The following is a 115343-nucleotide window of genomic DNA, read 5'->3' as shown; positions in this document are numbered from 1 at the left end:
AAATTAAAGTCATATGTGGAATAAAAATTTTAGGCTATGGTTTATATAGAAATATAATTAAATGAACAATAATTTACTAAGACTAAGTAAAGAAATAGGTGATTAACATAGAAATATTATTTATTATAATATGGATGACGTGTATAAACGTTGTTTTCTGGATAATTTTAAATTTTGGAATAGCTTTTCTTATGCGACTTTTTCCTAGAAGTTGGTTTAATGCTGAATTAGATCTTTACAAAGAACACTATTTTGAAAAAAAATTATATAAAAAATTAAATGTTTCTAAGTGGAAAGACAAACTTCCTGAAGCAGGGGGGATTGTAGGTTTTTCTAAAAAGTCTCTGTCTAAAAGACTTGATATATCATATGTAGATAGATTTATAGACGAAAGTTGCATTGCTGAGGTTGGGCATATATTAATTGGAATAGTTGGCTATACTTCATTATTATTCACGTTTTTATTGCCAAATTCAATGAATTATATTTATATTTTTATTATTTTTGCAACAATAGATTTCATCATACAAATGATGTTTGTTGTTATACAAAGATACAATCGTCCACGGTTAATAAATTTAAGAAAGAGTTTAACACGAAAAAAAGCTTATAAGTACTACCATTGATATACTATATTAAAACATAACCAAATTTAAAAACAACCTAAAACTTATTACATAAGTTTTAGGTTGTTTTTTAATTTGCAGATTTATATGTCAAAAACATTTTCAAATTTTGATTTAGATCATATTTTTATAAATCAAAGTTAAGTAGAATTAAGACATAGAAACGTGGATTTAAAAATCAAATTCATACAGGAGGAATTAAAAATGGATAATAAAAAAATACAAAAATTAACTGAAGTTTTACAAAGATTAAATAAAGAGGGTGTAACAGAAGCTTTAAGGGAAGAGGCTTTAGATATAGTTTCAAAAATAAGTCCTATTGAGCTATCAATTGCAGAACAAGGGTTAATAGAGAAAGGAATGGATCCTAAAGAATTAAGACATCTTTGTGATATCCACATGGAAGTACTAAAAGGTGAACTTGATAAAATTAAAACGAAAATTGAACCAGGTCATGTTGTTTTTACCTTTATTGCTGAGCATGATAAAATTCTTGAGTTTCTGACAGAACTTGAAGAAATAAATTTTAAAATTCAAAAACTAGAAAGCTATGATAGTAGCTTAGAAGAGTTTGAGGCTTTGAAGGTTGTTGTAGATAATATATTAGATGCAGAAAATCACCACCAAAGAGAAGAAAAAGTATTGTTTATTGAGCTAGAAGATAGAGAAATAACTGGTCCAACTCGAATTATGAGAATGGAGCATGAGGATTTAAGAGCCAAGAAAAAGTTTTTGAAACAGGAAGCAGAGGAAGTATCAGAATTAAACTTCAGTGAGGTTAAAGAGAAAGTGGATGAAACATCAAAATATATTATATTCAACTTAAGGGACCATATATTTAAAGAAAATTATATTTTATACCCTACAGCAATAGAAGCTATAACAGAAAAGGCAATCTGGCAGGATATGAAAAGAAGATGTGATGAAATAGGGTATTGTGGATTTACACCTAAAGCATAATTTAGTTAGAAGCGGTAACACATGTTACCGCATAATATAGTGGAAATAGTTACCATGTAAGTAGAGATAAATTTTATGTATATAAATATTGAAGTGATATATTTAAATATAATATTTAAATAAGGAGGATTTTGTTATGAAGGGTTTTGTAGATAAGGATACTTGTATAGGATGTGGATTGTGCGCTGGAGTGTGTCCTGATATATTTGAAATGGATGATAATGGAAAGGCAGTAGGCTCAGAAAGTGAAATCGAAGAAAAACTAATGGATGATGCAAAAGAAGCGGAAGCAGGATGTCCAGTGAGTGCTATAACTTTAGAGTAAGAAAATATATGAGCTTATAAAAATAGGAACATTTGAAAAATTGTTTTTGTTTTTTTATCTATATATATTCAGAATAATTCTGATGGATAGGGAGAAATTAAGGGGAGAACAAATGAATTTATTTAGGAATAGAAAATCCAAAGGTTTAGAAAGTAAGCAGGTTCAATGTGATGGTGAAATATTGCAAAAGAATATTCAATTTCATAACGAGACTAATGGCTTCATTAAGGATATGAGCAATCTAGTTGCTAAGACTGTAAAACAACATCATATCGTAGATAGTGAACATGATGTTTTAGGGCAACTAACCGATAAGGTAAAGATACATATGATTGAGATTTCTCAGTTAACAAAAAATACTAATAGATTAACAGATGATTTATGTCTAGAGGGTAATAAGCTTATAGATATTACAGAAGATACAGTTAAGAAATCTCATGCAGGAAAAGATGCCATTGAAGAAATGGTTCAAATAATAAAATCTTTAGAAGATGAAAACAGAGTTAATACTGAAGGTATAAATGAATTGGCAAGAAAATTTAGCCAGGTCAATGAAGTTGTTCAGTTGATAACTAACATAGCAAGCCAAACAAATTTATTGGCTTTAAATGCAGCTATTGAAGCAGCTAGAGCAGGAGACCAGGGGAAAGGATTTTCAGTAGTAGCAGGGGAGATAAAGAAATTAGCTGAAATGACTAAACAAAGCACTAAGGATATTTCAAATTTGATAGGGAACATAGAAGATGAAACAAAGATAGTTCTAAGTAATTCAGGTAAATCTAATGAGGTTATTGCTAGAGGTGTCAAGGCTTCTGGAAATGCTGTAGAAAAAATAGAGGAGAGTTTATTTTCTGTATCAAAGGTGGAACAGGAAGTAAAAGGAGTAATAAATATTTTAACTGACCAAAAGTCTCAAATTGAGAAAATGAGTAAAGAAATAGGCGGTGTTGATGAAATATTAAAAATTACATCTGAGTCAATAATAAAACATATAGAAAAAGCAAGTGTTGTGGACAGACAATTGGAAGATACAAGAATTCAGCTAGCATCTTATAGTAAAAAACTTACATAACGTACATTGATGAGAATTCCATGCATTTGTTAGAATCAGTGGTACCTAGGATATAATTTTTAAAATTAAAGGTATAGTAATTATAGAGAATAAAGTACTAATAAAAACTAAAAATGCAGTAAAGTCTTTATTTTTATCATAAAGTCCTGCAAAAATTGGTGCAACAGCTGCCACCGGCATAGCATGACAAACTATTACTACATCAAGTGGAAGAGAGTTAATGTGAAGAATAACGGATATTAAATATAATACTACTGGTACTAGAATTAATTTTGAAAATACCCCGTAATATAACTTAATGTTAGTCATTTCTTTTGTTATAGAGACTTGAGCCATGATGCTACCAGTTATTATCATTGAAATTGGAGTGGTCATTCCTCCCACCATTTGTATTGCAGATTGAATAACTACTGGAAGTTGTATTGAGAAAGTCATGAAAACTAATCCGATGAGTACAGCAATTATCCCGGGATTAATCAAAGCTTTTGTCCAGCTTTTAATTTTCTTTTCCCCGCTAAATAACATAATTCCATAACTCCAAATTAATGTAGTAAAAACTATTAAAAAAATAGAAGCATAAGCTAACCCTTCTTTTTCATATAAAGTTTGAATTATAGCAAATCCCATAAAACCACAGTTTGAAAATATTGTTGCAAATTTTAAAATCTGCTTATTATTATCCTTAACCTTAAAATATAATAAATGAGAAATTAAAATTACTATTATAAAAGAAGCTACACTATATAAAAATGTATTTAATATGTTAGTGAACATTTCACTGTTGTACTCTAAATTAAAAGAATTAACTATAAGTAGTGGTAAGGTTATATTCAAAAGGATTGATGATAATCCGTTGTTAATTTCGTCATTTAAAAATTTTCTCTTACTAGCATAAAAGCCTATTAATATTACTAGAAAAAGTTGTCCTACCTGTGCATATATATTCATTTTGAATCTCCTAATTTTATTTAGTTTTATATATAATATACTTAGAGTCTAAAGAGGTGTGGTTATGTTTACATTACTAAAGAAAATAGGATAGAATATAGCTATAAAGCGATAGCATAACAATAAAATAAATGGAGGGTTAAATTATGTATAAACTTATAGCTATAGACATGGATGGAACTCTTTTAAGAGATGATAAAACTATTTCAACTTTAAATAAAATAACTTTAAGAAGAGCAATAGACCTAGGGGTAAAGGTAGTTTTAACATCTGGAAGACCAATCCAAGGGTTGAAAAAATATTTAGATGAATTGGGACTTGTAGGTGAAGATGAGTATGTAATTGGAGTTAATGGAGCTGTGATATGTAAAACTGATGATTATGAAATTATAAATAGTGATGGTACATTAACAGGAAAAGATGTGAAATATATTTATAATAAAGTAAAAGATTTAGGAACATATGTACATGCCTTTACAAGTAAAGAGGATTTAGTAAATATGGAAAGTAGATTTTCTGAGGAGGAAGAAAAAAGAATAGACTTAAAAGTAAGAGTAGTGGATTTCCCCAATGAAGTACAGGACGATGATGAAATACTTAAGGTGGTTTTAGAGGAAGAAAAATTGGTGTTAGATAAAATAACGCCACAAATTCCTAAAGACTTATTTGAGAAATATACTGTAATTAGAAGTCTTGATTTTATGATGGAATTTATGAATAAGGATTGTAATAAAGCTACTGGCTTAGAAAAGCTAGCACAATATTTAAAAATAGATAAGAGTGAAATAATAGCTATTGGAGATGCTGACAATGATATAGAAATGTTAGAATATGCTGGTCTTGCCGTAGCTATGGGAAATGCAAAGGATGAAATTAAACAGTTAGCTGATTATGTGACAAAAAGTAATGAGGAAGATGGAGTAGCATATGCAATTGATAAATTTATACTTACACAGCAGTAGAGAGAAAAATGATATAAAAAGAACTTCAATCTTACATAGATTGAAGTTCTTTTTATTATTATATAATTCAAATTATAAATATATTAACTATTTAAATATAGAAATTAACTTAAAGTTAATAGTATATAACATCGAAGTAATTGATATTTAAAGTTAAAAAGGTACAGTAAAGATAGAGATAAGGAGGGGATTATTTATGAGAATAGTCATATTAGGAGATTTTCATTATTCAGATCTAAGTGAAAAAAATAAAATTAAAGATAAGGAAATATTTGAGACTAGGGATAAATATTATGAAGAAATTATTTCAAGTTTTCTAAATACAAACGGAGATTATCACATAGCCTTAGGAGATTTAACTGATTTTGGTAATAAAGAAGAGTTAAAGTATGTATGTGGTGCAATGAAAAATAATGGGGTTAATTTTATTCATGTAATAGGAAATCATGATAGTTATAATTCGTCAAAGAGAGACATTCTAAATGAAACAAAGCAAGAAAGATATTTTTCAATAGATAAAGATGACAAAAAATTAATATTTATAGATTCAACCTTAGAAACAAATCGTGAGTGTTGTGGTGGATCAATAGACGAAGAACAACTTACTTGGCTGGAGAATGAAATTATAGTTTCGGAAGGAAAAACAGTTCTTATATTTTCTCATCATCCAGTATATGATACAACTGCTTTATCAAAGGAAAAGAACTTATATATCCGAGAAATAGAAGAGTTAGATAGAATTCTTTCTTTACACAAAGGAAGAGGAATTTTTTTCAACGGGCATAATCATGTTAATTCAATATTTAAGAGAGAAAATTGGCATTTTGTACAAACTGGAGCTATATTAGATATCAATGCTTTTAGAGTTGTTGATATTAAAGAAGATAAAATAAATTTCAATTATAAAAGAGTTCATGAGGTAAGTGCTTTTTCTAAGTTTATAGGAACTAATATGAAACATTTTTATATTAAAGATGGGGCAAAAGGAAATGAAGAGGATAGGGTATTGTGTATTTGCAATTAGAATATTATGAGCGAAGATAGAGTTCATATTAAAAAAACTCCTTGGTGTAATAATTGATTAGATCAATCATTACTAAAAAGGAGCTTTTTTTATTTCTTATAATAGTTAAAGTACTTCACCATTAGATTTAATTACTTTCTTAAACCAAGCGAAACTTTTCTTTTTATATCTTTTTAAATCTTTTATATCAGCATCAGTACGATTTACAAATACAAAACCATAACGCTTGCTCATTTGCCCACCTGAACTTAGTATATCAGTAGATCCCCACATAAGGTAACCTTCTACCTCTACACCTTCACTAATAGCTAACTTCATTTCTTCAATATGTCTTTTTAAATAATCTATACGATAATCATCATTTACTGTATTATTTTCATTTAATTCTTCATTTGCACCTATACCATTTTCAACGATAAAGATTGGTAGACCATATCTAGAATATATATCTTTTAATATAATTCTTAAGCCTATAGGGTCTATAGCCCATCCCCATTCACTAGATTTTAGGTAAGGATTAGCAGATACTAATGCATACATATTAGTTGGATCATTAGATTCTCCAAATAAGATAGAATCTGAATTTTTAGTTGTATCTGCAATAAAAGTAAAGTAATAACTTATACTTAAAGCGTCTACAGTATTTTCCTTTATAAGCTCTAGATCGCCAGCTTCATATTTTGGCATCATATTATTATTTTCTAAAGGAGCTGTATAGTATGTTGGATATTCTCCCTTTGAAAATACATGTAGAAATACTAGATTAAATTCCTTAAGTTTTTCTGCATATAATACATCTTCTGGTTTGCAAGTAGCAGGATAAATCCCTATGAAATTTATCATTCCATACATTTTTGCATCAGGAATAATATCATGTAATGCCTTTGTAGCTTTTGCATGAGCAACAAATAAATTATGGCATATTTGATGAGTAAAGGCGATTTTATCCATGCCTTCTAAAGGAGCAGTACCATAGTGATTAAGTCCACCAAAAACAGAATTTTGTTCATTAAATGTGATCCAATGTTTTACCTTATCTTTATATCTATTAAATACAACTTTAGAATACTTTTCAAATAAATCTATTACTTTTCTCGAGTAAAACCCATTGTATTTTTTGGCTAAGGCTAAAGGAATATCAAAATGATAAAGAGTTATAATAGGTTTAATACCCTTTGCGAGTAATTCATCAAAAAGGTCATCATAGAATTGTAGACCTTCTTCATTAACTTCTCCTTCTCCATCAGGGAAAATTCTTGCCCAGGAAATACTTGTTCTATAACTATTAAAGCCAAGCTCCTCAAATAAAGCGATATCTTCTTTATAATTATGATAGAAATCTACAGCTGTATTATAATTAGAATGACCTTCTTGTACAGGTCTAGTATCTACTATAGATAAGCCTTTACCTCCTTCATTATAAGCTCCTTCACTTTGGAAAGAAGTTACTGCACCGCCCCACATAAAATCTTTAGGTAATTTATTTGTGTTTTTCATTGTATTGCTCCTTTCAAAATAGTATAAATTAAGTATAGCTTTTAATAGAGTACATGATTTTTTAAAATAAAAAATGGACAAATTATATGTAAGTATTATTTTTTTGAAGAAAGGAAATGCATAATGAAATCTGTTCTATATTCATTATGCAGGGTGATAAGCATGGACGATATAATATATAGATTATTATTGTTGTTAAATAACAGTAGAGAAAAAAATATTTATCATACAATTGCAAGGACTATAATAGAAGATATTAAAAATATTCCAACAATGAATATTAATAAATTAGCGCAAGACTGTTACACTACCCCTTCTTCAGTCACAAACTTTTGTAAGAAACTTGGTTATTGTGGATTCGTAGAATTTAAGGAATATACAGAAAATATTCTTAAGAGTTATGGCATTAAAAATAGTGATAAAATCAATCAGATTTCTCATGAGAATTTAGCAAAACCTAATACAGATAATCTTTTAGATAAAGTTATTAAGGATATTTCATTAGCTAATGAAACTATTGATTATAGAATGGTAGATAAGCTTGTGGATTTAATATATACTCATAAAAACATAGCTATGTTTGGGACACATATGTCATTGGCCCTAACTAATGGAATTCAAACAGACTTCTTTTTCCTTGGGAAATATATAAATGTTTGGTCAGATGTTAAAGAACAATATATTAATGCTGGAGAACTAGATAGTAGTTATTTAGCAATAATATTAAGTCCTTCTGGAAGATTTTTAACTAGGTCTGCAGATATTATGAATAGACTTAGAGAAAATAAGGTGAAGATGGCATTCATAACTGGACAACATGAAAATGTTGATATTCATAAAGATGATATGACTATTTTTATGAGCAAAGATAAGGATACAGATAAATATTACATGACAGATAGGTATGCATTACTTTATACTTTAGATTATATATTGCTTAAGTATAGTGAAAAATATGGGAATTAAGATGGAGGAGACAAAATGGGAAAAAAGATTATATTTTTTGATATTGATGGGACACTAGTAGTATGTGAAGGTAAAGAATATGTGCCAGATTCAGCTATTGAAGCCATTAAGGCAGCAAGAAGAAATGGACATCTTGTTTATTTATGCACAGGAAGATCAAAAGCAGAAATTTACCCGCATATTTTAGATATAGGTATTGATGGCGTTATCGGTGCAGGTGGAGGTTATGTAGAAATTGAGGATGAAATTTTGTATCATAAGACAGTTAGTGATGATTCTCTTAAACATTTAATAAATTATTTTGAGGAGAATAGCTATGATTATTATCTTGAATCCAATAAGGGTTTAATTGCAAGTAAGAATATGATTTCACGGGTGGAATTTATTATATATGGTGATTATATAAATGATCCAGAAGCTAAAAAAAGATGGGACAAGCAGGATAGTCATTTTATTAACGCATTACACAAATCCAATAATATGTATCTTGATGATGTTAATAAAGTATGCTTCTTGGAAAATAAAAATATTCCCTTTGAAAACTTAAAAAAAGAGTTCGAAAATGAATTTTCTATAATTAAATGTACAGTTCAAGCCTTTGGAGATGAGAGTGGTGAATTAACAGTACCTGGTATTCACAAGGCAACTGCTATTGAAGTATTAATCGAACATTTAGGAATAGAGCAAAAAGATACATATGCCTTTGGTGATGGTATGAATGATGCTGAAATGTTGGAATACGTTAAAGTTGGTATTGCAATGGGGAATGCAAAAGATGGACTAAAGGTTATTGCAGATGAGGTTTGTGAATCACAAATAGATGATGGTATATATAAAGCTATGAAAAGACATGGACTTATATAAAATATAAGTGGAAAACTTAGATGAATTTCAAGACCTAATAATTTTATTTATTAGGTCTTATTCTTTTCCTTCAATATGTTCATTGATGCTTCAAGACTTTTATCATAATTGCTTGTTAGCATTAAACTAAATAAAATGTCAAAGGCAAAATGTGCTGAAATTATGGAACTGTAAGATTCTAGATTCAGATAGGAAATTCCTGAATCTATACAGATGATTTCATCACAATAAGCTTTTAAAATTTCCGAATTATCCTCACATATAATAACGGTATAAACGTTCCTCTTTTTTAACTTTTTGCAAATATCAAGAACAGTAGCATTTTCGCCTGTGAAGGTCATAAATAAAGCGACTCTTTTATGATTGCTTGCAGCAAGAATGTAATGGGTATTAATCCCATCATGAACTGTGCAGTTAAAACCAATGGACATAAATTTAAAAGCAGCTTGTCTTGCAATAATATTACTAAGACCAAGACCATAAAGGTCAATATAATCAGCTTTTGCTAAATAGTTGGCAATACGAATCATTGTATTTTGATTTAAGGTTGATTGAAGTTTAGCCACTGTATCCATATGGATTTTAGGAAGGAGATGAATAATTTCTTCATATCTTGTTTTCATGTTGATTGGTGTTTCATTGCTAATTTTATAATGCAAAAGTGAACTCTTATAAGCTAGATTATATTCAATCTGAAATTCTCTATATGAATCAAATCCCAATTTTCTGCATAAACGAATCACTGTGGATTGTGAAGTATAAGCGAGTTTTGCAAGCTTACGACTGGAAATAGACTTTACATTATCAGGATTTTCTAAAATATAAGAAGCAATGAGTTTCTCTTGATTTGTTAAATTAGTTGTATTTTTAAGTTCTTCTATAATCATATTATCACCAAGCTTATTATATCATTAATGATTCAATGATTCAAAAAAATAGCTGTTGAATCATAATTAATGAATCGTTCACCCTATTGAATGTAAACTGTATTACCTTTTGTTTAATTTCATAATATAATGAAGAAAGAATAGGAGGTTATTATGAATAATAGTGATTTAAAGTATAAAAATTATGTGCAGATTTTAAAAGAAGAGCTGCAACCTGCAATGGGATGTACTGAACCAATTGCAATTGCATATGCAGCAGCAAAGGCTAGAGAAATATTAGGTTATACTCCTGAAAAAGTCATTGTAGAAGTAAGCTTGAATATTGTTAAAAATGTTAAAAGTGTTATAGTTCCTAATACAAATCGTTTGAAAGGAATAGGAGCTGCAACTGCTGCTGGTATTATAGCAGGTAAATCTGAAAAGAGACTAGAAGTTATTTCCCAGGTGACTGAAGAAGAGAAACAAAAGATTAAAGAATATTTATTAACTATTCCTATAGAAGTTAAACTGGCAGAGACTCCATTTATATTTGATATACAGATGAGTGTAGTTTATAAAGATTCCTATGTAAAAGTAAGAATTGTAAACTATCATACAAATATAGTTTTGATAGAAAAAGATGGCGAAATACTTTACCAAAAAGAAGCAACTGTATCAATAGAAGATGGTCTTAGTGATAAGAAATTATTAAATGTAAAAGATATTATTGATTTTGCTAATTCTGTGGATATAAAAGATATAGAAGGTATTATTGGTGAGCAGATTGAATGTAATTCAAGAATTGCAGAAGAAGGATTAAAAAATAGTCATGGTGCCAATATAGGAAGTGTTATACTTTCAACATATGGTTCTGATGTAAAAATAAGAGCAAAGGCGAAAGCAGCTGCAGGGTCAGATGCTAGAATGGATGGATGTGAGTTGCCTGTTATTATCATTTCAGGCAGTGGTAATCAGGGCATGACAGCTTCCATTCCTGTTATTGAGTATGCTAAGGAATTAAAAGTTTCAAAAGAAAAGCTTTATAGAGCTTTGGTTATTTCAGATTTAGTTACAATACATCAAAAAACTGGCATAGGAAGACTTTCAGCATATTGCGGTGTTATTTGTGCAGGAGCTGGAAGTGGAGCTGGTATCGCTTATCTATATGGAGGTAGTTATAAAGAGATTGCTCATACAATTGTTAATGCATTAGCTATAGTTTCTGGAATAGTTTGCGATGGTGCTAAAGCATCATGTGCAGCTAAAATTGCAACAGCTGTAGATGCTGGAATTCTAGGATATAATATGTATAAAGAAGGACAGCAATTTAAAGCTGGGGATGGTATTGTAACAAAAGGTGTTGAAGCTACTATATCAAATGTAGGCAAACTTGCAAAAGAAGGAATGAAAGAAACTGAGAAAGAGATTGTTAGAATTATGATTGGGAATTAAAATATCTTATAGGAAGTGAGAAAATGAAAAAGGCTAAATTTGTAATAGCACCAGATTCATTTAAAGAAAGCTTAAATGCTTTTGAAGCAGCCAAAGCAATGAAAGAGGGAATACAGAAGGTATTTAAAGATTCTAAATTTGAGCTTATACCAATGGCAGATGGAGGAGAAGGAACTTCAGAGGTTATAATATATGCACAAAAGGGTGAATTTAAAAATATTAGAGTAACAGGACCATTAGGCGAAAAAATAGAAGCTAAATATGGATATATAGAAAGAGATAAAAAAGCAGTTATAGAAATAGCGGTGGCATGTGGGCTGGACTTAGTAAAGACAGAACTTAGGAACCCTTTATATACAACAACTTATGGGGTAGGGGAAATAATTTTAGATGCTTTAGATAAAGGTGCAAAGAAATTTATAATAGGCCTTGGAGGATCAGCTACCAATGACGGTGGTTTTGGTATGTTGAAGGCTTTGGGTGCTAGAGCTTATGACATAGATGGAAAAGACATAGGGTTAGGTGGCAGGGAATTAGCTAAAATTCACAGTATAGATCTATCTAATTTGGATAGTAGGATTAAAGACACTATTATAGAAGTTGCCTGTGATGTAGAAAACCCATTAATAGGAAGTACTGGAGCTACATATATTTTTGGTCCTCAAAAAGGTGCTGATAGTGAAATTTTAGAAGAATTAGAGCAGGGAATGGTTAACTATGCAGAAGTTGTTAAAAGAACCTGTAATATAGATATTGCTAAAATGCCTAAGGCAGGGGCTGCTGGAGGCTTGGGAGGAGCATTCTTGTTGTTAGGTTGTAATCTTATTAAAGGAATAGATATGGTTTTAAAGCATACAGATTTTGAAGAAAAGATTAAAGATGCAGATTATATTTTCACTGGTGAAGGAAGTATTGATGTACAAACCAAATATGGAAAAACAATTTCAGGTATAGCAAAAGTAGCGAGTAAATATAATATACCTATAATTGTACTTGCAGGGAGAGTTAGTGACGATATAGATGAACTTTATCCTATTGGAGTTACAGCAGTATTTGGAATTACAGATAGACCTAAAGGTTTAGATGAGGCACTTAAGGACGGATATAATAGTATAAGAAAAACTTCGGAAAATATAGCTAGATTACTAGGATCATTGTAGTAATAGGAGAGTGTATTTAACTACCAGTGCCTGATCTCAATAAATAAAACCCTGGACGATACTTTAAGTAAGTGTTGCCCAGGGATTTTTTTACTTACAAGGTTTTAGAATGCTAAAAAAAATGTTGAAGAATATTGAATAAAATCGTAAAATATAAATACTATGATAAAGTCATAATGTTGAAAGGGTGCTATAGATGAAGTTCTTCAAAAAATTAAAACTTATGAGCAAATTTTTTCTTGGGTTTGGAATTGTTTTTATTATTTTTATGGGAGTAGTATTTTTTAGTTATAATGGGTTAAGTAAAATGGGTAAAGATTTTTCAAGCTACAATGAAATTGCTAATGAGCAAGAATTAGCAGCAAAAATAGAATCAAACTTGCTATACTGTCGTATTGCTTTTAAAGCCTATGTGGATACTGGTGATTCTCTACAGGAAAACGAGTTTAAGGATAGATATCAAACAATGGAACAATTAATTATTGAATATAAAGAAACAGTAGCAGATGAGGATAGAACTAAGGGAATAGACTATATTGCAGAACAAGCAAAGCAATATAATATTGAATTTGATAATGTAGTTGAATTACGTAGCAAAAAGGATGAAATATATAATGATATATTAATTACTAAGGGCGATGAACTGATAAATAAGTTAACCCTAATTATGAACGCAGGCTTTAATAGTAAAAATGAAGTTGTTGCACAGGGATCAGCAGAAGCTGTAACTAATTTTGCTATGGCAAGGGTCTATGCTGTAAAGTATCTTGAAACTCATGATAAAACTATGATTGAAAAGGTAAATACAAGTTTTACTGAAATGGATACGGCCATTAAAAAAATTGAAGAACCGGTAAGGACTTTAAATGAGAGTTCTATTTATGATTTAGTAGTAGTTGATAAAGACGCTTATATAGCTAAATTTGGAGAAATTATAACTATAGACGAGAGCCTTGATACTTCAGTAAAAAAGTGGAATGATATTGGACCTGAAATATCTAAGATCATTGAAGATATTAAGCAATCAATAATAGATGAAAGAGAGAGTTATGGACCTAAAGTAAATGAAAATATTCAAAGTTCTATATTTACAATGTTATTATTAACATTTATTGGAGTAGTATTTTCCTGTTTTGTAGCAGTATTTTTAGTGAGATTAATACTTCTTCCAGTGAAAACTATAACTAATACTTTTAAAGGCATTGCTGAAGGCGATGCAGATTTATATGTAAGAATAGAATCAAATATACAGGATGAAATAGGAGAAATGTCCAATTCTTTTGATAAATTTATGGATAAGCTACAGGTAATATTCTCTGATATTAAGAAACAAAACCTAATTAAAACGGGTCAATCAGATCTTAATGAAAGGCTTAGAGGAGAACAAGATACAATAAGCTTAGGTAATAATATAATTGGATATATAGCTCATTATTTAAACTGCCAAATTGGTCTGATATATATAAAAGACGATGAGAATTGTTACAATGTCATGTCTAGTTATGCATTTGATTGCGAAGAAAATATTTCAAATGAAATAAATTTAGGGGAAGGCTTAATAAGCCAATGTGCCCTAGAGAAAAGATCTATACTTATTACTGATGTTCCTAAGGATTATATTAAGATTAGTTCAGGTATAGGAGAAGCAGTACCGCGTAATATACTCGTTGTACCATGCTTATTTGATGAAGAGGTCAAAGGTATAATTGAATTAGGTTCCTTCCAAGAGTTTTCGAAAGATCAAATAGAGTTTATTGAGTTGGTTTCAGAAAGTATTGCAATAAGTATTAACTCAGCAGATTCTAGGTACAAGTTGAAGGAACTCTTACATAAGACATTAGAGCAATCAGAGGAATTGCAAATGCAACAGGAGGAATTAAGACAGACTAATGAGGAACTTGAAGAACAGACTAATGCACTAAAGGAATCAGAAATGATCCTTCAGATGCAACAGGAGGAATTAAGAGTTACAAATGAAGAACTAGAAGAAAGATCAAAGCTTCTTGAGGCTCAAAAATCAGATATATATAACAAAAATAAAAATTTACAACAGGCTAAAGTTGATATTGAGAAAAAGGCAGAGGCCCTTGAACTTGCAAGCAAATATAAGTCAGAGTTCCTAGCAAATATGTCCCATGAACTTAGAACGCCTTTAAATAGCATACTTGTACTTTCACAACTTCTTTCAAATAAAGATAGTAATATACCCTTTACAGAAAAGGAAATGGAGTTTGCAAAGGTAATACACTCTTCTGGATCAGATCTGCTAGAATTAATAAATGATATATTAGATCTTTCTAAGGTTGAATCAGGAAAGATGGAGATTGTTTTAGAAAATATGAATGTAAGGGATATTGCTGAATATGTAAAGAACTCTTTTGAGCAAATAGCAGCGGATAAAAAAATTCGTTTTATCACAGAAATTGAGGAGGATGTACCTGAAATTATCCGTAGTGATTCAAGGAGAGTGCAACAAATAATCAAGAATTTACTATCAAATGCTTTTAAGTTCACAAGCAAGGGAAGCGTGATTATTAAAATAAAACCTGCGAAAGAAGAGGAAGTTGCTAGCTTAGATATTAATGGAAATAGAGCAATAACAATATCAGTAACAGATACAGGTATTGGAATACCTGAGGATAAAAAACAAACTATTTTTGAAGCCTTCAAACAGTCTGATGGGACTATCAGTAGAAAATATGGTGGTACAGGCCTTGGGCTATCAATTTCAAAAGAATTATCAAGAGTACTTGGAGGAAGAATATATTTAGAAAGTAAAGAAGGTATTGGGAGTACTTTTTATATTACAATTCCTGATCAAGCCCTTGTTGAAAGCAAAGTTGTATCTAAAATAGAAAATGAAAAAATAGCTGAAAAAACACAAAGTATAGAAACTAGTATTAAGCATAAATCAATTAAAAAAATTATTAATGATGACAGGGACAATATAAAAAGCGAGGATAAATGCTTATTAATAATTGACGATGACACAAATTTTTCATATATTTTAGGAACTATGGCAAAGCAAAAAGGATTCAAATATATCATTGCAAGTGATGGTAATTCTGGTATTCAATTAGCCCAAAAATTTAAACCTAATGCTATAGTTTTAGATATAGGATTACCTGACATTGATGGATGGGAAGTCTCAAGTATATTGAGAAATAATATACAAACTAAAAATATTCCAGTTCATATTATTTCAGCTAATGAAAATGAAACTGGAAACACAATGAAAAATGATATCATAGGTTACTTGACAAAACCTGTAAATTTACAACAATTAGACACACTGTTTGGAACAATATCTGAAACGATAAAGGATCAGTTTAAAAAATTGCTTATTGTTTTTAAAGAATTAGAACAAGGTAAGAATATAATGAAAGTCTTTGAAAATAAGCAAATTAGCACTACTTTAGTGCAAAATGGGGAAGAGGCTTATAGGCTGCTCACAAGTGAAGACTACGATTGTATAGTACTTGATATAGAACTATTAGATATGTCTAGTTATGACTTTCTAGATAAGTTTAAGAAGAAAAATATTAATAAAATACCTATAATTATATATACAGAAAAAGAAATATCTGAAAATGAAGAGATGGAGCTTAATAAATATGCTAAGAGTATTATAATTGATGGACCAAGATCTACTGAAAGACTAGTGGAGGAGGCTAAACTTTTCTTATATGGTGTTAATAAAAGTTTAGAAACTGGCAAAAAGAAGAACTGGAATATAGATGAAAAAGAGATGCTTTTAGAGAATAAAACAGTATTGCTTGTGGATGATGATATGAGAAATGTTTTTGCTGTGTCTAGCATACTAGAGAATCAAGGAATAAAGGTTATAGTGGGTAGAAATGGAATAGAAGCTTTAGAAAAGATAAGCAAAAACCCGCAGATTGATTTAATTCTTATGGATATTATGATGCCTGAAATGGATGGATATACTGCAATGAGAGAAATAAGAAAAATGAAATTAGGGAAAGATATACCTATAATTGCACTAACAGCAAAGGCTATGAAGCAAGATAGAAACAAATGCATTGAATCAGGGGCTAATGATTATATGGTAAAACCAGTAGAGGTAGAAAAGTTGCTATCACTTATAAGGGTGTGGATGCAAAAATGAGATCGGAAAATTTAAAAAACATGAATACTGAAGATATTGAAGTAGCTTTATTGCTTGAGGCAATATATATGAATTATGGATATGACTTTAGATCTTATTCAAGAGCGCATATAAAAAGGAGAGTTAAAAACAGGCTAGTAATTTCAGGATTAAAGAATATATCAGAAATTCAGCATATGATTTTAACAGATAGAACATTTTTTCAACTGATGCTTCCAGACTTCTCAATAAATGTAACAGAAATGTTTAGAGATCCTTCTTTCTTTCTTTCTATAAGAAAAGAAGTTATTCCTGTATTAAAAACATATCCTCATGTGAAAATATGGCATGCAGGATGCTCAACTGGAGAAGAGGTTTATTCAATGGCAATTTTATTAAAAGAAGAGGGTAGTTATAGTAAAACACAAATCTATGCCACTGATTTTAATGAAAGTGTTCTCAGCAAAGGGAAGGAAGGTATTTATCCTATAGATAGAATAAAGGAATATACCATTAATTATCAAAAGGCTGGCGGTAAGGAATCTTTTTCAGATTATTATATAGCTAATTATGATTTTGCACTTTTAGATAAAGCACTGAAGGAAAGGATTATTTTTGCAGAGCATAATCTGGTTAATGACAATGTATTTGGAGAAATGCAAATGATCGTTTGTAGGAATGTTCTAATATATTTTAATAAAGAACTTCAAAATCATGTTATAAAACTTTTTTATGATAGCTTGTGCAATGGAGGGTTCTTATGCCTTGGGCCAAAAGAAAGCTTGAAATTCACTGAGTTTGAGAGCTACTTTGAACCTATAGTTGAGTCAGACAGGATATTTAGGAAAAAGTTCAAATGATACGGGGAGGAATCACCATGAAATATAAGGCTATAGTGATTGGTACATCAACTGGGGGTATGGAGGCATTAAGGAGCATTCTTTCAACACTTCAGGGAGACTTTTCAATTCCCGTAATTATTGTACAACATTTAAATATACATTCTGAAAGTTACCTTATAGAATATCTTAGAAGATTTTGTAAACTTAGAATAAAGGAAGTTGAAGATAAGGAAGTGGCAGTTTCAGGATATGTATATTTTGCACCACCTAATTACCATATTTTGATTGAGAAGGATGGAAGTTTTACCCTTAGTGTAGAAGAGAGAGTTTGTTATGCTCGCCCTTCAATTGATGTATTGTTTGAAACTGCTGCAGATACCTTCGAAGAAAATTTAATAGGAGTTATTCTTACAGGAGCTAATAAAGATGGAAGTTATGGATTAAGCAAAGTAAAGGAACAAGGTGGTATTGCAATTGTTCAAGAACCTGAAACATCGGAGGCTGATAGGATGCCAAAGTCTGCTATAGAATCAACAAATGTGGATTATATACTTAAGCTTGAGGAAATAGGGGAATTATTAATTAGATTGCAATGTGATTAAAGAGGGAGATATGAATAGTATGAAAAATATAAATATTCTAATAGTTGATGATAGAAAAGAAAACTTACTTGTGCTTGAGAGTATACTCGAGCCACTTTCTGTAAATATAGTAAAAGCATCTTCTGGTAATGAAGCTCTTGGATTGTTATTTGATTATGATTTCGCAGTTGCTTTGCTTGATGTTCAGATGCCCGACATGGATGGATTTGAAGTTGCTGAAATTATGAGAAGTAGCGAAAGAACTTGCCATATACCAATAATATTTGTTACAGCTATAAGTGTAGAAGAAGAACATATTTTTAAGGGTTATGACTCAGGGGCAGTAGATTATCTTCTTAAACCATTAAAAGATACAAAGATAATATTGAGTAAAATAAAAATATTTATTGAACTTTATAACCAAAAGCAGAAAATCATTGAACAATCATTAATATTAGAGAAAAAGGTTCAGGAGTTAGAAATAACAAAACAAGAATTAGAAAAGGTGAATTTAATTTTAGAACAAACTTCATATTTTGATAATCTTACGGGAATTGCTAATAGACATAGTTTAGAGGCTTACTTTAATACTGCTTTAAAGAACTCTAAAAGAGAGCGGACTAATTTATCCGTAATGATGATAGATATAGATCGTTTTAAAGATTTTAATGATAATTATGGCCATGTTCAAGGGGATATATGCCTAGTAAAGATTGCTAAAACAATTAAAGAATCATTAAAAAGACCTTTAGATTTTGTTGGAAGATATGGAGGAGAGGAATTTATTGTACTTTTACAAGAAACGAATATAGAATGTGCATTAAAAGTAGCAGAGGAGATTAAAGGAAATATAGAATCCCTTCAGATTAAGCATAGATTTTCAAATGTGAAAAATTATGTAACTGCAAGCATTGGTGTTGTATCTCTTATTCCAGGAAAGACAGACTCTATAAATGACATAGTAATTAAAGCTGATAAGGCCCTTTATGAGGCAAAACATAAAGGTCGAAATAGAGTTGTAGAATATGAGGAAGATTAGCTCTCTGTATACAATGATATAGTCATAAGAAATCAGATAAAAGCTGTTCAAAAGGAATTCTTAAATCCCTTTTGAATAGCTTTTTATATTATGTAATTTATTAGAATGGAATTTTATAATTCAATACAAAATAACAGAAAAAAATGAAATGCTATTCTAATATACGTGTAAACTATTTCAATATAAGTATCCTTCCTATAAGATTAGATTATGGAAAAGGGTTTAATTTGTAAAAGTAATAAAATATTATTACTTTATGGCAATAGACTTGTAAAAAAATAGGAGGCTAAAATGAATAAAGTTATAGGCAAATGCATTATTGCAGCACTTAGTGTAATTATTGTTGGCATTGGAGCAAGCTTATCACTAAAAGCAGCTGTTGGAGTAAGTGCATGGTCTGCATTGAGTCAAAGTATAGCGACTGGAATCAATATAAAGGTAGGAACAATTTCTATGTTGCAAAATATTAGTTGTGTTTTAATTCAACTGATTCTTTTGAAAAAGGAATTTAAGGTAGTTCATTCTCTTCAGGTATTAGTATCTGTATTATTGGGGCTTATTGTTAATTTTATGTTATATGATGTTCTTTCTAGTGTTATTATTAATAATTATTTTATTAATGTATTATTGATACTTCTAGGAACTTTACTATGTGTTGTAGGTGTTTCGGTACTTATGGTAATTGATTTTATTAGTTTTCCTTTAGAGGCATGCTGTATGGTTATATCTAAAAAAATTAATATAAAATTCGGTATAATCAGACAATTTGTGGATATACTATCTATTGTATTTGCCTTAGGTATTGCATTTATATTTAAGGAAAGTATAACTGTGAGAGAAGGAACTATAATTGCAATGATTATTTTCGGTCCTATGGTAGATTTGTTTATGAAGATTATAATGCCAAGATTAAAGAAGTTAGAGTTAGCTTATTAGATTTCCAGAATTATATCTATAAATACAAATAAAATATTTTAGAATGAAATTTTATAATTTTATGCAAAAAAATAGAAAAAAATGAAATGTCATTCTAACATAAGTGTAAACAGTTTCAATTTAGTTGTTATTCATGTATGCTTATATCATATCAAATATAGGTAAATTTTTTACAACCTACCTATATAAAAGTTATCTAGGAGGGGAAATAATGAAAAAGAAAGCAATAAAAATAGTTACAATTGGTGGAGGAAGTAGTTATACTCCAGAATTAATGGAAGGATTCATTAAAAGATATGAGGAACTTCCAATTCAAGAAATTTGGTTAGTAGATATAGAAGAGGGAAGAGAAAAATTAGAAATCGTTGGTGCAATGGCACAACGTATGTGGGATGCATCTCCTTATGATGTAAAAGTACATTTAACATTAGATCGTAGAGAGGCATTACCAGGAGCTGATTTTGTTACAACACAATTCAGAGTTGGTTTATTAGATGCTCGTATTAAAGATGAAAGAATTCCTTTTTCACATGGAATGCTCGGACAAGAAACAAATGGTGCAGGTGGTATGTTTAAAGCATTACGTACAATACCTGTTATCTTAAATATAGTAGAAGATATGAAAGAATTATGTCCTAATGCATGGTTAATTAACTTTACAAATCCATCTGGAATGGTTACACAAGCAGTAATTAAATATGGTAAATGGAAAAAGTGTATAGGATTATGTAATGTACCAGTTGGGGCATTAATTAAAGAACCAGAAATGTTTGGTGTAACTGAGAGAGATTTAGTTCATCAGTTCGCTGGATTAAACCATTTTCATTGGCATAAAGTTACAGATGCACAAGGCAATGACTTAACTGATCAAATTATTGATAAGATGTATGTTGAAGACTCAGGAACTCCAGCTAATATTCATGATGTTAAATTCTTAAAAGAACAAGTTAAAGAAATGCAATTAATTCCTTGCGGATACCATAGATATTACTATATGCAAGATGAGATGTTGACACATGGATTAGAAGAATTTAATGGTATTGGAACTCGTGGAGAGCAGGTTAAAGTAACGGAAGCCGAATTACTTGAATTATACAAGGATCCAAACTTAAACTACAAACCAGAACAATTAACAAAAAGAGGTGGAACACATTATAGTGATGCTGCATGTGAATGTATAAATTCAATCTATAATGATAAAAGAACTCATATGGTAGTTAGTACTGAAAATAATGGTGCAATTACTGAACTTCCATATGATTCTATAGTAGAAATATCTTGTATAATTACTGGCAAGGGTGCTATGCCACTTACTTGGGGTAAATTTAAATCAGCTGAAAGAGGCTGGGTACAATCAATGAAAGCTATGGAAGAATGTGTTATAGAATCAGCTGTAACTGGTAACTATGGATTAATTCTACAGGCGTTCCTATTAAATCTACAAGTAAAGAGTGGAGCTTGTGCTCAAGAATTATTAGATGAGTTATTAGTAGCACATAAAAAATACTTACCACAATTTGCTAAAAAGATTGAAGAATTAGAGGCTACAGGGGTAGCATCTAAAGATGCTGTTGTTATGGATTTAATGGTTAATGGACACTAAATTATAAATAACTATAAAAAGGAAGACAAAATGTCTTCCTTTTTTTATTGTATATTATATCTTTATAAAATTTTCAAGTAGAATAATTGAAAATAAAAATAATAAAAAATTGATAACTATTTTTCTTGCAATAAATTACTAGTTGAAGATCTTGTATCAATAATTTTAGAAATCTTAGTTTTGTATTCTAAATTATGATCATAGTTCATTTTAAATAAACAAGAATATAAAATATCTAAAATAAGATGGATAGAATTATTAGTGGAGTATGTTGCGATTTTAGAATAAAGTTTTTCTCTAGATGTTATGGAAAAAGTACAATCTGAAAAATCTTTCAAAGTATTTTCACCAATGCTTGTTAACGAAATTATTGGTGTTTTATTTTTTCTTAATATTTTCGCAATCTGTAAAGTTTCGTGTACTTCTCCAGAGTATGAAATTAATATAGCACAATCATTAGGAGAAGAATTTGCAGCTACATAGGCCTGCTCACCAGGTAAACTCAAAATGTCGACATGACGATTAATACGCATCATCTTGTGTTTAAAATCAAAAGCCATAAGTAAGGAATTACTAATTCCAAATACATTAATTATTTGTGCTTTATCTAATAAAGTAACAGCTTTATTTAGATCCTCATTTTTTAAAAGTGATAAAGTATCTTCAATACTTTCAGAAGCAAGATTCCCGATTTTTGAAGCAACATTCATTAAAGTATCACTAGATTGAAAGGGAAAATTAGAATCAATATTAGAAAAATGTTGATTTAAATAATTAAGCTCTTCAAGATATTTTTCTTTTAATTCATTCCATCCACTAAAACCTAATTTTTGAGATAGACGGATTGCCGTTGATGGTGAGGTATAGGTAGCATTTGCTAAATCTTTAGTAGATAGTTTTTCAATATTTTCCTTTTGATCAAGAATATATTTAGCTAGAACTTCTTCAGATTTAGATAAAGAATCCATAGACTCAAGTTTGTTAGAAATTATCATAAATTAGAGCACTCCTTTCTAGAGTATAAATCAAACGTTTTTAGAATGGCATTTTATAATTTTATACAAAACAATAAAAAGAATTGAAATGCCATTCTAACATATCTGTAAACTGTTTCAATGTAAGTATTCTTTCTATATAATTATATTATATCAAAAGGTATGTTTTGTAAAAGCAATATAATGTTATCGGTTTATGGTAGTAGGAGTATTGAGACATAGGAGGCGGAAATGAATAAGGTTATAAGTAAATGTATTATTTCAACACTTTGTGTAATTATTGTTGGTATTGGAGCAAGTTTAGCATTAAAGGCAGCTGTTGGAGTAGGTGCATGGGATGCACTTAGTCAAAGCATATCAAGTGGAGTATTTATAAAAGTAGGAACGATTTCTATGTTTCTAAATGTTAGTTGTGTTTTAATTCAATTGGTGCTTTTGAAAAAGGAATTTAAGGTACTACACGCTGCTCAAATATTAGTGGCAATATTATTAGGAATGGTGGTTAATTTTATGTTATATGATGTTTTTTCTAATTTTATTATTAGCAATTATTTTATAAATATAGGATTATTATTATTAGGACTTGTACTTTGTGCTATAGGTGTTTCAGTAATTATGGCACTTGATTTTATTAGCTTTCCGCTAGAGGGAGCTTGTATGGTTATATCTAAAAAACTTAATAAAAAATTTGGTATGATACGACAACTCGTGGACATACTATCAATTATATTTGCCTTAGCATTTGCATTCATATTTAACCAAAGTATAACTGTTAGAGAAGGAACTGTAATTGGAATGCTTATTTATGGTCCTATGTTAGATTTATTTATGAAGATTATAATACCAAGATTAGAACAGTTAAATTTAGTTTATCAAAAAATTTCAGAATAAAAATTTATACTAAAGAATAGGAGGAATTATTATGGCTTTTAGCAAGGATTTTTTATGGGGTGGAGCAGTTGCGGCTCATCAATTAGAAGGCGGATGGAATAAAGGTGGAAAAGGTCCTAGCGTGGCAGATGTTATGACTGCTGGTGCACATGGTGTACCAAGAGTTATTACTGATGGGGTTATTCCAGGGAATAACTATCCAAACCATGAAGCTATTGATTTTTATGGACATTATAAAGAAGATATTGCTTTATTTGCAGAAATGGGCTTTAAATGTTTTAGAACAAGTATCGCATGGTCACGTATTTTTCCTAAGGGTGACGAATTAGAACCTAATGAAGAAGGGTTACAATTCTATGATGATATGTTTGATGAAATGTTAAAGCATGGTATTGAACCTGTTATTACATTAAGTCATTTTGAAATGCCTTATCATTTAGCTAAAGAATATGGTGGATTCCGTAGTCGTGAAGTTATTGATTTCTTTGTACGTTATTCAACTACAGTAATGGAACGTTATAAAAATAAAGTTAAGTATTGGATGACATTTAATGAGATAAATAATCAAAAGAACTTTAGTGGACCATTATTTGGATGGACATGTTCAGGAGTTTTATATGAAGAAGGAGAAAATAAAGAAGAAACAATGTATCAAGTAGTTCATCATGAACTTGTTGCAAGTGCATTGGTTATTAAGAAAGGCCATGAAATTAATCCTGACTTTAAGATTGGATGTATGTGTTCTTTTGTTCCTATGTATCCATACTCTTGTAATCCTGAGGACATGATGTTATCTGTAGAAGCTATGCATGATAGATACTTATTTGCAGATGTACATGCACGAGGACATTATCCTACATATGCCTTAAAGGAATGGGCTAGAAAAGGATATAACATCAAGATGGAAGAAGCAGATACTAAGATATTGCAAGAAGGAATAGTTGATTATATTGGATTTAGTTATTATATGTCCACAGCAGTAAAAAGTGGCGCAGAGGAAGCAGATGACGGATATGGTGGAAAAACAAGTGAAGTTGTTAATCCTCATGTAAAAGCAAGTGATTGGGGATGGCAGATTGATCCAGTTGGACTTAGATATTCTTTAAATCTTTTATATGAAAGATATGAGTTACCTTTGTTTATTGTAGAAAATGGATTTGGTGCTATTGATGTTAAGGAAAAAGATGGCTCATGTGATGACCAATATAGAATTGATTATTTAGGAGCACACATTAAAGAAATGGAAAAAGCTATTGAATTAGATGGTGTTGATCTAATGGGTTATACTCCTTGGGGATGTATTGATTTAGTATCATTTACTACAGGAGAACTTAAAAAACGTTATGGATTTATCTATGTAGATAAAGATAATGAGGGAAATGGGACATTAGAAAGATCAAAGAAGAAATCCTTTGATTGGTATAAGAAAGTTATTGCATCTAATGGAGAAGAGATATAGAAGTTAAATAAATCAGTTATTAAGATTAAAAGGATCATTTTGCATTTTTAGAATGCGAAATGATCCTTTTTTATCTAATTATTTAGATTATTCAATTAGTGATAAACTTCTTATTATATTTTTTTAAATCATTTAATCCTTGGTAAATTTCTTCTCTTGAAAAATTATTATTATTTAAGTCTAGATCACTTTTTTGAAGTAAGGAATTGTAAAACTCAAGTGATATATCATATATTTCTTGAGAATTATTTTCTTCTAATTCTTTAAAAATAAGATCTTCAGCTTTATTGTAATCGCTTGAATGAAATAGTTTGTTAAAAAATATTTTAAATAAATCAGTAGATGTCATTTGTTCAATATTAAATTTTTCACTAGACTTTTCTTGCTTATTAAAAATGAGTTTACCAAGAGCTTTTCCTAATGATTCAATAAGTTTTTCTATATTCATAACATAGCACCTCAATTAATACATATTTTAGTTTTTACTATATGGAAATTATATCACTAATTATATTTTTAAAAGATATTATTCTAAACAATTTATTTTGATTACAAGACAGATATAGTTTGAATAGTAGTTCATGTTTTGGGTGGGACGATACCTAAAATAGAACGAAACATGGGAAATAGAACCATTTAATGGTATGATAAGGTGAAATAGATTTGGCCAGATTGTAATATTATGAAATTTAAATTTTTTTATTTGAAACAAATAAAATATTATCAATGATTACAACTACGGTATACGAGGAGGTATTAATGTAATGAGAATAAGCGATGTTAACATACAAATATCAAATAATATTTTAAGAGATGAAAAATGTACTAAAACCAAAGCTAATGATTTGGGAAGCATAAATTTATCGTATAAAAAGAAAGAAACGAGTTATATTTCATCTTTGATTAATCAAAAACAAGAAATGCAAAAAACATTAAAAGAACTGGAGGTAAAGAGAAAAGAACATATAGCAGAGTTAGAAAGTAACCTTTCAGATGTATTAAGTGAAATTCATGGTGTAGTAGATAAACTTTCAAATTCAAATAATGAAAGTGATAAGGCTTCTGAGCTCAAGGGTGGAGAAGCTGAAATTGATAAGGCTTCTGAGCTCAAGGATGAAGAAGACAAAATTGATAATGTTTCTGTACTTAAGGATGAAAAAGCTGAAATCGTTAAGGCTTCTGACATTAAGGCGGAAGAACAATTATCTGGAAAAGTAACTGTATCAGATAATCTTATAGCAGATAATACTGAATATATTGAACTATGTAATCTAGCTGATAAATATAAATCAGAACTTGAGATATATAAAGAAACAAGCAAAAAAGAAATTGAAAATTTAAAAGATAAGATTAAAGATATAGATAAAAAAATTGCAGAAGCAAGAGGTAATGTTTCTAACATTATAAATGAATATGCTTAGTAAATTTATGAGTAATTCTAAAAATAAGAAATTAGGAATGAAAGATTTTTTAGCATATATTGGAGTAGTTGTTTTATCTCAGTTAGCTCCGCAAATAGAAACTTATTTTTCTGTTCCTAATTTAAGTGATATTATATGTTCTTTATTGATATTAGCAGCATTTTTGAAAATCAATAGAGATTTAATAATATTAGAAGTCTCTAGAAAAGCACAAATTTTCCTAGGAATAATAATTCCTATCTTTATCGTGATAAGTATATTTATTGTGGATTATAACTAGCGAGCTAAAATGCTTAATAAGCAAGAAAAATTTAATCTATGGAACAATTAAATAATCTATTTTTTTATTTTTCTTATTTCTTCTAAAGGCTCCATTATTATTCTCCTTTCAAAATATCTATTTTATAAATTTTACTAAAAATCCAAGTGTTTTAATCACGGCCCTTATAATTAACGTTTTCTTTAATATTCAGAGCTAGCTATGCTCTTTTTATAAACTCTATTCAAAGCAAAATATATTACAATGGGAAAAATAACCATAAGGAATATTATTATAAGGTGAATATTAGACTTTTGATAATTCTGTAAATTAGAAAATATCCCTTCTAAAAGAATAGAAGAAAGTATATTGCCAGAGTATATTGGGAATGAAATTCCGAATATTAGAGTGCCTAAAGATGAGATAGTTCCTATAGCACCTTTTTTACAAAGTATATAACATCCAACAAGACTTATTAAACTAATATAAAAAAATATTTCTTGTGTACTATTGAATGGGTAAATATCACCAAGGTGGATTTCGATAGTTTCTCTTATAATAGAGGATATTACAAGTAATGTAACTAAAAGAGATAAGCAAATAGTTGAAATTTTATAACTTTCTAATTGTTCTCTTTCATCTTCGCACTTACTAGAATTGGTAATACTATGCATCACTTTTTTTATAAGATTAGAATCATTCATTTTTATTCCTCCTCAAAAATATCATTTAGAGTTTTACCTAATGCCCTACAAATAGCAAGGCACAATTTTATAGTAGGATTATAATTACCAGATTCAATCATGCCTACAGTTTGTCTTGATGCACCAATGATTTCAGCTAGCTTTTCTTGTGATAGGTCTTTTTCAACTCGAGCAATTTTCATTTTAATATTTTTCAACCACATCACCTCTTATAATTAAAATTGTAATATATAACACTTAAAATCTCAATTATATGTTGCATAAAGGCATATATAATTGATATTATTAATTTTTTTACTATGAAATAAAGTAAATATGCTTTTTAATGTATAATTAAATAGGTGATGAGTAACATCAATTATTAATTGATGTTACTCAATTGTTAAGCGAAGTAAGAAATCAATGGGATTTGTATATCCTTTTGAGTAAAATAATAATAAATGGATAGGAGAATGTATATAATGTATAAATGTTGTATTTTTGATTTAGATGGTACTTTAGTAAATTCTATTAAGGCCATTTCCTATACTACTAATTTAACTTTAAAAAAGTATGGATTAGGTTCTATAGATGAAGATCAGTATAAAATTTTTGTTGGTGATGGATATAAAAAGTTAGTTGAAAGGGCTTTAATTTATTGTGGAGATAAGACCTTAATACACTATGAGGATGCACTTGTTACTTATATGGAATATTTTAAGGTTCATTATATGTATGAAGTGAAAGCCTACGATGGAATTAAGGACATGCTACATTATTTGAAAAAGAATAACATCAAAATTGCTGTTTTATCTAATAAGCCTCATGAAAGAACTATTGATAATGTGAGAGGAATATTTGGAATTGAATATTTTGATAAGATATATGGTGAAAAGGATGATGTTAAGAGAAAACCAGATCCAGAAGGTGCAATTATTACTGCTAAGGAACTTGGAATTTTAACAGAACACTGTTTATATATAGGAGACACTGATACTGATATGAAAACTGGAATTGGAGCTGGAATGGATACTATTGGTGTTACTTGGGGATTTAGAAATCGTGAAGAATTAGAGAGCTATAATCCCAAGTATGTGATTGATAATCCAAATGAAATTATAGATATAATAAATGATCATAGGTCAAAAATTGATAACTCTATATGCATTTAAATCGATCATTTAGTAAGCTTATAAAGTAATTAAAAAGGATCATTTCGCATGGTTAGAATGCGAAATGATCCTTTTTTAGTTCTTTTCTTTGATTTATATTCTCCATAATATCAAGGTTTTTATTATTTATTTTTAATTGCGTTAACAATTAGGAATGTACAAAGAACTGTAATGACACAGAGTGTATAAATGAAGGCTTGACCTATATTTTTTATTAAGGTTTTTTCTGTATTTTTCATTTAAGCATCTCCTTTAAAAATATTTATATTATAAATTATACCAAAAAACTAAGTGCTTTTATACTGAAGGTTAATAGAGATTTAATAATATTAGAAGTATAATTTATAATAGTGTAAAGAAAAAATATATAAAAATTTTCAAATTACATTGAACTTTTTTCAAACTTCCACGTTTAATAAATGAAAATAGAAAGTAGCAAACAGTAATAAAGGGGCAAAATCTATGAATATAGAAAATCAAAATGAAGAAAATTTAATATCAAGATCTAAGGATGGGGATAGATATGCCTTTGAGATATTGATTAATAATAACTTTTCAATTTTAAAGGGTTATGTATTAAAACTCACCTGCAATAAAGAGTTAACTGAAGATATTGTTCAAGATACCCTTCTTGCAGCTGTCATTCATATAGATTCATTTACTCCTAATGCTAAATTTTCAACCTGGTTAATAAAAATTGCAACAAACAAATATATGGATCACTTAAGAAAGGTTAAAGAAACAGACATACTATTAGATGTGATTCCATCCTCTTATTCTTTGGAGGATGAAGTGATTAAAAAAGAAGAATTACATGATGTTTTAGAAATATTAAAAGAGATGCCTAATGATAAAAGAACTGTTTTTATATTAAAACATTATTATGGATACAGCTATGAAGAAATTAGTGCAATAGTAAATTGTCCCATTGGTACTGTACGTTCAAGGTTACATTATGGAATAAAAGAAATTCTATCAAAATTTAAGGGAGGCAGATAACATGAAATCTTTTGATGATTTAGATAAAAATATTGATAAGTACTATGAAAGGTCACTAGATGGTGCTACCTCTGATAGATTAGAATTAAAAGCTATTTTGGATAAGATGTCTCTTGCAAATCATATAGAGGACAATATATCAGTGCCTATTGATATAAGTTCTATTGTAGAGAAGGGACAGCAAATACGTCTAAGCACTAAGCTGCGAAAGGCTACATTTAAGTTCTTATTAGTGGCTATATTATTTGCTACTGTAATTGGAGTTATGTCTATAAAGCTTTCAATATCAGTAATAATGGTATCCCAATTTGGAATGTTAATAGTATTACTAATAGTAAATTCAATTCTTTTAAAGCAAAAAGCAAGGAGGGAGGTTCAGTGACATCAATTGAAATAATCACTTTAATCGGCGCCCTCATACTTGTTACTATTCAAGGAACTATTATTTTTAGGGATGCCATAAAAAATAATATTCCAAATCCTTGGATTTGGGGGGGTATTGGACTAATGAATATTCCATCCTCAGCTATAATCTATCTAATATATAGAAAGTTATATTTTAAGAAGAAAAATAAGAAATAGAGGAGATTTATATTATGGATATAGATTTTACACTTTTAATACCAATATTAGTCCTACAAGTTATTTTTTCAATTTACTGTTTTATGATAATAGCAAAAAATCCAGTGAAATTCATACCAAAATGGGCTTGGATAATATTATGCCTTAATTCAGTTGGATGTATTGCCTTTTTGATATTAGGAAGGGAACAAGAGTAATGAATATGAGAGAAGAGACTAATGAATATACTTTAAAGCTTGAAGGCGTAAATAAAAACTACACTAATGCTCAAGTCCTTAAAAATATAAATTTAAAGATTCCCCAGGGAATTATTTACGGATTTATTGGCGAAAATGGAGCTGGTAAATCCACTACTATGGATATAATCTGTGGATTAAAAAAGCCTTCTTCAGGAAAGGTTATCTTTTGTGGAAAGGAGCTTAATTATGATGATGAGAGAGAATCCATAGGATGTCTTCCTCAGCAACCTAAATTTTATTCTTATATGAAGGTCAGGGAATATTTAGATTTTATACTTTCCCTTTCTCCTTCAAAGGAAACAAGCTTCTCTAGAGATGAATTGCTTTCAATCGTTGGGCTAAAGGATGCCTCAAATAAAACTGTGAAAACTCTTTCAGGAGGTATGCTTCAAAGGCTTGGGATAGCTGTTGCTATATGTAATAACCCTAAGCTTGTTATATTAGATGAACCTACTTCGGCATTAGATCCTGAAGGAAGACGAGAGGTTATGAATATAATTAAAGGCTTAAAGGAAAGGGATATGACGGTATTTTTTTCAACACATCTCTTAAAGGATGCAGAAAATATATGTGATTATATAACCATAATTCATAAGGGGGAGATTCTTACTTCAACTACCCTTTCTTCTCTTAAAGAAGAATATTCATCCTGCTATTATGAGGTTGTTTTTGATGGTGATAGAGAAAAGAAAAACTATCCACAATTTATAAAAAGTATTGAACAAAATGAGGAGAAAACTTTAATTTTTGTGGATAACTCTTTAAAAGATGAAAGGGAGTTATTTAGATATTTATTATCCTTAAATACTCCTATCAAATCCTTTGTGAAAAAAGAGGTATCCTTAGAAGATATTTTCTTTACTCTTATTAAAGGAGGTCCTTTGAAATGACATTTAAAGCATATATAAAAAAAGAATTTATAGAGGCTAAAAGAGAGAATAAACTAATGATACTATTTATGGGCTTCTTTTTCTTCGCATTGTCAACGCCTCCAATGCTAAAGCTCACACCAAAACTTTTGGAAAAGCAGTATGGAACTGAAATGTCTAGTCTTTTTAAAACCTCAGCACTTGACTCAGTGGCAAATTATTTAATTAGCACTTTGCCTCAACTTTGTATATTGGTTTTATGTCTTACACTAGGTGGAATTTTATGCAATGAAATCTCTAAGGGAAGTATCATATTACCTATTACAAAGGGAGCAAATAAATCTTCTATAGTAATAGCAAAATTCAGTTTTTATGGAGTCGTTATATTTATAATAAGTACTATATCTGTAATTACAAATATATATTATTCCTTTATTGTTTTTCAAGAAGATTTACCTTCTATAAAAGCAATACTAATATGTTCTACTAATGTTTATATTTATCTGCTATTTATTCTTTCATTAATATTTTTATTTAGTAGTTTATTTAAGAAATCCATGGGGGCTGCATTATTATCAATGGGTATAAATATAGGGTTAGTACTTTTAAACACATTTAATTACTCTTTTAATCCTTTTAAACTTATATCAGAAGGGGGAAAGCTCTCCTCTCAGTTCGCTATTGAACCACTTATAATAACTAGCATATTAACTATTTTAGCTATTTTAGCTTCTATATATATTTTTATAAAAAAGGAAATGGAAGCTTAAAATTAAAGGGAATATTTTATAAATAATAATGAAGGAGAACCTCCAGTTGATGGAGGTTCTCCCTATTTTTATATTTTTCTATATCGTTTTAGTCCCAAGATATTTAAAATAGAAAACACTATAGCAAATAAAAGTAAAATAATCAGATCAAATTGTATATCACTAAAAGTATGTCCCTTAACTATTATTCCTTGCAAGGATTGTGCTCCGTAGTATAAAGGCATGACGTGTGCTATATTTTGAAGCCAGGTTGCCATATTTTCTACAGGTATTAGGCCAGTAAAAAATATTTGAGGAACGACTACAAGAGGGATAAATTGCATCATCTGAAATTCTGAATTAGCGAAGGTAGATAATAATATCCCAAAGGATAGAGCTACGAAGGCTATCAAAATATTGGTTAGTAATACTAATAAAATATTTCCTTCCATTCTTATGTTTAATACATAAACAGAAAAGAGAACCACTATTATAGTTTGTATAATGGCGAATAATCCATAGCCTAATAAATAACCAAATACTATTTCACTTCTTTTAATTGGGGTTGATAATAACTTTTCTAGGGTCTTTGAAGTACGTTCTTTTAATAAAGATATTCCAGATATTAAAAATACAAAAAAGAATACAAAGAAACCTATTAAGATAGGACTCAGGGTATCAAAGTAAGATAAATCCTCATCTGCATAAATATAATTGCTTTCTATGGATATAGTACCCTGACTTTTAGAAAAATCATTGTTTATTTGTGATAACTTATCAGTTAAGCTATTCATTTGTTCTTTTGCTAAAGATCCTTGAACCTTTGCTTTTATTTGTGCACTGTCAGAGGGTGAGCTATTTTCATAAGTTATAGATAATTTATCATTATCTTTATTTATAAAAGCTTTTAAATTGTCATCTTTTATCTTAGACTCTATGTTTTCAATGGTATCGTATTTTACAATTTCAATATCATTTGTTTCAAGTTCCTCATTAAAACTTGCGCTTGTATTGTATACTCCAACCTTTAATTTAGAGGTATTATCTGAATTGAATAAAAAATTAACCAAGGATAAAAGTATTAATGGAGCAATCATCATAAGGGCTAAAGTTCTTTTATCTCTTATAGTTTGAAGTATTATTCTTTTTATTAATGCCATTATTATCATCTTAATTACCTCCTATAAAAATATTTCTTCTACTGTATTTACATTAAATTGTTTCTTTAATTCATCTACACTTCCAGAGGCTATAATTATTCCTTCACGAATTAAAACTAATTTATCACATTTCTCAGCCTCGTCCATAACATGAGTTGTTATTATAATAGTTTTACCTTGAGCTTTTAAAGCCTTTAATTCATTCCAAATAGTAAATCTTAGCTTTGGATCAATGCCAACAGTAGGTTCATCTAATATAAGAAGTTTAGGATCTTGTATTAAGGAAATTGCTAGGGATAATCTTCTTTTCATACCTCCTGAATAATTACTTACCTTTTTTGATAATTCATTTTCAAGATTAACAAGTTTTGTTGTGTATTCTATTCTCTCTTTAGTTTCATTTTTAGATAATTTGAATAATTTAGAGAAGAAATCTAAGTTTTCTTCTCCCGTTAGTTCTTCATATAAAGCATCGGATTGTGCCATATATCCGATATCATTTAGTACTTGAAGATTTGGAACCTTTTCGCCTAATAATTCAATATATCCGCCATCTACTTTCTCCATACCAATTATTGATTTTACAAGGGTGGTTTTTCCACAACCTGAGGGACCAATAAGACCTAGAATTTCACCTTCCTTAACTGTTAAGCTTATATTATTTAAAATAATGTTCTTAGAAAATTTCTTTACTATATTTGAAACATTTACTATATCCATTTTTATCTCCTTTTAATTAACATTGTGTTGATTAACTGCTACTATTACCATTATAATAAAATTGAAATATATAACAATAAGCAGTATAAGTTGATTTGTTGATTAATATACAGATAAGAAGAATGTGTCGAGTATTTATGTTCTTGGGGGAGATTTTATGGATAGAAGAAGTGCTAAAACTGAAAAATTGCTGAAAAATGCTTTGATAAAGTTAATGATTGAAAAAGGATTTCATAAGATAAGCATAAAAGATTTAACAGAAGAAGCGGATATTAATAGAGCTACTTTTTATCTTCATTATAAAGATAAGTATGATATGTTAGAACAATGCGAAAATAAGATTCTAACAGAAATTAATGAAGTTATAGATAATATAGCTAAAAAAAATCCTAACAATTTTATACTACCTTCTGATAAAGAAAAGTTATTACCAGTTTTTACTTTTGTATATAGTTATATAAAAGAAAATGCTGATTTTATAAAAGTTATATTAGGACCAAATGGTGATTTGAGTTTTCAAATGAAGCTTAAAAATTTTATAGAAGGCTGGTTATTTAAAAATATATCTATTAATCATGAAATTGATAAAATACCTATAAAATATATTTTCACTTTCGCCTCCTCTGCCCAATTAGGTATTATTCAAAAATGGCTTAAAAGTGGTATGGAAGAAACGCCACAGGAGTTAGCATCTATTGTGAGTGATGTGATAGGTTCTGTATATAATGGGGTAGTTGCAGATATTTCGATTTTAGAATAAAGATTTTCTAGTGTTGTTATTAAAAGAGTATAGAGCTTAATCTTTGAGAAAAGCAGATAATAACGCTAAATAATACAACTCATAGGATAGTATAATGATATATATATAATAGAGAAGATATTTTTATCTAGTTAATAAATAATTAACGTAAAAAGGGCCAATAATTTTTATTGGCTCTTTTAATATTAACCTATGAAATTAGTAATCGTAGTGGGGTTGTTTTATATTAGAAAAAGCAATAGAATTAACTATAATATTATGATGAAGAATCAGAAGACAAACTTAATAAATATCATAGGAAGAGTAGGCGAAGATTGTGAAAGATATTACGTATAAATACATAAATTATAAAGATGAAAAGTTTAAGCAAGTAATGTATCTAAGATACTATATACTTTTTGAGCCATACAATAAGATTGAGAAATACAAATATGATGATTTAGATAGTATAAGTATACACTTGGTAGCATTAGATAAAGACAAGGTTATAGGATATTCGAGAATGACTAATACAAATGGTAAAGGAAAGATTACTAATGTACTTGTTAGTATAGAGTATGTAAACAGAGGGATTGGATTTGAAATGATGAAAAAACATATTATTAAGGCTAAAGAAGATAATATGAGTTACATATACTTAAGTGCTAGGTTAGATACTGTTAATTTCTATAAAAAAGTAGGATTTCAATGTGAGGATAAAGTTAGGATATCTGAGAGAAGTGGATTACCATTACAAAAGATGTATATAAGTTATTTATAGGTTTCCTTTAAAATAATATCCCAATTTTCAATAGTACATTGTGCAAGTATTGGATCATACATAATACCTATATTCTTTTTAATTTCTTCTTTGCAAGTATCATTATCTAGAGCTTTTCTATAAGGTCTATCAGTTTTCATTGCATCGATGGAGTCGCATATAGCTATAATTCTTGAACCATATGGGATATCTTCATCCTTTAACATATTAGGGTATCCTTTTCCATCCCAACGTTCATGGTGACAAAGAACTATTTGAGCAACGTCCTTTAAAAGTTTTGATTTTATTAATATATTATATCCTATCTCACTATGTTTCTCTAAAATGGCCCACTCTGTATCAGTCAGCTTTTCTTTTTTATTTAAAATAGCATCTTGTATTCCGATTTTTCCAATATCATGTAAGTGAGCTGCTATATGTATGATTTCCTTAGTGTTCTCATCTAAGCCTAATAATTCACATACCTTATAAGCCATATTACTGACTCTTTCTGAATGTCCAGATGTATATAAATCCCGTGATTCTAATGCTGTAATCATACTATCAATTATGTCATGATAAAATTCCTTTTCAGTATATTGCAATTTAGTTCATCTCCCTTTGCAATGATGTTAATATTGATTATCAATTGCTATAATTTATTATAATGCAATCTAGAAAATTTTACTAGTAAATTAATTAAGGAGATTTTAAAAATGCAATATAATTCTAGATGACGTAGAGATAAAGAGTAAAAATCAAGCTGTATGTAAATGAAACAGGTATTGAAAAGTCCTCAGGGTATTTAATTAAATTTACGTTATATAATGTTTTAGGGCTTATTATATTTGTAGTAATAAATTTTTTGCTGCTGAGATTTAACCTAATATAGAATAAAGGAATATTACTGACCTAATATTCCGTGAAATAATAGTTTCTGAATATCTTCAATATAACCATCAGGTACAATCGAATAATCAGTATTACTTTCAGCTATTGAAATGGCTTCAATAAATTTGAGGATTGTTTCAGTAGCTATTGTTTTATCTATTGCACCATCTTTTTTTCCAACTTCAATATACTCTCTAAAAAGTTCAAACTTTTCTTTGTTTATAAATTCATTTATAAGTTTCATTAAGGCTTTATCATTTAGAGCTTCATTAGTAAAATACTCACTTAGGGATTTATTTATGTGATCAGAGCATAAAGATAGAGCTTTTGCTACTTTTTCTTTAAAATCCATTTTCGATAGAAGTATCGCTCTCGCTGATGCGATAATTTCAATCATTAGGAAGTTAACACATTCACCAACTAAGGCATCTTTATTACCAAAATAATTATATATTGAAACTTGTGATACATTAGCCTTTGAAGCAATTTCTTTAATACTTACATTTAAAAATCCCTTCTCTTTGAATAATTCTTGGGCAACACTGATTATGGTTGCTTTTTTTTTGTTTGTTCTTATTTCATAATTATTCATTTTGTCCTCCCACTGTTAAATTCTTCTCCAATTATAACATAATAGTTTTGAAATATAAAAAATGAAGTTCAAAACTATTGAACTGGAAATGATTGTGTAATATAATAGTTTTGAAATATAAAAAATATATTTCAAAACTTTAGGGGGTTGGTAAATTGAAAAATATAATATTCTATTTTAGTGGAACTGGAAATAATTTAGCTGTAGCAAGGCATATAGCAAAAGAATTAAAGGATACTGAAGTGATTCATGTTTCAAATTTGGAAAAGACTATAACAAGTGAATCAAATTATGAAAGAATAGGTTTTGTATTTCCTGTTTATTATTCGCATATGCCTAGAGCCATGAAGGAAATTATAAGTAAGGTTGAGTTTGGATCTACTAAATATATTTTCGCAGTAATTGCTCATGCGGGCTCTAGAGGGATGGCAATGGGGGACCTCAGAGAGGAAATAAATAAACAACGCGGAAAGTTAAGTGCTGAATTCAGGGTAAGGATGCCTGGAAATTATATTGCAGAATACGAAGCATTCCCTAAATTTGTGTGCAACTTTTTATATAAAATGGAACAAAGTAAGATATTAAAAATTAGTTTAAAGATAAAAAGAAAAGATACTACAGATATTATAAAACCTGGTATAGTGGCTAAATTATTTGAGAAGAGTTCAATAAAGGAAATAAACAATTTTAAAAAGAAAGATGAAGAATTTAAGGTTAATAATAAGTGCATGCATTGTGAAGTCTGTAAAAATGTTTGTCCTGTAAATAATATTGAAATGGCAGATGGTAAACCTAAATGGAATAACAACTGTCAACAATGTATGGCATGTATTCAATGGTGCCCAGCTCAGGCTATTGAATATTCTAATAAAACTCAAAATAGAAAGAGGTATTCTCATCCGGAAATTAAAGTTGGGGATATTATTCAAGATTTAAGGAAAAAGATAGAGGTTAAAGGTTATGAATAAAAAAAACAAAAAGAATATTAGAAATAAAATTTTAATTGTAATCTTATCAGTTATCGTAGGAGGTACTATGTTGTTTTATAAACCTATAGAAAGTTATCTTATTGATCAAAGCAAAAACCCATCTGGATTTGTAGGTGCAGTGATGACGAAAATATGGAATCTAACATTTGAAAGAATGACAAATTGGGCAATAGGTAAAGTGAATATAGAAGAAGATGATTATATTTTAGATGTAGGTTGTGGAGGTGGTAAAACAATAGATAATGTGGCCTCTAAAATTAATAATGGAAAGGTTTATGGAATTGATATTTCATCAGAATCAGTAAGTGCTTCAATTAAGGAAAATAAAAAGAATATTGAAACTGGGAAAGTTGAAATTTTAGAAGCGGATGTAGCAACATTACCTTTTAATGATAATTATTTCAATAAGATAACAGCAATTCAAACTCATATATATTGGGGTCAATTAGAAAAAGGATTTGAAGAAATATATAGAACATTAAAAAGGGATGGAGAATTTCTCCTTGTATGCGAAAAAGATAAAATTGAATACCATATGACTGCTTATAAAGAAAATGATGAAATGGAAGCACTATTATATAGGACAGGATTTAGTGATATAAAAATATATGAGAAGGATAACTGGATAGCTTTTATTTGTGAAAAGGCTTAATGTAAGTGCTGCCTAGTTTTTTGTGAACTTAAGCATTAGGAATATATCTAAAGAAATCGGTATTAGTTCAGAATTGATGTTTTATTATTTTGAAAGTAAAGAAAAGTTATATATGCCCCTTTTGAAAGAAGCTTTAAAGGGTATTGGAATAATAGAAAAAATACCTGAAAGTCTATCACACATACAAATATTTGATGGGATTACGAAGACAATATTAGATATTTTCTCGAGAGCATCTGCAACAATAATAATGACTTTTGTATCACCAGAAATTTTTGAGATGATGAAATTAGCAATTAGTTAGCATAATAAAACTACTCTTGCTTTGATTAAAATATAATCTTCCATCGGATTATAGAGCTTAAAAAGATTGAAATGAATCACTAAAATATAGATTATATTTTAGTGATTTAAAATAAAAAAGCTATTGACAATCAAAATAAAACAAGCTATTATAAAGATAGAAAGTTAAACGCTTACAAATAAATATTGTGATTGTTACTGATTAGATCAGGCGAAACCTTAAATAATGAGAAGAGATATTATTTGTCTCTTTTGATTAGTTAGGGTTTTTATATTCTAAATTAGTATAATAGGATAGAGGGGTGATGGGATAGGGATGATAATAAAAAAAATATTTAATAATAATGCCATATTAGCTAAAGAGTCAGGTAAACATGAATTTGTTGTTATGGGATGTGGAATTGCATTTAAAAAGAATATAGGGGATGAGGTAGAAGAAACTTTAATAGAGAAAACCTTTATTCTTAAACAAAAAGATGCTTCAGAAAAATTCAAATTATTATTAGAAGATATTCCTACAGAACACGTTTCGCTATGCTACGATATTATTGAATATGCAAAAAATATATTAGGCGTTGAATTAAATGACTATATATATGTTACCCTTACAGATCATATTAGCTATGCAATAAAGATATTTGATGAAAAGCTTAATCGTCCAAATGGATTGATTTGGGAAATTAAAAAGTTCTATCCTAGAGAATTTCAAATTGGATTAAAATCACTAGAGCTTATTGAAAGTGAAACTGGTAAAAAATTACCAGAAGATGAGGCAGGTAATATAGCTCTTCATTTAATAAATGCACAAGTTAATGATTCAGGTAATAAAATGCAAGATATTACTAACCAAACAAAAATGATTAAAGATATATTAAATATTGTTACTTACACCTATAATGTTATACTTGATGAAAAATCCCTTAACTATGAAAGGTTTGTTACACATTTAAGATTTTTTTTCCAACGATTAAATAAAGAGGAAAAAATAGAAATAGAAGATGATTTTTTGCTAAATCAAGTTAAAGTAAAGTATAAAAATGCTTATGAGTGTATGCTGAAAATAGAAACATATTTAGAGAAAGAATTATCAGAGGAAGAGCAATTATATTTAACCATTCATATTCAGCGTGTGACTCAAAGATAAATTAAATAAATTTTAGGATTGTTACTGGTAAAGCAGGCGAGACCGAGGTAGATAGAGTATTAATATATACTATCTACGAGGTCTCGCTTTTTTTTAATATAAAAACAGATAAAAGAGGAGAGATATATTATGAAATATGAAAAATTGGCAAAAGACATTATAAAAAATATTGGCGGTAAAGAAAATGTTAATAGTTTAACGCATTGTATTACCCGTTTGCGTTTTAAATTAAAGGATGAAAGTAAAGCAAATACAGAAATTTTAAAAGATATGGATGGCATTGTAACCGTTGTGAAGAGTGGTGGACAATATCAAGTGGTTATTGGCAATCATGTGCCTGATGTTTATGATGAGGTTGCAGCTATTGGTGGATTTTCAGAATCTTCTTCAGAATCATCAGAGGAAAAAGTAAATCCATTTAATAAATTTATCGATATTATTTCAGGTGTATTTACTCCAACATTAGGTGTGTTAGCTGCAACAGGTATGATTAAAGGATTTAATGCATTATTTATTGCTGTGGGATTGTTTGGTAAAGAATCAGGGACTTATCAAATCTTAAATATCATAGGCGATTGCTTATTTTATTTCTTCCCTATTTTCCTTGGATATACTGCAGCTAAGAAGTTTAAATTAAATGAATTTATTGGTATGGCAATAGGTGCATCACTAGTTTATCCTACATTAGCAGGATTAACAGCACTTCCAGCTGAGCCATTATATACATTGTTTGCAGGTACAATAATTGAATCACCTGTATATATAACTTTCTTAGGGATTCCAGTTATATTAATGAGTTATGCTTCAAGTGTTATTCCGATAATTCTAGCTACGTTTATAGGTGCTAAAATAGAAAAAGGATTTAAGAAAATCATACCAGATGTGGTAAAAATATTTATAGTTCCATTTTGTACATTACTAGTAACTATTCCTTTAACATTCATAGTTATAGGGCCTATTGCAACTTGGGCAGGTAAATTACTTGGAGCAGGAACAATTTCAATATTTAGTTTAAGCCCAATTCTTGCAGGGGTGTTCTTAGGTGGATTTTGGCAAGTATTTGTAATTTTTGGATTACATTGGGGACTAGTTCCTGTGGCTATGAACAATTTTGCTGTATTTGGAAGTGATCCAATTTTAGCTTCTGCTCTTGGAGCTTCTTTCGCACAAACAGGTGTAGTATTAGCTATATTAATTAAAACAAAAAATAAAAAGTTAAAATCATTAGCAGTACCAGCAGTTATTTCAGGAATTTTTGGTGTAACAGAGCCAGCTATTTATGGTATTACATTACCTCGTAAAAAACCATTTATCTTAAGTTGTGTTGCAGGTGCAGTAGGTGGTGGTATTACAGCAATATTTGGTACTAAAACACTTATGATGGGTGGACTTGGAATATTTGCAATCCCAAGTTATATTGGATCTGCAGGATTCGATACAGCATTCTATGGTGCAATTATTGCTATTGTAGTAAGTTTTGTATTAGGTTTCTTATTAATGTTTTTTGGTGGATTTAAGGATGAAGAAACTAAAGAAGAAAATAAACAAAATGTATTAGTTAAGCAAGAAACAATAATTAGTCCATTAAAAGGTGAAGTTAAATCTTTATCTGAAGTAAATGATGAAGCTTTTTCAAAAGGCGCATTAGGTAAAGGAATTGCAATTGAACCAACAGAAGGTAAGATAATTGCTCCAGTAGATGGAGTCTTAACAACATTATTTCCAACAGGACATGCTTTAGGAATTACAAGCGAAAATGGAGTTGAGATATTAATTCATATAGGTATGGATACAGTTAAATTAGAAGGTAAATATTTTACTCCTAAAGCTACACAAGGAGATAGAATAAAAGCTGGTCAGGTACTATTAGAATTTGATATTAAATCTATACAAGCAGAAGGATATTCTTTAACAACACCAGTAGTAATTACTAATTCCGGTAATTACCTAGATATTATTGAGACAGATAAAAAGACTATTGATTTTAAGGAAGATTTATTAACAGTAATGATTTAGTGAAAATATAAAGGTGAATATTCAAAGTAAAATCCATAGGGTTTCTTTATTGAATATCCTATGGATTAAAAAAATATTAAATTTTGGAGGAAAGAAATGAAAAATAATATTAATAAATTACCAGAAGGATTTTTATGGGGAGGAGCTACTGCTGCTAACCAATGTGAAGGTGGATATTTAGAAGGAAATAAAGGATTATCTACAGTTGATGTAATTCCTATAGGAAAAGATCGTTTTCCTGTAGGGGTAGGTAAATTAAAAATGATAGAATGTGATGAAAATCATTATTATCCAAGTCATGAAGCTATTGATTTTTATCATCATTACAAAGAAGATATAGCATTATTTGCAGAAATGGGATTTAAATGTTTTAGATTATCTCTTTCATGGGCTCGTATATTCCCTAATGGAGATGATGCTCAGCCAAATGAAGAAGGTTTAAAATTTTATGATGATGTGTTTGATGAATGTTTGAAACATGGAATTGAACCATTAGTAACTATAACTCATTTTGATGTTCCGATGAACTTAGTAAAGACAATTGGTTCATGGAGAAGCCGTAAGATGGTAGGTCATTATGAAAGATTATGTGAAGTAATATTTAATAGATATAAAAATAAAGTAAAGTATTGGCTTACATTTAATGAAATAAATATGTTGCTCCATTTACCATTCATTGGTGCAGGTTTAATTTTTGAAGAAGGCGAAAATGAAGAAGCTATAAAGTATCAAGCAGCGCATAATCAATTAATTGCAAGTGCAAAAGCAACTAAAATAGCTCATGCAATAAATCCAGAATTTAAAATAGGATGTATGTTAGCAGCTGGAAATACATATGCAAATACATCTGCTCCAGAAGATGTATGGAAGTCTATGGAGAAAGATAGAGAAAACTACTTCTTTATAGATGTACAATCTCGTGGAGAGTATCCATGTTATGCAAAGAAAATGTTAGAGAGAATGGACATTAATTTAGAAATGGAAGAAGAAGACGAAAAGTTATTGAAAGAAAATACAGTTGACTTTATTTCCTTTAGTTATTATGCTTCTCGTTTAACTAGTGCAGACCCAAAAGTAAATGCAGGGACAGAAGGCAATGTATTTGCAACATTAAGAAATCCATACTTAAAAGCAAGTGAATGGGGATGGCAAATTGATCCACTAGGACTTAGAATTACCATGAATGCCATGTATGATCGTTATCAAAAACCATTATTTATTGTAGAAAATGGCCTGGGTGCTGTAGATATCCAAGATGACAATGGTTATGTAGAAGATGATTATCGTATTGAATATTTAAGAGAACATATTAAGGCAATGAAGGATGCAGTTAATGAGGATGGTATAGAACTTATGGGATATACTCCTTGGGGTTGTATAGATTTAGTAAGTGCATCTACAGGAGAGATGAAGAAAAGGTACGGCTTTATATATGTAGATAAAGATAATGAAGGAAATGGTACTTTAAAAAGAACTAAGAAGAAGAGTTTTGATTGGTATAAAAAAGTTATAGCTTCAAATGGAGAAAGTCTAGAATAATTTAAGTAAAAATAAAGAATTAGAATTTTATGAAGGGATTAATCTTCATAAAAATTCTAATTTTTTTTTTATTAAGGACTATTCTATTTATTTAAATATAGTCTATTTAAATACCTTAACACGAGCTTCAAGTGGTTGAAATTCTTTTTCACCTGGTTCTGCTGTTGGTTTTCCAAAAGGCATTTGTGCAATGAGTTTCCAATTGTTTGGAATAGCCCATTCTGTCTTTACATCAGCTTCAATTAGCTCATTATAATGTTGTAATGATACTCCAAAGCCTTCAAGTTCTAATGAAGTCCAAATTACATATTGATGCATTCCACTTGATTGTTGAGACCAAACTGGGAAATTATCTTTATAAAGAGCAAATTGTTCCTGAAGTGATTCAATTACACTGTTATCTTCGAAGAATAAAGCTGTACCATATCCACTTTGGAATGAATTTATCTTTTCTTCAGTAGCGCTAAATTGATCAGCAGGGACTATTTTCCTTAAAGATTCTTTTGTAATATCCCATAATTTATCGTGGTGTTTTCCCAGTAATAAAACTACTCTTGCGCTTTGAGCATTAAATGATGATGGGGTATGCTTTACAGCATGTTCAATAACTTCTTTAATCTTCTCATCAGAAATTACCCCTTCCTTACTAATTCCGTAAAATGATCGTCTGTCTGCTACAGCAGTATAAAAATCCTTTTTCATATTATTTTCCTCCAATTTTATTTTTAATATTTTTTTGTTATCTATAAATAAAAGTTAATGTATTACAATTTAAAAATCTTAATCTTGCTTATTCATTTCTATAATTAAAATATGAGAAATTACTCTTGCTTTAATTATAATATCCTCTTAAATAATTTCCATTCCATCTCTATCAGCTAATTCAATATTATTTATTGTAGAGGTTCCTTCTATATTTCTTAACATTTTACATATCTCCTTTCAAACTTTATCCACACATTTAACTGCTATGAAAGTAAAGTTCTGCTATATATATTATTATTGTATGAGCTTTAAAAAAATTATTAACATTATTTATTATAGTAAGTTATATTTAGTAACTAACTATAAATTTATTATCACATATACATTTTCATTAGTCAATAGATAAATAAAATATATATAATAATCTAAAAGGATTATACTTTTACATAAAAAAATAAAGAATCTCCTAATTTTAATAGGAAATTCTTTATTGAATCCTTACAAGCATTTTCATTAGCTCCATTTTTCTGCCCACTGTTGAATTTCATCCATAGCAGCCTGAAGTTCAGTTCCTTTTTTTGTGAGTTCATATTCTATACGGACAGGAGTTTCTGGATAAACAGTCCTAATAATAATTTTTTCCTTCTCAAGCTCCTTAAATCTTTCAGTAAGCATACGAGCACTCATATTAGGAATTATTTCTGATATCTCAGAAAATCTTTTCTTTCCACTTAATAATGTTCTTATAATTAATCCAGTCCATCTTTTTCCCAATAATTCAAAAGCAGATTCAAACTTTGGGCACATGTGATATTTATCCATGTCAAATCACCACCTGGTACTATTTTATCACATATAGTTAATAAAAGTAAGTGGCTTATTTTAGTATACCAACTTTAAAGATAGCAGTATTAATAAAAAAAGATGTTGCAATATATATATATATATGTTATTATGAATAAGTAGCAGAAATGTTACGAAATAAAAGAAGTTTCATTTGGATAATTAGTTTCTCTTAATTCAGGGATTATTATCAATTTAGAATCTTTAAATTTAGGAGGAATAATTATGACAGATAAGACTATAATATGTAAAGATTGTGGTGCTGAATTCATATTCTCAGTAGGAGAACAAGAATTTTACAAAGAAAAGGGATTCGAGAACGAACCAACAAGATGTATTTCTTGTAGAAGAGCTAAGAAAGAACAAAATAGAAGATAATTTTAGATTGTTACAAAGCTGTAGTTTATACTGCAGCTTTTTTTTGCGTGGAATTTTAATAAATTGGGAATAAATAAATAATTTGCAATAGCTATATAAGCTTTATTTTAATATAAGAGCATGTTAAAATAAAGCTTATAAAGCCAGTAGTAGTTGAGTTCATTTGTTGGGACAAGCTTATAATCTTTGCTTAATTTCAAATGATATATTAATGTAAAAATCATAGTAAAAGTTTAAGTTTCTAAATAAACAAAAAAATATGGTGGGTGTAAAAAACATGAAAAATATTAAAAAGATAGGTGCTTTATTTTTAGGTTTGTATTATATATTAAGTTTAAATATTAATTTAGCTAATGCGAAAGAGATAGATGTAAATAACATTAGCAATAATGAATCTAATAAAATTATTATTAAATATAAAGAGCCTCAGGAAGAGTTAAAGGTTAATACTGATTCATCAAATAGTATCAAATCCATAGAAAAAATAAATGAAAAAGTAGATATAATAGATACCAATAGTTCTGAAGATAAGAAAAAAGTATATGATGACTTAAAATCAAATCCTAATATTGAAAAAGTAGAAGAGGATAAATTATTAAAAATTGAGGCAGTGCCAAATGATCCGAAGTATACAAGTCAATGGTACATACCTAATATTAACTTTCCAAAGTTGTGGGATTATAATATTATTTCTAAGAAAAATGTAACAATAGCAGTGATAGATTCAGGTATAAATTATAATCATGAAGATCTTAAAGGGATGATTTTAGATGGAGGATATAATTTTTACAATAATAGTACAGATGTTTATGATGATAATGGTCATGGAACAGGGGTAGCTGGAATAATAAATGCTAATTCTAATAATTCAAAGGGAATAGTAGGACTTCAGTCTAATATGCCTATAAAAATTTTACCTTTGAAAACTTCGGATAGTAATGGATGGAGTTATCTTTCAGATATGTTAAGGGCTGTAGAGTACGCTATAGAAAAAGATGTAGACGTTATTAATTTGAGTATGGGTAGTAGTTACTACTCTGAGATTGAGAATGAAGAAATTCAAAAAGCTATTAATAATGGGATAGTAGTTGTAGCATCTGCAGGAAATGATGGAGATTCTTCCTATGAGTATCCTGCATCCTACGATAATGTTATCGCTGTAGGAGCAACTGATCAAAATAATAATAAGGCTGGATTTTCGAATTATAATAATAAAGTATCATTAAGTGCACCGGGGCAAAATATATTAACTACTAACCTTTCAGGAGGCTATAGTTATTACAGTGGAACATCATTTTCTACACCTATTGTATCTGCAATGGTAGCTATTATAAAAAGTGTAAGGCCAGATTTAAGTCCACAGGAAATAAAGAGTATTTTACAAAATAATTCATTAGATTTAGGTACTGTTGGACGAGATAATTATTTCGGTTATGGAAAAGTTGATGCTTATAAGAGTATAAGTAATGTGCTTGCACCACAATCAATTAAAATACAGCAAGACAATGTAAATATAAATATAAATGAGACAAGCTTATTGACTGCAATTATAACTCCTGATGATGTTATTGATAAAAATATTATATGGAGCAGTAGTAATGCTGGTATAGCTATGGTGGATCAAACTGGAATTGTAAAAGGAATTTCAATGGGAGATGCTACGATTACTGCAAAAACAAAATTAGGGAATTTAATTTCAATAGCTTCTGTACATATAATAAATTCAAATGTGTTAAGTGTAAAATATCAAAGCCATGTTGAAAAGATAGGTTGGCAGAATTATGTGAATGATGGAAAGTTAGCTGGAACAGAAGGACAAGAACTTAGAATGGAGGCATTAAAAATAAATTTAGAAAATGCACCAGCTGGAGCAAAGATAAAATATCAAGTCCATGTAAAAAACATAGGATGGCAAGATTGGGTATATGATGGGAAATTAGCTGGAACAGAAGGGAAAGCTCTTAGAGTAGAGGGGATAAGAATAGTTCTTGAAAATGCTCCAGGATATAGTATAGCTTATGAAGCACATGTACAAAATATAGGATGGCAAGCTTGGGTATACAATGGAGAGTTATCAGGAACTACGGGAAAAGGTCTTAGAATAGAGGCACTTAAAATTAAGGTGGTCAAATCTAGTGATGTTCCTATGGGAGTTTCATACTCATCCCATGTTCAAAACATAGGATGGAATCAAACTGTTATAGATAATGAATTATCAGGGACACAAGGGCAAGGATTTAGAATGGAAGCATTGAAAATAAATTTAAGAAATGCACCAGAGGGAGCAAAGATAAAATATCAAGCACATGTCCAAAATATAGGTTGGCAAGATTGGGTATATGATGGAACTTTAATTGGAACACAAGGCAGATTTCTTAGGGTCGAGGGAATAAAAATGGTGCTTGAGAATGCGCCGGGATATAAAATAGTCTATCAAGTACATGTCCAAAATATAGGTTGGCAGAATTGGGTATATGATGGAGAATTAGCTGGAACTACAGCAAAAAGTTTAAGGCTAGAAGCTATTAGGATAAAAATTGTAAAGAATAGTTAAGGTATTTAGAGATAATTACTATAAGAAAGAGCCTGATAATTCAGTAATGAATTTTTATCAAGTACATAAATTAAGCCCTCCAAAGATATGGAGGGCTTTTTTAAATTAGTTCAATATTGAATTCTTCAAGAACAACCCTAATTTCTTCCCCGGGCATCTCATCTGTTATTATATAATCTATATCATCTAAAGTTGCAAATTTATAATTACCATCGAAATGAAACTTTCTATTCTCCATAATTATATAGTTCTTTTTTCCAGAATCAAGAACTGCTTTTTTTGTAATTCCATCTTCAATTTCAAAGTTAGTTAAACTTCGGTCAAAAACATCAACACCACGGAGGCCTATAAAAGTTCTATCAAATTTATAGTTTGATATAAATTCTATTGCTGATATTCCAGTAAAACCACCAAGATACTTATTTACAACTCCCCCAGATGAGATTACTGTTATATTATTTTCTTTAGAAAGTACATTAAGAATTTCTAACATATTGGTTACTACAGTTAGTCTTTTTTTACTTTTGGCAAGAAGCTTTGAAAGTAATAGGTTAGTAGTAGACATATCCAGAAAAATAGTTTCCCGTTCTTGTATAATATTGAATGCTTTCATAGCGATGATATTTTTCTTTAAAATATCAATATCCTTTCTAAGAGTAAAATCATAGTTATGAGAGGATTCTCTTAACTGAACAGCACCATCAGAGGTTCTTTTTAAATGTCCTTGGGTCTCAAGTACATTTAAATCTTTTCTTATGCAATCTTCTGTAACATTAAATTTTGAACTGAGATCTTTAACCTTTAAGTTCCCTTGAATTTTAAGTATTTTTAAAAGCTCTTCTAGTCTTTCTTCATCAAACATATCAGAACCAACTCCTTCTCTTTTTGAAATTTTCATAAATACACCTCAAGAATCCTAGTGATTCTTATTGAAAGGTCGTTAATTATATTATATAATAATCTCAAATAATAGACAATAAGAAAAATATATACAAAACAGTTTAAAAAACACCATATTATTATGATAGTTAGGGGAAGAATACAGAGATGATGAAATATTTACAATCAACAACAGTTAAGATAGCAATATCAGCTACAATAGCTATTCTTATATCAAATTATATGGGATTAGAATTTGGAGTAACTTCAGGCATAATCGCAATATTAAGTATTCAGGATACAAAGAAAGAAGCTTTATTAGTTGGAGGTAGAAGAATAATATCCTCCACTTTAGCTATACTTTTATCCTTCACTTTATATATAGTCTTTGGAAATAACCCCATAGTATTTGGAGTATTTTTGCTTATATTTATACCGATAACTAAGATTTTAAAAATAGAAGAAGGAATGGTTATTGGGGCAGTATTATCAACCCATCTTTTAATAAGTTTAAATATTGATTTTTCTTGGATTATAAATGAAGGTAAGTTAACAATAATAGGAATTGGAGTTGCAATGCTGTTTAATTTATATACAGCATCACTAGAGAAAGATTTTGAAAAGAATAAAGTGAAAATAGAAGAACAATATAGATTAATATTATCAGATATGGCAGTAAGTTTGGTTACCCAAGCTGTACCGATTCATGAACAAGAAGTATTCTTCAAGGTTGAAGAACTAATTAAAGATACTAAATTTATGACACAAAGAATAAATAACAATCATTTATTTAAAGATGATAATTATTATATAAGTTATATTGATATGAGAACAACACAGTTAGATGCTATAAAAAGAATGAAAAGACATTTTTCAAGGTTTTATATGACCTATGAACAAACCAGAATATTATCAGAATTCACAAGTAATGTTGCAATGAATATTCATGAAGATAATGATTGTATTCAGCTGATTAATGAGATGTCTTTCCTTAGGAAGGATTATGAAATGATGGAACTACCACAGAGTAGGAAAGAATTTGAAAATAGGGCTTTGTTATTTCAATTTTTAAATGATTTAGAGGATTTTTTGATTATTAAGAAGGAATTTAAAGAAGTTTTTGCTAATGAGGTCGGGGTGAGATATCATGTTAAGAAAAATTAAATATCCTATATTGTTTCAAGGAGATCTTAAGAAAAAACATTATTTTGAAGGATGGTACTATAAACAAATTTCACAGGATGAGAGAAGAGTTATAAGTTTTATACCTGGAATTAGTTTATTTGATAATGATGAGCATAGCTTTGTTCAATACATATTTGTCCGTATGGATGAAAACAACAATAGAATAACAAAAACAGGATATTTAAGATATCCACTGGAAGCTTTTAAATTCAAGGATAGTCCTTTCAGTGTACAGGTAGGAGAGAATATTTTTTCGGAATCTATGGTTTCAGTAAAACTATTAGATGATGAAATAAATATAGAAGGAACTCTAGAATTAGGAGACTTTACTCCTATTGAGAAGTCTATTTTAATGCCAAATATAATGGGATTTTTCGCGTACATTCCTAAAATGGAATGTTATCATGGAGTTATTAGCATGAATCACAGCCTTGGTGGGATATTAAAAATTAATAATGAAGATGTAGATTTTACTAAAGGAAATGGCTATATCGAGAAGGATTGGGGGACCTCTTTCCCTAAAGAATATATGTGGATACAATGCAATAATTTTAAGAATAAAACTGCTAGTATTTTTGCGTCTATTGCAGATATACCCTTTATGAAGAAAGCTTTTAGAGGATTTATATGTAACTTATCCCTAGATGGAAAAGAATATAGATTTGCAACTTATAATAATAGCAAGCTGAAAATTGATAAAATAACTGATAAGAATGTAATGTTATCATTAGAAAATAGTGAAGCGATATTAAAGGTAGAAGCAATTTTAAAGGAGGCGGGAGAATTAATAGCCCCACAAAAAGGTAAAATGCAAAAAGTAATTAAAGAGGAATTATGGGGAGAAGTGAAAATCCATTTATATAATAAACAAGATTATAGTATTTATGAAGACGTTGGGTCTATGGCTGGGATTGAAATTGTAGGATTTTAACTGTCAGAGTATTTTATATAAAGGGACCATCTCAAAATTGAGATGGTCTTTTTAAAAGAGGGAGTTAATAAGGTTTATTTGCCACCGGCCATATTATAAAGCATACGTTCTCGTAAAATTGATGTGTCTTTTCCTAAAATTTCAGCGATTTTATATGCAAATGGATAAGGTGTTGCCGGTCCTTGACTTGTAATTATATTTTTATCAGCGACAACTACATCTTGTTGGAATATACCACCGATTAGTTTATCTGCATATCCTTTGTATCCAGTAACTTGCTTACCTTCTATTACTTTAGCATCAGATAATACAATTGTACCTGAACACATTGCTGCGATATATTTATTATTTTCATTAAAATATTGAACCATTTCAATTACAGCAGGATTTTCTTTTAAGTTTTGTCCGCCTGGACGACCACCGGGCAAAACAATCATATCATAATCTTTTATTTTATCACTAAAAGCCTTATCAGCTTGAATAGACATATTATGCATTCCTTTTACAAGGTTTTCACCAAAATAGAAAGTATGGCAAGTGATATCGGATCTTCTTAAGATATCAACAATAGTCATAGTTTCGCCTTCTTCAAAACCTTCAGCCATTAATACTGCTACTTTACTCATTCTTAAATCCTCCTTCTATTCTGCGTCAAATGCATTACGATAAACCATACGTTGTTTAACATCTTCACTATCAAAACCTAAAACATCAACTAATTTATATGCAAAAGCATATGTAGTTGCTGGACCTCTGCTAGTAATAATATTATCGTCTACAACAACATTATCTTCTTTGAAGTTACAAGCACCTACCTTTTGATCATATCCTGGATATGCAGTAATAGTTCTTTCTTTAATAATATCAGCTGCTGCTAAAACGAGAGGACCTGCACAGATTGCTGCAATTAATTTGTGTTCTTGATTAAAATATTTAACTAGGTCTAGTACCCTTTCATCTGATGCTAAATTTGTAGCTCCGGGTAATCCACCTGGGAAAACGATCATATCATAATGCTGAATTTCATCATTTATTAATTTATCTGCCAAAACAGTAATATTATGAGAACCTGTAATCATTAAATCACCAGTACTAAACATATCACAAATTATTTCAGCACGGCGAAGGATATCTACAATTGTTAATGTTTCACTTTCTTCATAACCATTAGCTAATAAAATTGCGACTTTCTTCATTTTGTCCTCCTTGTATTTTGTATTAATTACTTTAGTGTTATATTATAATAATTAATAAAGTAAAACAAGAACGCACTTGTAAGAAAGATACTAACTTGGAGGTAAGTATATATGGAAAAAAATAAATGTATAGAAAATCCATCATTTGAATATACATTAAATATTTTTGTGGGCAAATGGAAGATTAGGATAGTTTATTGGCTTGGAAAAAAAGAAGTATTACGTTATGGTGAATTAAAACAATTATTACCTAATATTACACATAAAGTACTGAGTCATCAACTTAAGGAACTAGAGGCAGATAAAATTATAAACAGAAAGGAATATCCACAAGTTCCTCCGAAAGTTGAATATACTTTAACAGAAAAAGGAATAGATTTTATTCCTGTTATTAAGGATTTATGTACTTGGGCAAAGAAAAATAGAGATGATATATAAAGGTAATCTATATAGAGGATAAGTGCTCAGTTACGTAGCCTCTATTTTTGCTCCTATAACTTAAGTGAAATATGTTAAGAAAGTTTGCTTTTATTTTTAAAGGCGGGTGAACTTTTTAAGTCTACTTGTAAATAAAAGTTACATAAATGTAAATAAAATGTGCTTAGAAATTGCAAACTACTCTGTTATGATATCTGTAATCAATACTTTCTATTATTTTATGAACACAACCTGTTTGGGTGAAATTTTATAGAGAAAGTAATGTGTATTAAAGAATAATGTGATGAAAAGGATAAAAGATTATGGATTATTTAATTTATGGATTAGCAGATTATGTAGCAAATCTTAGGTATGAAGATTTATCAGAGAGAGCAATTGAGGTAGGAAAACAGGCAATATTGGATTCGTATGGGAATATGGTCTTTGGCCGCTACTGTAGTGAAAAATGAAGATTTAGTACCTTTAATAGGAGAGAAAGAAGTCTTAACTGGTTCTGATACTGCTGTTTTTGTACATACAATGATGGCGCGGTGTGCAGATTTAGATGATGGTTACAGTCATGCGATGGGGCATCCTGGTTCAGGATTGGTACCATTGCTGCTTACTATGGCTCAGTTATACAAGAAAAATGGAAAAGAGATGATCACAGCTATTGTAGCAGCTTATGATGTATATGCTCGTTTGGGCGAGGCAATTAACCCTTTTATGTATCGTGAAAAAGGGTTTGATGCTACTGGTGTTTGTGGTGCTGTTGCAGCTGCAGCGTTAGTATCTAATATTATTGGTGCTGATGCTGAAAAAACAAAGGATGCTATGGGAATTGCATCCCTGTTTACGGGAGGATTAATTGAATATCAAAATGACGGAACCTCTGGAAAGATTATGTGCAGCGGTTGGGCAGCATTGAATGGTATAAGGTCAGTAAGACTTGCTTCCTGTGGATTTACAGGGCCTGATGCAGCACTTGAAGGAAAAAATGGATTTTTTCAAGCTTTTAAAGGTACAAGTGGTCGTTGCGATATGAGTAAGGTGCTTAACAATCTTGGCAAAGATTTTAAGGTTACTAAAATATATTTTAAACGTCATGCTTGTCAAAGAGGGCTACATGCAGTGCTCGATGCCATACTTGATTTAAGAGAAAGGTATTCTTTAATACCAGCTGTAATTAAATCAATAGATGTTAGAACATCTTCCTTTGTTCACCGTCTGTCAAATCCTAATCCTAAGACCTCAGTTGGAGCTCAGGCAAGCACTCAATTTACTTCGGCAGTAGCATTAAAATATGGTCGTATGGATTCAGAAGAATTGGTGTTTAAGAGTTTTAGTGATGTTGAAATTCAAGAATTGGTTCAAAAAATTACAGTTACTAAAGATGAAAATGTTGAAGAATACCTAGAAAATAATCCTACACATTTTTGTGCAGCTAAAGTCATCTTGGAGACTTATGATGGACATGTTTATAAAATATGGGCTCCAGTTCCTTTGGGAGATGCGGAAACACCATTTGGATGGGATATGCTGAAATTAAAATTCGATAATTTAGTTGCAGGAACTCCTTGTGAAAAAACAAAGGATGAAAGATTTGATCTTCTGAAGAATCTTGAGAAAACTAATGATATTAATATGTTATTCCGATTATAAAAAGCATTGGAGCGAATGATTTATTCGCTCCGATGCTTTTTTATTTAGTTGTGGGAGAATATGGATTGCAATGTTTTTTGATTATCTTTTTCAAATCATGAGTGTAAGAAGGGAATTTTTTGTTTTTATTATAAATAAGAGCAAGTGGATTTTCTGCTGTAAAGTTTGTAATTGGGAACACATTAAGATGAGAATTAGTATTATTAAACTGATTCAATTTATTGATTCCTGACAGATACATTGTAAAGCAAAAACTTGCAGCATAATCCTCGGCACATAAGAGGTAATGTATATCAGGTTGAGTAAATTCGTTAATGCAATTTAAAGAAATACCTAGTTCGGATAAATGTCTATCCAAGAGAATGCGCGAATTGAAGTTTTTCTTATTAAGAACGAAGGGTACTTCTTGAAATAAACGCAAGTCTACACCTTTTGCAAAAGTTTCTTTACATTCTGGGTAGTTATGTGGAAAATATTGCTTTAATAGATTGTCAGAGATTACAACATACATTTGCTCATTGATGACTATCTCATATTTTAAATTATGTGCAATGATATTACTTGTGCCAGACAAGAATAAATCAAGGGAATTATCTAGAACCATTTCCTGCATCTTTAGTGAGGTTGCACATTGAATATTTAATTTAACCTTTGGATAAAGATCCTGAAATTCTTTTAATAGCTTAGGAACTAACATTGAATAACGACCTTCTGTAATACCAAAATTTATGGTACCTGATTTTGATTCTTTTATATCTGTAAGCTGATTTTCTAAATTTTGTTCCGCAAGCTCTATTTGACGTAGAGTCTCTAACATGATTTTGCCAGCCGGAGTCAATGAAAATTTTGGTTTCCTTTCAAAAAAAGAAACACCATATTTTTCTTCTAAGACTTTAATATATTTACTCAAGCATTGATGAGAAATGAAGAGACGTTTCGCTGCATTAGATATATTCAATTCCTCTGATAGAACTAGAAAATACATATAATTATTTAACATAAATCCCCCCTAATATAATGATGATGTCAGTTTAGCATAGGAAATATATTGTGTAAAGGAAGAGTTATGCAAAAAAAAGACTTATGTAGACAGTAAATTTTACTAGTTAAACTGCAATTAAGTCTTACATACATGAATTTTTTATGTGCTTTTAGGTTGCAAATAATCATGCTAGACTATTATCATACTAAAGGAAAAACAGTTAACAAAGATTAAAATAAGTAGGAGGAGAGTAAAAATGAGTAGAGTTGCAGTTATGTTAGCAGAAGGATTTGAAGAGGGTGAGGCATTAACTATTGTTGATATTATAAGAAGAGCAAATATTGAGTGTCATACTATTAGTACAGCAGGAGAGAAAGTTATTGGTTGCCATGATATCGTTGTCAAAGCAGATGCAATCATTAGTGATGATGTAAAAGAATACGATATGATTGTACTTCCGGGTGGATTGCCAGGAGCTACAAATTTAAGAGATGATGATAGAGTAATTAAGATTTTGAAGCAAATGAATCAGGCTGGCAAGTTTGTATGTGCAATGTGCGCTGCACCAATTGTTTTAGAAAAAGCTGGCGTATTAGAAGGCAAAAATTTCACTGCATATGTAGGCTATGATAAAAAGATAGAAACAACAGGGACATTTAAAGAGGACAGCGTTGTGGTAGATGGTAATTTAGTTACTAGTCGTGGACCAGCAACTGCTTACGCTTTTGCCTATAAATTGGTAGACGTACTTGGGGAAGATAGCTTAGAAGTTAAAAATCGTATGGTTTATTTTAACGCATTTAATGCAGAATAGGAGGAAAATCATGAGTAAAATAGCAGTATTAATGGCAGAAGGTTTTGAAGAAGGTGAAACATTAACTATAGTAGATATTTTAAGAAGAGCAGGACTTACTTGCGACACATTCTACTTTGGAGATAAGTTGGTAAAAGGAATGCATGACATGTATGTTGAAGGTGATAAAGCCTTTGGTGAAGAAGTAAAAGAATATGACATGGTTGTTTTGCCAGGAGGACGTCCAGGAGGACAGAACTTAAAAGAAAATCCAGAAGTTATAAAAATAGTACAATATTTTAATGATAATAATAAATATATAGGTGCTATGTGCTCTGGTACTGTAGTATTATCCGATGCAAAGGTAATTGACGGTAAAAGGGTAACAGGATACAAAGGATATGCAGAAAAACTTATTGGGGGAATCTTTATAGATGAAGTTGTTGTAACAGATCAGAATATAGTTACAAGTCAAGGCCCTGCTACACCATATCCATTTGCATATAAGATTGCTGAAGTTTTTGGTAAAGATACATCAACTTTACGTGAGAAAATGTTATACAATTTTGCTGGTGGAAAATAATTAAATTGAATAAGTAGAAGGGGGAAAGATTATGAAAAATAAAGATTTGGCAAAACAAATATTAGAGATAATCGGAAAAAGCAACATAACATATTTAACCCATTGTGCTACAAGATTGAGGTTTAATGTTAAGGATGAAGAGTCTGTTAACTTGAAAACACTTGATCGACTAGAAGGAGTTTTAAAAGCACAGTTTAAAAGTGGTCAGTTGCAAATTATTATAGGTGCAAAAGTAAAAGGAGTATTTGATGCTGTTAGTGAAATGGTTGATTTAGATCAGGGTGATATAGAAGTTAAAGGTGTAAAAACTAAGAAAAATCCTTTGTCAAGAATAGTAGAAACCATTTCGGGTATATTTGGACCAGTTATTCCTGTATTAATAGGCTGTGGTATGATGAAATCGCTATTGGCAATTTTGACAACTACGAAACTTATTGCCACAACTAGTGGTACTTACCAGATATTTAATTTAATTAGTAGTTTAATATTTTATTTCTTTCCTTTCTTCCTTGCAGTGAGTGCAGCAAAGAAATTCAAAACAAATGAATTTATGGCTATTGCCTTAGCAGGGGCATATATGTATCCTACAATTATGGAGGGAGCGGCTAATGTAGCAAAAACAGGGATTACAAGCTTAAGCTTTTTTGGACTGCCTGCTCTCCTTGTAAATTATAAAAGCACAATAATTCCAATTATCATATCAGTTTGGATCATGAGCTATGTTTATCGATATATTGATAAATTGATTCCAGATATGTTTAAGATATTGTTTGTACCTATGCTTGTGTTATTTATTATGGTTCCACTTGAATTAATTGTTATTGGACCTTTTGGAACATATATTGGTACTACTATAGCAAAATTTGTAAGCTATCTATATACTACCAATGGTGTAATCGGTTCATTTTTATTTGGAACATTTAGACCAGTATTAATTATCTTTGGTATGCATTATTCAATTACGCCAATCAACAGTCAGCTCATTGCGGAGTATGGTTATTCTGTAATATCGCCAGCAAATTTAACTGGAAATCTAGCTCAAGCAGGAGCATGTATTGCAGTATTATTCTTGTTGAAAAATAAAGCTAACAAGTCTGCTGCATTAACTAGTGGAGTGACAGCATTATTTGGAATCACAGAACCGGCTATATTCGGATTTAACTTGAAGTATAAAAGACCATTTATCTGTGCTATGATTGCAGGCGGTATTGGAGCTGCTTACATAAACTTCTGGGGCGGCGGAGGAACTGCTTTGATTTTACCGGGATTATTAGCACTTCCAACATACATTGCTAGCAGTTATATTCATATTATAATTGGTGTTGCTATCAGTATAACGTTATCATTTATAGGTGTATTAATCTTTGGTATAGGTGAAGAAGATATACCGGAAAATCTATTGAAAAACAACAGTACGGAAGCTGAAGAAAAAAAAGGTGAAACTAACAAAGTTAACGATTTTCCTAAAATGATTACTATTAATTCACCTATGAATGGAATTGTAAAGGATTTATCTGAAGTAGATGATCCTATGTTTTCAGAAAAAGTGTTAGGTAACGGTGCAGCAATTGAATCGAAAGATGGAAAAGTTTATGCTCCTTTTGATGGAATTGTAATGTCATTATTTCCAACCCGTCATGCTATAGGTTTAATATCAACTGATGGAGTTGAAATGTTAATTCATATTGGACTAGATACGGTGAAACTAGATGGTAAATATTTTACTGCACATGTAAAACAGGATCAGAGAATAAAACAGGGAGATCTGCTTATTGAGTTTGATCAAGAAGAAATTAAAGCAGCTGGATATGATGTAATAGTGCCAGTTATTATTTCTAATACAGCTGAATTCAAGAGTGTAGAGCCACTAGAAATTAAGACAGTAACAAATAAACAGGCATTAATAACTATTGAAGCCTAGAAGGAGGGACTCATGAATAAGTTACCAGATGATTTTTTATGGGGAGGAGCAGTAGCTGCAAATCAATTTGAAGGTGGATGGAATAAAGGTGGAAAAGGAATAAGTGTTAGTGATGTTATGACTGCAGGTACTCATGGAGTAGAAAGGGTTATAACTGATGGGATAATAGAAGGAATGAATTATCCAAATCACAAAGCAATAGATTTTTATTCAAGATATAAGAAAGATATAGCATTGTTTCATGAGATGGGATTTAAATGCTTTAGAACTAGCATTGCATGGACAAGAATTTTTCCGAATGGAGATGAAAGTGAACCAAATGAAGAAGGCTTATTATTTTATGATTCAGTATTTGATGAATGCTTGGAATATGGAATAGAACCTGTTGTAACAATTTCACATTTTGAAATGCCCTATAATTTAGTTGTAAAGTATGGTGGTTGGAGAAACCCTATGTTAATTGATTTTTTCTTGAATTTCTGTGAGGTTGTATATAAAAGATACAAGAACAAAATTAAATATTGGATGCCTTTCAATGAAATTAATATGATTATTCGTAAACCTTGGAAACCTGGAGGAATTAAATTTTCAGAAGGTGAAAATGAATTATTAACTAAGTATCAAGCAGCTCACTATATGCTTGTTGCATGTGCAAAGGCAGTAATATTAGGGAAATCAATAAATCCTGACTTTATAATAGGAACGATGCTATTGCATACTACGACCTATGCTGCAACCTGTAATCCAGATGATGTAATGGCACATATTAAAAAATTACATGAAGCATATTTCTTTACAGATGTTCAAGTGAGAGGAGAATATCCGAGTTTTCAATTGAAATTCATGGAGAAGAATAATTTAGATATTAAAATAAGTGAAGAAGATAAAAAAATATTAAGAGAAGGAACTGTTGATTTTATAGGCTTTAGCTATTATTCTAGTTCTATAGAAATTGCAAATCCAACAACTGAAGATGCGAGTGAAGGTAACGAAATTAAAGGATATAAAAATCCTCTACTTCCAGCTAGTGAGTGGGGATGGCAGATTGATCCTGTAGGGTTACGTATTACTTTGAATTGGTTATATGATAGATATAATATACCTTTATTCATTGTTGAAAATGGGTTTGGAGCTGTTGATAAATTTGAAGAAGACGGGTCAATAAATGATGAATATAGAATTGATTACTTTAAAAAACATGTCGAGCAAATGAAGAAAGCAGTTCTAGAAGATGGAGTTGAGTTACTTGGATATACAACTTGGGGATGCATCGATTTAGTAAGTGCTGGAACTGGAGAAATGAAGAAACGATATGGGTTTATTCATGTTGATAAAGATAACGATGGAAAAGGAACATTAAATAGAACAAGAAAAAATTCGTTTTATTGGTATAAAAAATGTATAGAATCTAATGGGGAAGAGTTATAAAAAAGGTATTTCCAAGAGTATATTCTCTTGGAAATCTTTTTTTATGTAGTTTATGATCTCTTCATATATAAATAAAATGTGCTAAATGTTAAATTTGTATTGGTACAGATTATAAATTTATCTATTTATATATAGATTGCATTATGATAGGATAACCGTAGAATGAGTAAGTTTCTGATATTTGTGGTTCAACTATAATTTTAGAAAAATTACGGATAATCAAAGGAGATACTATAAAATGAAAAAAATAAATAATTATTTAAAATCAAATCAACAATATATTTATAGAAGTTTAATGTTGATTTTAGGAATAGTAATTTCAGCATTTGGGATGACGTTACTTATAAAATCAGATTTAGGGCAAAGCACGATATCTGGAATTAGTAATAATATTGGGATTATTGCTAATATGAAAACTGGTACTATTTTAGCAGTTATTAATTATATCTGTTTTATTGGGCAAATTATTATATTAAAACATGATTTTAAACCTATCCAAATATTGCAATTGATAGTGACAACTTTATTCGCTTACATTGTGAATTTATTTTTATATGAGACATTGTTTATATCTAATTTAGAATTAAATAATTATGGACTAAAATTCCTTGTTTTAGTTATTGGTATCGTCCTTATGGCTTATGGTGTAAGTTTAATGATGGTAGCAAATTTGATTTTCATGCCATTTGAAGGATTTTGCAATGTGATTGCATTGAAATTACATAGACAATTTGGGACTATAAGACGATATGTTGATATATGCTTTTTGATTATTTCTTTTTCTATCATAATTATTTTTAAAATACCAAATACAACTGTTCGTGAGGGAACCGTTATTTATACTTTAGTATTTGGACCACTTACAAATATTTTCATGAAATCAATTAATGGATTAAAATTAAAAATAGATAAGGATTTTATTAATTAATATTAGAACTCACATTTTGTGGGTTTTTATAAAGAGAAATTGATGGATACATATATGGTAAGATCAAAGATTCCAGGTGGATGTGTAACATTGGAACAATTGAAAGCTATAAGTGAGATAGCTACCACTTGAAATATTGAAAAGAACTTTGCACCTAAGGATCGAATTCAACTTTAAGAATTAATAATACACTTAGTGTAAGATAATATTAATAAATAAAAGCTATGAAATTAGGATGTTAAACCTACATTTCATAGCTTTTTTTAAGTTTAAATTAATTTCATCCACGAAATTTATGTTATGATATAGTATATAATCAAACTGTAATTTAGTAGAAAGTTTTAGAATATTATGAAGTTGTAGAGTTTAATGGGAGGAACGTCAATTATGAAATTAGGAAAGGCAATTATGAAATTAAAAACATGGGTATTATATTTAATAGCAGCAGCTGGTTACTTATTTTTAGGTATAATGAATTTAACTGATAAAAAATATTTTCCAGGAGCAACAATTACATTTATAGGAGGAGTCTTTATTGTCGTGAGCATAATTCATTATAAGAAGGATAAAAAATCTAATCAAATTGAAGTACCTGATACAGTCTTAAAAAATATGGATATTGAATTAAGAGATCTAATTGCAGAAGGCAAAAAAAAGGAAGCAATTTATCAATATAGAATTGTCACTGGGCTTAGTATAAAAGAAGCCGAAGAATATGTTGATTTAATCATTGAAGAAAATTCAAATAAGTAAAAACATGGAGCTTTGGTAATAAAATTTGCCAAAGCTCCTTTAACATTGGTAAACATTTATAAGATTGGAATAAGGAAATCAAAATATCGAGCAATATATAGAAAACTTTATAGTTAAAAGAACTTGTTAATATATTGATAATAACAATGATTTGGAATACTATTGGACAGAATAAGTATAAATTGATTTGTTATTGGAGGGTTACACTGTGAATAAAGTATATTTTAAGGCTATTGATTCATATTCAAAAACAGAGGAGATAAGTAATGCGGCCAGGGAGCTTTTAGAGAAGCTTGTGAAAGAGGAAAATGTAATCCTTGAAAATGTTATACCTCTTAAAGTTCATTTTGGAGAAAAGGGAAATAAGACTTTTATAAAATCAAATAATTTTGTTGGAATAATAAAATACTTGAAAGAAAAAAACATAGAAAGTGCATTTATAGAGACAAATGTTCTATATAGAGGAGAAAGAACTACTAAAGAAAAACATGTAAAGCTTGCTAAGGAACATGGTTTTACAGAGCTTCCTATAATAATTGCTGATGGAGAACCTGGTGAAGATTATGAAGAGGTTGAGATCGATAAAAAGAATTTTAATAAGTGTAAAATAGGAAAAGAAATTGCTAATAAAAAACAGCTTATTATTATAAGTCATTTTAAAGGACATGCTCTTGCTGGCTTTGGTGGAGCTATAAAACAACTTGGAATGGGCTGCGCATCTAGAGGGGGAAAGCTTGCACAACATGCAAATTCTATTCCGAAAATTAGCTCTTTTAAATGTAAAGGCTGCTATGCATGTGCAAAAAAATGTCCAGTAAATGCTATAACTGTGGATAGAATAGCGAAAATTGATAAAGACAAATGTATTGGATGTGCCTCATGTATGGCAATATGTCCAAATAAGGCTATCTCTAATAGTTGGATTGCATCACTTTCGAAATCTTTTAACGAAAGATTTACAGAATATGCTTATGCAGCGGCAAAGGATAAAAGTAATATTTATATAACTTTTGCTTTTAATATAACTAAAAACTGCGATTGTGAGGGTCATAGCATGAAACCAATAGTAGATGATATTGGAGTTTTCGCTTCAACTGACCCTGTGGCAATTGATATGGCTTGTCTTGATATGGTGGATAAAAATAATAATAAAACTGTATTTAAAAGAGGAAGATATACCCTTGATTATGCAGAAAAGATAGGCTTGGGTAGTAAGAAATATAAACTAGTTGAAATTAAATAGAGAAGTTTTTTAAATTTAGACTTTAATTTAAAACCGTATTGGAGAAATCCAATACGGTTTTGTTAGTGCACCTAGTATGGACGTGCACTAATCGGTGAAAGTCAGTAATGGAGTTAATGGAATAATAATTGAAAAGTGTATTTATATGCAAATGAATTTCGTCTAATAACTTCGACGCTCCTATCAATATTCAAATACAATAAATATCTTGTCATAAAATTGAATTTGGTGTAATATTAATAACATAATTTAGCAAAATATGAAATAAAAATTTTTTTTAAGAGTGAAGAATAATGAAATGGTTTAATAATTTAAAAATGATCCAAAAATTAATATCAGCATTTGTATTAGTTACACTATTTATAGGGATTGTTGGATTTATCGGGATGTATAACATGAAAAATATGGATAAGAATCTTGATAGTATGTATAATGTCGATTTGGTATCTGTAAATTCTATTAATAATATTAAAGCTAATTTATTAGGTGTTGCAAATGATACACTGTTAATTCTTAATCCGGAAAATAAAATTGATTTACAAAAAAATAAAGATGACATTTCAAGTTTGACAACTAAGAATGATTCAGAGATTGTAGTATACAAGAAAACTATAACTACTGAGGCAGATGAGAAGCTATTCACACAAGTTGAAAAAGCACTTGCGGATTATCGAATAACCAGAGAAGCCTTAATTAAACAAGTTGATGAAGGTAACTATGCTAAAGCAAATGAACTTGCTCCTAGTGTTGCAAAGAGTAGAATTGATATGTTTACGATTTTAGACAATGATATAAAATTAAATATGGAAATTGCAAAAAATAACTATGATAGTAGTGAATCATTATATAATACAGCAGATGTGCAAATTAAAATAATTAGTGTGCTAGGATTAGTTGTTGCTATTGCATTAGGTTTAGTAATTTCTATTACAATGTCAAAACAGATAAAGAAGGTTCTAATCGTTGCTGAAGCCCTTGGAGAAAATGATTTATCAAAAACTGTTGATATTGATACTAAAGATGAGATTGGAAGTTTAGCTAAAGCTTTAAATAAAGCTACAACGAGCTTGAAAACCTTAATTGGAGAAATATCAGAAAGCGCAAGTAATATTAGTGCTACCAGTGAAGAATTATCTTCTACAACAGAAGAAATATCGGCAATGATGGAGAGCGTCAATGAATCAGTAAGACAAGTATCTGAAGGCGCAGAACAGTTAAGTGCAACAACCGAAGAAGTAAATGCAACCACAGAAAGTATTGCAGAAAATGTTGCTGAAGTTACAGGACGTGCAAATAAAGGGAATAAAAGTGCAATGGATATAGAAGTAAAAGCAAAACAAGTTAAAGAAAGTGCTGACAATAGCTTTATTACAGCAAATAAATTGTATTTGGAGAAGCAGGAAAGTATATTAAAAGCAATTGCAGAAGGTGAGGTTGTTAGTGAAGTTAAGATAATGGCAGATGAAATAGGAAATATAGCAAGTCAGACAAATCTTCTTGCACTTAATGCAGCTATTGAAGCGGCAAGGGCAGGAGAACAAGGTAAGGGCTTTGCTGTAGTTGCTGATGAAGTTAGAAAATTGGCTGAAGAGTCAGAAATTGCAGTTCAAAGGATTCAAGAGGTAACTGAGAAAGTTGAACAAGCATTTCAAAATATTTCTATCAATGCCAAGGAGGTGTTAAACTTTATTGATAATAAAGTTACCCCTGATTATGAATGGTTTGTAGACATAGGCAAGCAATATGGTGAAGATGCTGTACTATTTAATAATCTATCATCAGATATCGGGTCTTCAATGAATATAGTAAATGGAACTGTATCAGAAATTAAAAAAACAATTGAAAATGTATCTGCTACAGCTGAGGAATCAGTTGCCAGCTCAGAGGAGATATTAGCAAGTGTTAATGAATCTGTTATGGCAATCCAAGAAATTACAAAAGCTTCTCAAAATCAAGCCATATTAGCAGAAAAACTAAATGGTATGGTTCAAAAATTTAAGATGTAAGATAGATATGCTAGGCATTAAGCCTAGCTTTTTTTAGTGCGCCTAGTATGGGCGTGCACTAATCGATGAAAGTCCGTAATGGAGGCTGATAGTGCCAACTTTATTCGGTTATATTGTGAATTTATTTTTATATGATACATGGTTTATATCTAATTTAGAATTAAATAATTATGTACTAAAAAACATGTAGCAAAATTTTCAATATTGTTCGTAATAATATATATATTTGCAGCTCTTATACTAACTTCATTTGTTCCATATTTAACAGGTATTGGATATAATGCCTTAGAACGCGGAATATTATTATCCACATATGCAGTTGTAGGTATTTTTTTACAAATAATATTTGGATTTTTATCAGACAAGTATCATACTATTAAAAGATTTACTATTATTGCACTTATTATGCTTTCAGTCTCTGGTTTTCTAATGTTTATCTTTGGGACAAAATTATTTATTTATCATCTTATAACTGTTGCTATTGCAGTAGTTACATTAACAGTACAGTTTTTTCTCTTTGCCATTGCAACTACACCTATGCAGATAGTATTTATAAGTGGTCTTCAATTTATCCATGGACCATTTATTAATATGGCTGCAAAAGGATTGATTTATAAGTATTCAGATGATAAGTTGAAATCTACTGGACAACTTGTTGCTGTAAGTATTTATGCAGGAGTAGCTGGCCTTATGGTTCCAGTAATTGCAGGAGCTGTTACAGAGAGCTTTAATGTAAATACAACTCTTTATGGAATTACATTTATAGGTATAATAGGGGTTGTCCTTTCATGTGGCCTATCTAAGAAAGGAAATACTGTGAATAGTACGAAATTATCATATATAAAGAGAAATAAAGAGGAAGATATACCATTGATTATGTAGAAAAGATAGGATTGGGTAGTAAGAAATATAAACTGGTTGAAATTAAATAGAGAAGTTTTCTAAATTTAGACTTTAATTAAAACCGTATTGGAGAAATCCAATACGATTTTTTTATGCATATATTTACTAAAGGTCATAAATTTAGTATACTTAAATTGAAATGACGTTATATATAATATAAATGCAACGTAATATTTATTAGTATTATAACGTAATATTTAATAAATTAAACAAATATATTTTGGAGGTATCTCTTTTGAAAATAGATAAAGTTAAAATCTCAGATATAGCTAAAGCTCTTGAAATATCTACAATTTCTGTAAGTCGTGCATTATCAGGTCAGACTGGAGTGGGAAATGAACTGAAAAGTAAAATATTAATTAAGGCAAAAGAAATGGGATATTTTAAAGCTAAGAATAATGATGATATTAGAATTTTAGTTCTGCATCAAAAACCGTTTGTGCAGAATACTAGTAATTATAGTCATATGGTTCAGGGTATTGAAAAAGCAATTCAAAAAATAGGATGCCAATATGATTTAGAGTTTCTAGATAAAGACCGTCAGGATGAACTTTATTTACCTTGTAAGATTCAAAAGGGTATTAATTTTGATGGGATAATATTTATAGGAAGATTCAATAATGAATATGTAGACTTTATTTCTAGTAAAATTAAAAATCAAGTTTTCTATACAGGTTATTCACCTTCTTTTGATTGTGATAGTGTTTGGTATAACTTCAATAACGGTGGTTATAAACAATGTGAATGTTTAATAAAAAAGGGCCATACAGAAATCGGATTTTTGGGAGATAGTAGTGTTTATAAAAACAAGGAAAAAGTCCTTGGTATTACTTCGGCTTTAGAGGATTATAAGTTGCAAGCACGCAAGGAGCTTTTTATATATGAAGAAAAATTTGAAGACAAGATAAGTAGAATAATGAAGGGTAAGAATGTTCCAACAGCAATAATATGCCAGTGGGATTATACGGCAATAAAGCTTATAAAATGCTTGTATGAAAAGGGCATTAAAGTGCCAGAGGATATATCGGTTATTGGAAGTGGAAATACAGAAATGTCCTCACTATTCATGCCAGCTTTAACAACTTTAGAATTAAATATTGATTATTCATGTGAAGTAGCAGTAGCACTTCTTTTAAAAAGAATCAATAAGCCAGATAAGCCATATGAGAATATCGCAATAAACAGTATTCTTGTTGAAAGAGATTCAGTAGAATCATATAAGTAAGCCTGAAATTAATGGTGGGAGGTCTATATGGGGAAAAATATATTAATTAATTTTTTTAAGGAGCATAAAATTTCCTACGTTATAGGGGTAATATTTATGCTATTAGCTTCTTTCATTCAAACCCTTTTCCCTAAGGTCCTTGGAGATACAATTGATATTTTGAGGGTAAATAATTTTAATCCTAAAGATGTTTATATAAATATGGGTTATATAATAATTATTGCAGTTGGAACATTTATAAGCACTTATGGATGGAGGATCCTGATAATTGGAAATGCACGAAGTTTGGAATGTGACCTTAGAGGAAAACTCTTTGATCATTTTGAAAAACTATCACCACAATTTTATAATAAAAGAAAAACAGGAGACTTAATTGCTTATGCTATAAATGATATAAATGCTGTTAGGATGGCCTTTGGTCCTTCAATAGCAATGTCGGTTAATGGAATAGTAGTATGTGTTATAGCAATATATTCAATGGCAAAAGCTATAAATTGGAGTATAACCATTCTAGCATTAATGCCTCTGCCGTTTGCTATATTTATAATGTTTAAGATTGGGAAGAGTGTACGCAAAAGATTTAAAAAGGTTCAAGAAAACTTTTCTGCAATTTCAGATAGAGTACAGGAAAACATAAATGGAATAAGAGTTATAAAGGCCTATGTACAGGAAGATGAAGAAGTAAGAAAATTTGAAGAACTAAATGATAAAATGGCAAAATCTAATTTAGATATGGTACGAGTATCCTCATATCTATCTCCCTTAATTGAAATATGTTTCAGTATTAGTTTTGTCTTGAACCTTATCATTGGAGGGAATATGGTTTTAGATGGCAGGATTTCATTAGGGGACTTTATCGCTTTTAATGGATATTTAACCATGATAATGATCCCTATAGTTTCAATAGGGCGTATTATTACAAGATTCCAAAGAGGTATGGCTTCATTAAATAGATTAAATGAAATATTTAATGCTAATGTTGATATAAAAGAAGTTGAGAATTCTATAAAAACCTCTGCTAAGGGCAGTGTAGACATAAAAAATCTTTATTTTTCATATCCAGGTTCAGAAGAAAAAGTCCTTAAGGATATAAATTTAAGTATTCCAGAAGGACATACTTTAGGTATCATAGGAAAGAGTGGTTCAGGTAAAAGTACTTTGGTTAATTTATTATTGAAAATGTATAATACTGAGTCTGATAGAATATTTTTTGGTGGAATCGATATAAATGATTATCAGCTGAAGGCTCTTCGAGATAGCTTTGGCTTTGTTCCTCAGGATAATTTTGTATTTAATGCTTCAATAGCAGATAACATAAAGTTTTTCAAAGAAATATATCTAGATGAAGAAGTTATAGCTGCGGCTAAGAATAGCTGTATATTTGAAAGCGTTATGGCTTTTTCAGAGGGATTTAATACAATCCTTGGTGAGAGAGGAGTTAATATCTCAGGTGGACAAAAGCAGAGAATTTCAATAGCAAGGGCACTAATTAGGAATCCGGAAATACTTATATTGGATGATGCTCTGTCAGCCGTAGATACTATTACTGAAAGGCAAATTCTTAAAAACATCCAGATTGTAAGAAAAGGTAAAACTTCAATAATAATAGCCCATAGAATATCTGCAGTTATAGATGCTGATGAGATTATTGTTCTTGATGGTGGCAAAATTCTTGAGAGAGGTACACATTTAGAATTAGTTGAGAAAGGGGGGCTATATTATGACATCTACACATCTCAATTCCATGAAGAAGACAATGAATTCACAGACTAAGCCTCCTAAAATCAAGACTTTACGAAGGTTACTAAAATTAATGTTACCTTATAAGAAAAGAGTTATTCTTGCTTCTATATGTGTACTTTTAGTAATTGGAGCTCAACTTATAAAACCATATATTTTAAAATTAGTAATTGATGATTTTTTAACAAAAGAAGTTACCCAAAGAGGTTTATATTCTATAACAACCATGGGGGCTTTATATTTTATAGTAGTAGCTCTTAGTGGTATTTTCTCAATTATCCAGGTGAATCTGATAAACAAAGTTGGACAAGAAATAATGCGAACCTTGCGACGGAAAGTATTTAAAACTATTCAATTATTGCCACTTTGGTATTTAGATAAAACCTCATCAGGAAGGTTAATAACTAGAGCAACTAATGATGTAGAAGCTTTAAGTGAAATGTATACAGATGTTTTAATTAAGCTTTTTAAAGATGTATTCTTGATAATTGGAATAATTTACACCATGATAATAATTAATCTTCAATTGGCTTTAATTTCTTTTACAGTAGTCCCTTTAATCTTTGGGATAGTATTTGTCCTAAAAACAAAAATAAAAAGAAACTTTACTAAAATGAAGAGTTTGATAGGAAAAATAAATGGTTTCATGGCTGAAAGTATATCAGGAATGAAGATAATACAAGTATTTCATGGAGAAAAAGAAAAAAAAGAACAGTTTTTAGAATTGAATAATGAATATTATAAGGCCACATTATTTCAAGTATGGATGAACAGCTTTTTAAGACCTGCTGTAGATGTTCTTCAGAGTTTTGCTGTAGCTATTTTAATATGGTATGGTATAGACAAAATTGCAAGCGATACTATAAGTATAGGTGTGCTATATGCCTTTACAACCTATATAAAGCAGTTTTTTAATCCTATATCTGAGATGGCAGATAATTATACAACTATTCAATCCGCTCTAGTTTCTGCTGATAGGATATTTGAATTATTGGATGAAAAAGAGAACTTAGAAGACTTAGATTTAGGAATTGGAATGGATAATTTCCAAGGAAATGTAGAGTTTAAGAATGTATGGTTTTCTTATAATGATAAGGATTGGATTTTAAAGGGTGTAAGTTTCACTATAAACCAAGGTCAAAGAGCTGCTTTTGTTGGAGAAACAGGTGCAGGAAAGACAACTATAATTAGTCTTGTTAGTGGGTTTTATAAAGTACAAAAGGGCGAAATTTTAATTGATGGGATAAATATTAATGACATAAAGAAAAGGGATTTAAGAAAGAATATATCAGTAGTACTTCAAGATGTATTTCTGTTTTCAGGAACCATTAAGACAAATATTACATTAAATGACAATATTGAAGAGGCTCAGCTAGAAAAAGCTTTAGAAATATCCCATGCAAAAAAAATAATTCAGGGCTTTTCAAAAGGCATTAATGAACCGGTTATGGAAAGAGGAAGTACATTTTCAGCAGGGGAGAGACAATTACTTTCCTTTGCCAGAGCAATTGCTCATAATCCTTCAATATTAGTGCTTGATGAAGCTACCTCAAATATTGATACTGAAACTGAAATATTAATCCAAAATGCTATAGATAACATTGCAAAAGAAAGAACTACACTTATAATTGCCCATAGACTTTCAACTATTAGAAATGCGGATGTCATTATAGTGCTTAAAAATGGTGAAATTGTAGAGATGGGTAATCATGAGAAACTTATGGATAGCGGTGGATATTATAGAGACTTGATAGTTAAAAAATAAAAGCAAAAATATTGATACTATAAAATTTCTAGAGATAAATATTACAAATAATGTTAAAGATAAATTTAATAATCCTTTTACTTCTCTGAAACATAAAAATTTCAGATATTATTGGATAGGTATGTGGGTCTCTTTGATAGGTACCTGGATGCAGAATATAGCACAACCATGGCTTGCATATACCTTGACTGATTCACCATTTTTATTAAGTTTAATTGGAATACTTCAGTTTACACCCCTGTTAATATTCTCTTTATTTGCAGGAGTTATTTTAGATAAATTCTCGAAAAGAAAAATCTTATTAGTAACTCAGTCAGCTTCTCTGATAATTACTCTTATGCTTGCAATATTAGTCTGGCAAGGAACTATACAGTATTGGCATATTTTGATAATGTCACTAATGCTTGGAATAGTTAATTCAATTGATATGCCAACACGTCAGGCAATGGTAATAGAGCTTGTAGGTAAGGAAGATTTAATGAATGCAATTGCATTGAATTCTATGGTTTTTAATATAGCTAGAATTATAGGGCCTGCCCTTGCTGGAATAGTAATGGGCTATGCGGGTATGGCAATTTGCTTTTTTGCAAATTCAATCAGCTTTGGGGCTGTTGTAATAAGTTTATTTTTCATTAAGCTTAAGCCAGTAGAAAGAAAACCTAAAAATGACACTAATATAATAGAAGAGATTAAGGATGGACTTAAATATATCTATCATAAGGATATTCTTTTATACACTATATTAGTTATGGCTATAGTTGGCACATTTGCCCCTAATTTCAATGTACTTGTTCCTGTCTTTGCAGAGCAAATATTGAATCAAAATGAAGCAGGATTTGGTATTCTAATGTCTTTTATGGGGATTGGAGCCTTTCTTGGGTCTATGTTTATAGCTACATCAAGCAAGAGTGGACCAAAAAAGTTTATTATTTTTATTGTACCTTTAATTGTAGGATTTTTCTTAATTATTATTGGGTTTACTAATATTTTCTTGGTAACCGGGATATTTCTTGCAATTACTGGATTCTTTTTTATCGCATTTAGTTCAAGTGCAAATTCAACTCTGCAACTTAATTCAAGTAATGAATACCGTGGTAGAGTTATGAGCGTATATACTTTGGTTTTCGCTGGTTCTACACCCTTTGGAAATCTTTATGCTGGATTAATCACAGAAGGATTTGATGCAAGAATTGGCTTTGCAGCTTGTGGTGCTATAATAATTTTTCTCATGATTCCTTTATTTATATATAAGAAGAGAAGAGATATACTATAAAGATAATATGGAATAAGGGTTATTAATTTAGAAGCTGTAAAAAGGTAACTCTAGATAAATAGAAATTAACAGCTAATAAAAAGAATATAAGAGGGGAAAATAGTTATGTACGATTATCCATTATACAGACCACCTAGTGAAAGCAATAGTATTATAATACAAGCAACTATAGGATGCTCTCACAATAAATGTAGTTTTTGTAATATGTATAAATCTAAGAAGTTTACAATAAGGTCCGTGAAAGATATCAAAAACGATATGAATTATTTTAGAAAAACATATGAATCAGTAGAAAAAATATTTTTAGCAGATGGGGATGCTCTGATTATTCAAGTAGAAGAATTAAAGGAAATATTAACATATATAAAAAATTTGTTTCCAGAATGTAGCAGGGTTACTCTCTATGGTTCACCAAAATCTATACTACTTAAAACTCCACAGGAATTAAGTGATCTTAAAGCTTTAGGCTTATCCATGATATATATGGGAGTTGAAAGTGGAGATGATGAAGTTTTAAATGAGATAAATAAAGGAGCAAATAGTAAGGAGTTAATTAAGGCAGCAAAGAAGGTTAAGGATTCTAATATATTATTATCAGTAACTATAATAGCTGGAATTGGTGGAAAAGAGAATAGCAAAAGTCATGCAATTAGAACTGGTGAAATAATAAATAGTATGTCTCCCGACTATTTAGGTGTATTGACTCTTATGGTGGAGGAGGGAACTATCTTATATAATAAAATTTTAAATAAAGAATTTGAACTTTTAAATGACAAAGAGATTTTAAATGAAATTAAGCTTTTAATTGAGCATATTCATGTAAATGAGCCAGTAATATTTAGATGTAATCATGCATCAAATTATATTTCATTAAGAGGAAGTTTGCCTATAGATAAAGAAAAACTCTTAAAGCAAATTAATTATTATCAATATACAAATAAATTTAAAAAAGAAGAGGAAAGAAGATTATAAGTATATAAAAAAACAACCAATAAGGAGGTCAATATAATGAAAGATTTCGCATTTATATCCGATTTTGATGGAACACTTACTGAAAAAGATTTTTATAAAATATTGTCTGAGGCATATTTAAAAGAAGAGTTTTTGCCTCTATTTAAAGATTGGAAAAGTGGAAAAATGAAAGATCGCGAGTATTTAAGTTATGTTTTTAATAATGTGAAAAGAAGTGAAGCTGAAATAGAAGAGGATATTTTAAATATTCCCTTTGATCCTTTCGCTAAAGAGTTTATAAAGAAAGTAAAAGATGCTGGTGGAGATTTTATTGTAATTAGTGCTGGAACAAGTTATTACATAGATAAGATATTTGAGAAGCATAATATAGAAGGGGTAGATGTTTACTCCAATAAGGGGATTTTTAAAGATAATGGAATTTACTTTGATTTAGATGAAAATAGTGAGTTTTATTCAGATCGTTATGGTATCAATAAATTAAGTGTAGTAGAAAAGATAAAAGGTAATTATAAAAAAATCTTTTATGCGGGTGATAGTAGCCCAGATCTTGAGCCTGCATTAGCATGTGACATGGTTTTCGCTAAGGGGTCATTAGTAGAGCTTTTGAAAAAAGAAAAAAAAGAATTTATAGAATTCCAAAACTTTTCAGAAGTTTGGGATAAGTTAAAAAAATATTTATAAGGGGTGAAAAATATGAAAATATCAACTCATAGAATAGCTATTCCTTCAATTCTAGAAGTAGGAAAAGGGAATATTAATAACATAGGAAATTTAATTAAAAAGTCCAAGTTTCAAAAGGTTTCAATATGTTATGGGGAGGGGATAGAGGATTTGTTTGGAGAATCTATACGCAACTCCTTGGAAGAAGCTAATATTGAGATCGCAAACATAGAAACTATCACAGATATAAATTTTGAAAAAATTAGCATAGAGGCCGTTAAAATACCAAATGATGTAGAGCTTTTAATTGGAGTTGGTGGTGGAAAAGCCATAGATGCTGGGAAATATATGAGCTTTATAAAAAAACTACCATTCATAAGCATACCAACTTCAACCTCTAATGATGGATTTTCAAGTCCAGGTGCATCACTTTTAGTAGGTGGAAAACGAATGTCTCTTTCTGCAAAAACACCTTACGGCATAATTGTAGATATTGATGTAATTAAAGGAGCACCTGAGAAATTTATATTCTCAGGAATTGGAGATTTAGTATCAAATATTACAGCTCTTTATGATTGGAAATTCGAAGAGGAAAACGGAAGGGTAATTGTCGATGACTTTGCCACTATGATTTCTAAAAAAGCAGTAAATAGTTTTGTAAGAACTGAATTTAAAACTATTAAGGATGATTTGTTTTTAAAAGAGCTAGTGGATTCACTAACACTAAATGGTATCTCAATGGAAATAGCAGGGGATAGTTCACCAGCTTCAGGAGCTGAACATTTAATTTCTCATGCCTTAGATAAATTTCTTGAGACTCCACAGCTCCATGGAATACAAGTTGGAATGGCAACCTATATTATGTCCAAAGTTCAAGACCATAGATTTAAAAGAATCTCAAAGATATTAACAGAAACAGGTTTTTTTAATTATGTTAAAACTTTAAAAATGAGCAAAGAAGATTTTAAGAAGGCTATAGATATTGCGCCTTCAATAAAACCAAACAGATATACTTATATTCATGTTGAAGAAAATAGAATCATTGCTAAAAGATTTATTGATGAGGATGAAACTTTAAATTCTATATTAATATAGGGATTCTGTAGAGTAAATGATCTGAAGATAATACCATATCATAAGGTAATATATGTTATAATATTACATATAAATACAAATAATTGATTTGATTTTGAGATAAATTGATCATTTGTGTTGTGTTTAAGAAGTAGCAAATATTAATTAAAGTGATGAGGTAAAGATAAATGAAGTATAAGATAGCAATAATTGATGATAATCCGGAAGAAATAGTTAGAATAAGGAAAATGTTGATAAAAGCAAATAGTAAGCATGAATATTTAATTTTTGAGTTTACTAATCCTGGAGAAGCTTTAAAAGAACTAGCAAAAAATATTATGGATTGCATATTTTTAGATTATAATTGTCCAGAAATAAAGGGGCTAGAATTCATACAAAAATTTATAAATGTAAAAAATATTGATACCCCAATAATTTTATTGATTGGACACGGGAATGAAAAAATTGCAGTTAAATCTTTTGAAAATGAGGCATTTGATTATATTATAAAGAGTGAAATTTCAGGAGAACTACTAGAAAAAACCATAATAAGAGGAATTGAAAAAAGAGATTTTGAGAGAAAAGAAAAAACATATAATGAATTTATTAAAACAATAATAGATTTAATGCCTGTTCCTTTATTTTATAAAGATAAGAAAAGGATATTCCTTGGATGTAATAGGGCTTTTGAAGATATTGTAGGTAAAAGTAAAGAAGAAATAATTGGAAAAACAACAAAGGACATCTTTGAAAAAGAAAAGAATAAAAAATTTACATATATGGACAAGCAGTTATTTGATAATCCGGGAACTCAGATGTATGAGTATGAATATGAAGGCAGTAATGATGAAAAGAAATATGTTATTTTAAATAAAACAACATATAAAAATTCTTTGGGCGAAGTAGACGGTATAATCGGAATTATCAGTGATATAACAGATGTCAAGAAAAGAGAGCTGGAATTAGCGGGAAAAACATTTTTAGATTCTTTGACAGGGATACTAAATAGAAGATATTTTGATGAAAATGTCGAAAATGAATGGAAAAAATGTGTAAGAGAACAAAAGTCTATAACTTTTATTATGATAGATATTGATTTATTTAAAAGCTACAATGATTATTATGGACATCCAGAGGGGGATAATTGCCTTAAAAAAATTGCCCAGGAGATAAAAGTTTCATTACTTCGTCCTTCAGATATAGTAATAAGGTATGGCGGAGAGGAGTTTGTTGCAATTCTACCAGATACAAACATAGAAGGTGCATTGAGTGTTGCACAAAGAATTAAAGAAAACATTTTAAGGCTTGCTATAAAAAACGAGGCTTCAACTATTAATGACTTTGTCACTGTTAGTCAAGGAATTGCTGAAATAAATAATAAAAACAACTCAGTTCATAAGTGTCTTATAAATGCGGATAAAGCATTATATATGGCTAAGGAAAATGGTAGAAATGAAATAAAAATCTGCGATTAAGTTTCTATTTCACATGTCTTATTATTATTCAAGCCGTGGCAATTAAATTTTGCCACGGCTTGTTGCTTGTTGGGACTTAATGGTACAAATTATAGATTTTAGTTATGTTACTAATTCAAGAAGTTCATCTAACATCCCTTTAGTAAAGCTACCCTTATTTATAACTAGTAATTTACTTATTGGAATGTTTTTTAAATATCCTATAATTTGTTTTTGAGCTTTTTCATCAGTTGTTATAGATTGTGCTGCATCTTTAAGTAAAGATTCTACAAATGTTTTAGCATTAGGGTGTAGAAGGAAATCGCCTATGAATGTATCTCTAGTATATTTGATTTTAGGTATATATGGAGACTGAACAGATATATTTTCCATTAAACAAATATCTCTAGAAGATTTACCAACTAAGATTTGAAAAGTACCACTTTTGACTACCCAATCTTTTATCATCACATCATAGTAAGAAAAATCTCTTTTATGAAGCCGAAAACGTACTTTTTTTTCTTCACCAGGATGAAGGGATACTTTTGTAAAAGTTTTTAATTCCTTTATAGGTCTTGGAACATTACCTAAGGAATTTCCTACATAAAGTTGTACAACTTCCTTACCAAAATATACCCCTGTATTTTTTATTTTAAGATTTACCTCTAGGGTGTAATTGTCTTTTAATACATCTTTACTTAAGGTTAAGTCGCTGTAACAAAAGGTCGTGTAGGATAATCCAAATCCAAAAGGAAATTCAACCTCCATATTTTTCTTGTCATAATACCTATAACCTACAAAAATCCCTTCCTTATATTCTAAATTGTTCTCTGAGTCCACGTAATCTAAGTAAGTGGGATTATCAGATAGTTGTATTGGAAAGGTCGATGGTAGTTTTCCAGATGGATTTACTATGCCAAATAAAACATCTGCAATAGCGCCGCCACTTCCTTGGCCTGTGAGCCAGGCTTCTAAAATAGAAGTTGCATATTTATACCAAGGTGAAATAGTAACTGGTGAACCATTGCTAAGAATTACTATTATATTTTTTTGAACTTTGGCAATCTCTTTAAGTAATTCTACTTGATTTGCTGGTAAATCAATATTTTCTCTATCATGATCCTCTTCATCATAAGATTCTGGAGTACCTAAAAAGAGTATTACTAGATCTGATATTTTTGCGACTCGTGTAGCTTCCTTAATAAGATAAGTATCATTTTTTATAATTTCTTCAGTAATATTGTATCCCTTTGAATAATATATTTTAGTTGAATTTCCAGTTAGTTTAACAATCTCATCATAGCCATTTTCAATCATTGTAGGAGTAACATGAGCACTGCCCTCTCCTTGATATCTTGGCTTTTTTGAATACTCTCCAATGATAGCTATCTTTTTCTTCTTCAGCTTTTCTTTTTTTAGAGGTAAAAGATTGTTTTCGTTTTTAAGAAGAACAATACAATTCCTCGCAGCTTTTCTAGCTAAGTAGTTATGTTTATATTTACTATAAGTAGCATTATCTTTTTGATTCTCAGCAATTTTAAATACTATATTTTAAATATTTTCTACTGCATTATCAAGAATTGATTCATCTAAAGTATCATTTAGTACAGCTTCAACAATCTTTTTACTGTTGATACCATAGGAAGAAGGCATTTCTAGATCAAGGCCTGCTTTTAATGAATTTACTATTGAATCTACTGCATACCAATCTGATACAACAAATCCATGAAAGTTCCATTCATTTCTTAAAACATCTGTTAATAAATATTTATTTTCTGTACAATGTATCCCATTTAGCTTATTATAGGCAGCCATGGTAACCCAAGGATTGGATTTTTTAATCGCTCTTTCAAAGTTAGTGAAATAGATTTCATTCAAGGCTTGTTGGTCAATGATGTTATTAACAACCTGTCTACGATATTCTTGATTATTTGCAGCATAATGTTTTACACAGGCCCCAACACCTTGGCTTTGAACTCCCTCTATAAAAGCTGCAGCAATTTCTCCACTTAAGATGGGATCTTCTGAAAAATATTCAAAGTTTCTTCCACCTAGTGGGGATCGTTGAATATTCATAGCAGGTGCCAAAATTATACCAACATTCTCTGCTTGACATTCTTCACCAATAGCTTTCCCTATATCATAAAGAAGATCTACATCCCAAGAGGATGACATAGCAGAAGAGGTTGGAAAACATGTAGATGGGACAATATCACTAAAACCGGATAATCGTTTTACAACCCCATAAGGGCCATCCGTTAGAGTTATTGAAGGTATACAAAGTCTTTCTATATCTTGGGTTTCCCATATGTTTTTTCCAGAGCAAATAGATGCTTTTTCTTCTAGTGTCATTTGATTAATCATATTTTTAATATCCACTGCAAGACCACCCTATAGTTCTTATCATTATATTCTATGAAAGAGAACCTAAAAAACATGTAAAAATATTAGCTAAAGAGAAATATAGTGATTTTACTAATAAAAGAACGATTTCGTGTAGAGAAACACGAAATCATCCTTTTTTAATCTTAAATATGGTATGATTTACATATAGAAATAAGAAAAATTTGAGACGAGAAAAGGCTCACATTTAGAATTAGAGCTCATGATAAGAAAGGGAGATGAGTATGTCAATTAGATTGGAAGGACTATATTATAATTATGAAAAGAAATTTGAAATAAGCCTTATTGCAGGACAGGAAGGGATGGGGAAACTTGTTCAATGGGTACATATAGTAGAAAATGAAAACGTAGATGGATATATTAGTGGTGGTGAACTTGTAATAACCACAGGAGTGCCATATAAAGAAAAGTCATGGTTGCTTAACCTTGTGAAAAGTTTACACGCAAATAATGCTTGCGGAATAATAGTAAATATTGGACCTAATATAGAATGTATACCTATAGAAATTATTGATTTTTGTAATAAGAATAAATTTCCGTTATTAACTATACCATGGCATGTACACCTAGTGAATTTAACTAGAGAATTTGCCAATAAAATTGTAGGCAGTGAACAAAATGAACTGAGTATTTCTGAGGCTTTTAAAAATGCTATTTATTCTTCAGAAGATATTGAACTATATAGGTCACAACTTGAGAGATATGGTTTTGAAGTTGATAGTGATTATTGTGTTATTACTATTAAAATTGAAGACTATGATAAAGAAAATAACGATTTTAACATTAATCTTGCTAGATATAAGATAAAAGCAATTATTAATCAAGTTAGTGAAAAATTCAGTATCATCAATGATAATAATTTTTTAGTTCTAATTTTAATTGATATGGAATATGACGAAATTATGTCTTGTATAGAAGTTATAGAACAAGAGTTATTAATGAAAAAAGCTGATTTTACATTTCATATGGGAATAGGAAATATTTTAAGTGGTATTACATATTTGGGCACAAGTTATAAACAAGCAATTTCATCTTATAAAATGGCGATTAAAAATGAATCATATCATATGTGCTATAAAGATATGGGAGTTTATAAATTATTGATATCTATGGAAAATAATGAAATACTACAAGAATTATATTATGAAATTTTCCAAAAGCTATTAGAATTTGATGAGATTAATGGCACTGAGTATATCAATTTTTTAAGGGAATATATTAATCATAATGCTAGCGTACAAGAAATGGCAGATTATATGTTTGTACATAGGAATACTATAAACTATAAAATTGAAAAAATTAAAGAAATTACAGAGTATGATATGAGAAATGAAGAAGATAAATTTAAAATTATGTTGGCATTAAAAATACAAGATATTCTTTAGGATAACTAATAGTCAAAAAAATTTAAATATAAGTTTTATAGTATGTATTAAGCATATGCACAAATAAGTTTGGAAGTATGCTTATTGTATCAAAGAATAGCAACTGGTATAATTAAGAAAACAAGACAACTTAAAATAAAGAAACAAATTAAAAGACGAAGAGGTCATTTAAGATAACATAGTTGCTGTCTTAAATGACTTATTTTTTTTAGAGGAGGCAGTTATTATGAAGAAAAAATTTTTAGCAGTAGTTATGGCAGTAGGATTAAGCATGTCATTGATAGCATGTGGAGGACAATCAGATCAATCAACATTAGAAAAAATTAAGGAGGAAGGGAAATTCACATATGCATTATCAGGTGCTTATCCACCATTCAATTCCATTGATGATAGCGGTGACGTAGTCGGCTTTGATGTGGATATTGCAAATGCACTTGCTAGTGAGATGGGAGTTGAGGCTGAACCAATTACAACTCAATGGGATGGTATTGTTGGAGGATTAAAAAGTGATAGATTTGACACAGTTATTGGTGGTTTGGCTATTACAGAGGACAGATTAAAGGAAGTAAGTTTTACTGAACCATATTATTATGATGGTGCACAATTTTTTGCAAAGAAAGATTTAAATTTAAACTCAATTGAAGATTTAACAGATGGTAAAGTAGGAGTTGTTACTGGTACAACTTTTCAAAAAGAACTAGAGACTATGGATAATATTAAAGAAGCAGTTCAATTTGAAAGTGATATTGAGAACTTTATGGCAGCTTCAGACGGACGTTCAGATGGAATTGTAACTAGTAGATTTGTAGGGATACAAGCACCAGCTGAATATAACTTAGTAGCTGTTGGACCTTTGCTTTATACAGAGGATATTGGAATTGCTGTACGTCAAGAAGATGAAGATCTATTGAAAGAATTAAATAGAGCATTAAAAGTAATAACTGAAAATGGAACTTACGAAGAAATAAGTCAACGTTGGTTTGGTACTAATATATTAGAAAAGTAATCTTGAGTAGATATGTGGTTAGATAACTACATATCTACTTATATTTTAATAATAAGGAGAGAATTTATGGAAATAGTAGAGTTTTTATTAGGAATTAAGGATGGGGTAGTTGAGTTCTTTTCTACAGCAATTGAATATTTACCTAACTTTTTACCGGGTGTATTGATTACTTTAGAACTATCAATTTTATCAATACTTTTAGGTACAGTTTTTGGTCTTTTTGCAAATATATTAAAAATGACAAAAATAAAGCCATTATGCATAATAACTGATATTTATGTAGCACTTGTTCGTGGAACACCGCTATTGTTACAGTTATTTTTTATATTTTATGCTTTACCGCAGATGGGGATTAAATTAGATCGATTTGTTACAGCTGTTGTGGGGCTAGCTTTCCATAATGGTGCATATATTAGTGAAATTTTCCGTGGTGCAATTAGATCAGTTGATTATGGACAAGACGAGGCAGCATGTGCTATTGGAATGAGTAAATTCCAAGCATTTAGACATGTTATCTTTCCTCAAGCATTTAAAAGCGGAGTTCCAGCATTAGGAAATCAATTCCTTTTGGCAATCAAAGATTCATCTCTTGCAAGTGTAATAACTATTTCAGAGACAATGATGATTGCAAGACAGACTGCAGCGGCAACATACTCTATTTTCCCAATTTATTTTGATGCTGCTTGTTTCTATATGGTTCTTACATATGGAATGAGTAAGATACTAAAGATGATTGAGAACAGATTAAAACGTAATGAGAGGCGAGCATAAATGATTGAAATAAAAAATTTACATAAAAGTTTCGGAAAGTTAAAAGTAATTAAAGGCGTAGATTTTAAAATAGAGCGTGGAGAAGTAGTAAGCATAATTGGATCAAGTGGATCAGGTAAAAGTACATTTCTTAGATGTATAAACTTTCTTGATAAAAAAGATAAAGGGAAAATTTTATTTAATGGAAAAGTTGTTGGAAAAACTCCTTTTGAAATTAATAAATTCAGAGCAAAAGTAGGAATGGTATTTCAAAATTTCAACCTATTCTCTAATATGACTATATTAGAAAATGTGATGAGTGGACCAAGAATTGTGCAAAAAAAGACAGCTGAAGAAGCAGAAAAGATTGCTAGACTTTATTTAACTAAAGTTGGATTAGAAGATAAAGTAGATACATATCCAGATATGCTATCAGGAGGGCAAAAACAAAGAACTGCAATTGCTAGAACATTAGCAATGAATCCAGATGTTATACTTTTTGATGAGCCAACTTCAGCTCTTGACCCAGAACTTGTAGGGGAAGTTCTTGTGACTATAAAAGAACTTGCAGAACTTGGGATGACAATGATTATAGTCACTCATGAGATGGCCTTTGCAAAAGAAGTTTCAGATAGAGTAGTATTTTTTAATGAAGGAAAAATTGCTGAAATTGGAACTCCTGATGAAATATTTAATCATCCAAAGCATGAAAGACTACAGAGCTTTTTAGATAGCGTAAATTTATTTTAGGCACATAAAAGATAATAACAAACCAGTATGCAAAATACACAAGCATACTGGTTTGTTATTTTTTTTGATTGCATCTTAAATGGCATAAATCTTCTTTAGATTATTATACTTCTATAGAAGAGGGTGTAAATATGAATAAAGAATCTTGTGTACTAAATCCATTTTTTAAAAAGAAATATCCGGTAATAACTCATGGAAAAGGTATATATTTATATGACTCAGATGAAAATGAATATATTGATGGTACAAGTGGAGCCGTACTTGTAAGCCTTGGGCATGGTATGAAGGAAATGGGAGATGCATTAAAAGAGCAATCTGATAAGATATCATTTGTTTATCGTTGGGATTGCGTGACAGATGTATTAGAGACCGCATGTCAAAAAATTTGTGAAGCATCTGACTATGATTTCACTAAAGTATTTAGTGTTAGTGGAGGATCAGAAGCCGTTGAAATTACAATGAAATTAGCAAGAAGGTATTTTATAAATATTGGATTAGATAATAAATATAAAATTATTTCTAGGTGGCAAAGTTATCATGGGAGTACTATGGGGGCATTATCTATAACTGGTTTTACAGGAAGGCGAAAAGGATATGATCAATACCTTACTGATTTTGGTCATATTCCCCCAGCTTACTGCTATCGCTGTTGGTATAACAAAGAACGTGGAAAATGTAATTTTGAATGTGCACAAGCTTTAGAGAATGAGATATTATGTCAAGGTGATGATACTGTAGCCGCGTTTATAATGGAACCGGTTTCGGGAATGTCTATATGTGGTAATTATCCTGAAGAGGGTTATTACACACGAATTAGAGAAATATGTGATAAATATAATGTACTGTTAATCGATGATGAAGTCATGGCTGGAATAGGGAGAACAGGAAAATATTTTTCCTATAAACATTTTAGAATTATACCTGATATTATTGCTTTAGGAAAAGCTCTTTCAGGTGGTTATTTCCCAATTGGAGCAGTTGCATGTAGTGAGAAAGTATATCAAGGTTTGAATGCAAATTCTGGTGAATTTTTAGCAGGATATTCTTGGGCAGGTAATCCTCTTGGGGCTGCAGTTGTTGTAAAGACATTTGAAATATTAAAAAAGAATCAGTTAGTTGAAAAAGTTGCCAAAAAAGGTGAGTATCTTTTAAAAGGTTTAATCCAGATGGCAAAGAAACATCCAAGCGTAGGTGAAGTACGTGGCTTAGGGTTAATGATTGGTATAGAGTTTGTTCAGGATAAAAAAACTAAGGAACCATTTGACGCAAAAGTGAAATATTCAAGTCTGATTAGTAAAGCAGCACTTGAGCAAAAAATGTTTTTAGAAACAAGTACAGGGTGTGACAAAGGAGTTAGAGGTGATATGGCCATGGTAGCGCCTGCTTTTATTGTAGAATATACTGAACTTGATGAAATTATAAGACGAATTGATTGTGTGATTAGTTCTGTTGAAGAAGGATTGAAAATTTATTAGAGATATGAAAAGGAGTAAATATCTTGATTGAAAATCAATATAATAAAATTAAGACATTAGAATATGCAATGGAGTATATTAAAAACGGAACTACTTTAATGTGTGGTGGATTTGGTGGGGTTGGAACTTCGCCATTAATTACAAAGGCCATTTTTGAAAAGAATGTACGAAATTTAATACTAATCAGTAATGATGCAGCATTCCCGGAAGTAGGAATAGGGCCAGTAGTATGTAATGGACAGGTTAAAAAAATGATTACTACACATATTGGATCAAATCCTATAGCAGGTAGATTAATGACAGAAAAGAAAATGGAGGTTGAATTTATACCACAGGGTACTTTCGTAGAATGTATCAGAGCAGGTGGTGTAGGTTTAGGTGGAGTTTTGGTTGATAGTGGAATAGATACAATGATAAGAAAAAACTATCAAATAATAGATGTGAATAATAGGGCTTATATGGTAGTACCTGCAATAAGAGCTGAAGTAGGAGTTATTTATGCTAAGAAAGCGGATCCATATGGCAATTTAATATATGATAAAACAGCAAGAAACACTAATCCTTTAATGGCTATGGCATGTGACTTAACAATTGTTCATGCGCAAGAGATTGTCTCAATTGGTGAACTAGATCCAGAGGAAATTATTACTCCAGGTATATTTGTAGATATAATTGTCACTGGTGAAGGGGGAAGATGGACATGGCCATGGCAAAAAGAGAATTAATGGCAAAACGTGCAGCTCAAGAAATTGAAGATAATTCTGTAGTAAACCTAGGAATTGGAATTCCTACCTTGGTTGCAAATTATGTTGGGGAGAAAAAGAATGTATGGTTTCATGGAGAAAATGGGCTGTTAGGTATAGGAACTTCACCTAATAAAGGCAATGAAAATGAAAATAATACTAATGCAGGAGGATTTCCATGTACAAATGTCCAGGGATCCTCTTATTTTGATAGCTGTACATCCTTTGCGATTATTCGTGCTGGCTTAATTGATTTAACTATTTTAGGTGCATTAGAAGTATCTGAAAAAGGAGATCTTGCAAATTGGATTATCCCAGGAAAGTTAACACCTGGAATTGGTGGCGGCATGGAATTAGCCCAAAAGGCAAAAAAGGTTATAGTGTTGACTACTCATGTAAATAAGAATGGTGTGTCTAAAATAAAGAAATTATGTACTCTGCCAATCACGGCTTTAAAGTGCGTAGATTTAATAATTACAGATCTTGCAGTAATGAAGGTGAGAAATAATAGACTAGAGCTTGTAGAAATATTTTCACACACAACAATAGAAGAAGTTTTGAGAAAAACAGAAGCAGAATTATTTATTCCAGAGAATGTAGGAGTTATTAATTATGCAAGGGAGTGAAAATAATAATGAAAAGAGATGCTGTAATTATTTCGGCTGTAAGAACTGCAGTTGGAAAATATGGTGGAAGTTTAGCATCAATAAAGGATTATGAATTAGGAAGTATTGTTATTAAAGAAGCGGTAAAACGAAGTAACATTGATCAAAATGAGATTGATGATGTTTATTTTGGGAATATATTAGGATTACCAGGAAATGTTGCTAAGGTTTGTGCAATTGGAGAAGGTCTTCCAGATCATATACCGGCGACAACTATAGACAGGCAATGTGCATCAAGTCTAGAAACAGTTGGAATTGCTACAGCTATGATAAAAAGTTGTATGGGAGATATATACGTAGTTGGCGGATGCGAAAGTATGACAAATAAACCTTATTATTTAGAACGAGGAAAAAAACCATATCAAATGGCAGCACCAAAATTTTTAGAATCCATGTTTGTACCACCAGAGTTTGAGCAAATTTCTATGGGAGAAACAGCTGAAAATATTTTAGATATTTATCCGTTTAGCAGAATGGAATTAGATGAATTCTCTTTTAAGAGTCATTTACGTGCTTTAAAAGCAATTAAAGATAATAAATTTAAGGATGAAATTATTCCTGTAAAAGTTAGGCTTGGTAAAAAGGAATTTATATTTGATATAGATGAATCTCCAAGAAAAGAAATAAATATGGAAGCATTATCAAAACTTTCTTCTATTTTCAGAGTAGGAGGCGAGGTAACGGCAGGAAATAGTATTGGTGATAAAGCAATGCAAAAAGCAGCAGAAATTATGTCTGCATCTGCAATAGATATTTTATTAGATCCAATCATTATAAAAGAAGCAAAACAAGAGTTTAATGATAGATTAGGGACACGAATATATAAAACACTACTACCAATAGATATAGAGCCACCGCTAAAAATCAACCTAAAATAAGATTAGAATCATCTTTTCAAATGCTTTTAATTCATTATAGTGAATGAAGAACGAAGTACAAGCATATATAAGATATATATATAAAATTTAGGAGGATATTATGAGTTACACAACTGAAAGACAACCAGAAGGGATAGCAAAAAGTGTAGATGGATTTCTAAGGGAAGGTCTTATAGCAGAATTGCTGGCAATTAACGATTATAGGTACTTTATAGCATCAACAGATAATAAGGAATTAAAAGAAATATTTTATGAAATTATGGATGATGAGAAGAGCCATTACGCAATGTTTTTAGAAGCTTTAAGATCAATAGATGAGGAATTAAAGGGATTAAAGGAAGGCGCAGAAAAAAATATAAAAATATCAGATAAGGGAAAATATAGTGATTACAATAATAAAAGTAATAAGAATACTAATCTTCTTGTAAATATTAGAGATGCAATAAAAGGAGAGCTAGAAGCTATATTACTTTATGAACATTTTATACTTAATTTAAGTGATAATACTATAAGAAGAATTATTAAAGAAATAATCACAGATGAGAAAGAGCATGTTGAAGAATTGACAAGAGTCTTAATTATTTTAGATAAGGATAAGTATGGAAATCTTAAGTGCTAAAAAGAAGAGGATGATTTCGTGTAGAAAAGCACGAAATCATCTTTTTTTTATTTTACTTATATGTATACATATATTATACTTAAAGTAGTAAAAAAATTACTAAATGTTAATATACTTCTGCGCCTTGGGTGCAACGAAAGGAATGTAGTTAAAATGGATAATTTAAAATCAATTCTATTAGGAGAAATACCTGAGTTTAGAGAATTAGGACATAAATTTATAAAAAAAGAAGTAACTTCAATGGACTTTAAAAAGGTTTCTGGAGGTATGGGAGTATACGCTCATCGTGGTGGAGCAGAATTTATGGTAAGGTTAAGGATTCCATCAGGAATTATAACTAAAGAAGATTTAAAAACCGTATATAATTTTGCCTTTAAATATAATTTGAATAGCGTACATTTAACTACTCGCCAATCTATACAAATACATAGTTTATCAATAGATCAGATTTGTGACATAATTGAAGAGGGTTTAAAAAAGGATATTTATACAAGGGGAGCTGGTGGAAACTTTCCAAGAAATGTTGCTATGTCACCACTAGCAGGAGTAGATCCTGAAGAGGAATTTGATGTTAGCCCATATGCAAATGAAGTAGGCAAACATATTTTAAAGAAAATACATCTGTATAAGCTACCAAGAAAAATGAAAATAGGATTTTCTAATAGCGAAGAGGATGAGGCACATTGTACAGCTACAGACCTTGGATTTTTAGCGGTTAAGAAAGATGGTAAAGAGTATTTCAGATTATTTTTAGGTGGTGGTATTGGACGTAATCCAGCATTGTCAGTAGATTATGATGAATTGGTTGAACCTAAAGATGTACTATATCATGTAGAGGCAATAACAAATCTCTTTATAAATGAAGGCGATTATGAAAATAAAGCAAAAGCTAGAATAAGATTTATAGTTCAGAGAATGGGTAAGGATGAGTTCATAAAATGCTATAAGAAATATTTACAGGAAGCCAAGGATAATAATAATTTAGATGTTAATCCTGTAACTAGATATGATCGTAAGCCTGGAATTAAAACAATTGTTAAAAATCCTAGATTATTTAGCCAAAAGCAGAAAGGCTTATATAGTGTTTATTTCCATCCCATTGGTGGAAATTTAAAACTAGATACTATGAAGCGTATTTTAGATAAATTAGATAAGATTAATGGCAGCGAAATAAGGCTTACAATGACAGAAGGATTATATATAAGGAATCTAGATGGCAGAGAAGCTAAAGATTTGATTAAACTTACAAAAAATCTAGGCGGCGATACAAAATTAGAGCAATCAGTATGCTGTATAGGAGTTCCAACTTGCCAGATAGGAGTACTTAATAGTCAAAGTACCTTAGAGGATACTATAAAATTATTTAGAGATAATAACTTTACAAAGGATATTCTTCCTAGAGTCCGCATTTCAGGATGCCCTAATTCTTGTAGTGTACATGAAATAGGTGAGATAGGACTAACTGGGAAAATGAAAAAAGTAGAGGGACAATCTAGAAATGTATTTGAGTTACATATGGATGGTAGTCATGAGATAGATAAAGCTCGTCTTGGTATTAATTATGGAGATTTGCCACAGGAGAAAGTCCCAGAATTTTTATATGAATTAGCACAATTAGTTGATATTTCTGATGAAACTTTTTATAAATGGATTGAAACATCTCAAGAGAAGTTTAAGGAATTAGTAGAGAAATATATAGTTTAAGTAAATCGAAAATCAAAGAAATAGCACAGTTGTATACTACGGCTGTGCTATTTTGAATATAATAATGAGAGTAAATCATTTTTTTTAAGGAGGATTTATTAAATGAAAATTGGAATTATAGGACTAGGAGATATAGCACAAAAGGGATATTTACCAGTACTTACTGAAAAAGAAGATGTAGAGGTTATACTCTGTACTAGAAATATTGACACTTTAAATAAATTATCAGAAAAATATAGAATTACTCAATCAGTTCAAACGGTAGATGAATTAATAAAAAAAGGTATAGATGCAGCTTTTGTAAGTACTGCCACAGTGGCTCATTTTAAAATAGCAGAAAAGCTTCTTCAAAATGGTATTAATGTATACATAGATAAACCAATATCATTAAACTTTGAAGAGACTAAAAAGCTAGTAAAACTAGCAAAGGAAAAAGGTCTAGTTGCTATGGTTGGGTTTAACAGAAGATTTGCTCCTATGATAAATAAACTAAAAGAGCATGGAAAAGCAGATATCATTATTATACAGAAAAATAGATTTAAATTTCCAGATGAAACAAGACGTGCTATTGTTGAAGACTTTGTACATGTTGTTGATACTCTTCGTTTCTTAATGGGTACTGAGGTAAAAGATCTTCATGTTCGCTACTTAGAGAAAGATAATTTACTTCATAATGTAATTATTGAATTAATTGGAGATGAATGTACTGCTATTGGAATTATGAATAGAAATAATGGCGTTACTGAAGAAATAATAGAATATATGACTGCTGAAAATAAATTCGTAGTAGATAATTTTGTGGAAACAACTCAGTTTCATGATAAAGATATGAATATATCCAAATTTGGTGACTGGCAACCGACATTATATAAACGTGGATTCTATCAAATAGTAGATCATTTTATTAGTTGTGTTGAAAATCATGAAACACCAGAACCATCTATTGCAGATTCTTTGATCACTCATGAAATCTGTGAAAAAATTGTAATGATGATAACAAAATAGACTAGAAGGATATTAAACAGTTGTATATAAAGAGTAGAATAGTGTAGAAATAGGTTTAAATTAGATAAAAGAGCATTACCATCCAAATAGTTGGAGGGTAATGCTCTTTTTGATTTCTTAATAAATTCGAAAGAATTATCCCAAGTATTTTGTAAAAACTACCTTGTATAATTAGTTGTATTAGGGGGATGACATATGAAAAAATTGAGGAATTTTTTAATATTATTTGTGATAATAGTTATAGCAATAAATATTTATCAATCTATACAAAAAAAAGATGTAGATGGAGAAACTTTATATTCTAATGCAGATGTATATAATTTTCTAGATGACAAATGGAATAGAACGAATGTAAATGCTACAGCAACAAAATTAAATAATGGTAGTTCAGCTAATACCTGTGTTTATTTTATAGCTGAAGTATTAAGGAAAAACAATTTTAATGTTCCTAATGAAACAAATAACATATCCCAAATTTTAACTTTTTTAAAGGCAAAGGGTTGGGAAAAACAAAGCAATTATGAGGAACTAAAACTCGGAGATATATGTTTCACAACAGATGGGGATGGCGATAAAAATGGAGTTCCAACCCATACCTATATTTTTATGAAATGGGTAGAGGAAGGTAACTATGATTATGCATATATATGTGACAATCAAGCAAAGGATTATAAGGGCAAGGTCTACCATATTAGAAATATAAAGGTTGTAGATAAAGCAAATGGTTATAGTAAGGATGCCTTTGCATTTTATATGAAGAAGATCTAATTGTGGGAGAGACTTATAAACATGTATAATGTAAAAAAGGGGTGAATATTGTGGCCAAATATAATGTTTTAGTTGTAGATGATGATTATGAAATAAGGGAAGCTATTGAAATATATTTGAAAAATGAGGGGATAAAAGTATTTCATGCAGTAGATGGGATAGAAGCCTTAGAGGTTCTAGAAAGAGAAGAAATTCACCTTATATTAATGGATATAATGATGCCTAGAATGGATGGAATTAAAGCTACATTTAAAATTAGAGAAAGTAAAAACATTCCCATAGTAATGTTATCAGCTAAATCAGAGGATACTGATAAAATATTAGGACTTAATATAGGAGCAGATGATTATATTACAAAACCTTTTAATCCAATGGAATTAGTAGCTAGAGTTAAATCTCAGCTGAGAAGATATACAGACTTTGGAAATTATAAAGAGAGTGAAGATGAGATAAATGTTAGAGGACTTATATTAAATAAAAATTCAAAGATGGTGACAGTGGATGAAAAAGAGAGGAATCTTACCTCTACAGAATATAAGATTCTTGAACTTTTAATGAGGAATAAGGGAAGGGTATTTTCAATTGAGGAAATATATGAAAGAGTTTGGGGAGAACCATTTTATAATGGAGAAAATACTGTGTCAGTTCATATAAGAAGAATAAGAGAGAAGATAGAGATTAATCCAAAGGAACCAAAATATCTGAAGGTGGTGTGGGGTATTGGTTATAAAATTGAAAAGTAAATATAGATTTTTTATAGTTTTTATTATATCTGTTTATATGCTTGGACTAACAACCCTGGCAGTAAGTGATTTAATAAAAAATAGAAGTTATTTAAAGACAGATACTTACTTTACTAGCTCAGAATTCAAATCTGAATTCAAATCTGAATTAAGGGGTTATGCTTATAATATACGAGCACTTAATGGTATATACAAAGATTATTCCCTAAAATCAGATGATTATAAGGTTACAGAATATGAGGTAACCTCATCTAAAACAGTATATGATTCTAATTTGCAAGATAGGGAATATGAAATATACAACAAATATCAATATAGTATAGATGAGGCAAAGAATCTAAATAATATACCTGAGGTTAATAGGTTAATTGAGGCAAAAAATAAAGAACTTGAAGAGATGAAAATAAAAAACACTAAAACTTTAGAAGACTTAAAAAAGGAAATAGTTGCATATAAAAATGAAGACTATGAAAATATTAAAAGTGCTATAAGTGAAACAGCTATGATAAAATACTATATTACAAATGCGAAAAACACTGTTATAAATACAAATATAGAAGATATTTCAGATATAGATAAGTATGTGAAAGATAACGCCTTATACAGTATAAAATTTTCTGAAGAATCTTTAGATAAGAATACTGATGAAATGTTCCCTATAGATCAGTTAGTTAGTGAAACTAGCGGAGAATTATATTTTATTGTTCCGAAGGATATAGATAAAAATAGTTCTATATATGAGAATTACAATTACTATAATTCTGTAAAAGAAAGACTTATTAAAGAAATGGTAATTGCCATTGTCTCATTAGTAATAGGACTTCCTATTCTAATATATTTATTGAAGAAAAAGAAGGACGAGATAACCATTCTTCAAAAGGGAATAAAGTGGTACAAAAAAGTACCCTTAGATTTAAAAATATTTATATTTTTAATATATCTCTTTATAATGAAGATATATCTTAATAATTTGATGTTTTTTTATAAGCCCTATGAATTCACACAAATTTATAGCATTACGATTGTAGCCGTTTATATATTCTATCTTATTAAGAATGTGCAGCTGGCAATTGATTTAAAAAGAAATAAAGAAGGATTTAGAGAAGTGATAAAAAAATCTCTATTGAACAGATTATTACGTAGCCATGTAATTCAAAGTGATAAGTTTAAAATTCTACTTACTTTATTACTTGGAGTATCTACAATGGGAATAGTTATTTGGATACTTTTAAGGTCAAGTTTCACAGGAATGATAGCAATAGCATCAATGGCATATATACTGTGTTACATGATTTTTATGTTGTTCTACATTTCTAAGATAGGTAGATTTTTCAGTAGACTTACAAAAGGAACAGAAGAAATAGTTTCAGGAAATCTTAATTATACTATAGAAGAAAAGGGGAGCGGAGATCTTTTGAAAATAGCCCATAACATAAACAATATGAAGGCTGGATTTAAAAAATCTCTTGAAAATGAGATAAAAAGCGAAAGGCTTAAGTCTGAGCTTATAACTAATGTGTCCCACGATTTAAAAACGCCACTTACGTCTATTATAAATTATGTGGATTTACTAAAAAAAGAAGATATAACTAAGGAAGAAACACAGAGTTATATAGAAGTATTAGAAAGAAAATCCCAGAGACTTAAGACTCTTATTGATGATTTGTTTGAAGCCTCTAAAATGGCCAGTGGTGCAGTAGAATTTAATATGGAAAAGGTAGATGTAACTGCGCTTTTAAAACAAACATTAGCAGAGCTTGATGGAAAAATTAACGAGTCATCTTTAATATTTAGACTAAAGATGCCTGAGGAAAAGGTTTATGCAAATTTAGATGGGAAAAGGACTTGGAGGGTATTTGAGAATCTAATAAACAATGCATTGAAATATTCTCAACCAAATTCTAGAGTATATATTGATTTAATAGAGGAGAATAAAAAAATAATTATCATAATAAAAAATATGGCTTCATATGAAATGGATTTTGATAATGAAGAAATATTCGAAAGATTTAAAAGGGGAGATAAGTCAAGAAACACTGAAGGTTCAGGGCTCGGTCTATCAATTGCTAAGAGTATACTTGAACTTCAAGGAGGAAGTCTTTCAATTGAAATAGATGGAGACCTCTTTAAAGCCAAGGTTATTATACCCTCGATAGACTTACCAATAGAGAAGACCTATTATGAAAATAACCCTAAATAAAAATTTGAAATCATAATTTGCAAGATAATTAAGATATATAAAAAGTCTCAGCTTTAAAATATAAAGCTGAGACTTTCTTTACCATAAATTACACAGGATAAAATATCGTATTAGCAAAAAAATCGATATCTTATTGTATAAAATCATAGTATTATTATATTATATTGTATAAATAAGTGCCAGAGTACTAAATTATACAGAAGTATATACATAAAATGAATATATCCTAATATTGAAAAGAGTTAATTTAAAACGAAAGGATGGATTAAAATGTTTAGCAAATTTAAGAGTATTCGAACACAACTTTTAGCAATTTCCATAACTGTAATATTAATAGCATTAGGGGCAGTCGGTATTATAATTAATTACAGGGTATCTTCCCAAGCTTCAGATGATTATTTGAAGAATTCTAATGAACAAATGAAAATTGTATCTAAGGCTATAAATATATTTTATGAAGGGGTAGATAAAAACATAAATATGATGGCCACAAATCCACTAGTAATGAAGGCTGACACAAGTATTACTTCATATGCTAACAGCACGGATAAAGTTAATATGACACCATCAAAGAATGGTGGATTAGAACAAGAGATTTATTCAGTATTTAATCAATATGCAGAGTCTCATCCTGGCACAATGTATGTTTATATTGGAACTGAAACAGGCTCATATCTACAATGGCCTGAATCAGAGATACCAGCAAATTATATTCCAAGTGAAATAGATTGGTATAAGACAGGCTTAACCCCAAATGGAGAGATAGTAAGAACAGCTCCTTATTTAGATCCTATTAAAAATGTTTTAATAACAAGTAACGTTAGATCTCTTAAGGATTCTAATGGAAATATTATTGGTACAGTAGGAATTGATGTGGAGCAATCTGTTATTAGTGATATGTTGAAGGAAATGAAATCTGGAAGAACAGGATTTTCTATGATAGTACATAATACAGGAGTTATTATGGCAGATGGAAATAATCAGGATAATAATTTCAAACAATTAGAAGAAACCAAGATAGCAGGCCTTGATAAATTATTGGCAACAGACTTGAAATCTTTCAATGTAGAAATTGATGGAGTATCTTACATGGTTAATCCATATAAAGTTGAGGGTACAGATTGGGTTTTAGCATCATTTTTATCCTTAGATGAAATGAAAGAAGGGGCCAAGAGTCTATCATATATAGTTCTAGTTGTTTCTTTGATTATAATTATTATAACAATAGGGCTAATGACTATTGCTACCAGGAGTATTACTACACCTATAATAAAATCTTCTGAGTATTTAAAAACCATTGCAATGGGAGACTTCTCCCAAGATATTGATCCTAAGTTTTTGGCTAGACATGATGAGGTAGGTTCAATCACAAATGGAATAAATGATATGAAAATTTCATTAAAGCAGTTGGTTAATAGCATTAAAAAAGAATCATCAGCTATAGAAGATGAAGTAACTGATGTTGTGAACAATGTTATTATATTAAATTCCAGCCTTGAGGAGATATCTGCAACAACAGAAGAGTTAGCTGCAGGAATGGAAGAAACAGCAGCATCTTCACAGGAGATGTCAGCAACTTCTCAAGAAATAGAAAAAGCAGTACATTTCATAGCTTCAAAATCCAAAGAAGGTGCAAAAGCTGCTGGAATAATCACAAATAGAGCCAATGATACTAAGAAAAATGTTGATGCTTCTCAAAAGAAAGCACAAGAAATATTTACTAATACAAAAGAAAAATTGGAACAGGCAATAGAAGAGTCAAAGGTTGTAAAACAAATTAATATGTTGAGTGATTCCATTATGCAAATAACTGAACAAACTAACCTTCTAGCATTAAATGCTGCTATTGAAGCTGCAAGAGCGGGAGAAGCAGGACGAGGATTTTCAGTAGTTTCAGAAGAAATACGAAAGCTTGCTGAACAATCAAAAAATACTGTTATTCAAATACAGGATGTTACAGCAAAAGTAACCGGATCAGTAGATAACTTATCAAGCAGCTCAAATGATCTATTAACTTTTGTATCTAAAGATGTACATAATGACTATCAGGTTATGCTAGATGTCGCAGACAAATACAGTGAAGATGCAAAGTACATTGATGATCTTGTAACAGAATTTAGTAATACATCTGAAGAACTTTTAACTTCAATACAAGACATCTTGTCAGCTATAGATGAAGTAGCCCACGCATCTAATGAAGGCGCAACTGGAACAACAGGTATAGCAGATAGAGCAATAGATGCAAATAATAAATCAAATGATGTTAAGGAACAGGTCTTGAGAACTAAAGAAAGTGCAAATAGATTAAAGAAAGAGATAGCAAGATTTAAAATATAATGTTTAATCCCTAGGTGAATTTGTCTACTTTTTAAGGATTCTGTACTTCCATGTTATACTATAAATAAGGCACAGAATTAGTGTCAGGAAAAACAATCATACTGAAGAGGAAAAAAGGGTGAAGTAAAGAGTGATAATTATAATATGCAGTACCCTAATAAGGAGGAAAATAAATGGAAGAAATAAATAATATAATAAACGAAGGACAAATACATTTAACAACAAACACTATAATATTAATAGTAGCGGCTATTATTGCTTTTTTTATTTTAATAAAAGCAGCAAGCGGTATAATAAAAATAGTTGCGATAGTAGGAATTTGTTGGTTTGTATTAATGTCACTTCAAAGTACAAATATTGTTAACATACCTATAATAAAAGAAACTTATGCAGCAATAGCTGAAATAATTCCTGCACAGGAATTGTGGACAAAAGCTGTAGAAGGTGTTGATAAAATAAATAACGCTGTTAGTAACTTAAAATAATATATGTTTTTCATTATGAAGAAAATTATGGCTGTACCAATTTTGGTACAGCTATTTTTGTTGCTTCTTATAATAATACCTAATGTATTTATAAATTAATTTTGAATTATTCTTTGAGCATAGGCTTCAAGTCTAGGTATAATACAATGCATAATAGTCATAACAATTTTGAGATTCTGAGAAAAATCTGTGAAATACAATCCTTAAGTTTAAATAGGGGAATAAACAATAAATTAATTATATATTATATAGTTAATGTAAGAAAAACTAACTATATAATATCACTACAAAAATATTATCATAATATAATTATAAATCAGCTATATATTTGTCATGATATTGTCATAGAAATTTCAAGTAATTTAAGTAATATAATTTAATCAAATAAGTGAGGGGGGCAATTACAATGTTTTATAAAATGAAACAGTTTATTGCTAAATTTATTTTTATAGTTATGATTCTGGGTGTAGTCTCTTTAATGATATATGGGATTTTTTTTAGTGAAAAAGACAATAATTATAGTTTTGATCACTTACATTATGATGTGCAAATGCTTTCAGATGGTGATTCAATTGTATCAGAGGAAAGGACCTATACCTATAAAGAAGGCAATTTTACAAGGGGATATTTTGAGATTGATGGGGAAGTAGAGGATATTGCTGTATTTGAAAACGGTATCCAATACAAGCAGATTCCTAATTTCGATGAGAATCGTCCGGAAGGCTCTTATGCATTTAAAAAACAAGGAGATATTACTAATTTAGAATGGTATATGAAGGCTTCAGCAGGAGAAGAACGTACTTTTATTATAGGTTATAAGATGAAAAATACAACCACTTTATATAATGACTGTGCTATATATTTTCAAAAATTTTTAAGTCAAAAAAATACTGTTGATATTGATAAACTTACTGTGTCAGTTCAATTAGCACCTGGTGCAAATAAAGATAATACATTAATTTGGGGGCATGGGCCTTCAGATGGGAACTTAGAGTTTGATAAAGAAAATAACGGCAAAGTTACTTTTCAGTTGAATAATGTACCTGTAAAAAACTATGTGGAGGCAAGATTTGTTTTAGATAGGAATCTTATGGCTAGTAGTAAGTATATTCATAATGAGGACATGCGGGATTTGGTAATAGTTGAGGAAACAGCAGCTGCTAAAGAAGCAGATAGAAATCGTAGGATAGCTGGATTTTCTTCCCTTACTGCTTATTTGCTTGCAGCAACTCTAGTTATTTTACCAATTGTATTACGTATTAAAAAACGTGAACATTTTACAAGGTTTATTCCAGAAATGACTCCTACTTATTATAGGGATATCCCTGAAAATATACCTCCAGCTGTTCTGGATAAGTTATATTGCTACTATGATAAAGGTGGAAAAATTTCGAATCAAGTATCAGGAACTTTTATAGATATGATTTATAGAAAAATTATCATTGTGTCATATAGACAAAAAGGTAGAAAAACAGAAACCTATATAAGCCTTGCAAAAAAGGAGTATAAAGCTAATGAGATTACAGAGTTTGAAAAATCCCTTATAAGGTTATTTTTTACTGATATAGCTCAGGGAAGAGAAGCTGTCTCTATGAATGAGATAAAAAAATTCTGTAAGCAGAAAAAAAATGTAGATGCTACTTCTAAAATGATAGATACTTTTAGTAAAAAAGTAGATGCAATGTGGAATAGATATAAGTATGTTGAGAATAAAAAGAACATTGTACCAAAGGTTTTTACTCTACTTATTATAATTTCTTTAGTAATAGCAGTAGGGGCTTTTTCTCTATTCTCTGCTAAGGTTATGCCTTTGTTTTCTGGTGCATATTTAATTTTGATTGTAGGAGCTTCTTTATGTTTTATAATTACGTTAATAGTTTCTAGGAGTAAAAAAATGTTAAATCAAAAAGGGGAAAACTTTCTTGCACTATGGAAGGGCTTTTACAAATTTTTAAATGATCTTACATTACTTGATGAAAAAGAACTTCCAGAACTTTTTATGTGGGAAAGATATTTGGTTTATGCCACAGTCTTAGGTGTAGCAGAAAAAGTATTAAAGGTACTGAAATTACGTTATCCACAATTAAATGATGAAGAATTTGTAAAAAATAATATGATATTTTTCGCATCAATAAGTTCAACAAATATGAATTCTATAGGTGGGTTAAATGATATGACCTCTTCAATAAAAGCTGCTGTAAGAGATGCACAAAATGTGATTTCAAATATAGCATCATCATCTTCTTCAGGAAATGGAGGTGGATTCTCCTCAGGTGGAAGTTCAGGTGGAAGTGGTTCAGGTGGATCTACAGGAGGTGGAATGGATTAAATTATGGATAATAAAGATTCAAAGCAATTAATTAATTGGGAAATAGAAATTGGTATGATTACTAATATAGGAGTCATTAGGGAAGTCTTCAAAGTATTTGCAATAGCTTCAGCTATTCCAGCAGTGTTTGTTTTTATTTTATGGGCATTGGATGGATTTCCTGAAATTATAGATTTAAAAGACTCAAAAAATTTCATATTATTAATCTTCATTACTATTATTGGAACAGTATTACTAATTTTGCTCACAGGAAATAAATATCCCATAAGATATGAGATTACCCCACAAGGTGTAACCTTTATTACATTAGATAAGAGAAAAAAGAAAAATAAAATTATAGCATTACTTCTTATTTTATTAGGTGCTGCAAAAAACAACCCCACAGCTGTGGGTACTGGGCTTTTGGCATCTAGCCGTCAGAATATGTACACTAATTGGAAGAAGGTTAAGAAAGTAATATATCATAAAAAAAGAAGGTCCATTTCTTTAGTAGCCTCAGATATGACTAAAAATATATTGTTTTGCAATGAAGAAAATGTAAAGGAAGTATTTAATGCGGTAAGACTATATTGTCCTAAGGCTAGATTAATAGAAAAATAATAGAATAATGCCTGTAGCTTAGGCTACAGGAAATATTAAAGGAGAGATGAAAATGTATGGAATAATAGGAGTTTCAATAATAGTAATAATAGTTTTAATATTGGCAATAGCAACTTATAATGCTCTGGTAAATGGAAGACAGAAGGTGGAAAATAGTTGGGGGCAAATTAATGTTCAGTTAAAGATGCGTGCAGATTTAGTTCCTAATTTAGTACAAACAGTAAGTGGATATGCAAAACATGAAAAGGAGACACTTACTGCAGTAATGGAAGCTAGAAATAGATTTATGAAATCAGGAACACCAGAGGCAGCTATGAGTTCTTCCGGTGAAATATCTAGTTTGATGGGAAGACTTTTTGCAGTTTCAGAGCAGTATCCAGAATTAAAGGCAGATCAAAATTTTTTAAGCTTACAAAATCAGCTTAGTGAGATAGAAACGAAAATAACCATGTATAGACAATTTTATAATGACACAGTTATGATGTATAACCGACTTGTAATAACTTTTCCTAAAAGTATTTTTGCAGGTATTTTTGGATTTCATGAGATTCCATATTTTCAAGTTGACCAAAGTGAACGTAAAGCACCTAAAGTGGAATTTTAATTTTGAAGGGAGAGAATATTATGAAAAGTAATTTTTGTAGTGAGTGTGGTGCTCAATTAAAGGAAGAAGATAGATTTTGCCCGGAGTGTGGATATAACATATCAGAAGAATATAATTCAGTTCCAGAGACACCAAAACCAGTAGAATCTCAGGGTTACTACAACCCACCTATGGAAGAATATAACGAGGATAGATCCACACCAGAGGAGTCACTATATGAACCGGATGTGTCATTAGATGAACAAGAAGAGAGTGAATTTGATCCATTTAAGCAAAATGCCGATGCAAAAACAACAATTTATGGTCAACATTCAAGGCAATCACGAAATATGTTCTTGCTAGGTTTAGTAGTGATATTGGTACTTTCAGGTATAATTTTTCTAGTAATTTTATTTATTAAATAATTTTTAGGGAGAGTATGGATATGGAAAATAATATAAATATGCCTTTTTACAAATTACTCCTTAAAGGAATATTGAATCCAGCAACAGTTATGGAGAAATATAGTGAAAAGAAATCTTCTTATTTGCTTTTGATGGTTTCTTCTATTGCCTATCTACTTTTTTTCCTTCAGGTAGGAATAGATAAGTTGAGAGTAGGAACAGTTGAGGTTGGGTATGTAATAAAAATAGCTTTAATTGGGTTTGTGGTTGGATATTTAGGGGTGCTATTAGTATCTATATTAATATGGATGATGACAAAGTTATTTAAAGGAGATTGGTCCTTGAATAAAGTTACTGGATGTATTGCTATTTCATACTCCTCAACTTTAGTGTATATGGTATGTGGAATATTAGCCCAACTTATTCTAGGATGGAACACTGCCATTACCTTTGGTATAACAGGATTGTTGTGGTCTTTGTTTCCAGTAGCTAATAGTATCAAAAAAATCACTAAAAACAATATAAGTGCAACAGTGATAATTACAACTATTTCAGGTATTTTGTTCATGTTTATATGGAGTTTGATTCTTATAATAGGGTAGAAGGAGGTCAATATGAAAAAGAATTTATTAATACCTTGCAATATATTAAAAAGCTTAATATCAAAATATAAAAGTGGTTTGAATCAATTAGGGGAAATATTTATAGATGAGATAGATGAGAAGGCTAGTGGAAATTTAGAAGAATGGATTAATTCACTTAACCTTGATGAAAAAGAAAGTCTTCCTAAGGTATTAAAGCTTATAGGAACTCCAAATCTTCTTATGAATGTGGGTATTGTGATAGAAGGAGATTCTCTTATTAGAAGCTGGGCAATTTCAAATGATGCATACCAAGGATTTATTGGTATAAATGAAAATAAAATGTTAGAAATAAATATGATAGAAAATATGACTAAATTAATTAACTCAATTATGATTTATTTAGATATGGCAGTACCTTCAGCTGAAAGCAATTTAGCCTTTAAGGTGGGTATTGATGATATGCCAACATTATTTTCTCTAATAGATCTTCATCAAAGAAAAAAATATTCTGGAATGTTAGATCATACTTGGTTAGGGGAGGAACTGTTTTTAGAGGACATAGAATATTTCTTTAAAGAGTCAGTTTTAAATCCTGATGAGAGATGGCTACTTCCTTTTTCCTTAGATCTATTTGAGGTAGAAGAAAAATCTTCAGAATTAGAAAATTCTCTTCAAAGGCTTCAAACCCTTAAGCTTTTAGAAAGAAAAAAAGAAGCATGGTATTTTACTCCACAAGGACGAACTTTTGCAGATTCCTGCATTAATAGAATAAGCCAAATGTCATTATCTGTTATAGATGCTGACGTAGAAGGTAAACTACAAAAAACAGAATGTATTTTAATTCGTTCTAATCGTACTTTATGGCTATTCTTAAAGGAACTAGGTGACAATACAATGTTAATAACAACATTATCTGGTGAAAAGTCTGGGGAATTTTTCAATGGTTTATTTTCAGCAGAAGGGATTCCAAGGGAAGTAGGAATATCTCAAGAACCAGAAATATCTAAAACAGTAAATAAAAATAAAGTAGGTAAAGCTCCTGCGTTCTGTTCAAATTGTGGTAGTATTCTTAATCCAAATAAAAAATTCTGTAACATATGCGGGAAAAAAATAATAAATAATTAGTCGTATATTTTAGTCTTTAGGAAAGGAGGATTTTTAATGAAACTTAGAAACCTTTTCAAAATATTGATCTTTACTATTATGTTTTCTTCCATGTTATCTATTAATATTATGGCAACTGAAAAACCTATTGATTACTCTGTTGCTTTAGATAGAGTAGTAGAAAAAGTAAATGATAATACCTTTATTCAGCCCATTAAAGTCAATAAGGATGGTAGTAAAACAGAGAGCGATATAACCATTAATATTCAAAATGCTGGGCTTGAAAATGTATTTGCAAATCCTGAAATAATAGCAAATAAGAGGATATCTTATGGATACAATAAAGAATCAGGTGACACAAATAGTGACAATGGTGGAATTAAGGCTAGTGGGTGGGTAGTAGTAGAAGTTTTATCTTATGATAAGGGTGATTGGAATGCATTAATAAAGGAATATTCAGAAGTATATGAAAGTCAGCTTGAAAATGTTTTAGTAGGGAACAGAAAAGCTAGATATTTTAAAAATTCTACTTATGAAGATGAATATAATGGTGTTATAGAGGGTAGTAACATACCTGAGTATTCAAAAAAATCCGGGTATGAAGAAACATGGCTTATTTATTTACCAGAGTTTGAGAATAGCAAAAAGCTCATTTTTGTTCTTGTTCATAAATATTACACTTCAAGTAGTTTAGCAGAAGGAAATAGTATAGATGTATATCGAAATTTACATGAAAGTTATAGGAATGAATATGAGCAAGCCTCAAAATCAATTGTTGATAGCATTAAAATTCAGATTGATCTACCTGGATTTGGTAATTCACAAAGAGAGGATTTAACTGAAGATGATGAATACAGTGAAAATGAGTTAGAGTTAGTAATATTAAATATTCCTGGACCGGATAATACAATTCAAACTGTAGTTGGTACAGTAGTTCCTGGAGTAGGAATTATAATAATTGCAATTTTGGGTATTAGTACACCACCACCACCTAAACCTAGTAAAGGCCCTACAGGAATAAGGGATGGAATGGAGCGCACACTTAAAGGTAAAACAGACGGTAGAGAGTACAATATAAAATATAATGCTGAAAAGGATGAGTGGACTAATACAGAGACTGATAATCCTTTTTATCCTGAAAAGTTTGAAGGTTGGCAAAATGATTTAGCAAAGGACTTGGAAGATAGTAGCAAAACATGTGAAAAAATGAGCAATAGAGATACGGAATTTGATAGAGAGGTTAAAGAAAGTGTTGAGAAGGATAAAGAAAATGCAGAACTATTAAAGAAATTACATCATTTAAGAAGAAATTTAAATCTTCATAGAACAGAGGCAGGACGTATAAATAGACCTTCTGGAGAACCAGGAAGTATGACAGACAAAATAAATGATCTTGAAAAGCAGCTTATAAATGGGGAAGCTGTAGATAAAGAACTGTTAAGGAAAGTAAGAAGAGTTTATACTAAAGCATCTAGTGGTGATATTTCTGGATATAATGATTTGCCTAACAACAGTATAGGAAAAGAGATTGGTGAGACTATATTGCTAACAGAGAAAGAAATTCTTTCTGGTTCCTCTAAAAAAGCACTAGTTTTAAGAGGTCTCTTAGCATTAGCATCTGGAGGAGCCACAGAAATGGGTATGGAAATAGCCTCAGCAGGTTTTGTTATAAAAGATTATGTAGACAAAGGTGGAGATTCTGTAGTTGAAGGTATGATTTTAGGGATGGGGAATGCAGTTATTAGCGAAGGTGCAGGAAGAATAACTGGAGGTTATGCAAAAGTTATATCAAAAAATGTCTCAAAGGCATTTCACAGACTTGGAGGAACTAGTAAAGAAGGATATAAGATTTTTAAAGGGATAAATAACGCAAAAAATGCTAAGATAAAAATTAATGGTAAGGATACTACTATAGGTCTTAAGGATAAGATGATAGATGACATAGTAGAAAATACTGCAGAAACAGTTAAGAATATATATGTTGCACCACCATTTCAGGATATATATAAAAGTTATTTTATTTAAGCTATAACTTCAGATTTATTTTTATTTGTAAAAACTAGTTTAGATTCATCTCCACTGGTTCTTCCCATAATATTGTCATAATTTTCTAGAGGAAAAACATTGGTTATGTCGAATTATTTATATTATTAGCATAATTTATAATTAGAAATTTGGACATCTCAAGATCGCAAATGTTTTATTCCAAAGACTATTTTATATGCAATTAGATAAACGGGATTAAGCTGTGGAGGGATAATGGAATGTTTACAAAATTACGAGGAAAAATTAAATCAGTAATTAATAATTTAATAGATGGAAGTAATTCAGGTAATAAACTTCTTGAACTAAGCGAAGAAAGATATAAAACCCTCATTGATAATTCCAAGGATATAATTTATAGTTGTGATAAAAACGGTTTATTTACCGCTGTAAATAAACAATTTCTATATTTAATTAAAATTCATTATTATGATATCATAGGAAAGAAGTTGAGTAATCTTATTTGCAAAAAAGATTACTATATTAAATGGGAAGAGGCTATACAAAAAGTAATAAAAACTGAACAAATGATAGATATGGAATTTAAAGTTGATGAGAATGCCATTTATAATGTTACTATTTCACCAGTTTTTGATAATAAGAATAATGTTGTTGGAATAACAGGTACAAATTATGATATTACTGAAATTAGAAAAAGTGAAAGTATTATTAAGCATATGGCTTATTATGATAATTTGACGGGGCTACATAATAGGGCCTATTTTTTCGATAGATTAAATAAGCATATCCAAATTAGCAAAGAAAAATCTAAAAAATTAGTTGTTATTTTTATTGATATAGATGATTTTAAAAGAATAAATGATTCACTTGGGCATACTGTTGGTGATGAATTATTAAAGTTGGTTGCTAAACGGTTACAACTTAGTATAAGAAAAGGTGACACAATAGCAAGAATTAGTGGAGATGAGTTTTCAATTGTTATAAATAAAATAAAAAATGTTAATGAAAGTATTCATATTATTGAGGATATATTAAAAGTCTTTGAGGTCCCTTTTAATGTACAAAATAGCTTAATTAATATAACTATAAGTATTGGAGCTTCAGTTTTTCCCGATGATGGAAAATCAGCAGAAGAACTTTTAAGAAATTCAGATATTGCAATGTATAAGGTTAAAGAAAGTGGAAAAAATTTCTATAGATATTTTGATATAAATATGAAAAATGAATTATTGAGAAAAATGAAAATAGAAACAATGCTGGTAAATGCAGTCGAAAATGAAGAATTCATTTTACATTATCAGCCCCAGTATGACGTAAGAAGCAAAAAAATATGTGGACTTGAAGCATTAATAAGATGGAATAGTTCAGAATTAGGTTTTTTAAATCCTATGGAGTTTATTGCTATATCAGAAGAGATAGGCATTATTTCGAAAATTGGTGAATGGGTTCTAAATAGAGCTTGTAATTTTGCAAAAAAAATTAACAATGAGTTTGGAACAAATATTGTTATAGCAGTTAACATTTCACCTATCCAGCTAAGGCAAGGTGATTTTTATAATATTGTTACAAAGATAATAGACAAAATAGGTATTAGCCCCTGCAATGTAGAGCTTGAAATAACCGAAAATATTTGTATAGATGATTTTGACTATGCAATAAATATATTAAAATCCTTAAAAAAATATGGAGTGAGAATTGCTTTAGATGACTTTGGGACAGGCTATTCCTCTTTAAGTTATTTAAAAAAACTTCCTATTGATATGCTGAAAATAGATAAATCATTTGTTGATGAAATTAGTATAGATGGATCTCAAAATGATTTAACTGAAACAATAATATCTTTGGCACATAAACTAGGAATGAAAGCACTTGCAGAAGGGGTTGAGGATCAGTTCCAATATGATTATTTAGAAAAATCAGGCATTGATATTATACAAGGATATTTATTGGGAAAACCTATGACTGAGAGTGCAATAGAAAAAGAACTTAGCTTATAAAAATAGCTGTACCGATTTTGGTACAGCTATTTTTTTGTTTTGTGCAATAGGTATAAGAGAATAAGAAGTAGTGATGTTTTATAGATAAATGATGGTTAAGGGTAAAGTGTAGACTTTAAATGAGTTTTATTGTAAAATAAAAAGTAAATAAATAATGTATATTGTAGAAAAAAACGTAATTATAGGATATAAGTTGTTTATATACATAATATTTAGAAGTAAGAGATTCTTTTATTAAAGAGAGGGGCCATTTAAAGTGAAATTCAATCATTTAAATATAAGTACAACTAAGCTTTATAGAATAATAAGCTTAGTTGTTTTTAATATTTTAGAAGTAGTAAATAGTTTTTTTTATAAAATACTATTTGAAGATGAAAATAGCATATCCAATAAGGATACACTGAAATATTGGAAAGATAGGATCTTTTATATTGTATCTGTAGCTGTGATTACTTGTGGGGGAGCAATAATGTTTTGTGTGTCTTATAAGGTTTATAGTAGAGGAGATACTGTACACGCAATAGTTGAAGTGTTGATTTATATTATAATAACAATAGTCATTACTCGAAAACATTTAAGTGTAAGGGTTAGAAAAATTTTCCTTACTCAAGTTTTATACTTTAGGAGTATACTATTTCTTATTACTACAGGCTTAATAGGTAGTGGTATAATCTGTGTTCTTTTTTCCTTGATTCTTACGATATGTTTATTAGAGAAAAAGCTGGCTTTGCGAGTTATAATCGTTAATATAATTATATTAATAATTTTAACAATATTATTAATATATGGGTATTTGGATGGAATATATATGGGGAAATATAAAATTGAATGGTTTATGAATGTAATGCACAATCAGGCATGCACAATTATATTGATTTTTCTAATGAATACATTATACAAGGGTTTGGAGAATCAAGCTCAAGTTATTAAAAGATCTAAGGAACTACTTAAAGAAAGTGAAATTAAATACAAGGCGATAATAGAGAATATATCTGATATTGTACTAATTGTTAATGCAGATGGAAAGCTTAAATATAACAGCATTAATTTGCAGGAAAGGTTGAGCTGGGTTTCACCGGATATTTGTAATATACCTTTATGGGAGAATCTTTATTCCGAAGATCAGAATAATGTTAAAGAAGAATTTCAGGCTCTAATTGAAGTGGATGGATTGAAAAAAACAATGGAGACTAGATACTTAGACAAAGCTGGTATGGTTTGTTATATGGAGATTACTGCAGTTAATTTAATAAAAGATCCCAATATAAACGGGATATTGTTAAACTATCATGATACTACTCAACGGAAAATGCGAGAGGCTAAGATTATTCATCTAAGCTATCATGATAGTTTGACAGGATTATATAATCACAGCTTCTTTGAGACTGCAAAAAAGAAACTTGATACAGAAAGTCAACTGCCACTTTCTGTTATTACTGGAGACATCAACGGATTAAAAATAATAAATGACTCTCTAGGAAATGTGGAGGGAGATAAACTTCTTGTAACTATAGCAAAAATATTAGATGGTAGTTGCAGTAAGGAAGATATTGTAGCAAGGATTGCTGGAGGTAGATTCAACATATTGCTGCCAAAAACAAGTAGAGAAGTTGCAGATGAAATTCTTAGAAAAATAATGGTAGCTTGCGAAGCATATAATAAGAAAACCCTTTGTGACTTATATAACATAAGTATTTCCTTGGGCAATGCAACGAAAACAAGTACAAATGAATTTCTTGATAGTATATTAAAGAATGCTGAAGATTATATGTATAACCGGAAGCTTTTAGAAGATAAAAGTTTTCATAGCTCAATAATTTCGTCAATGAGAAGTGCTTTGTTTGAAAAAAGCCAAGAAACAGAAGAACATGCCCAAAGGCTGGTAAAATTAACAAGGTCAGTGGGACAAGCTATTGCACTAACAAATCAACAATTTGATGAGCTAGAGTTATTCTCGACACTACATGATATTGGGAAAATTGGTACTGACAATCAGATTCTAAATAAGCCTAGTAAATTAACTAATACAGAATGGGTTGAAATGAAAAAACATTCTGAGGTTGGATATAGGATTGCCATGTCGTCTTCTGAGCTTATGCCAATTGCAGAGTACATTCTTGCACATCATGAACGATTTGACGGAAAGGGTTATCCACAAGGACTAGCTGGTGAAGATATCCCCTTACTTTCACGTATTCTAGGAGTAGCTGACTCATATGATGCAATGACAGAGGATAGAGTCTATAGGAAAGGGATGCCAAAGGAAGATGCTATTAATGAAATAATTAAAAATTCTGGTACCCAGTTTGACCCAAGGATAGCAAAAATATTTATTAAGATTTTAACAAACAAAGAGTCCGGTTATAATGTATAAACCTGACTCTTATCAATTTTGAGAAATAAATTATTTATTTCTTAGCTCTGCTTTCATAATCCTCTTTTTTTCATACATTCTATTATCAGCTAATTTTAAAAGCTCACCAATATCTTCTGAATCAACATATAACTCAGCAAGTCCATATGCAAAACTAATTTCTATAGGTTGTCCATTAAAATCTATGGGATTAGTTTTACATAAATCATAAATATGGTCTATTAAAGCTATAACTTCAGACTTGTTTTTATTTGTAAAAACCAGCTCAAATTCGTCTCCACCGGTTCTTCCCATAATGTTATTAGCACCAATTCTAGTTCTAAAAATATCAGTAAGATATTTAATTGATTCATCACCTGCTTCATGTCCAAAAGTATCATTAGTAACTTTCAAATTATTTAAATCTAATTCGCAAATTATAATATTCTTATGCAAAACTTTAGCCTTATTTATAACGTGAGCTAGTTTTAGTCTGAAATAATGTCTATTAAGTACTTTTGTTAATCCATCATATCTGGACATGTATATAGTATCTTCTAATAACTTAGAATATTTATATGCTATAGAAATATCATTAGCTAGATGCTTAATCAAAGCTTTATCATAGTCATTAAACTTATCCTGTTTTGTTGTACTAAATATATTGATTAGTCCCATAATCTCACCATCATTACCTATGACACATGATAAAATTTCACTTGGTTCCTCAGTAGCTATAGTTAACCAGTCCTTATGACTTTCTTCTGAACCTAATGGATAGTGTTCTATGTCAGTTATTATAATTGGTTCAAATAAACCATACTTACCACAGAGTCTGTATTGATGTGTATCTTCTAACTTATAAGTTGCTTTTTCTAAATTATCTAATACATACCCTTTTGTAGCTTTGTAATGCAACTCGTTATTTTCCATTATCAAGATACTGCCCATATTTGCACCTGAAATTATTTCCAAAGCCTTATCAAGTATCATTTGAAGCAAACTACCAAATTCTCCTGATGATAAAAGCTGCATATTTATATCCATAATTGAATTTGTTATATCTTTAATTTTTTCAATTTTACTTTTCTGTTCTTCTAAAATTTCATTAGCTTCTTTCAATTCTTTTGTAACTTCATTAACAAGATTAATAAACATTTTTTTTGAAACCAATTCTTTATGTTCAAAAAAGTGTTTATTTAAATTCTCATTATTATCTAATTCAACAATGCTTTTTTTGCAAGTATCTCCACATTCAGAGAGTCCTAGTATGGTCATTGTTAAATTCAATAATTCATTTGAACAATTAGTTGAAAAAAATTCTCCATAGGTGAAAAATCCAAAGGTTGGAGCTATTTTTACCAAAGGAGATATCTCAAGTTCAACACCTTTTTGAAGTAAAGCTCTTCTAACTGAACATGAATAAACAAAAATCGCTTCTAGTGATTTATCTTTCAAATAATTAAATATTTCTAAGGGCTTCACTGTTAAACTACCTATATCAACATATCCAAATTGAACTTTATCTCCTATTTCAACATTTCCAAAAAAACTTATTGACCCATCATCAGAACAATGAGAAACTACCCTTGCTATTTCCATATCATGTTTTTTTATTATTAATGGTATTTCAGTAGAATACATGAGTAAATTTTTAACTACATCCTCACCAAGATATTTTTTAAAAATATCAACAGCCGTAACATTATCTATAGTGAAAACTGTATTGTTATGGGCTTTCGTTATAGTCATTTCTTTACCAATGGAGGACCAACAAAAACTTGATTCTGTTGTTATACTTAATTGGTCTCCAGAAATAAATGCAACAGCAATTCCTTTATTAGTAATACCTTCTTTTGTAAACACGAAAGTCTCTTTAAAGGAATCATTATCACCAGCTTTACCACCACAAACAATTACATCATTATTTACACTATTTATTCCCTTAAGAATATCATCACCAGAGATAAGTAATCCATTTGCAAACATAATCATAAGTTTTGTATCTTCTTCAACAGATTTATTGCCAATATATAGTCCCAACTCATATTCGGTGGTTTTATTATTTATAAGGGCTGTTTTAACCTTAGATTGTTCAAATATAGTAAATGATAGAGTTGTTGAATTTGTATAGATATTTCCTTCATAAATTTCTCCAGATGTAGTAGTCCCTATAATTTCTGAATTTGGTAATAAGACTATAAGTTCATCTATTAACTTTTTTATGAATTCAACTTCAATTATTCCAGTCATTATTTGAAGAAGGATAGTATCTGATTTGGAAATATCCATAGTATTAACAAAGGCTTTCATTTTATTAAAATTATTATATATATATCCATATTGTTTCATGATACAATCCCCCTCGAAAATTAGCATATATTAATATTTATAATCGAATTATACCATATTTTTTGAAAATTCTGAATATATTTTCTCCAATTAATGGATTAAATTTAATATTTATAACACCTATAAAATGTATGGGTTATAGCTTTTTCATTAGCCTCTTTTTTTCATACATTCTATTATCCGCTAATTTTAAAAGCTCACCAATATCTTCTGAATCAACATATAACTCAGCAAGTCCATATGCAAAACTAATTTCTATAGGTTGTCCATTAAAATATATAGGATTATTTTTACATATATCATAAATATGGTCTATTAAAGCTATAACTTGAGATTTGGTTTTATTTGTAAAAATAAGCTCGAATTCATCTCCGCCAGTTCTTCCCATAATATTATTAGTCTCAATTCTAGTTTTAAAAACATCGGTAAGATATTTAATTGATTCATCACCCGATTCATGTCCAAAAGTATCATTAGTGACTTTCAAATTATTTAAATCTAATTCACAGATTATAATATTTTCATGTAAGGCTTTAGCTTTATGTATAACTTGGTCTAATTTTATTCTAAAATAATGTCTATTAAGTACTTGTGTTAATCCATCGTATCTTGACATGTATAGAGTATCCTCGAGTAACTTAGAATATTTATATGCTATAGAAATATCATTAGCTAGATGTCTAATCATAGCTTTATCATCTTCATTAAACTTAGCATGATCTGATGTACTAAATATATTGAGTATACCCATAATCTTGCCATCATTTTCTATGACACACGATAAAATCTCACTTGGCTCTTCAGAAATTATATTTCTCCATTTCCTATGACTTTCTTTTGAACCTAATGGGTAATTTTCTATATCAGTTATTATAATTGGATTATATAAGCCATACTTACCAGATGGGGTATATTGAGCCATATTTTCTATTTTATAAGTTGCTTTTTCTATTTTATCTAATAAATATCCTTTTGTAGCTTTGTAATGCAACATATCATTTTCCATCAATAGAATACTGCCCATATTTGCAACTGAAATTATTTCCAAAGCCTTATCAAGTATCATTTGAAGTAAGCTATCAAATTCTCCTGATGATAAAAGCTGCATATTTATATCCATAATTGAATTTGTTATATTTTTAATTTCTTCAATTTTATTTTTTTGTTCTTCTAAGATTTCATTAGCTTCTTTCAACTCTTTTGTAACTTCATCTACAAGATGAATAAACATCTTTTTTGAAACTAATTCTTTGTGTTCAAAAAAGTGTTTATTTAAATTTTCATTATTATCTAATTCAACAGTACTTGTTTTGCAAAATTCTCCACATTCAGAAAGTCCTAGTATGGTCATTGTTAAATTCAGTAACTCATTTGAACAATTAGTTGAAAAAAATTCTCCATAGGTAAAAAATCCAAAGGTTGGAGCTATTTTTGCTAAGGGAGCTATTTCAAGTGCAGCACCTTCCTTAAGTAAAGCTCTTCTGACTGAGCATGAATAAACAAAAATTGCTTCTAGTGATTTTTGTTTTAAATTATTAAATATTTCTAATGGCTTAACTGTTAAACTAGTAATATCAACATATCCAAATTGAACTTTATCCCCTATTTCAACATTTCCAAAAAAGCTTATTGACCCATCATAATTACACTGATAAACTATCCTTGCTATTTCCATATCATGTTTTTTTATTATTAATGGAATTCCAGTAGCATACATGAGTAAATTTTTGACTGCATCCTCACCAAGATATTTCTTAAAAATATCAATAGCTTTAATATTATCTATTGTAAAAATTGTATTGTTATATGCTTTCGTTATAGTCATTTCTTTACCAATGGAGGACCAACAAAAACTTGAGTCCGTAGTTACATTTAACTGGTCTCCTGAAATGAATGCAACAACAACTCCTTTGTTAGTAATACCTTCTTTTGTAAAAACGAAAGTCTCTTTAAAAGAATCATTATCACCAGCTTTACCACCACAAATAATTACATTACTATTTATACTGTGTATACCCTTAAGAATATTATCACCAGATGTCAATAATCCATCAGAAAACATAATCATAAGTTTTGTATCTTCTTCAACAAATTCTCTGGCAATATACAGCCCCAATTCATATTCCGTGGTTTCATTATTTATAAGAGCCGTTTTAACCTTAGATTTTTCAAAAATAGTAAATGATAGTATAGCTGAATCTGTATAAACATTTCCTTCATAGATTTCTCCAGAAGAGGTAGTCCCTATAATTTCTGCCTTTGGTAATAAGATTATAAGTTCATCTATTAATTTTATCGCAAATTCAACTTCAATTATTCCAGTCATTATTTGAATAAGGATACTATCAGTTTTAGAAATAACCATAGTATTAATGAAAGCTTTCATTTCATCAAAATCATTATATACATGTCCATACTGTTTCATGATAACAAATCCTTTCAATTTTTAGCGTATGCTAATATTTATACTCGAATTATATCACATTTTATGGAAAATATGATATATGTTTTCTCTAATTTAGAGCGGATAGAGTAATTAATTGTAGAAAAATAGTGGATCAAGTGATAAAATATAAAGTAAAAATACTGAATTTTCAACAAAAATATAATTTAAATGTTATGTAATTATTATTGTAGGAATTTAGAAATAGGGAGTGGTATTTTGAGCCTAAAACGAAGATATGAATTTTCATGGGATCTTATAGGTGATATAGAAGATGGAAGACCTAATTTAGGAAATACAACTAGGGTAGAAATATATAGATTAATGCAGTTTACTTTTAGGGATGTTATAGAACAAAGTTTAGGTTCTGATAAAACAGATAAAATATTTTTTGATGCAGGCAAGCTAGCAGGTAAAGAGTTTTATAAACATATGATTAAACCCACTCAGGACCTTAATGATTTTATAAAACAGCTTCAATTTGTATTGAAAGATTTAGGAATAGGTATATTGAGAATAGAGCAGGCAGATATGGATAAAGGAGAACTCGTACTTACAGTTTCTGAGGATCTTGATTGCTCAGGATTACCTGAACTAGAGTATGAGATATGCACCTATGATGAAGGATTTATCTCTGCTATTTTGGAAAGCTTTAGTGGAATGAAATTTCATGTTAAAGAAGTTGATTGCTGGTGTACTGGAGATAGAACATGCAGGTTTAATGCAAAAGCAATACAATTTATGAACAAAGAGGAACTTTAATGGGAAATAAAGATGTGAATAATCTTATAAAATATATCAAGGCTATTATCTTTGATGTGAGAATTAAAGAAGATATTCCGGAAGAATTTGCAGAGGATAATGATTTTTTAGAAATAGATCAAACAATCAAAACTCTTAGAGAATCTGTTAGAGCTATAGGAATAGGCGATCTTTTATATAACATAAAAGGAAAGGGTTATATTGTAGGAACTCTTAAAAATTTGCAAGCATCCCTAAAAACTCTTAAATGGCAGACAAAAGCCGTTGCTTCTGGAGATTTTTCGCAAAGCGTAGACTTTCTTGGAGAGTTTTCTGATGCATTTAATAGTATGACTAGAAAACTTGAGGCTTCAATTGAAGAAGTTAAAGACTCAAAAGAATATTTTGAAATGCTATTTCAAGCTATTCCGGATCCTACAATTATAACAAGCATTGATAACGGGGATATATTTGAATACAATGAAGCTTTTGTAGATATAACTGGATATACTAAAGAGGAGATAGAAAGTAAAAATACCGATGAGCTAAACTTTTATATTAGTCAAGGACAAAGAGAATATTTGATTCTAGAACTAAGAAAAAATGGATTTTTTAAAAATATGGAGGCCGTTTTTCAAAATAAAAATAAAGAACAGATTAATGCTATTGTTTCTTCAAAATTTATAAATATAAAGGGAACTACTTATATTTTAAGTGTGATAAGAGACATAACACACTTAAAAGAAATTGAAAAAAGACTTAGAGAAAGTGAAGAAAGACATAGACTTCTTGCAGATAATGCATCAGATGTAATTTGGACTATGGATTTAGAAGGGAAGTTTACTTATATTAGCCCATCTGTTGAAAAACTAAGAGGGTATTCTGTAGAAGAAGTTCTAAAACAATCCCAAGAAGAAGTGCTGTGTCCAAGTTCTTTGATCCATATGAAACAGGGGTTAGAGAATGCTATTAAAAGTGTACAAAATAATCAACCATTTAAAGATTTTAGAGGAGAATTAGAACAACCCTGTAAGGATGGAAGTACTGTATGGACAGAGGTTACAGTATCAGGAATGTACAATGAAGAAGGCGGATTTATAGGTATGCTTGGAGTTACTCGTAATATTACCAAGAGAAAGAAGATGGAGAAAGAAATTATAAAACTTTCTATTACAGATAAATTAACTCAGCTTTATAACAGACTTAAGTTAGATGAAACATTTGAAAATGAATTAGCCAGGTCAAGGATAAGTAAAAAAACTTTTTCTATAATACTACTGGACATCGACCATTTTAAATTGGTTAATGACACTTTTGGTCATCAAGTGGGGGATACTGTTCTTGTTGAGATTGCTAATATTCTAAAAAACAATGTGGGATCTACTGATGTAATAGGAAGATGGGGTGGAGAAGAATTTCTTATCATTCTTCCAGAAGTAGAGGGAAAAGGTGGAAAACTATTGGCTGAAAAGCTAAGAGCAAAAATCGACCATAATAACTTTATGATTGCAGGACATCTTACTTCTAGCTTTGGAGTAGCTGTGTACAAGGATGATATTTCTCCAGCAAGCATGGTTTCAAGAGCGGATGAAGCTCTTTATAAAGCAAAAGAAAATGGTAGAAATAGAGTTGAATTTTTATGACATATAAAAAGAGTTAGGTTTTATAATAAAAAACCTAACTCTTATTTTTAGTGCGCCCAGCATGGGCGTGCACTAATCGGTGAAAGTCCGTAATGGAGGCTGATAGTGCCAACCATTTAGCTTAAGACAAGGGTGTCCATTGTGAGGTGGAATCTGAAGGAAGTCGGCGGCAAACCTTTGGTC

At 29.8% G+C, this 115343-nt stretch carries 110 protein-coding genes (1 of these 110 running past the window's edge); 89 read left to right on the top strand and 21 right to left on the bottom strand.

The features are described from left to right. The 5 genes from CLVI_RS03700 to CLVI_RS03680 form a co-directional block, all read left to right on the top strand. Positions 1–24, top strand: the end of a protein-coding gene (locus tag CLVI_RS03700) for a Crp/Fnr family transcriptional regulator (RefSeq protein WP_106058771.1). 687 nt of this gene lie to the left of the window's left edge; the window shows 24 of its 711 coding nt (coding positions 688–711); its start codon lies beyond the left edge, outside the window; its stop codon occupies positions 22–24. Between the two features lie 110 nt (positions 25–134). After that, positions 135–626, top strand: a complete 492-nt coding sequence (locus CLVI_RS03695; protein ID WP_106058770.1) for a glycosyl-4,4'-diaponeurosporenoate acyltransferase CrtO family protein — start codon at positions 135–137, stop codon at positions 624–626. Between the two features lie 204 nt (positions 627–830). After that, on the top strand, positions 831–1586 hold the full coding sequence (locus CLVI_RS03690; RefSeq protein WP_106058769.1) for a DUF438 domain-containing protein: 756 nt from the start codon (positions 831–833) through the stop codon (positions 1584–1586). A gap of 136 nt (positions 1587–1722) precedes the next feature. Next, a complete protein-coding gene (locus tag CLVI_RS03685) occupies positions 1723–1911 on the top strand; it encodes a ferredoxin (protein WP_106058768.1) in 189 nt (62 codons plus the stop codon). A 112-nt stretch (positions 1912–2023) separates the two neighbouring features. Continuing rightward, complete coding sequence (locus CLVI_RS03680) at positions 2024–2983, top strand: methyl-accepting chemotaxis protein (protein ID WP_106058767.1); 960 nt, start codon at positions 2024–2026, stop codon at positions 2981–2983. A gap of 45 nt (positions 2984–3028) precedes the next feature. Here CLVI_RS03680 and CLVI_RS03675 read toward each other — a convergent pair whose 3' ends face one another. Further along, the gene (locus CLVI_RS03675; RefSeq protein ID WP_106058766.1) at positions 3029–3931 is read right to left on the bottom strand and encodes an AEC family transporter; all 903 of its coding nucleotides are present in this window, start codon (positions 3929–3931) and stop codon (positions 3029–3031) included. A gap of 146 nt (positions 3932–4077) precedes the next feature. Here CLVI_RS03675 and CLVI_RS03670 point away from each other — a divergent pair, with 146 nt between their 5' ends. Both CLVI_RS03670 and CLVI_RS03665 read left to right on the top strand, forming a co-directional pair. Then, positions 4078–4893 (top strand): Cof-type HAD-IIB family hydrolase, encoded by an 816-nt coding sequence (locus tag CLVI_RS03670; RefSeq protein ID WP_106058765.1) that lies wholly within the window; start codon positions 4078–4080, stop codon positions 4891–4893. Positions 4894–5089: 196 nt separating this feature from the next. Next, positions 5090–5917 (top strand): metallophosphoesterase family protein, encoded by an 828-nt coding sequence (locus CLVI_RS03665; RefSeq protein ID WP_106058764.1) that lies wholly within the window; start codon positions 5090–5092, stop codon positions 5915–5917. A gap of 105 nt (positions 5918–6022) precedes the next feature. Here CLVI_RS03665 and CLVI_RS03660 read toward each other — a convergent pair whose 3' ends face one another. Further along, on the bottom strand, positions 6023–7414 hold the full coding sequence (locus tag CLVI_RS03660) for a glycoside hydrolase family 1 protein (protein ID WP_106058763.1): 1392 nt from the start codon (positions 7412–7414) through the stop codon (positions 6023–6025). Positions 7415–7576: 162 nt separating this feature from the next. Here CLVI_RS03660 and CLVI_RS03655 point away from each other — a divergent pair, with 162 nt between their 5' ends. Continuing rightward, a complete protein-coding gene (locus CLVI_RS03655) occupies positions 7577–8380 on the top strand; it encodes a MurR/RpiR family transcriptional regulator (RefSeq protein WP_170065580.1) in 804 nt (267 codons plus the stop codon). A 15-nt stretch (positions 8381–8395) separates the two neighbouring features. Further along, positions 8396–9244: a Cof-type HAD-IIB family hydrolase gene (locus CLVI_RS03650; protein WP_106058761.1), complete on the top strand. Its 849-nt coding sequence runs from the start codon at positions 8396–8398 to the stop codon at positions 9242–9244. A gap of 50 nt (positions 9245–9294) precedes the next feature. On the opposite strand, the gene CLVI_RS03645 is transcribed toward CLVI_RS03650, so the two are convergent. Then, complete coding sequence (locus CLVI_RS03645; RefSeq protein WP_106058760.1) at positions 9295–10131, bottom strand: MurR/RpiR family transcriptional regulator; 837 nt, start codon at positions 10129–10131, stop codon at positions 9295–9297. A 153-nt stretch (positions 10132–10284) separates the two neighbouring features. Between CLVI_RS03645 and CLVI_RS03640 the strand changes: the two genes are divergently transcribed. The 8 genes from CLVI_RS03640 (at position 10285) to CLVI_RS03605 (ending at position 21831) form a co-directional block, all read left to right on the top strand. Continuing rightward, positions 10285–11562: an L-cysteine desulfidase family protein gene (locus CLVI_RS03640; RefSeq protein ID WP_106058759.1), complete on the top strand. Its 1278-nt coding sequence runs from the start codon at positions 10285–10287 to the stop codon at positions 11560–11562. A 23-nt stretch (positions 11563–11585) separates the two neighbouring features. After that, the gene (locus CLVI_RS03635; RefSeq protein WP_106058758.1) at positions 11586–12722 is read left to right on the top strand and encodes a glycerate kinase; all 1137 of its coding nucleotides are present in this window, start codon (positions 11586–11588) and stop codon (positions 12720–12722) included. A gap of 223 nt (positions 12723–12945) precedes the next feature. Then, on the top strand, positions 12946–16851 hold the full coding sequence (locus CLVI_RS03630; protein ID WP_207655321.1) for a response regulator: 3906 nt from the start codon (positions 12946–12948) through the stop codon (positions 16849–16851). A gap of 20 nt (positions 16852–16871) precedes the next feature. Further along, positions 16872–17690: a CheR family methyltransferase gene (locus tag CLVI_RS03625; protein ID WP_106058798.1), complete on the top strand. Its 819-nt coding sequence runs from the start codon at positions 16872–16874 to the stop codon at positions 17688–17690. A 17-nt stretch (positions 17691–17707) separates the two neighbouring features. Next, positions 17708–18274, top strand: a complete 567-nt coding sequence (locus tag CLVI_RS03620) for a chemotaxis protein CheB (protein WP_106058756.1) — start codon at positions 17708–17710, stop codon at positions 18272–18274. 19 nt (positions 18275–18293) lie between these two features. After that, positions 18294–19292 (top strand): GGDEF domain-containing response regulator, encoded by a 999-nt coding sequence (locus tag CLVI_RS03615; protein WP_170065579.1) that lies wholly within the window; start codon positions 18294–18296, stop codon positions 19290–19292. A 291-nt stretch (positions 19293–19583) separates the two neighbouring features. Next, positions 19584–20228, top strand: coding sequence for a YczE/YyaS/YitT family protein (locus tag CLVI_RS03610; RefSeq protein WP_106058754.1), 645 nt, complete (start codon positions 19584–19586; stop codon positions 20226–20228). Positions 20229–20439: 211 nt separating this feature from the next. Next, complete coding sequence (locus CLVI_RS03605) at positions 20440–21831, top strand: 6-phospho-beta-glucosidase (RefSeq protein ID WP_106058753.1); 1392 nt, start codon at positions 20440–20442, stop codon at positions 21829–21831. Between the two features lie 116 nt (positions 21832–21947). Here CLVI_RS03605 and CLVI_RS03600 read toward each other — a convergent pair whose 3' ends face one another. Next, a complete protein-coding gene (locus tag CLVI_RS03600; RefSeq protein WP_106058752.1) occupies positions 21948–22826 on the bottom strand; it encodes a MurR/RpiR family transcriptional regulator in 879 nt (292 codons plus the stop codon). A 231-nt stretch (positions 22827–23057) separates the two neighbouring features. On the opposite strand from CLVI_RS03600, the gene CLVI_RS03595 reads away from it, so the two are divergent. Beyond that, the gene (locus CLVI_RS03595; protein WP_106058751.1) at positions 23058–23717 is read left to right on the top strand and encodes a YczE/YyaS/YitT family protein; all 660 of its coding nucleotides are present in this window, start codon (positions 23058–23060) and stop codon (positions 23715–23717) included. A gap of 31 nt (positions 23718–23748) precedes the next feature. Continuing rightward, complete coding sequence (locus CLVI_RS03590; protein WP_106058750.1) at positions 23749–25176, top strand: 6-phospho-beta-glucosidase; 1428 nt, start codon at positions 23749–23751, stop codon at positions 25174–25176. A 91-nt stretch (positions 25177–25267) separates the two neighbouring features. Here CLVI_RS03590 and CLVI_RS03585 read toward each other — a convergent pair whose 3' ends face one another. Then, positions 25268–25624, bottom strand: coding sequence for a DUF6483 family protein (locus CLVI_RS03585; RefSeq protein ID WP_106058749.1), 357 nt, complete (start codon positions 25622–25624; stop codon positions 25268–25270). 316 nt (positions 25625–25940) lie between these two features. On the opposite strand from CLVI_RS03585, the gene CLVI_RS03580 reads away from it, so the two are divergent. Beyond that, the gene (locus CLVI_RS03580) at positions 25941–26597 is read left to right on the top strand and encodes a hypothetical protein (protein WP_106058748.1); all 657 of its coding nucleotides are present in this window, start codon (positions 25941–25943) and stop codon (positions 26595–26597) included. Further along, positions 26590–26877: a hypothetical protein gene (locus CLVI_RS03575; RefSeq protein ID WP_146127301.1), complete on the top strand. Its 288-nt coding sequence runs from the start codon at positions 26590–26592 to the stop codon at positions 26875–26877. Before CLVI_RS03580 ends, CLVI_RS03575 begins: the two co-directional genes overlap by 8 nt. Positions 26878–27059: 182 nt before the next feature. Here CLVI_RS03575 and CLVI_RS03570 read toward each other — a convergent pair whose 3' ends face one another. Together CLVI_RS03570 and CLVI_RS03565 are read right to left on the bottom strand one after the other, a co-directional pair. Beyond that, positions 27060–27560, bottom strand: a complete 501-nt coding sequence (locus tag CLVI_RS03570) for a hypothetical protein (protein ID WP_106058746.1) — start codon at positions 27558–27560, stop codon at positions 27060–27062. A gap of 2 nt (positions 27561–27562) precedes the next feature. After that, entirely contained in the window at positions 27563–27757 is a 195-nt protein-coding gene (locus CLVI_RS03565; RefSeq protein WP_106058745.1) for a helix-turn-helix transcriptional regulator, read from the bottom strand. A gap of 264 nt (positions 27758–28021) precedes the next feature. On the opposite strand from CLVI_RS03565, the gene CLVI_RS03560 reads away from it, so the two are divergent. From CLVI_RS03560 to CLVI_RS03530, 7 genes are all read left to right on the top strand, one after another. Then, positions 28022–28711, top strand: a complete 690-nt coding sequence (locus CLVI_RS03560; RefSeq protein WP_106058744.1) for an HAD family hydrolase — start codon at positions 28022–28024, stop codon at positions 28709–28711. A 462-nt stretch (positions 28712–29173) separates the two neighbouring features. Then, positions 29174–29710 carry an RNA polymerase sigma factor SigY gene (gene sigY, locus CLVI_RS03555; RefSeq protein ID WP_106058743.1) on the top strand — a complete coding sequence of 179 codons (537 nt, stop codon included), beginning with the start codon at positions 29174–29176 and terminating at the stop codon, positions 29708–29710. Position 29711: 1 nt separating this feature from the next. Continuing rightward, a complete protein-coding gene (locus CLVI_RS03550; protein ID WP_106058742.1) occupies positions 29712–30092 on the top strand; it encodes a hypothetical protein in 381 nt (126 codons plus the stop codon). Then, positions 30089–30292 (top strand): hypothetical protein, encoded by a 204-nt coding sequence (locus CLVI_RS03545; RefSeq protein ID WP_207655317.1) that lies wholly within the window; start codon positions 30089–30091, stop codon positions 30290–30292. The genes CLVI_RS03550 and CLVI_RS03545 overlap by 4 nt, the downstream gene beginning before the upstream one ends. Before the next feature lie 14 nt (positions 30293–30306). Next, positions 30307–30489 (top strand): PLDc N-terminal domain-containing protein, encoded by a 183-nt coding sequence (locus CLVI_RS03540; RefSeq protein WP_106058740.1) that lies wholly within the window; start codon positions 30307–30309, stop codon positions 30487–30489. Further along, complete coding sequence (locus CLVI_RS03535) at positions 30489–31421, top strand: ABC transporter ATP-binding protein (RefSeq protein WP_170065577.1); 933 nt, start codon at positions 30489–30491, stop codon at positions 31419–31421. The genes CLVI_RS03540 and CLVI_RS03535 overlap by 1 nt, the downstream gene beginning before the upstream one ends. Beyond that, on the top strand, positions 31418–32170 hold the full coding sequence (locus tag CLVI_RS03530; protein WP_106058738.1) for an ABC transporter permease subunit: 753 nt from the start codon (positions 31418–31420) through the stop codon (positions 32168–32170). The genes CLVI_RS03535 and CLVI_RS03530 overlap by 4 nt, the downstream gene beginning before the upstream one ends. A 68-nt stretch (positions 32171–32238) precedes the next feature. Here CLVI_RS03530 and CLVI_RS03525 read toward each other — a convergent pair whose 3' ends face one another. Continuing rightward, the gene (locus CLVI_RS03525; protein ID WP_106058737.1) at positions 32239–33318 is read right to left on the bottom strand and encodes an ABC transporter permease; all 1080 of its coding nucleotides are present in this window, start codon (positions 33316–33318) and stop codon (positions 32239–32241) included. A gap of 12 nt (positions 33319–33330) precedes the next feature. Next, on the bottom strand, positions 33331–34029 hold the full coding sequence (locus tag CLVI_RS03520; RefSeq protein WP_207655316.1) for an ABC transporter ATP-binding protein: 699 nt from the start codon (positions 34027–34029) through the stop codon (positions 33331–33333). A 157-nt stretch (positions 34030–34186) separates the two neighbouring features. Here CLVI_RS03520 and CLVI_RS03515 point away from each other — a divergent pair, with 157 nt between their 5' ends. From CLVI_RS03515 to CLVI_RS03510, 3 genes are all read left to right on the top strand, one after another. Beyond that, positions 34187–34789 (top strand): TetR/AcrR family transcriptional regulator, encoded by a 603-nt coding sequence (locus CLVI_RS03515; protein WP_106058735.1) that lies wholly within the window; start codon positions 34187–34189, stop codon positions 34787–34789. 192 nt (positions 34790–34981) lie between these two features. Then, entirely contained in the window at positions 34982–35125 is a 144-nt protein-coding gene (locus tag CLVI_RS17650) for a hypothetical protein (protein WP_207655315.1), read from the top strand. After that, on the top strand, positions 35106–35549 hold the full coding sequence (locus CLVI_RS03510; RefSeq protein ID WP_106058734.1) for a GNAT family N-acetyltransferase: 444 nt from the start codon (positions 35106–35108) through the stop codon (positions 35547–35549). The genes CLVI_RS17650 and CLVI_RS03510 overlap by 20 nt, the downstream gene beginning before the upstream one ends. Here CLVI_RS03510 and CLVI_RS03505 read toward each other — a convergent pair. Then, complete coding sequence (locus CLVI_RS03505) at positions 35540–36088, bottom strand: HD-GYP domain-containing protein (RefSeq protein WP_106058797.1); 549 nt, start codon at positions 36086–36088, stop codon at positions 35540–35542. The genes CLVI_RS03510 and CLVI_RS03505 overlap by 10 nt on opposite strands. Before the next feature lie 344 nt (positions 36089–36432). Then, a complete protein-coding gene (locus tag CLVI_RS03500; protein WP_106058733.1) occupies positions 36433–37011 on the bottom strand; it encodes a TetR/AcrR family transcriptional regulator in 579 nt (192 codons plus the stop codon). A 155-nt stretch (positions 37012–37166) separates the two neighbouring features. Here CLVI_RS03500 and CLVI_RS03495 point away from each other — a divergent pair, with 155 nt between their 5' ends. The 6 genes from CLVI_RS03495 to CLVI_RS03470 all read left to right on the top strand — a co-directional run bounded on the left by CLVI_RS03495 (position 37167) and on the right by CLVI_RS03470 (position 43654). Then, positions 37167–37979 (top strand): EFR1 family ferrodoxin, encoded by an 813-nt coding sequence (locus tag CLVI_RS03495; RefSeq protein WP_106058732.1) that lies wholly within the window; start codon positions 37167–37169, stop codon positions 37977–37979. Beyond that, complete coding sequence (locus CLVI_RS03490) at positions 37972–38652, top strand: class I SAM-dependent methyltransferase (protein ID WP_106058731.1); 681 nt, start codon at positions 37972–37974, stop codon at positions 38650–38652. Before CLVI_RS03495 ends, CLVI_RS03490 begins: the two co-directional genes overlap by 8 nt. A gap of 22 nt (positions 38653–38674) precedes the next feature. Next, a complete protein-coding gene (locus CLVI_RS03485) occupies positions 38675–38956 on the top strand; it encodes a TetR family transcriptional regulator (protein WP_106058730.1) in 282 nt (93 codons plus the stop codon). Between the two features lie 315 nt (positions 38957–39271). Next, positions 39272–40099, top strand: coding sequence for a BglG family transcription antiterminator LicT (gene licT / locus CLVI_RS03480; RefSeq protein WP_106058729.1), 828 nt, complete (start codon positions 39272–39274; stop codon positions 40097–40099). 129 nt (positions 40100–40228) lie between these two features. Beyond that, positions 40229–42115, top strand: a complete 1887-nt coding sequence (locus CLVI_RS03475; protein ID WP_106058728.1) for a beta-glucoside-specific PTS transporter subunit IIABC — start codon at positions 40229–40231, stop codon at positions 42113–42115. A gap of 96 nt (positions 42116–42211) precedes the next feature. Further along, a complete protein-coding gene (locus CLVI_RS03470; protein ID WP_106058727.1) occupies positions 42212–43654 on the top strand; it encodes a 6-phospho-beta-glucosidase in 1443 nt (480 codons plus the stop codon). 102 nt (positions 43655–43756) lie between these two features. Here the strand turns inward: CLVI_RS03470 and CLVI_RS03465 are convergent, their stop codons facing one another. Beyond that, a complete protein-coding gene (locus CLVI_RS03465) occupies positions 43757–44356 on the bottom strand; it encodes a nitroreductase family protein (protein ID WP_106058726.1) in 600 nt (199 codons plus the stop codon). A 516-nt stretch (positions 44357–44872) separates the two neighbouring features. Beyond that, positions 44873–45181: a winged helix-turn-helix transcriptional regulator gene (locus tag CLVI_RS03455; RefSeq protein WP_106058725.1), complete on the bottom strand. Its 309-nt coding sequence runs from the start codon at positions 45179–45181 to the stop codon at positions 44873–44875. A gap of 246 nt (positions 45182–45427) precedes the next feature. Here CLVI_RS03455 and CLVI_RS03450 point away from each other — a divergent pair, with 246 nt between their 5' ends. Continuing rightward, positions 45428–45580, top strand: coding sequence for a zinc-ribbon domain-containing protein (locus CLVI_RS03450; RefSeq protein WP_106058724.1), 153 nt, complete (start codon positions 45428–45430; stop codon positions 45578–45580). Positions 45581–45857: 277 nt separating this feature from the next. After that, the gene (locus CLVI_RS03445; RefSeq protein ID WP_170065576.1) at positions 45858–48134 is read left to right on the top strand and encodes a S8 family serine peptidase; all 2277 of its coding nucleotides are present in this window, start codon (positions 45858–45860) and stop codon (positions 48132–48134) included. A 100-nt stretch (positions 48135–48234) separates the two neighbouring features. On the opposite strand, the gene CLVI_RS03440 is transcribed toward CLVI_RS03445, so the two are convergent. Then, positions 48235–49032, bottom strand: coding sequence for a DeoR/GlpR family DNA-binding transcription regulator (locus CLVI_RS03440; RefSeq protein ID WP_341458733.1), 798 nt, complete (start codon positions 49030–49032; stop codon positions 48235–48237). 149 nt (positions 49033–49181) lie between these two features. Between CLVI_RS03440 and CLVI_RS03435 the strand changes: the two genes are divergently transcribed. Both CLVI_RS03435 and CLVI_RS03430 read left to right on the top strand, forming a co-directional pair. Then, the gene (locus CLVI_RS03435) at positions 49182–50177 is read left to right on the top strand and encodes an aromatic acid exporter family protein (protein ID WP_106058722.1); all 996 of its coding nucleotides are present in this window, start codon (positions 49182–49184) and stop codon (positions 50175–50177) included. After that, on the top strand, positions 50161–51129 hold the full coding sequence (locus tag CLVI_RS03430) for a tocopherol cyclase family protein (RefSeq protein ID WP_106058721.1): 969 nt from the start codon (positions 50161–50163) through the stop codon (positions 51127–51129). The genes CLVI_RS03435 and CLVI_RS03430 overlap by 17 nt, the downstream gene beginning before the upstream one ends. 74 nt (positions 51130–51203) lie before the next feature. Here CLVI_RS03430 and CLVI_RS03425 read toward each other — a convergent pair whose 3' ends face one another. Together CLVI_RS03425 and CLVI_RS03420 are read right to left on the bottom strand one after the other, a co-directional pair. Continuing rightward, on the bottom strand, positions 51204–51755 hold the full coding sequence (locus CLVI_RS03425; protein WP_106058720.1) for a DJ-1 family glyoxalase III: 552 nt from the start codon (positions 51753–51755) through the stop codon (positions 51204–51206). Positions 51756–51770: 15 nt separating this feature from the next. Further along, positions 51771–52325, bottom strand: coding sequence for a DJ-1 family glyoxalase III (locus CLVI_RS03420; RefSeq protein WP_106058719.1), 555 nt, complete (start codon positions 52323–52325; stop codon positions 51771–51773). A gap of 111 nt (positions 52326–52436) precedes the next feature. Here CLVI_RS03420 and CLVI_RS03415 point away from each other — a divergent pair, with 111 nt between their 5' ends. The 3 genes from CLVI_RS03415 to CLVI_RS03410 all read left to right on the top strand — a co-directional run bounded on the left by CLVI_RS03415 (position 52437) and on the right by CLVI_RS03410 (position 54404). Next, positions 52437–52763, top strand: coding sequence for a winged helix-turn-helix transcriptional regulator (locus CLVI_RS03415; protein ID WP_106058718.1), 327 nt, complete (start codon positions 52437–52439; stop codon positions 52761–52763). Between the two features lie 302 nt (positions 52764–53065). Continuing rightward, on the top strand, positions 53066–53212 hold the full coding sequence (locus tag CLVI_RS17250; RefSeq protein ID WP_146127300.1) for an MmgE/PrpD family protein: 147 nt from the start codon (positions 53066–53068) through the stop codon (positions 53210–53212). Beyond that, on the top strand, positions 53172–54404 hold the full coding sequence (locus CLVI_RS03410; RefSeq protein WP_106058717.1) for an MmgE/PrpD family protein: 1233 nt from the start codon (positions 53172–53174) through the stop codon (positions 54402–54404). Before CLVI_RS17250 ends, CLVI_RS03410 begins: the two co-directional genes overlap by 41 nt. A gap of 40 nt (positions 54405–54444) precedes the next feature. On the opposite strand, the gene CLVI_RS03405 is transcribed toward CLVI_RS03410, so the two are convergent. After that, positions 54445–55404 carry a LysR family transcriptional regulator gene (locus tag CLVI_RS03405; protein ID WP_106058716.1) on the bottom strand — a complete coding sequence of 320 codons (960 nt, stop codon included), beginning with the start codon at positions 55402–55404 and terminating at the stop codon, positions 54445–54447. 238 nt (positions 55405–55642) lie between these two features. On the opposite strand from CLVI_RS03405, the gene CLVI_RS03400 reads away from it, so the two are divergent. The 18 genes from CLVI_RS03400 (at position 55643) to CLVI_RS03315 (ending at position 76128) form a co-directional block, all read left to right on the top strand. Beyond that, the gene (locus CLVI_RS03400) at positions 55643–56200 is read left to right on the top strand and encodes a DJ-1 family glyoxalase III (RefSeq protein ID WP_106058715.1); all 558 of its coding nucleotides are present in this window, start codon (positions 55643–55645) and stop codon (positions 56198–56200) included. A gap of 10 nt (positions 56201–56210) precedes the next feature. Then, the gene (locus CLVI_RS03395; RefSeq protein WP_106058714.1) at positions 56211–56762 is read left to right on the top strand and encodes a DJ-1 family glyoxalase III; all 552 of its coding nucleotides are present in this window, start codon (positions 56211–56213) and stop codon (positions 56760–56762) included. Between the two features lie 31 nt (positions 56763–56793). Further along, a complete protein-coding gene (locus tag CLVI_RS03390; RefSeq protein ID WP_106058713.1) occupies positions 56794–58683 on the top strand; it encodes a beta-glucoside-specific PTS transporter subunit IIABC in 1890 nt (629 codons plus the stop codon). 12 nt (positions 58684–58695) lie between these two features. After that, positions 58696–60111: a 6-phospho-beta-glucosidase gene (locus CLVI_RS03385; RefSeq protein WP_106058712.1), complete on the top strand. Its 1416-nt coding sequence runs from the start codon at positions 58696–58698 to the stop codon at positions 60109–60111. Between the two features lie 238 nt (positions 60112–60349). Beyond that, positions 60350–61039, top strand: a complete 690-nt coding sequence (locus CLVI_RS03380) for a YczE/YyaS/YitT family protein (RefSeq protein WP_106058711.1) — start codon at positions 60350–60352, stop codon at positions 61037–61039. A gap of 42 nt (positions 61040–61081) precedes the next feature. Beyond that, on the top strand, positions 61082–61171 hold the full coding sequence (locus tag CLVI_RS03375; protein ID WP_106058710.1) for a hypothetical protein: 90 nt from the start codon (positions 61082–61084) through the stop codon (positions 61169–61171). A gap of 255 nt (positions 61172–61426) precedes the next feature. Beyond that, positions 61427–61792, top strand: a complete 366-nt coding sequence (locus CLVI_RS03370) for a ribosomal L7/L12 family protein (protein WP_106058709.1) — start codon at positions 61427–61429, stop codon at positions 61790–61792. A 208-nt stretch (positions 61793–62000) separates the two neighbouring features. Next, positions 62001–63035: a DUF362 domain-containing protein gene (locus CLVI_RS03365; RefSeq protein ID WP_106058708.1), complete on the top strand. Its 1035-nt coding sequence runs from the start codon at positions 62001–62003 to the stop codon at positions 63033–63035. A gap of 293 nt (positions 63036–63328) precedes the next feature. After that, the gene (locus CLVI_RS03360; RefSeq protein ID WP_106058707.1) at positions 63329–65041 is read left to right on the top strand and encodes a methyl-accepting chemotaxis protein; all 1713 of its coding nucleotides are present in this window, start codon (positions 63329–63331) and stop codon (positions 65039–65041) included. A gap of 204 nt (positions 65042–65245) precedes the next feature. Next, positions 65246–65923 carry an MFS transporter gene (locus CLVI_RS03355; protein WP_106058706.1) on the top strand — a complete coding sequence of 226 codons (678 nt, stop codon included), beginning with the start codon at positions 65246–65248 and terminating at the stop codon, positions 65921–65923. A gap of 256 nt (positions 65924–66179) precedes the next feature. Beyond that, complete coding sequence (locus tag CLVI_RS03350; RefSeq protein WP_106058705.1) at positions 66180–67169, top strand: LacI family DNA-binding transcriptional regulator; 990 nt, start codon at positions 66180–66182, stop codon at positions 67167–67169. Positions 67170–67196: 27 nt separating this feature from the next. Beyond that, positions 67197–68942, top strand: a complete 1746-nt coding sequence (locus tag CLVI_RS03345) for an ABC transporter ATP-binding protein (protein WP_106058704.1) — start codon at positions 67197–67199, stop codon at positions 68940–68942. After that, entirely contained in the window at positions 68890–70674 is a 1785-nt protein-coding gene (locus CLVI_RS03340; RefSeq protein ID WP_106058703.1) for an ABC transporter ATP-binding protein, read from the top strand. Before CLVI_RS03345 ends, CLVI_RS03340 begins: the two co-directional genes overlap by 53 nt. Positions 70675–70708: 34 nt before the next feature. Further along, complete coding sequence (locus CLVI_RS03335) at positions 70709–71947, top strand: MFS transporter (RefSeq protein WP_106058702.1); 1239 nt, start codon at positions 70709–70711, stop codon at positions 71945–71947. A gap of 105 nt (positions 71948–72052) precedes the next feature. Then, the gene (locus tag CLVI_RS03330; RefSeq protein WP_106058701.1) at positions 72053–72919 is read left to right on the top strand and encodes a radical SAM protein; all 867 of its coding nucleotides are present in this window, start codon (positions 72053–72055) and stop codon (positions 72917–72919) included. A gap of 36 nt (positions 72920–72955) precedes the next feature. Next, positions 72956–73600, top strand: coding sequence for an MtnX-like HAD-IB family phosphatase (locus CLVI_RS03325; RefSeq protein ID WP_106058700.1), 645 nt, complete (start codon positions 72956–72958; stop codon positions 73598–73600). Positions 73601–73612: 12 nt separating this feature from the next. After that, positions 73613–74674, top strand: a complete 1062-nt coding sequence (locus tag CLVI_RS03320; protein WP_106058699.1) for an iron-containing alcohol dehydrogenase family protein — start codon at positions 73613–73615, stop codon at positions 74672–74674. 167 nt (positions 74675–74841) lie between these two features. Then, a complete protein-coding gene (locus tag CLVI_RS03315; RefSeq protein WP_106058698.1) occupies positions 74842–76128 on the top strand; it encodes a GGDEF domain-containing response regulator in 1287 nt (428 codons plus the stop codon). 102 nt (positions 76129–76230) lie between these two features. Here the strand turns inward: CLVI_RS03315 and CLVI_RS18140 are convergent, their stop codons facing one another. Together CLVI_RS18140 and CLVI_RS18135 are read right to left on the bottom strand one after the other, a co-directional pair. After that, on the bottom strand, positions 76231–77562 hold the full coding sequence (locus CLVI_RS18140) for a glycoside hydrolase family 3 C-terminal domain-containing protein (protein WP_278320496.1): 1332 nt from the start codon (positions 77560–77562) through the stop codon (positions 76231–76233). A gap of 96 nt (positions 77563–77658) precedes the next feature. Next, positions 77659–78486: a glycoside hydrolase family 3 protein gene (locus tag CLVI_RS18135; RefSeq protein ID WP_242980538.1), complete on the bottom strand. Its 828-nt coding sequence runs from the start codon at positions 78484–78486 to the stop codon at positions 77659–77661. Between the two features lie 248 nt (positions 78487–78734). Here CLVI_RS18135 and CLVI_RS03305 point away from each other — a divergent pair, with 248 nt between their 5' ends. From CLVI_RS03305 to CLVI_RS03185, 25 genes are all read left to right on the top strand, one after another. Then, the gene (locus CLVI_RS03305; protein ID WP_170065574.1) at positions 78735–79895 is read left to right on the top strand and encodes a PucR family transcriptional regulator; all 1161 of its coding nucleotides are present in this window, start codon (positions 78735–78737) and stop codon (positions 79893–79895) included. A gap of 226 nt (positions 79896–80121) precedes the next feature. Then, positions 80122–80901 (top strand): transporter substrate-binding domain-containing protein, encoded by a 780-nt coding sequence (locus tag CLVI_RS03300; protein ID WP_106058696.1) that lies wholly within the window; start codon positions 80122–80124, stop codon positions 80899–80901. Positions 80902–80967: 66 nt separating this feature from the next. After that, on the top strand, positions 80968–81672 hold the full coding sequence (locus CLVI_RS03295) for an amino acid ABC transporter permease (RefSeq protein WP_106058695.1): 705 nt from the start codon (positions 80968–80970) through the stop codon (positions 81670–81672). Then, positions 81673–82401 (top strand): amino acid ABC transporter ATP-binding protein, encoded by a 729-nt coding sequence (locus CLVI_RS03290; protein ID WP_106058694.1) that lies wholly within the window; start codon positions 81673–81675, stop codon positions 82399–82401. Between the two features lie 131 nt (positions 82402–82532). Continuing rightward, on the top strand, positions 82533–83876 hold the full coding sequence (locus CLVI_RS03285) for an aminotransferase family protein (RefSeq protein WP_106058693.1): 1344 nt from the start codon (positions 82533–82535) through the stop codon (positions 83874–83876). A gap of 23 nt (positions 83877–83899) precedes the next feature. Further along, positions 83900–84601 carry a CoA transferase subunit A gene (locus CLVI_RS03280; protein ID WP_242980537.1) on the top strand — a complete coding sequence of 234 codons (702 nt, stop codon included), beginning with the start codon at positions 83900–83902 and terminating at the stop codon, positions 84599–84601. Beyond that, the gene (locus CLVI_RS03275) at positions 84577–85245 is read left to right on the top strand and encodes a 3-oxoacid CoA-transferase subunit B (protein ID WP_341458732.1); all 669 of its coding nucleotides are present in this window, start codon (positions 84577–84579) and stop codon (positions 85243–85245) included. The genes CLVI_RS03280 and CLVI_RS03275 overlap by 25 nt, the downstream gene beginning before the upstream one ends. Before the next feature lie 8 nt (positions 85246–85253). Beyond that, the gene (locus tag CLVI_RS03270; protein ID WP_106058691.1) at positions 85254–86162 is read left to right on the top strand and encodes a thiolase family protein; all 909 of its coding nucleotides are present in this window, start codon (positions 85254–85256) and stop codon (positions 86160–86162) included. 100 nt (positions 86163–86262) lie between these two features. Further along, positions 86263–86781: a ferritin family protein gene (locus tag CLVI_RS03265; protein ID WP_106058690.1), complete on the top strand. Its 519-nt coding sequence runs from the start codon at positions 86263–86265 to the stop codon at positions 86779–86781. 153 nt (positions 86782–86934) lie between these two features. After that, entirely contained in the window at positions 86935–88485 is a 1551-nt protein-coding gene (locus CLVI_RS03260; RefSeq protein WP_106058689.1) for a nitrite/sulfite reductase, read from the top strand. Between the two features lie 102 nt (positions 88486–88587). Continuing rightward, positions 88588–89490: a Gfo/Idh/MocA family protein gene (locus CLVI_RS03255; protein WP_106058688.1), complete on the top strand. Its 903-nt coding sequence runs from the start codon at positions 88588–88590 to the stop codon at positions 89488–89490. 195 nt (positions 89491–89685) lie between these two features. Beyond that, the gene (locus CLVI_RS03250) at positions 89686–90258 is read left to right on the top strand and encodes a hypothetical protein (protein WP_106058687.1); all 573 of its coding nucleotides are present in this window, start codon (positions 89686–89688) and stop codon (positions 90256–90258) included. A gap of 50 nt (positions 90259–90308) precedes the next feature. Further along, entirely contained in the window at positions 90309–91001 is a 693-nt protein-coding gene (locus tag CLVI_RS03245) for a response regulator transcription factor (RefSeq protein WP_106058686.1), read from the top strand. Then, positions 90979–93201 carry a HAMP domain-containing sensor histidine kinase gene (locus tag CLVI_RS03240; protein WP_242980536.1) on the top strand — a complete coding sequence of 741 codons (2223 nt, stop codon included), beginning with the start codon at positions 90979–90981 and terminating at the stop codon, positions 93199–93201. Before CLVI_RS03245 ends, CLVI_RS03240 begins: the two co-directional genes overlap by 23 nt. A 270-nt stretch (positions 93202–93471) precedes the next feature. Then, positions 93472–95538 (top strand): methyl-accepting chemotaxis protein, encoded by a 2067-nt coding sequence (locus CLVI_RS03235; protein ID WP_106058685.1) that lies wholly within the window; start codon positions 93472–93474, stop codon positions 95536–95538. Positions 95539–95711: 173 nt separating this feature from the next. Then, positions 95712–96023, top strand: coding sequence for a hypothetical protein (locus CLVI_RS03230; protein ID WP_106058684.1), 312 nt, complete (start codon positions 95712–95714; stop codon positions 96021–96023). Between the two features lie 406 nt (positions 96024–96429). After that, positions 96430–98352: a DUF2207 domain-containing protein gene (locus CLVI_RS03225; protein WP_106058683.1), complete on the top strand. Its 1923-nt coding sequence runs from the start codon at positions 96430–96432 to the stop codon at positions 98350–98352. 3 nt (positions 98353–98355) lie between these two features. After that, positions 98356–98952, top strand: a complete 597-nt coding sequence (locus CLVI_RS03220) for a hypothetical protein (RefSeq protein ID WP_106058682.1) — start codon at positions 98356–98358, stop codon at positions 98950–98952. Positions 98953–99004: 52 nt separating this feature from the next. Next, positions 99005–99556, top strand: coding sequence for a LemA family protein (locus CLVI_RS03215; RefSeq protein ID WP_207655314.1), 552 nt, complete (start codon positions 99005–99007; stop codon positions 99554–99556). A gap of 20 nt (positions 99557–99576) precedes the next feature. Next, positions 99577–99960, top strand: coding sequence for a zinc ribbon domain-containing protein (locus tag CLVI_RS03210; protein WP_106058681.1), 384 nt, complete (start codon positions 99577–99579; stop codon positions 99958–99960). A 20-nt stretch (positions 99961–99980) separates the two neighbouring features. Beyond that, positions 99981–100541, top strand: coding sequence for a YIP1 family protein (locus CLVI_RS03205; RefSeq protein WP_106058680.1), 561 nt, complete (start codon positions 99981–99983; stop codon positions 100539–100541). A 12-nt stretch (positions 100542–100553) separates the two neighbouring features. Continuing rightward, positions 100554–101648 carry a zinc ribbon domain-containing protein gene (locus CLVI_RS03200; RefSeq protein WP_106058679.1) on the top strand — a complete coding sequence of 365 codons (1095 nt, stop codon included), beginning with the start codon at positions 100554–100556 and terminating at the stop codon, positions 101646–101648. A gap of 36 nt (positions 101649–101684) precedes the next feature. Continuing rightward, on the top strand, positions 101685–103652 hold the full coding sequence (locus CLVI_RS03195; RefSeq protein ID WP_106058678.1) for a hypothetical protein: 1968 nt from the start codon (positions 101685–101687) through the stop codon (positions 103650–103652). A gap of 239 nt (positions 103653–103891) precedes the next feature. Beyond that, on the top strand, positions 103892–105628 hold the full coding sequence (locus CLVI_RS03190) for a bifunctional diguanylate cyclase/phosphodiesterase (protein ID WP_106058677.1): 1737 nt from the start codon (positions 103892–103894) through the stop codon (positions 105626–105628). 256 nt (positions 105629–105884) lie between these two features. Further along, positions 105885–108002 (top strand): sensor domain-containing diguanylate cyclase/phosphohydrolase, encoded by a 2118-nt coding sequence (locus tag CLVI_RS03185; RefSeq protein WP_106058676.1) that lies wholly within the window; start codon positions 105885–105887, stop codon positions 108000–108002. Positions 108003–108032: 30 nt separating this feature from the next. On the opposite strand, the gene CLVI_RS03180 is transcribed toward CLVI_RS03185, so the two are convergent. Continuing rightward, positions 108033–110333, bottom strand: coding sequence for a sensor domain-containing diguanylate cyclase (locus CLVI_RS03180; protein ID WP_106058675.1), 2301 nt, complete (start codon positions 110331–110333; stop codon positions 108033–108035). Between the two features lie 136 nt (positions 110334–110469). Then, positions 110470–112758: a sensor domain-containing diguanylate cyclase gene (locus tag CLVI_RS03175; protein ID WP_106058674.1), complete on the bottom strand. Its 2289-nt coding sequence runs from the start codon at positions 112756–112758 to the stop codon at positions 110470–110472. A gap of 237 nt (positions 112759–112995) precedes the next feature. On the opposite strand from CLVI_RS03175, the gene CLVI_RS03170 reads away from it, so the two are divergent. Then, positions 112996–113538 (top strand): V4R domain-containing protein, encoded by a 543-nt coding sequence (locus CLVI_RS03170; protein WP_242980535.1) that lies wholly within the window; start codon positions 112996–112998, stop codon positions 113536–113538. Continuing rightward, the gene (locus tag CLVI_RS03165; RefSeq protein WP_106058672.1) at positions 113538–115160 is read left to right on the top strand and encodes a diguanylate cyclase; all 1623 of its coding nucleotides are present in this window, start codon (positions 113538–113540) and stop codon (positions 115158–115160) included. The genes CLVI_RS03170 and CLVI_RS03165 overlap by 1 nt, the downstream gene beginning before the upstream one ends. Positions 115161–115343 lie beyond the last annotated feature (183 nt).

Source organism: Clostridium vincentii (assembly GCF_002995745.1).
GTDB classification, from domain to species: Bacteria; Bacillota; Clostridia; order Clostridiales; family Clostridiaceae; genus Clostridium; species Clostridium vincentii.
This window is presented reverse-complemented; position numbering and strand designations above follow the sequence as displayed.

Excerpts from the sequence above, each read along its gene's own strand:
- CLVI_RS03260 (WP_106058689.1), top strand. The coding sequence starts at position 86,935 with ATGGATAATTTAAAATCAATTCTATTAGGAGAAATACCTGAGTTTAGA.
- CLVI_RS03500 (WP_106058733.1), bottom strand. The coding sequence starts at position 37,011 with ATGAATAATTATGAAATAAGAACAAACAAAAAAAAAGCAACCATAATC.
- CLVI_RS03465 (WP_106058726.1), bottom strand. The coding sequence starts at position 44,356 with ATGAAAAAGGATTTTTATACTGCTGTAGCAGACAGACGATCATTTTAC.
- CLVI_RS03585 (WP_106058749.1), bottom strand. The coding sequence starts at position 25,624 with ATGAATATAGAAAAACTTATTGAATCATTAGGAAAAGCTCTTGGTAAA.
- CLVI_RS03520 (WP_207655316.1), bottom strand. The coding sequence starts at position 34,029 with ATGGATATAGTAAATGTTTCAAATATAGTAAAGAAATTTTCTAAGAAC.
- CLVI_RS03180 (WP_106058675.1), bottom strand. The coding sequence starts at position 110,333 with ATGAAACAATATGGATATATATATAATAATTTTAATAAAATGAAAGCC.
- CLVI_RS03420 (WP_106058719.1), bottom strand. The coding sequence starts at position 52,325 with ATGAAGAAAGTCGCAATTTTATTAGCTAATGGTTATGAAGAAAGTGAA.
- CLVI_RS03345 (WP_106058704.1), top strand. The coding sequence starts at position 67,197 with ATGGGGAAAAATATATTAATTAATTTTTTTAAGGAGCATAAAATTTCC.
- CLVI_RS03540 (WP_106058740.1), top strand. The coding sequence starts at position 30,307 with ATGGATATAGATTTTACACTTTTAATACCAATATTAGTCCTACAAGTT.
- CLVI_RS03205 (WP_106058680.1), top strand. The coding sequence starts at position 99,981 with ATGGAAAATAATATAAATATGCCTTTTTACAAATTACTCCTTAAAGGA.
- CLVI_RS03525 (WP_106058737.1), bottom strand. The coding sequence starts at position 33,318 with ATGATAATAATGGCATTAATAAAAAGAATAATACTTCAAACTATAAGA.
- CLVI_RS03445 (WP_170065576.1), top strand. The coding sequence starts at position 45,858 with ATGAAAAATATTAAAAAGATAGGTGCTTTATTTTTAGGTTTGTATTAT.
- CLVI_RS03325 (WP_106058700.1), top strand. The coding sequence starts at position 72,956 with ATGAAAGATTTCGCATTTATATCCGATTTTGATGGAACACTTACTGAA.
- CLVI_RS03225 (WP_106058683.1), top strand. The coding sequence starts at position 96,430 with ATGTTTTATAAAATGAAACAGTTTATTGCTAAATTTATTTTTATAGTT.
- CLVI_RS03295 (WP_106058695.1), top strand. The coding sequence starts at position 80,968 with ATGGAAATAGTAGAGTTTTTATTAGGAATTAAGGATGGGGTAGTTGAG.
- CLVI_RS03660 (WP_106058763.1), bottom strand. The coding sequence starts at position 7,414 with ATGAAAAACACAAATAAATTACCTAAAGATTTTATGTGGGGCGGTGCA.
- CLVI_RS03195 (WP_106058678.1), top strand. The coding sequence starts at position 101,685 with ATGAAACTTAGAAACCTTTTCAAAATATTGATCTTTACTATTATGTTT.
- CLVI_RS03430 (WP_106058721.1), top strand. The coding sequence starts at position 50,161 with ATGTTAAGAAAAATTAAATATCCTATATTGTTTCAAGGAGATCTTAAG.
- CLVI_RS03655 (WP_170065580.1), top strand. The coding sequence starts at position 7,577 with ATGGACGATATAATATATAGATTATTATTGTTGTTAAATAACAGTAGA.
- CLVI_RS03255 (WP_106058688.1), top strand. The coding sequence starts at position 88,588 with ATGAAAATTGGAATTATAGGACTAGGAGATATAGCACAAAAGGGATAT.
- CLVI_RS03390 (WP_106058713.1), top strand. The coding sequence starts at position 56,794 with ATGAAAAATAAAGATTTGGCAAAACAAATATTAGAGATAATCGGAAAA.
- CLVI_RS03670 (WP_106058765.1), top strand. The coding sequence starts at position 4,078 with ATGTATAAACTTATAGCTATAGACATGGATGGAACTCTTTTAAGAGAT.
- CLVI_RS03315 (WP_106058698.1), top strand. The coding sequence starts at position 74,842 with ATGAAGTATAAGATAGCAATAATTGATGATAATCCGGAAGAAATAGTT.
- CLVI_RS03535 (WP_170065577.1), top strand. The coding sequence starts at position 30,489 with ATGAATATGAGAGAAGAGACTAATGAATATACTTTAAAGCTTGAAGGC.
- CLVI_RS03580 (WP_106058748.1), top strand. The coding sequence starts at position 25,941 with ATGAGAATAAGCGATGTTAACATACAAATATCAAATAATATTTTAAGA.
- CLVI_RS03340 (WP_106058703.1), top strand. The coding sequence starts at position 68,890 with ATGACATCTACACATCTCAATTCCATGAAGAAGACAATGAATTCACAG.
- CLVI_RS03210 (WP_106058681.1), top strand. The coding sequence starts at position 99,577 with ATGAAAAGTAATTTTTGTAGTGAGTGTGGTGCTCAATTAAAGGAAGAA.
- CLVI_RS03265 (WP_106058690.1), top strand. The coding sequence starts at position 86,263 with ATGAGTTACACAACTGAAAGACAACCAGAAGGGATAGCAAAAAGTGTA.
- CLVI_RS03275 (WP_341458732.1), top strand. The coding sequence starts at position 84,577 with ATGGCCATGGCAAAAAGAGAATTAATGGCAAAACGTGCAGCTCAAGAA.
- CLVI_RS03285 (WP_106058693.1), top strand. The coding sequence starts at position 82,533 with ATGAATAAAGAATCTTGTGTACTAAATCCATTTTTTAAAAAGAAATAT.
- CLVI_RS03400 (WP_106058715.1), top strand. The coding sequence starts at position 55,643 with ATGAGTAGAGTTGCAGTTATGTTAGCAGAAGGATTTGAAGAGGGTGAG.
- CLVI_RS03490 (WP_106058731.1), top strand. The coding sequence starts at position 37,972 with ATGAATAAAAAAAACAAAAAGAATATTAGAAATAAAATTTTAATTGTA.
- CLVI_RS03375 (WP_106058710.1), top strand. The coding sequence starts at position 61,082 with ATGGATACATATATGGTAAGATCAAAGATTCCAGGTGGATGTGTAACA.
- CLVI_RS03470 (WP_106058727.1), top strand. The coding sequence starts at position 42,212 with ATGAAAAATAATATTAATAAATTACCAGAAGGATTTTTATGGGGAGGA.
- CLVI_RS03590 (WP_106058750.1), top strand. The coding sequence starts at position 23,749 with ATGGCTTTTAGCAAGGATTTTTTATGGGGTGGAGCAGTTGCGGCTCAT.
- CLVI_RS03165 (WP_106058672.1), top strand. The coding sequence starts at position 113,538 with ATGGGAAATAAAGATGTGAATAATCTTATAAAATATATCAAGGCTATT.
- CLVI_RS03635 (WP_106058758.1), top strand. The coding sequence starts at position 11,586 with ATGAAAAAGGCTAAATTTGTAATAGCACCAGATTCATTTAAAGAAAGC.
- CLVI_RS03440 (WP_341458733.1), bottom strand. The coding sequence starts at position 49,032 with ATGAAAATTTCAAAAAGAGAAGGAGTTGGTTCTGATATGTTTGATGAA.
- CLVI_RS03410 (WP_106058717.1), top strand. The coding sequence starts at position 53,172 with ATGGGAATATGGTCTTTGGCCGCTACTGTAGTGAAAAATGAAGATTTA.
- CLVI_RS03450 (WP_106058724.1), top strand. The coding sequence starts at position 45,428 with ATGACAGATAAGACTATAATATGTAAAGATTGTGGTGCTGAATTCATA.
- CLVI_RS03650 (WP_106058761.1), top strand. The coding sequence starts at position 8,396 with ATGGGAAAAAAGATTATATTTTTTGATATTGATGGGACACTAGTAGTA.
- CLVI_RS03360 (WP_106058707.1), top strand. The coding sequence starts at position 63,329 with ATGAAATGGTTTAATAATTTAAAAATGATCCAAAAATTAATATCAGCA.
- CLVI_RS03615 (WP_170065579.1), top strand. The coding sequence starts at position 18,294 with ATGAAAAATATAAATATTCTAATAGTTGATGATAGAAAAGAAAACTTA.
- CLVI_RS03575 (WP_146127301.1), top strand. The coding sequence starts at position 26,590 with ATGCTTAGTAAATTTATGAGTAATTCTAAAAATAAGAAATTAGGAATG.
- CLVI_RS03560 (WP_106058744.1), top strand. The coding sequence starts at position 28,022 with ATGTATAAATGTTGTATTTTTGATTTAGATGGTACTTTAGTAAATTCT.
- CLVI_RS03435 (WP_106058722.1), top strand. The coding sequence starts at position 49,182 with ATGATGAAATATTTACAATCAACAACAGTTAAGATAGCAATATCAGCT.
- CLVI_RS03505 (WP_106058797.1), bottom strand. The coding sequence starts at position 36,088 with ATGATTACAGCATTAGAATCACGGGATTTATATACATCTGGACATTCA.
- CLVI_RS03235 (WP_106058685.1), top strand. The coding sequence starts at position 93,472 with ATGTTTAGCAAATTTAAGAGTATTCGAACACAACTTTTAGCAATTTCC.
- CLVI_RS03455 (WP_106058725.1), bottom strand. The coding sequence starts at position 45,181 with ATGGATAAATATCACATGTGCCCAAAGTTTGAATCTGCTTTTGAATTA.
- CLVI_RS03610 (WP_106058754.1), top strand. The coding sequence starts at position 19,584 with ATGAATAAAGTTATAGGCAAATGCATTATTGCAGCACTTAGTGTAATT.
- CLVI_RS03665 (WP_106058764.1), top strand. The coding sequence starts at position 5,090 with ATGAGAATAGTCATATTAGGAGATTTTCATTATTCAGATCTAAGTGAA.
- CLVI_RS03680 (WP_106058767.1), top strand. The coding sequence starts at position 2,024 with ATGAATTTATTTAGGAATAGAAAATCCAAAGGTTTAGAAAGTAAGCAG.
- CLVI_RS03215 (WP_207655314.1), top strand. The coding sequence starts at position 99,005 with ATGTATGGAATAATAGGAGTTTCAATAATAGTAATAATAGTTTTAATA.
- CLVI_RS03605 (WP_106058753.1), top strand. The coding sequence starts at position 20,440 with ATGAAAAAGAAAGCAATAAAAATAGTTACAATTGGTGGAGGAAGTAGT.
- CLVI_RS03475 (WP_106058728.1), top strand. The coding sequence starts at position 40,229 with ATGAAATATGAAAAATTGGCAAAAGACATTATAAAAAATATTGGCGGT.
- CLVI_RS03290 (WP_106058694.1), top strand. The coding sequence starts at position 81,673 with ATGATTGAAATAAAAAATTTACATAAAAGTTTCGGAAAGTTAAAAGTA.
- CLVI_RS03425 (WP_106058720.1), bottom strand. The coding sequence starts at position 51,755 with ATGAGTAAAGTAGCAGTATTAATGGCTGAAGGTTTTGAAGAAGGCGAA.
- CLVI_RS03305 (WP_170065574.1), top strand. The coding sequence starts at position 78,735 with ATGTCAATTAGATTGGAAGGACTATATTATAATTATGAAAAGAAATTT.
- CLVI_RS03515 (WP_106058735.1), top strand. The coding sequence starts at position 34,187 with ATGGATAGAAGAAGTGCTAAAACTGAAAAATTGCTGAAAAATGCTTTG.
- CLVI_RS03270 (WP_106058691.1), top strand. The coding sequence starts at position 85,254 with ATGAAAAGAGATGCTGTAATTATTTCGGCTGTAAGAACTGCAGTTGGA.
- CLVI_RS03570 (WP_106058746.1), bottom strand. The coding sequence starts at position 27,560 with ATGAATGATTCTAATCTTATAAAAAAAGTGATGCATAGTATTACCAAT.
- CLVI_RS03630 (WP_207655321.1), top strand. The coding sequence starts at position 12,946 with ATGAGCAAATTTTTTCTTGGGTTTGGAATTGTTTTTATTATTTTTATG.
- CLVI_RS03530 (WP_106058738.1), top strand. The coding sequence starts at position 31,418 with ATGACATTTAAAGCATATATAAAAAAAGAATTTATAGAGGCTAAAAGA.
- CLVI_RS03395 (WP_106058714.1), top strand. The coding sequence starts at position 56,211 with ATGAGTAAAATAGCAGTATTAATGGCAGAAGGTTTTGAAGAAGGTGAA.
- CLVI_RS03200 (WP_106058679.1), top strand. The coding sequence starts at position 100,554 with ATGAAAAAGAATTTATTAATACCTTGCAATATATTAAAAAGCTTAATA.
- CLVI_RS03675 (WP_106058766.1), bottom strand. The coding sequence starts at position 3,931 with ATGAATATATATGCACAGGTAGGACAACTTTTTCTAGTAATATTAATA.
- CLVI_RS03330 (WP_106058701.1), top strand. The coding sequence starts at position 72,053 with ATGTACGATTATCCATTATACAGACCACCTAGTGAAAGCAATAGTATT.
- licT (WP_106058729.1), top strand. The coding sequence starts at position 39,272 with ATGATAATAAAAAAAATATTTAATAATAATGCCATATTAGCTAAAGAG.
- CLVI_RS03300 (WP_106058696.1), top strand. The coding sequence starts at position 80,122 with ATGAAGAAAAAATTTTTAGCAGTAGTTATGGCAGTAGGATTAAGCATG.
- CLVI_RS17250 (WP_146127300.1), top strand. The coding sequence starts at position 53,066 with ATGGATTATTTAATTTATGGATTAGCAGATTATGTAGCAAATCTTAGG.
- CLVI_RS17650 (WP_207655315.1), top strand. The coding sequence starts at position 34,982 with ATGAAATTAGTAATCGTAGTGGGGTTGTTTTATATTAGAAAAAGCAAT.
- CLVI_RS03690 (WP_106058769.1), top strand. The coding sequence starts at position 831 with ATGGATAATAAAAAAATACAAAAATTAACTGAAGTTTTACAAAGATTA.
- CLVI_RS03380 (WP_106058711.1), top strand. The coding sequence starts at position 60,350 with ATGAAAAAAATAAATAATTATTTAAAATCAAATCAACAATATATTTAT.
- CLVI_RS03685 (WP_106058768.1), top strand. The coding sequence starts at position 1,723 with ATGAAGGGTTTTGTAGATAAGGATACTTGTATAGGATGTGGATTGTGC.
- CLVI_RS03595 (WP_106058751.1), top strand. The coding sequence starts at position 23,058 with ATGAATAAGGTTATAAGTAAATGTATTATTTCAACACTTTGTGTAATT.
- CLVI_RS03370 (WP_106058709.1), top strand. The coding sequence starts at position 61,427 with ATGAAATTAGGAAAGGCAATTATGAAATTAAAAACATGGGTATTATAT.
- CLVI_RS03250 (WP_106058687.1), top strand. The coding sequence starts at position 89,686 with ATGAAAAAATTGAGGAATTTTTTAATATTATTTGTGATAATAGTTATA.
- CLVI_RS03695 (WP_106058770.1), top strand. The coding sequence starts at position 135 with ATGACGTGTATAAACGTTGTTTTCTGGATAATTTTAAATTTTGGAATA.
- CLVI_RS03620 (WP_106058756.1), top strand. The coding sequence starts at position 17,708 with ATGAAATATAAGGCTATAGTGATTGGTACATCAACTGGGGGTATGGAG.
- CLVI_RS03405 (WP_106058716.1), bottom strand. The coding sequence starts at position 55,404 with ATGTTAAATAATTATATGTATTTTCTAGTTCTATCAGAGGAATTGAAT.
- CLVI_RS03645 (WP_106058760.1), bottom strand. The coding sequence starts at position 10,131 with ATGATTATAGAAGAACTTAAAAATACAACTAATTTAACAAATCAAGAG.
- CLVI_RS03190 (WP_106058677.1), top strand. The coding sequence starts at position 103,892 with ATGTTTACAAAATTACGAGGAAAAATTAAATCAGTAATTAATAATTTA.
- CLVI_RS03230 (WP_106058684.1), top strand. The coding sequence starts at position 95,712 with ATGGAAGAAATAAATAATATAATAAACGAAGGACAAATACATTTAACA.
- CLVI_RS03625 (WP_106058798.1), top strand. The coding sequence starts at position 16,872 with ATGAATACTGAAGATATTGAAGTAGCTTTATTGCTTGAGGCAATATAT.
- CLVI_RS03175 (WP_106058674.1), bottom strand. The coding sequence starts at position 112,758 with ATGAAACAGTATGGACATGTATATAATGATTTTGATGAAATGAAAGCT.
- sigY (WP_106058743.1), top strand. The coding sequence starts at position 29,174 with ATGAATATAGAAAATCAAAATGAAGAAAATTTAATATCAAGATCTAAG.
- CLVI_RS03600 (WP_106058752.1), bottom strand. The coding sequence starts at position 22,826 with ATGATAATTTCTAACAAACTTGAGTCTATGGATTCTTTATCTAAATCT.
- CLVI_RS03550 (WP_106058742.1), top strand. The coding sequence starts at position 29,712 with ATGAAATCTTTTGATGATTTAGATAAAAATATTGATAAGTACTATGAA.
- CLVI_RS03320 (WP_106058699.1), top strand. The coding sequence starts at position 73,613 with ATGAAAATATCAACTCATAGAATAGCTATTCCTTCAATTCTAGAAGTA.
- CLVI_RS03640 (WP_106058759.1), top strand. The coding sequence starts at position 10,285 with ATGAATAATAGTGATTTAAAGTATAAAAATTATGTGCAGATTTTAAAA.
- CLVI_RS03220 (WP_106058682.1), top strand. The coding sequence starts at position 98,356 with ATGGATAATAAAGATTCAAAGCAATTAATTAATTGGGAAATAGAAATT.
- CLVI_RS03385 (WP_106058712.1), top strand. The coding sequence starts at position 58,696 with ATGAATAAGTTACCAGATGATTTTTTATGGGGAGGAGCAGTAGCTGCA.
- CLVI_RS03415 (WP_106058718.1), top strand. The coding sequence starts at position 52,437 with ATGGAAAAAAATAAATGTATAGAAAATCCATCATTTGAATATACATTA.